The organism is Peribacillus muralis (genome assembly GCF_001645685.2).
Classification (GTDB): Bacteria; Bacillota; Bacilli; order Bacillales; family DSM-1321; genus Peribacillus; species Peribacillus muralis_A.
Map to the genome: position 1 here is coordinate 4,740,063 of NZ_CP017080.1, position 115,343 is coordinate 4,855,405.

Here is a 115,343-nt window from a genome sequence, read left to right on the forward strand (position 1 = left end):
CTATCGGTTTGTTGAACTGCACCCTGTCTTTTGCATATTGGACGGCATGCTCCATGGCACCCTCAGCGATTCCCAGCGCTTGGGACGCAATCCCGATCCTCCCGGCATCCAGGTTGGCCATCGCGATCTTGAAGCCTTCACCTTCCTTGCCAAGCAGATTGCCCTCGGGCACTTTCAAATCCTCGAAGGTCACCTGCACGGTGCTCGAGCCATGAAGCCCCATTTTCCGTTCATCTTTACCGATGATCAAGCCCGGGGTCCCCTTTTCCACGATGAAAGCGGAGATTCCCTTGCTTCCGGCCTGGGGATCGGTTGAGGCAAAGACAATGAACACATCCGCTTCACCGCCATTTGTGATGAATACTTTGGACCCATTTATTCGATATAACCCATCTTCCTTTACGGCCTTCGATTTCAAACTCGCAGCATCGGAGCCGGAGCTTTGCTCGGTCAAACAAAAGGCACCTAAATATTGTCCTGCTGATAACTTAGGCACATACTTTCGCTTTTGCTCCTCGGTCCCAAAATAAACGATTGGATTCGTTCCAACAGAAGTATGAACGGATAGTATGACACCGAGGGTTGGACTTACTTTGGATATCTCGTTGATGGCGATGATATAGGACATGAAGTCCATTCCCGCACCACCGTATTGTTCTGGAATCGGAATTCCCATCAAGCCAAGCTCGCCCATTTTTTGCAGGATCGCTTTTGGAAACATGCCTTTTTCCATGGCTTCAATATGTGGGGCAATTTCATTCTTCGCAAAATCGCTTACCATCTTCCGCATCATTTCCTGTTCTTCTGTAAACTTGAAATCCATTCCTTCATTCCTCCCTAGCTGCAGATGCTTTCAATGCTTAGTCATATTCGTAAAAGCCACGACCTGTTTTCTTGCCCAGCCACCCAGCTTTTACATATTTCCTTAACAGCGGACACGGTCTGTATTTATCGTCGCCAAGCCCCTGGTGAAGGGTTTCCATAATGTATAGGCATGTGTCGAGTCCAATGAAGTCAGCTAGTGTAAGCGGCCCCATCGGATGATTCATCCCCAGCTTCATCACATCATCAATCGCCTCTTTAGTGGCAACTCCCTCATATAGCGTATAGATGGCCTCGTTGATCATCGGCATCAAAATCCGATTTGCTACAAAACCGGGAAAATCATTCACTTCCACCGGGACCTTGTTCAAGGATAGAGCCATCTTTTCCACCTTTTGATAAACCTCATCGGCTGTAGCCAGACCGCGGATGACCTCCACAAGCTTCATCACTGGAACCGGGTTCATGAAATGCATGCCGATTACATTGGCAGGCCTTTTCGTGCTAGCTGCTATTTCGGTAATCGGAAGTGAAGAAGTATTGGTTGCAAGAATGGCATGTTGTGGAGCGATTTGATCCAGCTCAGCGAAAATCTTCGTTTTTATTTCCATATTTTCCACCGCAGCTTCAATCACCAAATCCACCTTGGCTGCATTTTGCAAATCCGTGGATGACGTCAGCCGGGAAAGGGCTGCATCTTTATCCTCCAACTTCATTTTCCCCTTCTCAACCTGTCGCGAAAGGTTTTTGGCAATTGTCCCTAAGCCTTTTTCCACAAATTCAGCTCGTAGATCATGCAAGAGAACCTCATAGCCCCCCATTGCGCATACCTGGGCGATGCCAGCCCCCATCTGTCCCGCACCGATGACCATCACTTTTTGAATGTTCATGAAAACCCTCCTCATTTATCGATCAAACGATCATCTTTGCTTAGGCACCTCGATTAAGATTGCATCTCCCTGGCCGCCTCCACTACATATTGCCGCAATGCCTAATCCACCGCCACGGCGTTTCAACTCATGCATGAGCGTGATGATGATCCGGGCTCCGCTTGCACCGATCGGGTGACCCAAGGCAACTGCACCTCCGTTGACATTCACCTTTTCCGCCTCGATGCCGGCAATCTTTCCACTGGCCAGTGCTACAGCTGCAAATGCTTCATTCACTTCGAATAAATCGATGTCTTCCACAGACTTGCCTGCCTTCTTCAAGATTTCATTTATGACCAAGCCTGGTGTTTTCGGGAAGTCCTTCGCTTCCACGGCAACCTCGGCATGAGCCAAAATATAGGCAAATGGCGATTTCCCTTCTTTTTCGGCACGTTCCTCGCTCATCAATACGAGAGCGCCCGCCCCATCATTGACTCCTGGTGCATTTCCTGCCGTTATCGTACCCTCGTTATTAAAAGCGGGACCTAATTTGGCCAATTTCCCGGCAGATGTATCTTTTCTTGGTCCTTCATCATGTTCGATCGTAATCGGGTCCCCTTTTCTGACCGGAACCTGTACGGCAATGATTTCTTCTGCAAGTATGCCTTCATCGATTGCTTTAAGCGCTTTTTGATGGCTATCGTAAGCCCAGCTATCTTGTTCCTCACGGGTTATTTCAAGATCCTCTGCAGTACTGTTTCCGTAAGTGCCCATATGTACCCCTGTGAAACTGCAGCTAAGTCCATCGGATATCATCGTATCCTTCATCTGGGCATCACCCATCCTTAAGCCCCAGCGTGCCTTTGGAAGAATGTAAGGTGCATTGCTCATTGACTCCATTCCCCCGGCCACAATGATTTCCTCATCACCCAACCGAATGATCTGATCGGCCATTGTGACACTGCGAAGCCCTGATGCACATACTTTATTAATCGTTTCCGTTTTCACTTCCCAGGGGATTCCGGCATGTCGTGCTGCCTGACGTGAAGGGATTTGCCCTTGACCTGCCTGAAGCACATTCCCCATGATGACCTCATCGACCTGGCCGCCCTCAATTCCAGCCCGTTCCAGAGCTTCCTTGATCGCCATTCCACCAAGCTGTGAAGCCGTAAAACCGCTAAGGCCTCCGCCAAATTTACCAAAGGGTGTTCTCACACCACTGATTATCACTGTTTTTGCCATCATTATTTCCTCCCTTGAGTAAATTGATTGAACGCTCGCTCAATATAAGGTTAAAAAAAGATTTTTGTAAGCGCTTTATATCTATCTTACATAATTTTAGCAATAATTTAAATATTTAAATAAAAAAATCGCCTGCTTCCATAAAGCGATCATATAAGAAGCAGGCAATCATATTTTGATTAAGATGCGATTGGATTGTTTTCACCGATGATCGCTTTTTCGAGAAGCTCGGCTACATCATACGTTTTAACGTTTTCCTCGACTTCTTTTGCTTTCGTGCCATCTGATAGCATGGTCAGGCAATAAGGACATCCCGAGCTGATCACGGTTGGACTGACGGCAAGTGCTTGTTCCGTACGAGCCACATTGATGCGGTTTCCTGTTTCCTCTTCCATCCACATCAAACCGCCTCCGGCACCACAGCACATGCCTTTTTCACGGTTCCGCTCCATCTCAATCAGTTTCACGCCAGCAATCGATTGCAAGATTTCACGAGGTGGGCTATAAACCTCATTGTACCTTCCCAAGTAGCAGGAATCATGGAATGTAATCGTTTCATTCACTGGATATTGCGGTACCAGCCTTCCTTCACTGACAAGCTTGGCAAGCAGTTCCGTATGATGGTATACTTCCGCCTCCAAACCAAAATCCGGATACTCATTTTTAAAAATATTATATGCATGCGGATCGATCGTCACGATTTTCTTGATTTCGTTCTTCTGGAACTCTTCGATGTTTTTCATGGCAAGCTCCTGAAAAACAAACTCATTACCCAATCGACGAGGAGTATCGCCTGAGTTTTTCTCTTTATTTCCTAAAATTGCGAATTTGACGCCTGCTTCATTCATTAATTTGGCAAAGGAAAGGGCGATCTTCTGGCTTCTGTTATCGTAAGATCCCATTGAACCTACCCAGAATAAATATTCAAATTCTTCGTCTGCCTTTTGCAGTTCCTTCACGGTAGGAACGCTGACATCCTCCCTCAAGGTTCTCCAATCTTCTCTCTCTTTGCGGTTGAGCCCCCAAGGGTTTCCTTGACGCTCAATATTGGTCATTGCACGTTGAGCATCAGGATCAAGCCTGCCCTCGGTCAATACTAGATATCTGCGCATATCGATGATTTTGTCGACATGCTCATTCATTACCGGGCATTGATCCTCACAATTACGGCAAGTCGTGCATGCCCATAGTTCTTCTTCCGTAATGATTTCGCCAATCAGGCTCGGACTATAGCTTTCAGTTGCTGCAGCCGATTCCTGGGCTCCCTCGCCGCTGCTGGCAAGAGCGATCTTATTTCCATTTGTATTGCCGAACACAAAGGACGGCACCCATGGCTGCTTCGTTGTAACGGCTGCCCCCGTATTTGTTAAATGGTCACGCATCTTGATGATGATATCCATCGGTGACAGCATTTTACCTGTACCGGTTGCCGGACACATATTCGTACAACGTCCGCATTCCACGCAAGCATAGAGGTCGACCATCTGGTATTGCGTCAAGTCCTCGATATATTTTGCACCATAGTATTGGTTGCCTTCTTTGTCCAGGATCTCTTCCTCCAGATCAACCGGCTTCAATTTCCCTGGATTGTCAAGACGGTTCAAGAATACATTGATCGGACCGGCAATCAAGTGAGCATGCTTCGATTGCGGGATGTAAACGAGGAACGATAAGATGATCATAAGATGCATCCACCAAGCTACATAAAAAACGACAGTGGCAGCGGCTGTTCCCATCCAGCCGAATAGGAAGGCTATGCTTGATGCGACTGGCTCTGACCAGGTAGCAGCATGCTCATGCCAAATCATTCCCATTCCATTCCCCAGCAATACGGTAATCATGATGCCCGTAATGAAGATGACGACCAACCCCGCTTTGAAATCCCTTTTCAAACGGACAAGCTTTTCAACATAACGGCGATACCCAGCCCAAAGGATTGCCACAAGAACCGTGAGCGTCACGATTTCCTGGAAGAAGGTAAAGGCAGGATAAAGAGGTCCTAACGGCAAATGCCATCCTGGTCTTAAACCTTTAATGAAAAAGTCGAGTGCACCAAATTGCACCAAAATGAAGCCATAAAATAACATCGCATGGATGATCCCGCTCTTTTTATCTTTGAAGAGCTTTTTCTGTCCGAATACATAAACCCCTATTTTAACTAAACGATCTTTCACACGGTTATCGAATTCCACTTTTTTGCCAAGTTTTATATATGCTAAACGAGTTCTTATCAAATAGATAAATAAACCGGCGGCGTAAGCGGTTACAAGTAGAAATGCAATCAAGTTGATCCACAGTAAGCCATTCATTTCCATGCAGTCCTTCCCCCTCTTCGTAAATTGTAAAATGCCAGGTAGCCATTTTAATAAATAGAAAATTTGGCATTTTTCTGAAATTTGATTATCTCCATTATATAATGAATGAGCATTCAGTCAACTTTTTTCTTTATAAAATAAATTTGATTTTCCGTACCCTCTATATATAGTTCGACAATTCTGGATATTTCCCCTTCCGTAGTATAAAAAAAGCCTGTTGCCATCACTCCATTCTATGGTTACTTCCAGGTAATTAGAGCCAAACTAAATTGAAATCATATTAGGGGGAATTCTTTTGAAGATAATCACGGCGCTTGCCTCCATTTTTTTATTGATCTTCACTTGGTGCTTGATTGATCTAAAGCTGGGGCATAAGCGTCATATGAAGCAGGCAGCGAATATTAAATATCCGCATCGAAACAGCGACATGACCGTGTTCACGTCAGGTAAAATCCTGTTTGATGATTTCACGCAAGAAATCGAACGCGCCCAGGATTCCGTCCATATCCTTTTTTATATTGTGAAGAACGATCAATTCAGCAAGGACTTTTTGAAGCTGCTGCAAACGAAAGCGGAAACGGGCGTGGAGGTACGGCTTTTGGCCGACTGGGTTGGAAGCAAGAAAATATCCCGGACAACCATTCAGCAGCTCAAAAAAAGCGGCGTTCATTTCTCTTTCAGCTATAAACCGAAACTCCCCTTCCTTTTCTATACGATCCAAAAAAGGAATCATCGAAAAATCACGGTGATTGATGGGAAAATCGGTTATCTTGGAGGCTTCAATATCGGCAGGGAGTATATAAATGAAGGGGACAAGCTTAATCCTTGGCGGGATTACCACTTGAAAATGACGGGTGAAGGGGTCAAGGACCTGCAGGAAGTCTTCCTCTCGGACTGGTTCCATGATACAAACGAGGATCTTCGGAGCATGCCGAATTATTTTCCTAACTTGAAAGCCGGTTCGCTTTCCCATCAAGTTGTTGTCACGAATGGAAGTGAACTTGAACAGACCTTGATCGGCCTGATTCAGCAGGCTAAAGAAAAAATCATCATCGGGACTCCTTACTTCATTCCTAGCAAGTCCTTGTTTCAGGAATTACGGGAGGCACTCTCACGGAATGTCGCCGTAACGGTGATCGTTCCCGAAAATTCCGATCATGCCCTTGTCAAGGAGGCTTCGTTTCCTTATTTCCGGGTATTGATAAAAGAAGGTGCTGCAATCATGCAGTTCCAGAGAGGGTTCTACCATTCTAAAGTGATACTGATTGATGATACAATTTGTGATATCGGGACGGCAAACTTTGATAAACGCAGTTGTTTTTTAAATGGGGAAATCAATTGTTTGATTTATGACCGGGCATTTATAGAAGATGTTGAAAAGGAATTGGCGGTGGACGTTGCTGAATCCAAGCTACTGAACGGGGACAAGCTTTCTTCCATGAATGTTGTTCGTACAGCGAAAGAATCGCTGGCTTCCATCCTTTCTCCTTTTCTTTAACATCGTTTAAGGAGAAATTACAAAATGAAAATAAGATTTGGCTTTGTATCCAACGCAACCTGTTTATGGGAGGCTTCTCCGGCGAAGACGCTCACTTTCAAGCGATATGGCGAACTCGGCCCGGAAACGGGGATGGAACGGCTTCTGAGTGTGACGAGGCAGAACATTGAAAACACCTTAAGGGTCCTTCAATATAACACGGCTCACCAAATAGAAATCTATCGGATGTCCAGCTCCATCGTTCCTTTAGCCACGCATCCAGACGTGGAATGGGATTTCGTCACACCCTTCAAAAAGGAGTGGAAGCAGCTTGGCGAATGGGTTACCGCACATAACATGCGGGTGAGCTTTCATCCCAACCAGTTTACGCTGTTCACCAGTCCCAAACCTGGGATTACGCATAATGCCGTGAAAGATATGGAGTTCCACTATAATATGTTTGATGCAATGGGAATTGCGGACTCCTCTTTCATCAATATCCATGTCGGCGGGGCCTATGGTGATAAAGAGTCAGCTTTAGTAAGGGTCCATGACAACCTAAAGCGACTCCCGGAGCACGTCAAGGCAAGAATGACTTTTGAGAATGACGATAAAACCTATACAACATCAGAAACCCTCCGTGTATGTAAACGGGAAGGCATTCCACTTGTCTTCGATTACCACCACCATCTTGCCAACCTCTCAGATGAGCCTCTTAACGAGCTGCTCACCGAGGTGATCGCTACATGGAGCCATGCAGGAGCGGTTCCAAAAATCCATATATCTTCCCCGAAATCACCAGGTGCATTTCGCTCGCATGCCGATTATATCGATTTGGATTTCATCATGCCCCTATTCAAAGCACTTAGGGACATTGGACAGGACGTCGACTTCATGATTGAAGCCAAGATGAAGGATCGAGCCATGCTGCAGCTGATTGAAGATATATCCAAGGTCCGTGGAGTAAAAAGGGTGAGCGGTGGTTCCATAGAATGCTGATAGGCTGAAAAAAAGCGACTGTTTCTTTAGAAACAGTCGCTTTAGCTGATTACATTTTTTCTGGCGCAGAAACGCCAATTATTTCCAACGCGTTCCTTAAAGTGATTTGGACGGATTTGACCAATCCCAGCCGCGCTTGACTTCTTTCCATCTTCTCTGCATCCAGTACCTTATCTGCATTGTAGAAGCTGTGGAATGTAGAAGCTAGGTCGTAAATATAATTCGTCATGCGGTGAGGCATCCGTTTTTCGGCTGCTTCGGCAATCGCCTGCGGGAACTCGCCTAATTTCTTCAACAGCTCGACTTCTTTTTCAGTGGAAAGGGCAGAAAAATCGGTGATTCCTTCGTAGCTGACGCCTTGCTCCCCACCCTGACGCAAAATACTCGATATCCGGGCATGTGCATACTGTGCATAATAAACCGGGTTGTCATTGGATTGCGAAACGGCAAGATCCAAATCGAAGTCCATATGCGTATCGGCGCTTCTCATCGCAAAGAAATAACGTGTCGCATCAAGGCCCACTTCATCAATCAGATCACGCATCGTGACGGCCTTGCCCGTACGCTTGCTCATTTTCATCTTCTCGCCATCTTTGTACAGATGTACCAGCTGGATGATCTCCACTTCAAGCTGCTCACGTCTGTAACCTAATGCTTCGATAGCCGCTTTCATACGAGGGATATAGCCGTGGTGGTCAGCACCCCATATGTTGATCAACGTTTCGAAGCCTCGCTCCAATTTATTGCGATGGTAAGCGATATCCGGTGTCAAATAAGTGTAAGAGCCGTCTTGTTTGATGAGCACGCGGTCTTTATCATCACCCAATTCGGTTGAACGGAACCATGTTGCCCCATCTTGCTCATAGACATGGCCCCTTTCCCTTAATACATTGAGCGCTTCGTCAATTTTGCCATCTTGATAAAGGGACGTCTCGGAATACCATACATCGAATCCGACACGGAAATTGCCCAAGTCCGTTTTCAGTTTTTCCATCTCACATTTCAAGCCGTAATCACGGAAGAAATCAAACCGCTCTTTTTCATCGGCTTTTACGAATTTATCGCCATATTCTTCGGCAAGCTTTTTACCGAAGCCCTTGATATCTTCACCATGATATCCGCCCTCCGGCATTTCCTTATCAAGACCAAGCGCTTGGAAATAGCGTGCTTCTATCGAAATGGCCAAATTATTGATTTGGTTGCCTGCATCATTGATATAATATTCACGTGATACATCATAGCCTGCTTTTGAAAGGACATTACATAACGTATCGCCTACTGCTGCACCACGCGCATGACCGAGATGAAGATCACCTGTCGGATTTGCGGAAACGAATTCGACTTGGATTTTTTCACCTTTTCCAAAGTCGCTTTCCCCGTATGTTCCATCTGCTTTCAAAATGGCAGGAATCAATTCCGTCAAATATGAATTATTCATGTAGAAGTTTATGAAGCCTGGTCCAGCGATTTCAATTTTTTCAATGGAGGCTTTTGAGTTATCAAAGTTTTCAATGATCGCTTCAGCAATCATTTTTGGCGCTTTCTTAGCAATCTTCGTTAATTGCATCGCCATATTCGTTGAATAATCCCCGTGCGTCTTCTCTCTTGGCAGTTCCAATACTACATTCGGAATCTGTTCTTCTGCTGCCAAGCCGGCCTTGATGACCGCAGCTCTAATTTCTTCTTTCAGTTTTTCCTGTACCTCATTAACTATATTCATGTGCTATGCTTCCTCCTTGTAGGAAATCGTCATTTCATATTGACCGGGTTCGCTTCCCTGCATATGTAACGTATATTTAAGGACAAGTTTCCCTTGTTTGGCTTGCTCATCCCATTGATGATCGATTTTTTTCGTGGTCGTCCGCAATCCTAACCTGCCATATATACTTTCATAATGTCCATTTGTCGCTTCCTGCAAGCGAAAGAGCTGCCTCATCTTAATGGCACCATTTCTCAATAGGATCGTTTCATCTCTTTTATGCTTGATGGTCGTTTGTATTTGACCACCTTCATTTTCCTCTTTATATTGTAAATACAAATCGGCACCTTTGTACATTTTTGTACCGAAAGTGACCAGCTCATACGTTTCCGTTTCTGCGCCATGCTTGATTTTTGTTTGCAAGGTCACTCTAACGGCATGCTTATCTATATCATGAAGAGTCAACTCTACACTTCCTTCATCACGTCGTCCTTAACTTCATAAGTATAAATATTCTTCAAGGAAGTTTCAACTTGCTTCGGAAAATAAAGTGCAAGGGCGAGGAAGAAATAGCCTGGATGGTTATCCGTGATGAAGGTTTCCTGGAGGAAAGGAAAATATATCCTATATAATGGACACTTTTATAAGAGTCTATCCTCTAGGATTGTGTGCAAAATGCAAAGTACAAACTCGCGAGTAAACGGCCAGAATTGGCGAGTAACGCTTCGAAATGGTGAAAGAAAGCAGCAGTGATACGAAGAACCCGGGCTGAATCCGCGAGTAACGCAAGAAATGGACGAGTAACGGCCCCAATTGCGTGTGAAAAGCGCAATTTATACGAGAACCTGCATCAAAAGGGATGCAAAGCACAAGCTCCCGGGTAACTGGTGGTTGGGTGAGGACGATGAAACCTAAAAAAGATGCCGCCTGCAAAATACAGACGGCATCTCCTTCAATTGGCTTAGCCTTTTTGAACCCAACCTAAAATCATTTCGCGTATCAGCTTGCTTGCCGTGTTCGCTGTTTGCTCGGATGGATCATAAATCGGAGCAACTTCCACTAAATCACAGCCGACGACATTAATTTCAGATCGAGCTATCTCATGGATCGAAGCCAAAAGCTCTTTAGAAGTGATCCCGCCGCAATCCACCGTTCCTGTTCCAGGCGCATGTGCAGGGTCCAGGACATCGATGTCAATCGTCACATAGACAGGACGGCCTGCAAGTTGTGGCAATACTTCTTTCAATGGCTCCAAAACTTCGAATTTAGAGATATGCATGCCATTTTCCTTTGCCCATTGGAATTCTTCCTTCAAACCGGAACGAATCCCGAATGAGTATACATTTCCCGGGCCGATTAGCTCTGCAGATTTACGAATGATCGAGGCATGGGAAAGCGGTTCCCCCTCATAATCCTCCCGTAAATCCGTATGGGCATCCATATGGATGATGGCCATGTCGGGATACTTTTTGTACATGGCTTTGATGACAGGCCATGTAACAAGATGCTCCCCGCCCATACCCAATGGGAATTTACCGGCATCCAGCACTCCATCGACAAATTCTTCAATCATATCGATGCTGCGTTGCGGATTACCGAATGGCAAGGGAATATCTCCCGCATCATAGAATTTCACTTCTTCCAATTCACGATCCAGGTACGGGCTGTACTCCTCCAAACCAATCGAAACCTCACGGATCCTTGTTGGCCCAAAGCGGGAACCCGGACGGAAACTTACTGTCCAATCCATCGGCATGCCGTAGAGCACGGCTTCCGATTCCTCGAAATCGGGATGGCTTTTAATGAATACATTGCCTGAATAGGCTTCATCGAATCTCATGTTCCATACCTCCTTATTTCACTAAATCTTGAACGAATTTAGGCAGTACGAAAGCTGCTTGATGAAGTTCTTTTGTATAATATTTCGTTTCGATTTCGTGGAAGCGCTCTTCCGCCACTTCCAATGGATTATATTTTTTCGATCCGATCGTAAACGCCCAAAGGCCGCTCGGATACGTCGGGATATTCGCTAAGTAAAGGCTGGTAATCGGGAATATTTCTTTCACATCACGTTGTACATCACGAATTAAATCGGCTTTGAACCAAGGATTATCGGATTGTGCCACAAAAATCCCATCTTCTTTCAACGCCTTGGAAATCCCCGCATAAAAACCTTTCGTGAATAAATTGACAGCAGGTCCGACAGGTTCAGTCGAATCGACCATGATCACATCATATTCATTTTCACTTTTGGCGATGTGCATGAAGCCATCCCCCACTTGCACGTCCACACGTGGATCCTCCAGCATGCCGGCAATCTCAGGCAAGAACTTCTTCGAGTATTCGATGACTTTCCCATCGATATCAACTAGAGTGGCTTTTTTTACGCTTGGGTGTTTAAGGATCTCACGGATGACTCCTCCGTCCCCTCCGCCTACAACCAAAACGTTTTCTGGATTAGGATGAGTGAATAAAGGAACATGGGCTACCATTTCATGGTAAACGAACTCATCGCGCTGTGAAGTCATGACCATGTCATCCAGCAATAGCATATTGCCCCACTCTTCCGTTTCAATCATATCCAGCTTTTGAAACTCAGTCTGCTCCGTATGTAAAGTACGATTCACTTTCATCGTAATACCAAAATTCTCTGTTTGTTTTTCAGTAAACCAAATGCTCATTTATTAACGCTCCTTTTCCATTTCATATTATCAGTCACCTAATAGGTTCCCCAAATTCGGTATAGTCATTAGCTAGAAAAATTATAGACGAATCTAGCAGAATTGCAAGATAAATTTCCTAAATGGCTTTCTTATGTTTAAAAATTTCTTTTTTTTCCATAATAGTAATAGATACTAGATTCTTATACGATAAGAGAGGTGAAAGCAATGGAATTGATTCCAAGCGAACGATTTAAAAGGACGACTAAATACGTACGGGCCATCATTATCCTTACCACAATCGGGCTCATCATACTCTTTGTATTGCTTCTCTCTTTACTGATGTATGCAAAAATATTAGGACCGCCGCCATTGGTGGTCCCACAGTCCACTCTCTATTATAGTGCTGATGGAAATGTGATCGGAGAAACGGATAATGGCCAGAAACGCTATTGGGTCGGGATGGATGCCATTTCACCTCAGCTCATCAAAGCAACTGTAGCTGTCGAGGACCGCCAATTTTACACTCATAATGGATTTGATATAAAGCGGATCGGCGGGGCGATTCTTGCCGACATCCGAGCCATGTCCAAGGTTCAGGGTGCGAGCACGATAACCCAGCAGTATGCACGGAACTTGTTCCTCGGTCATGATAAAACGTGGTCTCGAAAGTTTAATGAAGCCTTTTATACTATACGTTTGGAAATGAACTATACCAAAAAGGAAATCCTCGAAGGTTATTTAAATACGATTTACTATGGGCATGGTGCATATGGGGCCCAGGCTGCAAGCCAGTATTACTTTGGCAAGGATGCACTGGATCTAACCCTGGCTGAGGCCAGCATGCTGGCGGGGATACCTAAAGGGCCCTCCAATTATTCACCATTGGATAACCTTGAAAAAGCAAAATCGAGGCAGAAGGTTGTCCTGCTTGCCATGAAAAACCAAAGCTACATTTCAGAAAAAAATATCACCGAAGCCCAGCAAGCCCCTCTTTCCTTAAAAGGCGAGCATGGAACGGTCACCCATAAAACCGCTCCCTATTTCCAGGATGCGGTCAAGCAGGCTTTGAAATCACAGCTTCATTTAAATGACAGGACGATCGAGCTCGGCGGCCTAAAGGTATATACCACACTCGACGAATCCCAGCAGGACGCTGCCGAAGAGGTTGTTTCCGCTACGATACCCGATTCTTCAGGCATTCAAGCCTCGATCGTGGCAATGGATCCGTCCACAGGCGAAGTCCGGGCATTGGTCGGTGGACGGAATTATGCAGAGTCACCATTCAACAGGGCTACACAGGCCGTCCGCCAGCCGGGCTCGACCATGAAGCCATTACTTTATTATGCAGCGCTGGAGAACGGTTTCACACCATCGACCACATTAAAAAGCGAGACGACCACATTTTCCTTCGATGATGGTCATTCATCTTATACACCGCATAATTATAACCATCAATATGCTGACGGTGAAATCACGATGGCCCAGGCCATCGCTCTTTCGGATAACATCTTCGCCGTAAAAACACACTTGTTCCTTGGGGAGAAGACCTTGGTCGATACGGCGCATCGGTTTGGCATAACGGCGAAAATGGCTGCCGTACCATCGCTGGCACTCGGTACCTCCGGTGTGCGGGCGATAGAAATGGTCAATGCCTACAGCATTCTCGCTAACGGCGGTAAGAAGGTCAAGCCCGTTTTCATCAAAAAGGTTGAAAACCAAAAAGGGGAAGTCATTTTTGCGCAAAATAAGAAATCGGAGCAAATCCTCGACGCGGATAAAGCGTTCGTCATGACACAGATGCTCACCGGGGTTTTCGATGAAACCTTAAATGGCTATACGAAAGTTACCGGCAGCACCATCAGCTCACAGCTGACCCGCCCGTATGCCGGTAAATCCGGCTCCACCCCGACAGATAGCTGGATGATCGGATATACGCCAAAACTTGTGGCAGGAGTCTGGACTGGCTTTGACCAAGGTAAAAAAATCGAGAACCCAGCAGAAAAAAGCTATGCAAAGAAAATATGGGCGGCTTATATGGAAAAGGGCCTGCAGGGAACACCGGCCAAATCATTCAAGGAAACAAAGAACGTAATCGGGGTCAACGTGAATCCTGCCAGCGGTAAATTGGCAACAAAGGATTGCCCTGTCTCAAGATTGACTTATTATGTAAAAGGTACTGAACCGGTCGAATATTGTGCAGAGCACTTTAGAGGAGAAAAACCTACACATCTCCCAGACGAACCTGAGCAAAAAAAGACACCATGGTACAAAAAGGTACTGAAGCCTTGGCATTAACGAAAAAACCCGAAACCGCAAGCGGCTTCGGGTTTTTTCTGTCCTAGTTCCACAGTGTCTAAACTGCTGTCTTTAAGTTTACTGATTTTATCCGTTTCCCACAAGTGCAATTTTCACTAAACTTCATAAATCAGCGTGTAAAACACATTTAAACCGTCAATGACTCCTTAAGCTTCGCTGAAGAACGTTCCCACATTCCTGCATCATGGTGCTTCAGGAAGTCTGCCAGTACACGTTTTGATTTATCATCCATTTCCTCGACGATGATATGGCGTTTAAGCGATTTATCCATCCGGTTAACGTGCTCCGGAAGGGATTTGTAGCCACGTCTGATTGAACGGTCGACCATCATTTCACAGGCAGTCACACCAGCATAGTGAGGACCGTTTTGAGTAGCTTCAATCGTCACCCAAACAAGCCAGTAAGGCTTTGCATTCGGAACCTCTTCTTTCGTCTTTAAAAATTTGATTCCCTTTTCCACGACACTTCTCGCATGCATCGCACCGATATCCACCTCTGCTTCACCTGCATCGACATCGATGATGATCGGTGAAATATTATCAAGGGTCAATACCCCGGTTCCATATCCGCCATGACCTTCAGTAGGATCATTTTTGATGATATTGAAGCCTACCTTTTTCTTTGGTTGTTCTTCCATGTTTACATCCCCCTTTTTTATGGTTTGTCATTCTTTATCGGTTAAAAAAACAAAAGTGAAAGAAATTGACTCAAGGTGCCTCCTACAAAATTTATACCCGTATCCAAAATCGGCCTGATCGTATAGTGGCTTAGCGGTGTGATGATCAAAATCAAAAAAATCAGCGACCCATACTGTTCATACTGGGTCATCTTTGCCCGCAAGTCCGCTGAAACGAGATCCTGGATGATCCGGTAACCATCGAGCGGCGGCAGCGGTATCAGGTTGAATACGAATAAAAGGACATTCAAATTTATGAGCACATTCAAGAAGGGCTGGACGAAAAAAGGCAAATCAGGTCCAGCACCTGCTGCAAGCAACCCGTAAAAAATCAAAAATCCCAAGATGGCAATGATCAGGTTACTGAAAGGGCCGGCAAAAGAGACGAGCACTCCCGCCAACTTCGGATTCTTGAAATGAAACCGATTGACCGGGACTGGCCTTGCCCAACCAAACCCGGCAATCAATATGAGCAAAGTCCCGATCGGATCCAAGTGGGATATCGGATTCAACGTCACTCGTCCTTCATTCTTTGCAGTCGGGTCACCAAACTTATAGGCGACATACGCATGTGAAAATTCATGAACCGTAAATGCGATCAACAATGACACAATGACATATGGAAGTTCATCCAAATCATAAGCCAAAAACCTTTCTAATTGATCCAATAGCTTCTCCCCCAATATATAATATCGTTAGTATACCTCAAAAGACCAAGAAGTGAAAAAAACTCTGACTTCCGTGTCTTGCAATTCTTTTTTCGTTGTGAAACACTACAAGGTAAGAACGAAAGGGAGGATCATGATGCCATATGTAACAGTCAAAATGCTTGAAGGCCGTACGGATGAACAAAAAAAAGCTTTAGTCGAAAAGGTGACCGCGGCGGTTACGGAAACGACCGGAGCACCAGCAGAAGCCGTGACGATTTTCATCGAAGAAATGTCAAAAAACCACTTGGCAGTAGCCGGTGTCCGCAAAAGCGACCTATGAGATTTACATAACGGGGAAAGCTAAGTCATTCATTTAAAATGTACCCTGCAGGATGGACCCTTTGAAAAAAGATCCATCCTGCAGGGCACTTTTGTTTAACATAGGGGAAAACACGTCGATTGGACTAGGAGAAGCTGTATATTGACCGTTCCTTTTCACTGCAGGCGGTCCGTGAGCCTTCTCGGCTTTTAGCCTGCGGGGTCTCACGTATACACGCATTTCCCGCAGGAGCCTCGCACCCTCCGTTCCAATCCACTCTGAGTGAAAATGATGATGGAGCCTGATTTAATCCACTCAGTTTTAACATTTAGATAGAAATTCCATTTCCCAAAATGTTGAACAGACGATAAATTTTAGCCTATGAAGAATCCAATAAGTCTTAATAGGCTACATGACAAAAACGCTTTCGTTTATTTTATGAGAGAGTTATTAAATCATTCGGATCAAAGATTCTACTATACCAACCCGTATCAAAAGTCTGCAGAGTAAATGATCATCATTCATGCAATGGAACCTAAAAAAGAAGCCGCCTGCAAGATACAGACAGCCTTTTCTTCATGTTGCCCAGTTTTATTGCTTTTCCTCAATTGGGCTTAGCTTTTGTTTTTAGCTGCTCAATATATTCATATGCTTCATCAATTTCTTCCGGTGTGTATTTCTGTTTGCTTTTCAACGTGAAAATCTTTTCGGTGACTTCCTCTTTTTCTAGCGTGTCGAAGTATAACACGGTTGAAACAAGCTCCAAAAATCGGGCATTCCGTTCATTCATATCAAGTAAGCATGCCTCAAGGGCAGGCATTTCCACTTCCTGTATCGATAGGAAGTCCTGGCCCGCATCGGTTATTGAATAGCAATATTGATAATAGCCTGCCTTTTTTTCCCTTACCTCATTCAAGTAGCCCATTTCGCAAAGCTCTTCAATCCTAAGTGTCAGTTCCTCCGAATATGGCCCATAAAAATGAAATTGAAACTTCTCATGAAACGGAAACGAAAGCTTTTTCGCGATATACACGATTTTTTGTAATTTTTTCCGCCCCGAGATTTCACCGGCAGTAGAAATTGCATTGATAATGTTTGCATGATCCTTAAACAAGGCTCGTCACTCCTCACCAAAAATGTACCACTTCAATCCGATAGCTCCAAAAGCTCACGAATCTGTTTTTTTATATTCTTCTTCGTCGATTCATCACGCAATATATCTGCTGGATAATACAGCTTATGATCGGTCCTTCTTTTTCCGGAAATGGCATCGACGATTTCGGATTCACGCGACAACTCCCGAATTTCCCCGTTATTTTTCAGCAAGTGAATCGGCAGTCTCTCCTCTTCCTCACCCGGCCGGTAAAAATCATACGGCAGATCTGATGAAGAATCGACGACAAGATAATAATCGGGATCGATTCCGGCCTTCTTGAAAAGCGTCCTTAACTCCATCAATCTGTTCATCTGACTGTTCGAAGGATGGAATTCCACATATTTGAATAGCTTCCGGTTAACGAAGCGCGTGCATAAATCTTTTAGTATCGCATCGTCTTCCTCTTCCCACGCCTCGAAATAATAGAGCATCACCGCTTCATCCATTTTCAAATAGTCAGCTAAGGTCACTTCCTCCTTGAACAATGAATAAAAATGGTGCGGTTCCTGGGCAAACTCATAACCGCCCTCATATAAATGCTTCGCCCTATGTAAAATCTTAGTGAGAATGACCTCCGCACTCCTCGTGACTGGATGGAAATAAACCTGCCAATACATTTGGTAGCGGCTCATGATATAATCTTCCACTGCATGCATCCCGCTTTGTTTGATCACGGCATGCTCTTCCCTGGGCCTCATGACCCGAAGGAGCCTTTCCATATCGAAGTGACCATAGCTTACGCCGGTAAAGTAAGCATCACGCTGTAAATAGTCCATTCTATCGGCATCGATCTGACTGGATATCAGGCTGACTACTAATTTGCCTTTATAGGTTTTTGCGATGACCTCTGCCACTTTTTTAGGGAAATCACAGCCTACCTTAAGCAGGATCTTATTCACTTCCGTATCGCCGACGATTATCCGTTGGGTGAATTGCTCATGGTCGAGGTCAAACACCTTTTCAAAAGAATGAGAGAAAGGACCATGACCCAAATCATGCAGCAGGGCCGCACACAATGATAGTAAACGCTCCTCGGGCTTCCATTCCGGCCTTCCCTCGAAAACGTCATCGACGATTCTCCGGACAATCTCATAAACTCCAAGCGAATGGCTTAGACGACTATGCTCCGCACCATGAAAGGTTAAATACGTCGTACCCAGCTGTTTGATCCTTCTAAGGCGCTGGAATTCCTTCGTCCCGATCAAATCCCATATAACCCGGTCACGAACATGTATATAACGGTGCACCGGGTCCTTGAATACTTTTTCTTCTTGTAATTTTTCGCCCGAATATTCCATGAACTACCCTCTTTTTTTCATATTCTCGATGCATCCATTATAGCGCGTTTTGACAAAAAACCCTAACGTTCCCCTTACTAGCAAGCAGGGGCATTCTGTAAGAAAACGGAAGAACCCTTCTGGTTTCCCCAAAAAAATAAGGAAATAAAAAATCACCGCAGTGTGTTTCCATCTGGGTGATGTCAGCCTGTTCCATTTATTAAAAAGCGATCCATATTGGATACTACTTTAGTTTTTTATTGATTTTCTCCAATAACTCGTCTTCTGTCGGTGCAGCAACTGGACGGTTATTGACAAAGGCAAACGATTTCTTCCTGCCTGGACCGCAATAGGATTGGCAGCCCACTTCAATTTTCGCGTCTGGATCAAGCTTTTCGAGACGGGGGACCAACGTCTTGATATTCACCGCCAAGCAATCATCGCACACTCTGAATTCATTGGACATCCTCCGGTCACCATCCTTCCCATCACAAACTACTTTTCAATCCAATGATATGACTAAAAGGTATTTTACCCCTTCTACCTATGAATATCAAGTGGACTTGACGAGCGAAAGGGATTGGAAAAGAGGCAATCAATCAAAAAACTAGTATCCTTTCAACCTTTTTGTATAAAAAATCCATAATTTGTGCAAAATGCTAGTAGAACACAGCTTAAAACATGGCCACACGATATTTTATATAGTTATTCATTATAAAAGTTACCAGAAAGGGAGTATGTAGAAATGAAGGTTCGTCAAGATGCCTGGACAGAAGAAGATGATTTACTTTTGGCAGAAACGGTATTACGCCATGTGCGGGAAGGAAGCACACAGCTGAATGCTTTTGAAGAGGTAGGGGATAAGTTGAATCGCACCTCTGCCGCCTGTGGATTCCGCTGGAATGCGGTGGTCCGCCATAATTATGATAAAGCGCTGTCCCTTGCCAAGAAACAGCGGAAGCAGCGGCAACGGATCCTCGGAAAGGATCAAGCAGCGAAAAAACGGCTTCTTTATACACCGCCGACCCCTACCATTTCCGACATAATGGTTCCTCAAGCACAAGAAGAGGACCTAGAGTTGGAAAGGGAAGCCGATGCTAGCAGTTATGAAGCGGCTGAGGAATTCGTAGTGGCTGAAGCTTTGACGCCTAAGGTCCAGAACACGCCAGTAACGATGGAAAGGTCCCTGAACCTTGATTCCGTCATCGCCTATTTGGAATCTATGAATGGGCGTACGCTACAAGGCGAGGTATTAAAAACCGAAAATGAAAGATTGAAGCTTGAAATCAAGGGGCTGAAAAAGCGTAATGAAGATTTGGAGAATAAAATCAGCCATCTCGAACAAAATAGCGGTTTGATGCAGGAAGATTATGAGACTTTGATGAATATCATGAACCGGGCCAGAAAACTCGTCTTGTTAGAGGAAGAGGAGCGCCCGGCGACGAAGTTCAAGATGGATCGAAATGGAAATTTGGAAAAAATGGCTGAGTAATGAAATAATGTGGAGTGCATATTCGCTCGACCACATGATGATGGCCGATTCACCTTCATATAGATTGAAAAAAGGAGTCAGGAACAAGGCTCTTTTTTTCTTTGTCGCTATCACAGTTTCAGTGAATGCTAAAATTGTATGAAGTGGACAAAGCCGTTCCTGCACTTACAGGAACGGCTTCCACATTCAAACATTCAAGGCAGCAAACACTTTATCATTTCGTTCTATCACTCTTGTCAAGTACGCTTCATATAGCGGCCATTCCTCTGGGGAAAGCGTGTCCGAGAATATCCTTCCGCTGTGATCCTTCAGTACATGAAGGAACCTGAGCATCACGTCCTGGACGCTCAAATGTACATCCAGCAATTCCGAGAGGGACGCCATTACAGAAGGGACGATATCGGGATAAGTGAATTTCGTTTCCGCATCGGCTTTAGCTGCCTCATAAAAACCTTTGACGAGACTGGCGCGTCCAGCCCCGCTTCCATTGACGCATAAATAGATTTGCACCGCTACCCCATTGCGGATCCTGCGTTGGGATATGCCAGCAAATTTTTGTCCATTTATGCTTAAATCATAACTTCCCGGGCAATAGGAGCCGACGATCTCCCTTGCCTCCATCTTGCCCGGGAAATCGGCGAACATCAATTGAACAAGCTCCCACATCGCATCATAGCCACGATTGATTTCAATTTTTTGCTCGTTTTCAGGGAAAATGAGCGAGAGATTAAGGACCCCCTCGTCCAATACGACGGCCAGCCCGCCAGAATTGCGGACAATGGCCTGAAAACCGTGTTCCTCTAAATGGTTCAAGCCCTTCTTAAGAAAAGGCAACTTCGTGTCCTGGATGCCCATGACGACGGTTCGATGGTGCACCCACGCCCTTGCCACGGCCACTGATTTACCTGAACCGACGGATGCACATAATGTATCATCCATTGCAAAGGATTCTAGAGCTGGGAACTGGGGACCAACGGAAGATTGATCAATCACCCGCCACTCTTGCTGCATTAATAATGAACCTGTTTCACTCATATGAATCTCCCTTTACGTGTTATCTAAGGTACCGCTTATTGGTACTGGGCCACAAACCCCTGCGCCGCTGTAATGACGGCCAGTTTATATACGTCCTCTTCATTGCATCCCCTTGATAGATCGTTCACGGGCCGGTTCAGACCTTGAAGGATCGGGCCGACCGCTTCGAAGCCGCCTAAACGCTGAACCATCTTATAGCTGATGTTCCCCGCTTCGAGACTTGGGAAAATGAACACATTGGCATCTCCTTGAATTAGGGAATCAGGTGCTTTTTGTCTTGCCACGGAAGGAACGAACGCCGCATCAAACTGGAATTCACCGTCCAGGATGATCTCGGGATCGATTTCTTTTGCTAAATTGACGGCATCGACGACCTTCTGTGTCTCTGGCGAAACGGCAGATCCCTTCGTCGAAAAACTCAGCAATGCCACACGAGGTTCAATATCGAACATTTGTGCAGTCTTTGCACTTTCGATGGCAATTTCCGCAAGATCCTGGGAATTGGGGTTTATATTGATCGCACAATCCGCGAACACGAACCTTTCTTCACCACGGACCATGATGAAGACTCCAGAGGTCTTTTGGACGCCTGGCTTTGTCTTAATGATCTGCAGTGCCGGACGGACCGTATCGGCCGTCGAATGAGTCGCACCGCTCACCATTCCATGTGCCAGTTTCATGTGGACGAGCATCGTTCCAAAATAGTTCTCATCCATCAACATTTCACGTGCTTGTTCGACTGTCGCTTTACCTGCACGGACCTTTACAAACGCTTCCACCATTTCATCCATCATGATATAATTCTTCGGATCATATATTTCGACTGCATCAAGGGCGATTTTCAATTCCTTTGCCTTTTCGGAAATCAATTCAATATCCCCGATCAATACGGGTGTAACTAGTTTAGATTTTGCAAGCCTGCCTGCAGCTCCCAAAATCCGTTCATCCAAACCCTCTGGAAATACGATCTTTAAATTATGCCCCATAACTTTCGATTCCAACATTTCAAATAAATTGCTCACTGGCTCTTCCTCCTTTTTAGATACGTTTCCCCTGATTGTACAATTTTTAACCATTTAACCGTGCTTCCCTATCCTGCCTTTTTTAGAATACTCCAGCAGCCCCGTAAATTCCAGCCACATCTCCATATCAAAAACGGCGACGACGTTTGCGGGTTGAACTATATTTCCTTATACTTAAACTATGTTATATTAAAGCTATAATAAGACTTAGGAGTGATCGTAATGAGTGAAGCAGCACAAACACTGGACGGCTGGTATTGTCTACATGATTTCCGCCTGATCGATTGGGCTTCTTGGAAAACGTTATCAAGCGACGAACGCCAACTAGCCATTTCGGAGTTCCAAGGATTACTTGAGAAATGGAATATGACACAAAGCGACAACGAAGGCAGCCATGCCCTCTATTCCATCGTTGGCCAGAAAGCGGATTTCATGCTCATGTTTGCCCGCCCGACAATGGAAGAATTGAATGCAATCGAAAACGAATTCAATAAAACGAAGCTTGCCGAATATTCCATTCCCGCTTATTCATACGTTTCAGTTGTGGAGCTAAGCAATTATCTAGCAGGCGGAGATGGTGAGGACCCTTATCAGAACCCTCATGTACGTTCCAGACTGTATCCAATCCTGCCAAAATCAAAACATGTTTGCTTCTATCCAATGGACAAGCGTCGTGAAGGCGATGATAACTGGTATATGCTTTCCATGGAAGAACGCAAAGGCTTGATGCGTTCACATGGCTTGATTGGCCGCAGTTATGCTGGCAAGGTAAAACAAATCATTTCCGGTTCTGTCGGTTTTGACGACTATGAATGGGGCGTAACCCTCTTCGCAGATGATGTCCTTCAATTCAAGAAATTGATTTATGAAATGCGTTTTGATGAAGTGAGCGCCCGTTACGCTGCGTTCGGCTCTTTCTTTGTAGGCAATATCCTGCCTGAAGAAAACATAGCCTCTTTCCTCTACGTATAAGACACTTTAGCTTCCGCTTCCGGAAGCTTTTTTTATTTTCCCCAGCTATGGAATAAATCCAACATTCACCCCATACATTTTCAATAGTGATGAATGTGATTTTCACCGCCTCATTCAAACGTTTTCGGAAAAGGTACGCCTAAATCCAGTAAGGTGTCATTTATTATTAGCCGTATAGCGGATATGACTTTACCCGCTTAAACGAGGAAAGGCAATGTTACTTAAGCTTACAATTCATTGTGGTTTTTTAAGCAGCCGGGGAAGGTCAGGACCGGTCGCTATAAAAATCCCACATTTGCTTTAAGTACTCGGCGTTTAACCACCAAAATCAAAATGCCTTGAATTTTAGGAGGGAATGCAATGTCACAGAATAATCCTTATGGTAACTACCCTTATGGAGGAAGTCCTTATTACCCGAATGAAAACAATGAGTCGAGCCAGCGGCAGCAGGTACCTTACCAGCAGCAGCAGTCATATGGGCAGCAGCAACAAGCATATCAACAGCCAGCATACCAGCCACAGCAGCCAACGATCGCTGGCACCCCGCAGCAGATCCCGATGCCCATGAATCAATCGACACCCGGTCCACAGGTTCCAGGCATGCTTCCAGTCGAAGCATCATACATCGAAAACATCTTGCGCTTGAACAAAGGGAAGTTGGCGACTGTTTATACGACGTTTGAAAATAATAAAGAATGGAATGCAAAGATCTTCAAAGGAATCATCGAGGCTGCAGGGCGGGACCACCTGATCATAAGCGATCCTCAAACCGGCAAACGGTATTTAATCCCGATGGTCTACTTGGACTATATTACCTTTGATGAAGAAATTGAATACGACTATCCATTTGGCGGCGGCGCTGGGCTTGCCACCTATTCGCCAAGGTGAATGATATGAAATGATAAAAAAAGGCCTCAGAATCGCATTGATTTTGAGGCCCTTCTTTATGGAAATGTGACTAAATCCCGCACCTACAAGTACTTATAGGCAGCAATGATCATCAATACCCAAGCCGTCAGGAACGACACTCCGCCAAGCGGTGTGATGGCCCCCAACACCTTGATCTGTGTAACGCTCAGGACGAACAGGCTTCCGGAAAACAGGATGATCCCTATTAACATCAGCCAGCCGGACCAGTTGATTAGCGGGCTTGAAATTTTCCCTGCCAATAAACCGATCACCAACAAACCTACCGCATGGAACATTTGATATTGAACGGCCGTTTGCCATGTTTCCAAGTATTTATCGGGAATCTTCCCTTCGAGCCCATGTGCACCGAATGCGCCTAGTGCGACAGCAATGAACCCATTGATTGCGCCTAAAATGATGAACAGTTTCACTATTATTTCGCTTCCCTTCGCTACTTTTAAAAATCGAATAAAGACTCCCCATTGGCTTCATCCATTTTAACCGGCTCTACATTGGGAGTGGCCGACATGATGGGCTGGGACAATGCGATTGGCTTCGATATGCCGACGCTTCCCGCTTTTTCATCAACCATTACTTCACATAAGGCTTTAATGGCAATGACATAACCCTGAACCTTATCCTCTGAATTTGCCTGCTTTGCCTTCGAAGCAAGTTCTTCGATTTTATCGAGCATTTTTATTGAAGAAATATCCAAATTTACCACCTCGTCCATATACAGGTCAAAACTTTCATCACTAGCATAGCAAAAATCAAGCAAGAAAACACCTTTGCAAAACCCTCTACTTCATATTTTTCTTGGCTGTAAATTCGAGGCATGACTGTCCCGAGGATCTAAAAACATCAAGAGAAGGCAGGTTTGCCGTTTTGAATTGGAAAGAGCGGCACCCTTTTGGAAAGTTGGGATCCCAAGTGACGTAAAAATGACGGCACGCCATGCAATTCACCCGCTTCACATTCCTTTTCGAATCATCGCTCATGAGATTTCCCAGTCAATGGTCGATTCCCCCATATCCATTAGAAATTGATTGGTTTTGGAAAACGGTTTGCTGCCAAAGAAACCACGGGATGCCGAAAGCGGACTAGGATGAACGGATGTAATGATTTTATGGCGGCTTACATCAATCAAAGGGATTTTCGTTTGGGCAGGTTTTCCCCATAGGATGAAAACGATCGGTTTCTGCCGCTCATTCAGCAGGCGGATGATTTGATTAGTGAAAATTTCCCACCCTTTTCCGCGGTGTGAATGCGCTTCTCCTTCACGGACAGTCAAGACGGCATTCAAGAGAAGCACCCCTTGCTTAGCCCATTCAACAAGGTATCCATCATTGGGAATATCAGAACCTAAATCAGCATGCAGCTCCTTAAAGATATTTCTTAATGAAGGCGGAATGCGCACCTCAGGTTTAACGGAAAAGCTGAGGCCGTGCGCTTGATCGGGCCCATGGTAAGGATCCTGCCCAAGGATGACCACCTTTACGCTTTCATAAGGCGTATAATGAAGGGCATTGAAAATATCATCCTGATCCGGATGAATGACTTGCTCTTCATACTCTCGCTTTATGAATTCCCTTAGCTCCCGGTAATATTCTTTTTTGAATTCCTCTTTCAATAGAGGCCACCAATCATTTGTCAATATCTGCTTTACCATAGGCACAGCCCCTCTCTTCTTTTAACCTATATTATAACAAACGTTCGGCCATCCCTTTTCGATAGACCACGATATATGTTTCTTTATACCCCTTATGTGGGAAGATAGATAGATAGTTAGCAAGCAATTAAACCATGTTGGAGGATTCCCTATGAAAAAATGGTACAAAAGAAAACGATTTTACCTGCTTGTCGGCATTTTGCTCGTCGTGACAGCAGTGATCGTCTATAACAGCTACAAGCCACTTCCCAAAGGCATTTCCTATGAAGGGAAGGTTCATCACGTCGAGGATGTCGATTTCATCTATGATCTTTCCTATCACGATGAACAAGGGAACCTTAAACATGAGCAGCGCATTTTTCAAACCATCAATGAAGCCATCGAAGAGGCCGACTCTTATATCATAATCGATATGTTTTTGTTCAATGATTTTTACGATGAAAAGATAAACTTCCCTAAGCTAACCAAAACGCTGACGGATGAACTGGTTGCCCAAAAGAAAAAGAAACCCGGACTTCAGGTGATATTCATTACCGATGAAGTGAATACTTCCTATAATGCATACGAGCTGGAGGCGCTTGAAACCTTGAAGCAAAATGGGATCGATGTCGTCGTGACCAATTTAGACCGGCTTCGCGACCCCAACCCTCTCTATTCCGGTGTGTACCGGACCTTTTTCCAATGGTTTGGCGAACAGGGGAAAGGCTGGATCGTCAATCCAATGGCCAAGACTGCACCAAAGGTAACCATTCGTTCTTACCTTAGACTGATGAATATTAAAGCCAATCACAGGAAAGTGGTCGCCACCGAAAAAACGGCAATCATCTCATCTGCCAATCCCCATGACGCGAGCGGCTTCCATTCCAATATCGCGTTTCAGATGAAGGGGAATATCATCGATGATTTCATTAAAGCGGAAGAAGCGGCTTCGAATTTCTCCGGTGGTCCAAAGACATTCCCGGAGTTCAACGAGACGACTGAGGATAGAGGACCGATCTCGGTACAATTGCTTACGGAAGGAAAAATCAATACGCATGTACTTAAAGCGATTAACGATACCAGGAAAGGGGACAAAATCCACCTTGCCATGTTTTACATCGCCGACCGTGAAGTGGTCGAAGCGTTGACGGATGCAGCTAGACGGGGCGTGAAAATCCAAATGATCCTGGACCCGAATCAGAATGCCTTCGGAAGTGAAAAAATCGGTCTGCCCAACCTTCCTGTTGCCGCCGAATTTGAAAAATTGGGAGATGAAAACATTTCGATCCGCTGGTACAAAACCGATAAAGAACAATTTCATACAAAGTTGATGATGATAAAAAAAGAAAAAGAAACGATCGTTCTTGGCGGGTCAGCCAATTACACCTCACGTAATCTCGATGACTTTAACCTTGAAGCGAATGTTGAAATCCATGCACCAAATGATGCGGACATTTCTTATGATGTCGCTGATTATTTTCAAAGGCTGTGGACAAATCGCAACGGAACATACACTGCCGACTATAGTGAATATCAGAAGAATCTTCCCGTTTTCAAATATTTAACATACCGCATCCAGAAGGTGTTTCGCTTCACCACTTATTAAATTATTTTGTTATAAGATGTTTAGGTTCTCCTAAATAAGGTTATATACTACTATAGCTAATTAACAATCACGATAAACAAGATTCCAATTACCTAATCTTACATTGAAATTCAAGGAGGAGTTTATATGTATCAAGTACATGTAGTAGAAAACGGTTTACAAGCAAAGGAAAAAATTGACGAGTTAGTTACTTCAGGATATACGAAGGACGATGTTTATTTGTTCGCTCACGATAAAACCCGTTCGAAGCACCTAACCGAGAATACGCATACAGAAGATGTGGGAATGAAGGAACAAGGCTTCCTTGATACGATCGGCAATCTATTCAAATCACGCGGAGATGAGCTTCGTAACCGAATGAGCAATCTAGGACTTACTGACATGGAAGCAGAACGCTATGAGGAAGTGCTTGATGAGGGCAAAGTCGTCATCGTCGCTTCGAAATAATTCACTGACATGAGGTAAACCATTACCCTATATATCAAACGGGACCCATTTACGGGTCCCGTTTTTTTTGCAAATCATTATCCTAGTATACTTTGATACATTGCCTTTGCTTGGATCATATCCTTCGTGCCATGTATCAGCGCCCTGCCATCCTCGAAAATGACAATCCGCTCTCCATCCTTTTCACAGGAGACTAGAAAAGGATTGAATGTCACTACATAGCCGCTTCCGATCAGATCCTTCGCCAGCTTCTCGAGCTGCAGCTTGACGGGCCTGGGCGGCCTGACCTGTACAGTGTCCCTACCGCAAAGGATCGCTGTTTTCGTTGCGTTTTCCCTAGTTAAAAAGGGATACGACCTCTGCTCACCGCAAGAGAGGCAATCTTTCGTTTTCGCTTTTGTTAATTTTACCGATTGATATTGATTCCGCCACAGATCGAATATAACGAGCGCTGGTCGAACCGCTCCCCAATCTTCAGTAAGGATTTTCAAGGCCTCCGCCGTTTGATGCGCAGCTACCATCGTTACCGCCGGTGATATGATTCCGCCTGTGTCACAGGTCATGCCTTGAATGGGAATCGTTTTAAGCAAGCAGTGCAAGCAAGGCGTTTGTCCGGGAACGATCGGCAAGGTCATGCCGACGCTGCCGACGCAAGCCCCATAAATCCATGGAATATGAAGCTTTTGGGACAGGTCATTGATGATCATCCGTGTTTCGAAGTTATCGGTTGCATCCAGTATCAAATCAACAGCATCAAGCTGCCGTTCCAAGTTTTGCGCAGTTGCATCCATGATGACGGCGTTCACTTGCACCCCATGATCGATTTCACGTATATGACGCTTTGCGGCTTCAGCCTTTGGCAGCCTCTCTTCGACATCCCGTTCTGTATACATTTGCTGGCGCTGTAAATTACTAAGCTCCACATAATCCCGATCCACGATGGTTAGCTTCCCTACTCCCGCACGGGTGAGGGCCTCGGCATTTGCAGCTCCCAAAGCCCCTGCCCCCAGAATCAAGACATGCTTCCTCCTTATTTTCAATTGGCCCGTCTCACCAATCGGGGCAAATAAGATCTGCCTGGAATGTCGTTCTTTCAATTCGTCGACTCTCTCCAATTCGCTCAGCCTCCGCTTACAGGTGGAATGAAGGCCACTGTATCACCATCTGAAAGAATCGTGTTATCATCGGCGAATTCTTCATTGACCGCCGTCATCACTGTTTCGAGGCCTCCCAATTGATATTCCGCCTCCATTTTCCCTTTCAACTCAGCCACACTCCACCCATTTCCTTCTATGGAAATAGCCTCTTTTCCTGATTCATCTCTTAATTGGGCAAATAAGAGTACTTTAATCATGGATATCCACCTCCTTCGGTTTTCCGGTTGGATATGAAACGGTTTCCAACTGATTCCCGATCCACGTCTCCCCATCTTCCCAATGTTCCTTTTTCCAGATCGGGACAATTTCTTTAATTCTTTCAATTGCATACCGATTTGCCTCATATGCATCATTTCGATGCGGCGTACTAACGGCAATGACGACAGCAATATCCGTAATGTCCAGTTTACCTACACGATGGGTGATCGCCGTTTCCGCTTCAGGCCACCGAACCTTGATTTCCGCTCCGATTTGCGCTAATTTCTTGATTGCCATCGGTTCATATGCCTCGTAAACCAAGAATAGCGTTTTTTTCCCCTTGGTCAATTCCCGCACCGTCCCAATAAAGGTCGTGATGGCCCCTGCATTTCGTTTAACTACTTTATCAATCACATCCTGGATGACGATCGGCTCTTTTGATAGGTTATAATTCATGTCCACCATCCTTTATATGCAATCCCTTTTGGTTAATATGGATTGCTTCTTGATAGTCTTCCATCGTATTCATATTGAAGAATAGATGCTGGAAATATTCAGGATCATCATGATATAGCTTGAAGTCATTTTCTTTTATGATTTTCACCGCAAGCTTGTCCAAAAAATGGCTCATTTTTAATTCCTGTCTCATTAAACACTCCGCCAGAACAGGAAGGCAGCTTTTATGATAAACAGCAAAGAGAGGCTGAATCCTCCCATTTATCTCTGGAATGACTGCATCGAACGCAGGCTGATAATTGCCGATTATCTCATTGATGGCCGCTGCACTGACAAAGGGCATGTCACAGGCTGTAAGGAAGTGCAGGTTCGTTTTTGAGGCGGTCAGCCCCGCATGCAATCCGCCAAGGGGCCCATGATCTTTATGTAAATCAGCAACTAACGGAAGTTGTAAAAAGCGATAATCATCAAATGTATTCGTAATGATCAAAACGTCTTGGGACACTTTTGCCAGCTCGGATGCCACTCTTGAAATGTTCACCTCGTCACCTATCCTCAATAAAGCCTTATTTACACCCATTCGGCTTGATTTCCCGCCAGCTAGAAGCAACATCGTCGATTCCATCAGATCTCCTCCCTTTTTCGGTTTAATCGAGCATGCATCGGTAATGCTATAACTACTATGTATTCCAAAATTCCTTCTTCGTATGTAAATAGTTTAAAGCAACTTCGTTAATAATGACACCATATATTAAATCGGTCACCTCCTGTAATCCGTGTTTCCGAATAACGAATTGCTGCAGCACATCAAATGATCCGCTTCTGAAAAATGCCCATAAGCCCCAGCGTATAGATGAAACAACAACGTTTTACATAAAATAAATTTTGGTATATTCTAAAAATAGGATATTACCTGGTATGATGATAATATCGATAATTAATTCTCCCGAGGAGGTCACATAATGACTATGAAAAGAGCTATGACAGTTGCTGGATCTGACTCCAGCGGCGGAGCAGGTCTTCAAGCTGATTTAAAGACATTTCAAGAATTCGGCGTTTACGGTATGTCCGCTTTAACGACAATCGTGTCGATGGACCCTAAGAATGGCTGGTCCCATAACGTATTTCCTACACCAGTGGAGGTTTTGGAGGCCCAAATCGAAACGATTCTATCAATCGGCATTGATGCCATGAAAACGGGAATGCTCGGATCGGTGGAAATCATTGAACTGGTTGCCCGTAAAATAGACGAATTGAAATTGGACAAAGTCGTAATCGACCCAGTTATGGTATGTAAAGGTGAAGATGAAGTATTGCATCCAGAAACAGCTGTAGCTCTGCGTGATTTACTTGTCCCACGTGCAACGGTGGTTACCCCTAACCTTTTCGAAGCTGCTCAGTTGGCAGGAACGGCACCTATCAAGACGATTGATGATATGAAGGCTGCAGCCGAAAAGATTCATGCACTAGGAGCAAAATATGTCTTGATCAAGGGTGGAAATAAGCTTGATTTTGATAAAGCCATCGACCTTTTATATGATGGAAAAGAATTCGAGATCCTTGAATCCGAGAAAATCGAAACAACCAATACGCATGGCGCCGGATGTTCATCTTCTGCGGCCATCACAGCGCAATTGGCTGAAGGAAAAAGCCCGCGTGAGGCTATCCATATCGCAAAAGATTTCATTACCGAAGCGGTTCGCCATTCCTGGAAGATGAATGACTATGTAGGTCCCGTCAATCATGGTGCATACCATAAATACGGAATTGCCCAAAACACTCAAAAATAAAACATCAACTTTATTGGCCGCTCCAATTCATCGAGCGGCCTTTTTCGCTTTTTTTGATTTTATTTAGTAAAATGGGAAGAAGGAAAAGCTTATCTAACCGCCCAGTTAAGGAGGAAATTATAGAATGAAACCTATAGACCGTACAGAGGTGCAAAATGCTATCGATTCTTTCGCCGGACAAGATGTATATCTTCACCTGGAAACGACAAATGGTGCCTATGCCACTCATGTAGATGAAGCTTTCTTTTCGGCAGGTGCTTATATTCGTAATGCTTTTATACAATATGAGCATGGCAAGATCGTTGGGGACGGCCCCTATCGAATCGGCTTGAAGCTCAATATCGGCTGGGTATATGCAGAAGGCGTAAACCACTTCGAAGTGGATGATCAAGGAAGATTGCTAGTGGCAGGCCTTGATTTCTCCGGAAAGCTTGCCGTCTCCATGCAGCTCAGTCCCACACCCTTTGAATAATCCTGGCATACCTTTAATTCCGATAATAATTCCCACTTATCTTTAACCATACTCAATGTAAGTAAACGGAAGGAGAAATATACCTTGGAAAAAGAACGTCATGTTTTAGTCATTTTCCCACATCCCGATGATGAAGCCTTCTCGGTTTCCGGTACGGTTGCCATCCATAGAGAAGCGGGCACACCTGTTACCTATTTATGTTTAACACTAGGAGAAATGGGACGTAATCTAGGAAATCCGCCATTCGCAACAAGAGAATCGCTCCCCAAAATCCGGAAAAAGGAATTGATCGATGCAGCAAATGCGATTGGCATTGAAGACTTACGCATGCTCGGCTTGCGTGATAAGACGATCGAATTCGAGGATGATGAAAAGCTGACATCCATATTCACCGCTGCCATCAATGAATTGAATCCATCATTGATCATTACGTTTTACCCAGGATACAGCGTCCATCCAGACCATGAAGCGACAGCAAGGGCCGTGGTTCGTGCCGTGGAAAGAATCGAGGAAAAGGAACGTCCAAAACTTCATTGTGTCGCATTCTCCAATAACTGCATTCAGGAATTAGGGCAACCTGACATCATCCATGATATTACTGCGGTCGAAGAGAAAAAAGTTGCCGCCGTTACGGCTCACCGTTCCCAAACCGAAGCAATGGTGCTTGATTGGAAGGAAAAGTTCGAAAATCAGGATGCCGATTTCCTTGAGTGGATCCGCAAGGAACGCTTATGGACCTATAAATTTTAACGCAACCGCCAATTAGGCGGTTTTTTTTTGATTTTGGCATAAAAAAAAACGCCTGTGATATACAGGCGGAGAAAAGGGGGATACTTTGGAAAATCAATCATATAACAAGCATTCCCCCATTTTAAGATTTTATACAGATAATACAAGATTTAAGCGGACATGCGCTCTTCCGGTTGCATTTTCTTTCTCATCGAAGCTTTTTTACCATGCACCAAGAAATAAATTCCGATAAGAATGAAAGAAAAAATCGACATGCCTATGAATAACCCTTTGAATCCGGTAAATGGAATTAGGAATCCCAATAGGAACGGGCCAACCCCAATCCCAAAATCATACATGGTGAAAAACGTCGACGTCGCCAATCCCATCCGGTTTGATGGAGATTCCTTGATGGAAATCGCTTGGCAGCTTGATTGGAACGTACCATATCCCACACCGATAAAGGCTCCGGCTATCAGGAGCGTGATACCATGATGCGATTGGCTGAGGATGACCATACCGACGGCGTAAAAAATCAACGCCGGATAAATCACCGCATTTTCCCCCTTCACATCAAACATCCGTCCTGTAAAAGGCCGAGACGCCAAAAGGAATACCGCAAATACGACGAAGAAAAAGCTCGCCGCATCCATCAAATTCATTTCCTTTGCAAACGATGTCAAATAAGACAAGATGCTCGAGTAAGTAAATCCGGCAAATCCGATGAAAATGGCTATTGGCAGGGCACTTTTTTCAAAGTAATCACTGATCTTAAAGCCTTTTCGTGATGAAGCTTTGCCCTTTTCCCCTTCTGGCACTTTCATGAATAATGACGCAACCAAAGCAAAGGCGGCAAACACAGAGGCAGCATAGAAGATGATTGAATAACTAAAATGCTGGGTGATGAGCAAACCGATAAACGGTCCGAATGCCATGGCCAAGTTTGTACTCATCGCAAAATAACCTGTCCCCTCCCCGCGCCTTTCATTCGGGATGATATCTGCAGCAATCGTTCCGGTTGCAGTCGTCGCAAGACCAAAAGCAAAACCGTGAATAAGCCGATCGATCAATAAAAGAAACAAATCATTGACCATGAAATAGCCAATCGAGGCTAACAAAAATAAAATCAAGGAACCAAAAAGCATTTTTCTGCGGCCGATCTGGTCAATTTTCTTCCCGGCAATCGGTCTGACAAGTACAGCCCCAAGAACAAAGATACTTGAAGCAAGTCCCGCCTGCGCCTGTGACGCATGAAAATGATCGATCGTGTAAATGGTCAACGTCACCATCAATACATAAAATGTTAAAAAGAGAAAAAAGTTCGCAGACGATACAATCAAAAAATCTTTCGTCCACAACTTCGGTTTGTGATTCATCTAAACTCCTTCTTCCTTACGATTGTTTTAATTTTTCCTTCAAGAAAATCAAGGTTCGTTGCGTGACCTCAAAATCCTCTTCGGCCAAACCGCTCATTAATTGGTGCTCAAAATCCTCCACCACTCTTTTGGCCTCTTGGAAAGTCCGGACACCTGACTCCGTTAACTGAATTCTCCGTTCACGCTTATCTTTCCCGGGGACTTGCTCGATTAACTCGCGCTCCTCCAAACGATTCACCGTCCGTGTCACCGTCGGCTTCTCCACATCGAGATAGCTGCATATTTCCACAAGCGTTGAACAACCATATTGATTCAAATAATAAACAATCAACCACTGAGAATGAAAAAGATCAACCTTGGCCAACTGCTCATTTAACTTTTTTGTAAATGTCCTGGAAAATTGTAAATTATGATGAAAAAAACCATTGTGAAAGGACATAGATATTCCCCCTGTAAAATAGTTACCTAGGTAACTATACAATATTTCTTTACTTATGTCCAGACCTTGGAAGAAGAATTCGAGCCTTGAACATTTCTTTACAGCAGATTTGTGGTGAGATACTGATGAATTAGTTTGGGTGGTGGTTTTCGGGCTTTTACTCGCGAATTTGGCAACTTTACTCGCCAGTTTCGGGCTTTTACTCGCCAATTCGGTAACTTTACTCGCTAATTTCACGACTTTACTCGCCAATTCGGCCTTTACACTTTCTTTCACGACTTTTTGCAGCAGCAAAGGCCCTCGCTTTTAGGCAAGGGCTTAAGGGCATTGCGATAAAATTGGTGTAGTTATGCATCCATCCATTAGCGGAACATGATTGCTTTACGGCATATTTCCTTTTAACCGGGATAGGGGCAGCCGGTATAGCTTATCATCTTTTTCATCAGGATTACCTCGTCCATCCGTATTGTTGCTAATAAAGTAAAGGAATTCTTCATCTACGTACACGTCGCGAATCCGCCCGGCATTTGTGAAGATATCAGCCATTTCTCGGCTCTGAATATCATACTGCTTAAGCGATTCACCTCTTAAGGCTGCGATGTATAGCTTCCCATCAAAATGGGCCAGTCCGGAAGGGGCCCACGTGTTTTCGCCTGAGTGGGTCAAAGGTTTAATCATATCCGGTTTTTGCTGATCACCTTCAATTTCTGGCCAGCCATAGTTTTTGCCTGGATCGATTTCATTTATTTCATCATGAGCGGAGTCGCCGTGCTCACTTTCGTATAACGTCCCGGCATCATCCCAGGCCAGTCCTTGCGGATTGCGATGGCCGTATGAATAGACGTAAGAATTACCGAAAGGATTATCTTTCGGAATCGTGCCGTCTAGGTTCATGCGCAATATCTTTCCGCCTAATGAATCAATCTTTTGAGCGATTTCCGGTTTTTTTGCATCCCCTGTCGTTGCGTATAACGAACCATCGGGACCAAGCTTGAGGCGGCCGCCATGATGGAAGTCACCGCTTGGTATTCCATCGATTAACGTTTCACGCTCCCGCCATCCATCATCGACCTTTTGCAATGAGACGATCCGGTTGATGGATTTCCCGCTGCCTCCTTCGTATGTATAATAGGCATAAGCCCGCCTGCTTTCGGAAAAGTCCGGCGTTAATGCAAACCCAAGCAACCCGGCTTCGGCTTTTGAAGACAATGTCTTCTTAAGCTCGACCGGTTGGCGTGTCAGCTTGCCCTTGTCCCATTCCACGATGGACCCTGTCCGCTCTGAAACATACATCGTGTCCCCATCCTTCTGAATCGACCATGGAGAATGCAGATTCGTCACCAGTACCTTCGGATCACCTAAAGCCCCCGCCACTTCTTTATCAGGCTTTGGCCCGGTTTTACTGTCCTCTTCTTTACCGTTACAACCAGTCAAAATCAATGCAGCCATAAGGAAAAATAGAAGCCATCGTTTCAAACGCCGTTCCCCCTTTGTTCAAAAGTTTAATAGGCTGACTGCTTGAGTACCTTCAAAATTGCCTGCGCTACACCTGATTCATCATTCTTGCCTGTCACTTCATCACACAGTTCCTGAATATCGAGCGGGGCATTTCCCATCGCAACCGCCAAGCCTACCCGTTCAAACATGGATACATCATTATAATTATCACCGATAGCCATCGTTTCCTGCATGGAGCCGGATTTTCCCTTCACATATGCTTCGAGCGCCGTACCTTTTTGGGCTTCCGTACTCATGATTTCGACATTTTCACGACCTGATGAGGTGACGGTGACTCCACCTTGCCCGTTCAATTTTGAAGCAACTTGATTCAATAAATTTAAATCTTTTGAGAAGCTGAGGATTTTATAATATTCCACATTCGAAAGGCTGAATAACTCGGAATAGTCGGAGATCGAAGTTACCTGGCCAAGCTGCAATCGCTCCTCTGCGAATTTCCTCATTCTCTCGGCATCCATCTCGGGATTGGCTGTTACGAATATGTCCACCAAAACGGAGATCGATTTTTCATAATCCTTGGAATAAATCCCCTGGCTCGTATAAATTTCGAAATAAATACCTTGTTCCTCAAGGAATTCAGCCACCATTTTTGCAGTGGCAGCAGACATTGGATTCGAAGCGGCGATCTTTCCGTCCTCGGTAAACAAAGCTGCCCCATTTACAGAGATGACAGGGCAATCGATATTCGCTTCATCTAAAGCGAACCTTGCCTCGACGTATGATCTCCCAGTGGCGATGATCACTTCCACACCTTCTCTTTGCGCCCTCTGGATCGCCTCTTTATTTTCTTCACTCACCTCTTGCATTTTGTTTAGTAATGTTCCGTCCATGTCAATCGCAATCGTCTTTATCAATTTAACCGGCTCCTTTTTTACAAGTTAATCCCTATTTTAACCGAAAGAGCGTGGATAAACACGTTTTACAAACTTACAGCGAATATTGATCAACAAAAAACAAATAAACTGCACCCGTTCGGAGAGGTGCAGTTCTTTTTTCTAATGCAGGATCGTTTGGCTGTCAATTGCCTGAGCCCATTCAATGATTTGTTCATGGATGTCCCTTCGAATATCGTCAATCGCTGTAAAGTCCATAGCGTTTACGTAAATTTTTTCAAGCTCGTCGTGCAGCTCTTTTGCTTTGGCCAGGCAAGTTGTCGCTTCATTCATCTTCTCCCTGTACCTGGAGGAAACATCCTTGATCTGATCGGCATAGATTTCATCGGTTCCCGGCAGGATCGCCGTTTTATATATATCGATGATTTCATCACCCTCGCAGCTCGGGAAATATTCATGAGGTGCTGTGCTGTCGAAAATCGCGATTCCTACCTCCCTGACGATGACCATATCCAGGCTATGCGGATCGAAGCCACAATGATACACTTCGACATCGAAGCCTCTTTGCTCCGCAGCTTTAGCAATCTTTTTCAGCATCGTCGATTTGCCCGAACCAGGACGCCCCTTTAAAAAATAGCGTTTTTGCACGCCCTCCGTAATATTCGGAATGAAATCGACCGCTCCTTTTGGTGTGGCAGCACCTAAAAAGCGATGACGAACATCCGCCTTCTTATTAAGGACGATATCTCGATAAAAGCCTTCTATCAGTTTATTGGTCAGTCCATTCAATTTAGCGAAGTCGATGTTTGCCTTATAAATGTCCTCCCACTCATCATGTATTTTCAATGCTTCAGCAAATAGGGCATATGCCCTCTCGAAGCTCTTGCTTCTCGCATTCGTCAGTCTTATGATGGACGCTCTTTCCGAAGCGAGCTGCTGTGAATTCCAGGCTGCACCCAAATTGACATATTCCTCGACTGCCCCTGGTGCCTTCGGTTCAATTACATGAGGAGCGGTCCCATCCACAAGTCCGATTTTCAAAGCCGGTATGATGACACCATCGATGGAATCATTATCGGAAGAACAATGTAAATACTCGATATCATAGTTTTTATCCAGCCATTCCTGGCCGATTTTTTTCATAATCGTCGATTTGCCCGAACCAGGTCCGCCTTTTAAGATGAATAATCTTTCCAAGCCTGCCAAATTCGAATCATATAAACTATAAAAACCTTTGGCGGTATTGCCGCCGGCGAAATAGTGCATCACTTTTCCCGTCACTTTCACACTCTCCCTCACAATAAAAATGTGATCTTCGAGACAGCGTATGCAGGAAAAAACAAATAGGTGAATGCCTATTTAATAAGGGCAACAGACTCCGCTTGCGTGATTTCAAGGAAATCTGCCGGATTCAGGATGATTTGGGTGCCGATCCTCCCGGCGCTTACGATGATTTCCGGCAGGTTTGATGCACTTTCATCGATGAAGGTCGGGTATTGCTTTTTCATGCCGATTGGTGAACAGCCTCCCCGTATGTATCCAGTATTTTTTTGAAGGTCCTTGACGGCGAGCATTTCCATTTTTTTTGCCCCAGCCGCCTTGGCCGCTTTTTTCATATCCAGTTCAGTCGCTACTGGAATGACAAAAACATAAAGCTGCTGCGGGCCGCTATGGGTAACGAGCGTTTTGAACACGCTTTCAGGATCTCTTCCAATTTTTTCGGCGACCGTAATTCCATCGATTTTTCCATCACGTGCATCATAACTCATCATTCCATATTCGATTGACTGGTTATCAAGAATTCGCATTGCATTCGTTTTACTTGCTCCCATTAGAAATTCTCCTTATCTTTTTTTCCATCTTACCAAAAACAAAAGCACAGTGCTTATGCATCTGTGCCTTTCCCTCACGTTCATTCCAAATGGCGTCTTTGAAATTCAGCAATACGGCTGTAGTCAGCCTCCAATTGCCTGCTCACGGATAAATAGATCGACATCAGCTCTTCGTAAACTTTAACGTTAGCCTCGATCGGGACAAGCTCATCCGTATCGCCTATCATCCCTTCCACTTCATCGAGGCTTTCGATTTCTCCTAAAGCATAAAGACCAAGCACGGCTGCCCCTAAGCTAGAACTTTCAAAGCTTTCAGGGATCGTCACGTTCTGATTGAATACATCAGCCATGATTTGACGCCACAGCTTCGAGCGGACAAACCCGCCACTTGCATGGATCTTCTCGGGTGCGCCAGCCAGTTCCCTTACAGCAAGGAGGACACTATAGAGGTTATACATCACGCCTTCGAGTACCGCCCGGACCATATGATCACGTGTATGGTGAAGGGCCAGTCCAAAGAAGGATCCCCTTGCATCGGCACTCCATAATGGTGCACGCTCCCCAGCCATATACGGATGGAAAATGAGTCCATCCGAACCAGGTGCAATAGCCGAGGCCATATCAGTCAGTATTTCATACGAGTCCAGTCCCGAAGCCTTCGCTTTTTCGATTTCCACACGCCCAAATTGATCCCTCGCCCAGCGGAAGGTGATGCCCCCATTATTGACCGGCCCGCCGATCACCCAATGATTCTCAGTAAGAGCGTAACAGAAGGTCCTGCCTTTTGGATCTGTAAGCGGTCGTTCACTTACGGTCCTCACTGCACCGCTCGTGCCGATCGTGACTGCCAGGACTCCCGGCTTGATGGCATTTTGACCTAAGTTGGCAAGTACGCCATCACTCGCACCGATCACAAACGGGGTACCTTCATGAATGTTCATGGCTGCGGCCAATTCCGGACTTAAGCCAGAAAGGACCTGTGTTGTCGGGACAAGCGTCGGCAGCTTGTCCGCACCAATTCCGGCAACCACAAGTGCCTCTTCGTCCCACTTCAACTCATTCAAGTTGAACATACCCGTTGCGGAGGCGAGCGAGTGATCCATCACATACTCATTGAAAAATTTATAGAAGATATATTCTTTGATTCCGATGAATTTGTCTGTAACATCAAAAATCTCCGGATGCTCGTTTTTTAACCACATGATTTTCGTGATTGGTGACATCGGGTGAATGGGGGTTCCCGTACGATGATACAACTGCATCCCCTGTTCCGAGGCCTTCAATCGCTCTGCATAGGCAACACTTCGGTTATCCGCCCATGTAATGCTATTCGTCAGCGGCCTACCGTCCTTATCCATGGCGATCAAGCTATGCATCGCTGAACTGAATGATATGAAGCCCAGTTCATCCTTGTCTATTTCACTTGCTATCATCACTTCGGCTATCGCCATGATGACCGCTTTATATATTTCGTCCGGGTCTTGTTCAGCTACGGACGGGGTAGGGCTATGAAGGGGATAGCCTTTCGAACATGATCGGACGACCTCCCCCCCTTTTGAAAAAAGAACGACCTTCGTACTTGTCGTGCCAATATCTATTCCCATCATATAACCTGCCATACTAACATCATGCTCCTTCCTCTTAAACCGTTGAATTCAATAGTAAGAACGGAATCTATGGAAACGATTGCTATGATCGTCCACAACCATTATGTTTTTCATTTATGAAATATCCTCCATCTAGTACCAGTAATTTCATCTTAACATACTGCAGATGGACGGGCATTACGGACCCAATATCCTTGCCTGGAAGAGACGATGAATGATTCCCTCACCGCTTTACTAGAGTATCCATAACTATCATTTTTTAGAGGCGGCTTGCTATTCCAATGAAAAAAAGAGCATCGAATTGGTTCATGCTGAACTGAACCCGATGCTCCATCTATTCTTCACCAACAAGGAGCGGGCCTGCTTGACGTTTGATTTCTTCTTCCAGATGTATAGGATAAGCAAGAAGGAAGCAGGTGGACGGGCCGGATGATTTTTCGATATCGACTATATTGCTTATGTATGCGGGAACACCTTCCCCACTTCGGTCCAGTTGTCTCCATTCATAGGCTATTCCTTTTGATCCGACCGGAAGCGCCTCTACTCCTTCAAGCTCACAAAGACTTTTATACAAGGATAAAGGTGCAACCCACTCTTGCTGTTTCAGCACGTCCTCGCCGACGAGCGGCCTGCCGATGAGAGAGATTTTTCGCGGGTGGTTTTGTTGCTTTTCCCGGCCATTCCTTCGCTTGCCAATGACGATGAGACCAAGGGCGGATTGAAGGAGCGGCATGTTCGTTTCCGTGCTTCCCGTAATCGGAAAATCCATCGCCAATTCGGCCAAACCTTGCTTGACACCCCTGCTCAAGCCCTCCCAGGCTTCATCGCCGCAAAAATTATGGAGTACGACCGATAACGGATTTCCGCCGACACTTAAGCACTCCATGACGGCCACCCTGAAGGAGTAATAGCCGACGATTTCATATGGAACCCGGACAAAATCGTTTTCCTTCAGTCCAATTCCACCACTATTGTCACTTGAAATTATTAACGATTCCGATTCGGAAATTGGCAAAACCAAGGAATCTCTCATGATATCGATCCATCTTTAAGTATAGATTTTCTCAAGATAGGCTCCAAGCGGGGCAGCAAAAGGGCCGCCAAGGCAATATTCATTGCCGATGCGGCAGTTAACCCCGGGACTATCAGCACGTAAAATCCAGGACTGACCAGAAACACAAACGGCAGGCCCAAAATGAAGGAATTACCGATGAAAAAGAGGAAATATGCGGACAGTTTTTTTCCTTGTATGAATAAAACGCCAAACATCCAAACAATCACTGCCATTTCAGCCATGATCAAAAAGTGAAACGGGCCCAATGGCAGGCCGCCGATGACCGCTGAAATGATATGTCCAAGTCCCGCTACGATCGCTCCTGATACCGGGCCGAGGATGACCGCCGCCATTAGGGCGGGAAAACTGTCCAAGGCAATACTGCCGATCGGGGAAGGGACTTTGATTATTGCCCCTACAGCTGATATGGCAAGGAATATAGCGATCACACTGATTCTTCTTACGTCCATGTTACTCTTTTTCCTTTCTTTTCCCTCCACGGAATACATTTGCACTGCGGATGTATTCCACATCTTTCACACCTAGCCGGAAGTTGATCACACGTGCAACCGCAAAGAAGTAATCAGATAAGCGGTTTAAATATTGAAGCGATAAAGGTGAGACGGCTGCGCCCGACTTGATCAAGGAAACGACCAATCGTTCCGCCCTTCTTGTAACCGTACGGGCGATGTGGATGGTTGCTGCCGCTTTCGATCCGCCTGGCAAAATGAATTTTTCCAATTCCGGCGCTTCGACGATGAACGCGTCAATCCGTTCTTCCAAATACGTAATGGCCTCATCCGTCAGCTTTTGCGGCGCCTTCTCGGATACCGTCGCCAAATCACCGCCACAGTCAAATAACTCATGCTGGATTTTCTCGAGATCTGCTAGTACATCGGCAAATAGCGCTTCGTCCAATTCAGCCACCGCAAGGCCGATATAGCTATTCACCTCATCGACCGTTCCATACGATTCGACCCGGATATCATTCTTATCAAGGCGCCCTCCGATAACACTCGTTTGTCCTTTATCTCCTGTACGTGTATAGATTTTCATTCCAATTGCCTCCTCTATTTTATTCGCTGGTTCACTCCATACCAGATAATATCCACGCGGCTGGATAAGGCTGCCACATCTTGATAAACCCAGCCGCAGGCATCACGCCAGCGACGATCGCTTGCTTCCATCGGTACGATTCCTTTGGATAGATCCGAACCGATTATGATGCAGCTGCGTTCATCGCTTCCCTTTTCCCATATTCGCCAGCCGGCGATGATTTCCTGCCATTTTTCGCGAATTGCATCTGCCGCCATCTTTTTGGCATCCGCCTGAATCCAGCCATCCAAGCCTTGCAAAACGACGGTCTTGCCTTGGAAATCCTTTCGCCTTGGCTGTTCTTCTTGATAACCGGAAAGCCAAAGGACCTCGCTCTCCAGATCATACACCCGCTTTACCCATTTAGATTTGCCGTTATAGGCACCGCCTGTAACAAAGTGCATCGCTCGCCCCTCCTTAAACTGTTCCTGTCCTTCCAAATCAGCTCATAGCCCATGCCGTGGGATATGCCCCAATCGAAAAAAGCCTTTTCCACCGGGGCAAAGCGGACCAATAAATCCCGGATCACCCCGCCATGGGTCATTAAAACATAGCGGTCTTCCTCATCGGCAATCCATTCATTCCAGCCAATTCGGACACGGTCCGAAAATTCCCGATAGCCTTCCCCTCCAGGCACGATCGCCTCCATGGGGTTTTCCAGCCAATCCATGTATTTGCCATCGCTCTTCAATTCATCGTATGTCTTCCCTTCCCAATGACCGAAATTCATTTCACGGAAGGAGCGGTCTTTGACAAGTACAGCCTCCGGAAACAGCAGCCTTGCCGTTTCCACACAACGAGGTAAATCACTCGTATGGATTTTTTCGTACATGGGGTAAGAACCCCTTAAAGCCTGAATTCGCTTCTCTCCTTCTGCACTTAAAGGTGAATCGCTCCAGCCTAGATAAGCCCTTCGCTCGTTGGCTATTGTCAGCCCATGGCGAAGTAATGTAATAGCCACAGTATCAGCCATAACCAAAGCTCAACTCCTTCCACCGATGCACCCAGTACATCGCCGGTTATCCCGCCGAACCAGCTGGTGATTTTACGTTTGAGATAAAGCAGGAAAAGTAGCGCTGCCAAGCACATGCTGGCATATAGAACGAGAAGTTTAACATCGATGACCAAGGCAATGGCCAAGCTCGCAAGAAGATACAGCCCGTATATAGGCAAACTGCTCTTCTTTACCGCCTGTTGAAAAAAAGCGCCGAGCCCTTCTTCTTTAGCAAGCGGCATCCGGATCAGTAAATAGCCCATCACGCATTTGCTCAAGAGCGGCAGAGCGATGATCAAGAAGGCTGTCCATTCATTGAACCGTTCGACAATTTCATAGATGAAAAGAAATCTCGCGGCCAACAGGACGATGACGGAGATGACCCCGAAAGCACCCGTTCGCGAATCCTTCATAATTTCCAATCGGCGCTCTTTATCCTGATAGGAAAAAAAAGCATCACTGGCATCGATCCAGCCATCGAGGTGCAGGCCGCCCGTTAACGCAATCGTCAAAACCCAAAGGAAAAAGGCAATCGCAAGCGATGAAAACGGCGTCCACTCCACTAGCACATATAAGGCTCCGCCCATGATCAGACCAAGCAATAGGCCAACCAACGGAAAGGTTTGAATGGCACGATGCATATATTTCCTTTCCATCGGAAGCTGCTTTTTGATTGGAAAAACCGTAAAAAACTGCAGGTTAATTAAAAATCCGATCCATACGTTCATGCCTGTTTTCACCCCTTCATCTGCAATGGGATTCCCGATTCAACAAGATATGCCTCGTCCGCCTGTCCTACGATCGTTTGATGAAGCGTGCCCAGCATCCTTCCGTATATATGCAGCAATTCATTTTGGAAGATCGGTTCCTGGACCACTTCATTGCTGACGATGATCAAGCAGCCGATTTGTTTTCTTAGCTCTTCGATGTCGGTGATGATTTTTGATTGAATGCTGTGTAAAAATTCCGCTTCAAGCGGGACTCCAGGACCGAAAAGTTCATTATCGAGCAAGGTTGTCAGGCAATCGAGCAGGATGATCGAATCGGTATCCACTTTCGCTGCGATTCTAGTAATATCCGTTGCGTATTCGGAGGTCTCCCAGGCGATGGGACTTCTTAGCCTATCTTTTTGGTGCCGCAGGATGCGTTCGCCCATTTCAGCATCACTGGCACGCCCACAGGCGAGGTATTGCAAGTTCCCCTCCATCAAGCGCGCATATTCCAGCGCCTTTCTTTCTGCAAAACGGCTTTTCCCGCTGCGGACACCGCCCGTTATGAAGCAGAGCCTTGCCTTTTCCACTGCCTTACCCCCTCCATCAGCGCCTCATTATCACGTTCACCTTTCACTGCAAACCGGAGCCACAAACCGTCCAGTCCGGGAAAATTATAGGTATGACGCGGGACGATCCCCTTTTTCAGCAGAAAAGGAAAAAGGGTTAGCGATTCATCCTTCAGTAAGTAAAAATTGACCGTGCTTGCGGAGACTGTCATTCCAAGCTCGCGATAGCATTGGAAAAGTTTCTGCTTTTGTGATTGGATAAATGCTCTCGTTTCGCTTATATATACCTCTTCTTCGAGGCAGATTCTGCCCACTTCCAAGGCGACTTGGTTGACGCTCCAATGCGGTTTATAGCTTTTCACCCGCTTGATGATGTTCGGTTCGGCAAGTAAATACCCCAGTCTCAAGCCCGGAATCGCAAAGATTTTCGTCATCGACCTTAGAATGAGCAAATGCGGAAATCGGTTGATCAATGACGCATACGTAAAGGCGTCCTCGGTAAAATCATAAAAGGCCTCATCAATGACAACCAGGCAATCCGCTTTTTGACATTCGCCAATCAATTCCATCATAGCCTCACGTTCGAATGACACGCCCGTCGGATTATTGGGAGTGCAGAGGAAAACGGCATCATACTCACGTAATCCCGGAATCAAGCGAGCCACATCCAGCTGCCAATCAGGAGGATCAAGCTGGTGGAAATCGACCTCACAGCCGGCTGCCAAACAAGCTTGCTCATATTCCGCAAAAGCCGGCTGGATGATCAACACCTTCCGATTGGCCAGAATGTTGGCCACCAGCATGATGATCTCTGCACCACCGTTGCCTACCAATACGGATGGTACGGGAAGTGCTTCTTTCCCTGCAATCGCTTTTGTCAGTTCAACAGCATGGGGGTCAGGGTAATGCATGACCCCTTCAAAAAATCCGGACCACCGTTCCTTGATTCGTAAAGGCGGACCCATTGGGTTGATGTTTGCGCTGAAATCGAGGATAGACCGAGGCATTTCGATTTCCAGCGCTTCGTAAAGATAATGTGGATTAGATCCATGAGATGGTAATATCAATTGCAGCTCCCCCCAGCCAAAGCATCAGTAGAAACAGAAGCGACGACCGATGCATGATGGCAATCGTTTTTGGTATATGTTCTGCCTCCAGCAAAACGAGCGGTACGCCCATGCGCTCCCGGTCAGAAACCACTCCTTTGTACATATTCAGCCCGCCAAGCTGCACACCCAAAATCGCCGCAACGGCTGCTTCACACCAGCCGCTATTCGGACTTGGATGTTTCTTCGCATCACTGAACAAGATTCTCCATCTGGCCTTTAAATCATGATGCCTAGATTTCGAGCATACCAACATCAACATTCCAGTGAGCCGGCTGGGAATATAGTTTGCGATATCATCAAGCCTTGCCGAGGCCCAGCCGAATTGGCCGTATTTATCATTTTTGTAGCCAACCATCGAATCGCATGTATTGATCGCCCTGTACATCATCGCAAGCGGCGCCCCGCCAACCGCAGCCCAAAACAGCGGGGCCGTAACGCCATCACTCGTATTTTCAGCGACAGTTTCGACAGTGCCCCTGACGATTTCGGACTCATTAAGTGCGTCCGTATCACGGCCAACGATATAGGAAAGCTTGAGCCGCGCTTCAGGAAAATCCCGTTCCTCGAGCGGATGGCACACCTCCATTCCAGCCTGCTTCAAACCCTTTTGGGCAATCGTAGTGGAAATCACGACAGCTTCCCAAAGGATTCCCGCCAACGGATGGATAAAATAGGCAAAATAGACTGACAAGCCTGTAAGCGATACTACCGTCGTCAAGACGAGCGCCAGCATGAACAGTCCATTTCGTTTCTTATGGACGCCTTCATTGAACGTGCGATCGAGCTTGCTAATCATCGATCCGATCCATTTGACTGGATGTGGCCAATTGGGAGGATCGCCTATTATCAAATCAAGGAAAAACGCCAGCGTAACAGCCAATAGGTGATGATAGATCATAATGCCTCATTCCGTTTCCGGCTATTCCTAATCGCTTCTGCGGTGCAATCATATACGCCGCGGCTGATCAGCTTCCCTAGCGGTGTGATCGTTCCTGCATATTGAAGCTTCATCCCTCTTTGTGTCGCTGCAATCGATATGCTATCGGTCGATGTTCCTGTCGCATAGGTGTTCGTCACCTTGTCCAGCACCTGCAAATCATGAAGCGCTTTTACCTTTGCCTCGGTCGCAGTAACGATGCTGTGAATGAAGGCCTCTTCTGCCAGGTGACCATTTACGAATACCCATGTATTGATGGTCCCCGGCGCAGTACTCCAGGAGTGGCGGTCGGCTAAAGAAGCGTCGATGGCATTGCCGACTCCAGCCGTCACAATGATGAAAACCGAGAACCCTTCAGCTTTTACTAATTTGAAGGCAGCCGTATCAAGGTAGACTGCCGTCATCATCCCTACCGTTTCCTGCGGATCGATGTTATTGGCTTTTAAATAATCCGCCATTTCCGCAAGATGATCGTCGCAATCATAATCGTGATGGACGTGCCTATTCACGAAATATCGATGCCAGCCCATCCCCGAACCAGTCACTCCAGAGGACATCGTTCGAAGAGGACTGGGGGCATTCAATCGGATCATCTCACGATTGACCGTCAAATGGGATTCATTGATTTCCAATGGAGCGAAATCGCTGCCATGCTTTTGGGGAACGATGAACATTTGCGGCTTCGGAAGTGCAGGATGCGGATGCTTTTCGATCGTCGTACGATAGACTTCCCGGATCCGGTCCTGTTGAAGCACTTCATTAGGGGCAGCAAGAGCTTTGATCTTCCCTTTTGCAAGCAGCATGAGCCGATCACAATATAATCCAGCCAGATTCAAGTCATGAAAAATCGATATGACGGTCAATTCCTGCTCCTTGGCCATTTTACTCATCAAATCAAGAAGCTCCTTCTGGTAGGATAGGTCCAAGTGATTCGTAGGCTCGTCCAAAAAAAGCACTTCAGGCTCTTGGGCAAGCGCCTGTGCCAGCAAGACCCGCTGTCTCTCCCCTCCCGATAGGCGTTCGAAATGCAGATCCTGAAATTCGGCCACTCCCGTTTGCTTCATCACCCGTTGGACAATCTCTTCATCCTCTGCAGACCAGCTATGGAACCAGCCTGTTTGATGGGCATACCTACCAAGCGAGACCGTCTCCTTCACCGTATACGAAAAAGCTAATGAAGAATGCTGAGGAAGCACCGCAATGACCCGTGCAAGCCGTTTTGCTGAATAATCCTGTAAATCCTTTCCTTTAATGCGTATACTTCCTTGCTTGTAATCGAGCACCCCGCTGAGCATACTTAACAGCGTCGTTTTCCCGCTGCCGTTTGGACCTAGGATTCCGAATAATTCTCCTTTTTGAACCTCGAAAGAGACGGAATCCAAAACGCTTTTGTTATCATATCCACCTGTTAACCCTTTAACTTCAAGCATCCGTCCTACCCACTCTCCGCCTCTTTAGTAAAATGAGGGCAAATGCCGGTGCCCCGATCAGTGAGGTGATGACCCCGATCGGCAGTTCCGAAGGGGCGATGATCGTCCGTGCCACAAGATCTGCCAAAATCAAGAATCCGCTTCCCACCAGCAAAGATAACGGAAGCAAATGCGTATGATCAGGTCCCCATATCCTCCGGACCAAATGAGGAATGACCAGCCCTACAAAGCCTATCGTGCCCGAAACGGCAACGGCTGCACCTGTCAATATCGAGCCTGCTATCAGAACCCACATCTTCCGCCTCTGCACATCTACACCTAAATGCTTTGCCCTGTCCTCCCCGAAGGTCATCGCATTCAATTCCCTCGTATTCATGATCAGAATCAACGAGCCAATGAGGAAAAACGGCAGAATGATTCCGATATAATTCCACCCGCGCATGGAAACGCTGCCCATGAGCCAGCCGATGATTTGCCTTAATTCCTCCCCCGTCAACGCAATCATCAATGATATGAAGGCGCTTAAAAACGAGCTGAAGATGATTCCCGTCAAAATGATCGTTTCGACCTTCATCGATCGATCCATTTTTTTCGCAAATGTCAGCACACAAAAAATCGTGATCACGGAACATAAGATGCTCAATGCAGGAAGTGTATATAAACCGATGAACGGTAGTGATATATTCAAGAATAACGTCACTACTGCCCCGACTGATGCTCCTGACGAAATGCCGAGCGTGTAAGGATCGACAAGCGGATTCCGGAGCAATCCCTGAAACGCCGCACCCGCGACCGCTAGCGATGCCCCCACCAAACCAGCAAGCAATACACGCGGCAAGCGGATGTTCATCACGATATTCGTCAGCATCACATCGGGATCGGCGGAAATCGGCAAATGGAATATCTCCTTGCCGATTATTTGCATAAGCACGGGAATCGGTACGGACACCGAACCGAATGAGATGCCGATCGTACTCGCAAAAAGTAAAAATAATAACGCAAGCAAATAAGCAAGCGCCCATTTAGTTGTCAAATACATTCGGATAGATTGATTTGGCAAGTTCCTCTACTCCCTCTATTAAACGTGGACCTGAACGGGTCACCAAGTCGGAATGGACATCAAAGACTTGGGCATCCTTGACCGCCGTTACGTCCTGCCACCCTTTACGGCCCGTCATTTCACTTACCGGGTCTTTTGTGTAATAACCGTATGTTGTAACGATGACATCCGGATTGGCTGCAATCATCGATTCTTCATCCATTTTGGCCCAGCCATCCAAATCCGCTGCAGCATTATCTGCTGATATCATCGTAAGCATTTCATTCATGAATGTATTTTTACCAGGTGTATAGATATCCGGGGACGGCGAAACCTCCACTAAAACGGTCTTCCTTTCCGATTCCTTTACCGATTTGGCTTTCTCGGAAATAACCTTCAGCTTCTTTTGCATGCCCGCGATGATGTCTTTTGCCTTAGCTTGCTCCCCTGTTGCCTTCCCGATCATATCGATGGACTCGTACACCTCACTGAAGCTTTTTGCATCATTGACTACAATGACGTCGATTCCAGCATCCTTAAGCTGCTGGAGCCCCTCTTCCGAGTTATGGGCACTCGATGCATGGGCAAGAACAAGATCGGGCTTCAAGGAGACGATCAATTCCGTGTTCATTTCCATTCCGCCCACTTTTTCGATATCCTTCGTTCCTTCCGGGTAATTATCATTGTCGGAAACACCAATAACCTTATCACCTAAACCAAGCGCAAAGACCACTTCCGTATTGCTTGGTATCAGCGTAACGATTTTCTTCGGTTTTTCTTCTATCGTCACCTTTTCGCCCGTTGCATCTTTAATCGTAAGCGGGAAAGCTTGGTGTTTAGCATGATCCGTTTGCTGCTTTTCTTTTCCTTCATTGGTCGTGCCGCAGCCAACCATCATGCCCGCCGTCAGCAACATCACCAGTATCAGGCCAAAAATCTTCTTCACGTTCATTCCCCACATTCGTTTCATTTAGTTTTAGCCCACCTTAAGCAAGGTCCCCATAACAAAAAGCATCCCCCGTCAAACGGAAGATGCTTGTATGGCAACACTATCATTACGGACTCTTTACGGTCTGCCACACACCTCCCCATCCGCGTGGGTCACAGGTGTACGAATCTTGGCAGGTCTCCTGGCTCATGGTCATCGTCAACGGCACCTTCCCATATCCCAAACAGTTGGCATACAGCCGTCAGCTCCCATATACAGTGGCGGGACCGCGCTGGCATTACACCAGCTTCCCTATTAAGTCATTAAGACACCAAATCGTTCTATGTATATAATTTTCACTGCTTATCATTATACACCATGCAAGAATCGATTATTGGGGGATTTTTTCAGAAATGCCTGTCCTGCTTCAGTGATTGGACGCATTTTCAATCATGTTTGCAAATCCCCCGGCGGATAATCCCGGTGATATCCGTACGCGATGCAGTGCATGCATCCCTTGTTCACTTGTGGCACCGCCAGGCTCCGTGGTGACTGCCATCTTGTATCCAGCTTCTTCCGATAGCCTGAGGCTCTCCTCGTTATAACGGCCGACTGGATAAGATAGCACCGTCGTCTCCTGGTGCAGGATGCGATCGAATAAATCCTTGGACTGGACCATTTCAGCTTCCTGCTGCCCTGAAGTCATCCTGTTCAGCTCGAGATGGTTGATCGTATGACTCTCGATGGAGATGCCATTCGCACTCATCTCCGCCATTTGATCTTCCGTCAGGTGATGAGCTTTACCGATGGACTTCCCGATCATGAAGATGGTCGCTTTCATATCATACTCCTTCAAGATAGGAAAAGCCTCCGTATAGTTATCTGTATAGCCATCATCAAAAGTAATCCAGACACACTTTTCACTTGGCATTCGATTCTCACTTAAAACGAGGAAAGCTTCATCAGGCGATAATGTCTGGTAGCCATTTTCCCGAAGCCAAGCCATTTGCAGCCGGAACTCCTCCTTTCGCACCCGAAGGTTATTTCCCTCCGAGATACTGTGGTACATCAATATCGGGAGCTTAACCGCGGACTCGGCCGTTACCCAGCCACTCGTATCGATTCGCTCCGGACCTGCTCCACCCTCCGAATCGGGTTCGGCATCATTCTCCGCGGCCGCAGCCACCTCAATATTCTCTTCCGTAATCGGCGCAGCCGTCTTTTTACCTAAATTCTCTAAAACCCCTTGTGAACAGCCAGCTAAAATGAAGACTCCAAGTAAAGCTGCCATCCATATGAACTTATATTTCCCCACTATCATTCTCCTATTTTTTTCTAGCATAATAGTACCAGAAAACCTGTGAATAATAAAGTATCCCAATTAACGCAATATAAGGGAAAATAAATGATTATATGCCTCTCTACGCACTTTTTTAAATAATTATAAGCTACTCACTTGAAAAGTTTGCCTTTAACCAATATAATAAACAAGTCGTCGACCTTATAATATGTCCCAGTAGCTCAGCAGGATAGAGCGACAGCCTCCTAAGCTGTAGGTCGTAGGTTCGATTCCTATCTGGGACGCTAAAAAACCCCCTTACATGTTAAGGGGTTTTTTGTATAATATTACAGTTTGTTTTCCTAAAATAAAATTACCAAATAACTTTCTACCCGTTTATTTTTTTCAATATTCAAATTATAAAAACGAGATTCCACCGTGACACAGATAAACGTTGAATAATAGGTACCTTATTTATGCAGCCAGCGGCAATGATATCTTGCTTTACTGTATAATTTTGTATACATATAGAAAAACCTTAGGAGGTCATGGCTTTCATGAAAATAAGCGTGTTCCTTATTATTTCATCGCTGCTTTTTATATATGGTTGTGAAAATCAAAAGGAAGTTGATCAAAAAAAATATGATAATCGGATTAATCAAGTTATCACGCAGGAAAATATAAGGTTACAAAAAGAAAATGCAGTGGCCGATGATGAAATACAGAAAAGGGAAGATACAGGTATCGTTGTGTATTCCAATGGCGAGGTTATAGAGCTTATGTATGAAGTAGATTCAAGTAAGAAAATAGAAGTTTTATATGTTTTCAATAAGAAAAAGGATCAATATGAATGGGTTCCTGTTCATTCCGCTAAATATAATAAAATTACAGGACAGTTAAAGGACCACGAATATATAGAAAACCTTGGCGTGAAATGATGTGCGCGCGCAGGATTGCGAAATATATCAATTTTTTAAAAAAATATGTTTCAACCTGTCCCACCCGGGTATATAAATACTGTAAGACATTCTCAACCAAAGGAGATGATGTGCATGAGTACAATCAGAAGCCAATGGAACAGGGAGAATGACGCAGCGGTGTTTAGTCCCGGTGATCAGCGTTAGAGTCAATTGAAGCGTTAGATGCTAATCAAAATGGGAATTACTACTCTTCTCATCCAAAGGAGGAAGATACTGATCATGAGTATTTACAGCCGATGGAATCCTGAGAACGATGAAGCGATTTTCAGTCCAGGTGATCAGCAGCCATTCAGTACACTTATACGAGAAGATTCCGAAAAACACACACAAAAAATGGACAACACACTTGAATATGAATTACATGGCACCGTACTGAATGAAATTTAGTCGAAGCAGTAATATACAGAAAAAAGGATGGAGCGATTGCTCCATCCTTTTGCTTTTATTTATCGAATTTCAGTATAGCGAATTCTGCGTTTCCAATCGCTTTCCTTTTTCATATAATTTTCCCCTCCTCGTTTATTTTGTGAAGAACCCCACAATTACGGTGAATGTCTTTGCTCCCCTCCCGTTCATTTCCTTCTTTTGTGACATTGCGGACACCTGGCATTTGTTACACGTGAAACACCTTCTTTGTGTCCGCGTTCGCAGCTCCCTTCATGGAATGGCTTCGGCGGCTGCAAATGTAGTGTATGGACCATTACTTCTTTGAGTTATGTTATATTAGACGGTAAATAGTTAGTAAGGGAGTTTGAACACATGTCAAAAAGTGTGGTAATTGCTGAAAAGCCTTCAGTTGCACGTGATATCGCAAATGTATTGAAGTGTAATAAAAAAGGCAATGGATTTTTAGAAGGCGATAAATATATCGTTACGTGGGCATTGGGACATTTAGTTACACTAGCAGACCCAGAGACATACGATATGAAATATAAAACATGGAAACTGGAAGATCTTCCAATGCTTCCTGAACGCATGAAGCTAGTCGTCATGAAACAAACGGGAAAGCAATTCAATGCTGTTAAAACACAATTGAATCGCAGTGATGTGAATGAAATAATCGTTGCTACTGATGCGGGGAGAGAAGGAGAATTAGTTGCACGTTGGATCATCGAGAAAGCAAAAGTGAATAAGCCTATCAAGCGTCTCTGGATTTCTTCCGTAACGGATAAAGCGATTAAAGATGGATTCAATAACTTAAAGCCTGGTAAAGCTTATGAAGACTTATATACTTCTGCAGTAGCACGTTCGGAAGCGGATTGGTATATCGGCTTGAATGCAACACGGGCCTTAACAACAAAGTTTAATGCCCAATTGAACTGTGGACGTGTTCAGACACCGACGGTTGCAATGGTTGCAGCACGCGAAGAGGAAATTGCGAATTTCAAACCGCAAACCTATTATGGAATCGAAGCCCAAACGGATGGACTTAAGTTGACGTGGCAAGATGCAAATGGCAATAGTCGCAGCTTTAATAAAGAAAATACCGACGCAATCGTGAAATCACTTGGAAGTAAAGATGCGACTGTTGTTTCCATTGACCGCAAAGCAAAGAAAACATTCGCACCCGGTCTATATGATTTAACAGAGTTACAACGTGATGGGAATAAACTCTTTGGCTATTCTGCTAAAGAAACATTGAACATCATGCAAAAATTGTATGAGCAACATAAAGTCTTGACTTATCCGCGTACAGATTCACGATATTTATCATCCGATATCGTCAGTACGCTTCCGGAGCGTTTAAAAGCGTGTGCTGTAGGTGAATATCGTCCTCTTGCAAATAAAGTGCAGAATAAGCCGATTAAAGCGTCAAAAGCATTTGTCGATGATAGTAAAGTCAGTGATCACCATGCCATCATTCCGACCGAGGGTTATGTGAACCTTTCAGCCTTCACTGACAAAGAACGCAAAATCTACGACCTTGTCGTGAAACGTTTCTTGGCAGTTTTATTCCCAGCGTTTGAATATGAGCAATTGACGGTGCAAACGAAAATTGGCGATCAAACGTTTATCGCTAGAGGAAAATCCGTGATTCATTCGGGCTGGAAAGAAGTTTATGCAAACCACTTTGATGATGAAGAATCAACGGAGGATGTAAAAGAGCAGCTATTGCCTCGTATTGAAAAAGCCGATGTATTAAAGACAAAATTAATCACTCAAACGTCAGGCCAAACAAAGCCACCAGCACGCTTTACGGAGGCGACTTTACTATCAGCAATGGAAAACCCTGCGAAATACATGAAAACAAACGATAAGAAGCTTGCAGACACGTTGAAATCAACGGGCGGACTTGGAACAGTCGCCACCCGTGCCGATATCATCGATAAGCTATTCAATTCGTTCTTATTCGAAAAACGCGGCGGTAAGGACATCCATATCACATCCAAGGGGCGTCAGCTTTTGGATTTAGTGCCGGAAAAACTGAAATCTCCTGCGACAACAGCTGAATGGGAACAAAAGCTCGAGCTAATCGCCAAAGGAAAGCTGAAAAAAGATGTGTTCATCAATGAAATGAAGGATTACACAAAAGAGATTGTCCGTGAAATCAAAGCGAGTGACAAAAAATATAAACACGACAATATCTCAACGAAATCTTGTCCAGACTGTGGGAAGCCAATGCTTGAAGTGAACAGTAAAAAAGGCAAAATGCTCGTCTGCCAAGATCGTGAATGCGGCCATAAAAAGAATGTCGCCCGTGTAACGAATGCACGCTGCCCACAATGTAAAAAGAAAATGGAACTGCGTGGTGAAGGTGACGGTCAAATCTTCACATGTAAATGTGGCTACCGCGAGAAGCTATCTGCTTTTGAAGCAAGACGTAAAAAAGAGTCTGGTGGAAAAGTCGATAAACGTTCCGTTCAGAAGTATTTAAAAGAGCAGGAAAAAGAAGCGGAACCAATTAATAATCCATTTGCGGATTTATTAAAAGGGTTTAATTTAGATAAATAATCATTTTTTGCCCTCCTCCCCCGAAAATGCGAATTTAGGGAGAGGGGGGGCAAAAACATCCAAATTAATTTCCCCAACCAAAACGAGACGATAACCAATCTTTAAAATGCCCTGTCTAAGTCCATTTGAGATAAAGAAAGTATATAACCTTCGTAAAAGAGTGATATGGAAGCTCTACGAGGTGAAAGCTGCACGTACGGTGTGGAACAGGTTAAAAGATGAAAATTATAATTACAAAGTGTCAGTTTACGCCTATTTTACAGGCCTTAAGAAGAAAGAAACATTTTTATTAGTCGAAAATCCACTTTGGTTAAGTTCCAACCATGTATTCTCCTTCAGGTCAACTTCAAACTGATTGGCATCTCCAAAGGAATCTCCTCCTATAATTTTTTGCAAATCATCAGATATGATTTGGAACCATGGATCTTCCTTTAACACTTCATCATTCCTGGTTTCATAAGTGATGATATACTCTCTGGCTTGTATTTGTTTACCGACTGTATAGAAACCGGAATGATGTATTTCATAGGAATCACCCTCTTTACTAACTGGCGAAAAAGCTGATTTTTTAAGCTTGATTGTTCCTTTCCCAGTAACTTGTGCTATATTGCTATCATAAAGTCTCAAACCTAAAAAATGATCACCATCGGAAAGTTCAGTCCCATTAAAATAATTATCACCATCGCTTGTCACGTCATAATATCCCTCTGGAATATCGTTTCCTATATGGAAGTTGCCTTGCGTGAGTCTGTATTCGATACCTCCCCCCTTGATTTTTTTTGTTTCAAGGTGTTCATTTGGCGTAAGAGATTTTATGAATTCCGGTATGGATATGATGGTGAGTAAACATACAAATGTGATAACCAAAAAAATCATTTGAGATTTTCTCATCATGTTAACCGTCCATTACTAATTTCTATAACTTCATCACAAATCGGGAAAACATCATCTTTATTATGAGTGGCAATTATGATGGTTGCTCCCCTCTCCCGTTCTTCTTGTAAAATATCAAGAACTCGTTCCACACCTTTTTCATCAATTGCATTAGTCGGTTCATCCAATAAAATAATGTCAGGTTTCTCAAAGATAGCTTGTGCTATATTCAGTCGCTGCTTCATACCTAGAGAATATTTTCTTACTTTCAATGTACCGAACTGATCCAGCTCAAGTCTCTTTATGGCGTGTTGTATATCTTTGAGCGATGCTGTTTTCTTAATCGCAGCAAGAATTTTCAAATTAGTTTCGGCATCGAATTGGGGAAGCAACTCGAGATTTTCAATAATAATGCCAATACTCGGAGGAAATGAAATATCCTTATGCAATATCTTACCATCAATGGTTACACTGCCATCAGTTGGAATGATAAGTCCAGCTAGCGCCCGAAGCAACATGGTCTTACCAGATCCATTTTTTCCAACCAAACCATAAATTCTCCCTTTTTCGAAGGTGTACGAGATGCTTTGTAAAACATTATTTTTTTTTAACTTCTTTGATAAGTCATGGACTTCAATCATTATAATTCCTCACATTAATTCTATTTTTTTGATTCTTATTACGGAAAGACAAAGCAAAAACAAAATAATAACAACTAAAAAAAGCACCGGCTCATTTAATTGGCCTATCCTTTCCTGCAAGGAAGGATTAACAATCATGCCATTGCGAAAACTCATTGAAAGGTTCGGGAAAAACACATGAAAGAGCACATTTTTTTGAACGAAACCTTCAACAATCGTTATCGATAGAAGCACATAACAATTGGTTAATATAAACGCCAATTGGGATTTCATATACAGTTCCAATATCATTTGTATGGATAAAATAGCCATGATTGTTAACACATAAAACAATATACCTTCAAACAGGTGTGTCAATTCAAGTACAGGATCAGAATCCAAGATTGTTTGAAAAAAAGTTGTAACGATTAATTGTGAAAAAACTAAAACCAATACAACCCTCCACATATGGATTACTTTAGACATTAGCCATGAAAACCTACTTTTTCCCCTTAAAATGATATATTTTCCGTAATCAAATAGTGAATCCGAGATGTGCCCTAATAAAATGAAGCTACTTGCAGCTATCGATATATACCAGCCCATTAAATAGGTAACTAAGTGAGGATAATTAACTGGTGTAGGTACCCCATCCAAAAACGGAAAGGAAGAATGAGCTAACCTATCATTCATGAAATATACATATTGGACAAGTACAACAATAAACAAGATGAACGCTTCATTTCTAAAGTGAGTCATTTTTCAGGTAATCCTTCCTTTGAAACATGCTCCACCCAAAAACAAGCAGGGCTACGACAATCGTTATTTGGCGCAAATAAATCGTTACTATACTGTACATGTCACCAGAAGCTACTACTAATAAAACGATATTTGCTAGATCTCGGATCGGTGTATACAGCTCTTGCAGGACTAACTTATTGAAAAAGAAAGTCAATGTCACAATAAAAAACACAAAAGAGTAAGATAATATATCTGAATTTAGGATTGTTTTAATCGCTATATAAAGAAGAGCTAGCGAGAAATAATAAAAAATAAGACCAAGAAACTCACATAATAGGATCTGAACAAAACTTACATCTTTTAAAAAAACACTTCCCAAATAGAAAAAGTTATAGCCACTTAACAGGCAAAGATGGATGGTAACGAAAATAAGAACGGCATAGAAAGCATGTAGAACATCCTTCCGATATTTTGCACCACGCATTACATATCTAACTGTTGCTGCTGCATGACTTGGAGCTGCAGTGCTTTTTACGAACATCAAAAAAGGATAAGTGAAAAATAGCACATGTGCTTCAATTGAATTCGGCGAATACATATTAGAGTTTATTGAGAGAAACCTGTTATAAAGTGGTTGAAGATGAACAAAGTCACTGGTTTGTTTATACCAAAGCACCACCATGAATAGGAATAAACAGAGAGTTGAAAGCAACCATTTAGATTTCATTTATCTTCACCTCATGGAGGTACGTCAAAATATACAGAACAAGAAAGGCAAGAGTTGACGTAATGAAAATGGGTGTTAAAGTCTCTAACCCATATTCGGCAAACGGTTGAAATAGATACATCACCGTTCCCTCATGTGAAATAAGGATATACCAAAATGCAAACGTTACTGGATACGTTATTTTTTTATCGTAAGTCAGCATACTAAAGCATGTACCAGCAGCCCCTATCAAACCCGCAAAAAAAGAGGTTGTTAAGGAAAATAAAAAGATACTAAGATAAGGACTTTCCACTTGCATCTTTATAAATGCTTCCCCTGACACTCCATCATAATTATTTGCTGAACTAAATCCGGCCATATCAAAAAAAAGAGAATTGATTAAAAAATTTATTGTTAAGGCTAAAAAAATTACAGAAAAAGACACAATAAACGAAGCTTTAAGCTTAACAAAGAAGTATTTCTTTTTTCCTAATTTAGAAATCCAAATGTCTCTAACGCCTGTCTTCTTATCTTGTATAGGATCATCTGAGCAAATCACCAGTAAGTAAAGTGGGAGAAACCACAATAAAATAATTTGTGTTACATGTCCAATCGTCGACCCTGAAAGAAAAAAGGCCTTTGCCAGATAGGAATCTTCATAAATATCAGCCGATAATAACTGAATTATCTCCATACAAGGAATCAGGATGATAGCTAAAATTCCAATTCGACTTAATGTATTTCTAAATACTCTACTAATTTGACTTTTCATCTTTTCTCCTTGTTATGCATTTTAAGGCACATAAAGGCCCCCTTCTTTCAAGTCTTTCATGTTGGTAAAAAGGGAGCGGCCTCTAACATACATGAATATGGTTATGCTATCTTCCTGTTAACGCACTGCTGGATCCCAATATCCTTCTACGATATGTGATTTTGTAGAAAGATTATTATTTTCAGCGCCAATACGCACTGAACCACTGACAGCTTTTTTAACTTTAATGGTATATTTCTTTCCTTGGTAATATTCGCTTGCATATGAGTAGGAAGTACCGCTTTTATCAAGCCACATTATTGTAACTGTTCCTGCACCTTCTGAAGAATAGGCAAGATTCAAATACCATGGGGCACTCTTTTCTGCAGTTGATCTTGATTGCGTTTTTGAGTAGCCATTCTCGTAAGTAGTGCCCTTATCCGGATTGCTAGATGCAGGAACAGTAAAACGGAAACTTTTATCATCACCCGTATTGTTAGCAGCAAAGACACTTGTACCAATACTAAAAATTGAGGCGATAATCAATACAAACATTAAAAAATTTGATTTTCTTAATAGTCATATTTATCTCCTTAAATTATTATTTTGTAATCAACGAAGTTTTTAACATTCCGTTAATTGCAATAATCTATATTCACATAAATAATAGTTCTCTAACGGCGCCAATTTAAAGACACTACTCTTTAAGACATACAACGAATGAAAACCCACGATGAACCGCTAGAGCCGTTAAAATCAGAAACCAGCTTGTTCAATTGAATAATTTTGTCAAAAAAAAAAGGCCTTAATAATTGTATTTCATATCAGCTTTTCCCTGATTTTTGAAGGTTAATGCGATATCCCCAATCAAGCTTCATAAACTAAGCATGGAATGTCCTCATAGAATACGTAGTGACAATAGAAATGATTACCCACTAACAATCTGGATGTAATCTTGTTATAACTTCATTTTATATGAATTAAAGACACAAGGAGTTTCTATTTTAAAACTCCTTGTGTCTTTTTTGAAATTTAATATAGTCCTTTTTATGATATGTAGTAGAGAGTATCAACCATTTGCAGAAAAGGAGATTTTATAAAATTTTCACATGTACAGAGCATCGAATAACCGAAGCTTTTATAAAAAATGAACACATTCGAGGTTAGAGTCAGGATCACATTCATGTTCGTGATTCATATTACATGTCCATTTTTGCTTCGAATCCATAACTGATATCACATAATACATGTCTAAACGATCAACAGGGACATCTATCGACGAAAACACCTCATGGCTTCCGCTCCAAAGGACTCCCCTCCCCCACATATATGTAAATGAATAGATTAGATAGCAATCCATCACAGTTTTTAGTATGATGAAACGTAGGGATTTTTTCAAATTAACTGGGAGGTTCAACATACATGAGCTTACTTTCTATAGATAAATTGGCACACAGCTTTGGCGATCGCACCTTATTCAAGGATGTTTCCTTCCGCCTGATGGCTGGTGAACATGTCGGGCTCGTCGGGGCGAATGGTGTCGGAAAATCAACGATGATGAATATCATCACAGGGCAGCTTATCCATGATGAAGGCAGGGTCGAGTGGACTCCCGGCGTCGAATATGGCTACCTTGACCAACATACGATCCTTGAAAAAGGAAAATCGATCCGCGATGTCCTAAGGGATGCTTACCTACCTTTATTCGAGCAGGAAAAGGCACTTAATGAGGTAACCGAGAAAATGGGTACGGCAACTCCCGAAGAGCTTGAAGAGCTTTTGGAGCAAATGGGGGAAATCCAGGACAAGCTTGAAGCGGGCGGCTTTTACAATCTGGATATCAAAATTGAAGAAGCGGCACGCGGACTGGGCTTGGATGCAATCGGGCTGGACCGGGACGTTTCGGCGCTAAGCGGCGGACAACGGACAAAGGTTTTACTGGCTAAGTTACTTTTGGAACAGCCTGAAGTACTGCTCCTTGATGAACCGACGAACTATTTGGATGTGGAGCATATCCGCTGGCTGAGCAGCTACTTAAAGGAATACCCGCATGCATTTCTTTTGATTTCGCATGATACCGAGTTCATGAACGGTGTCGTTGATGTCATTTTCCATCTGGAGTTTTCCAAGCTGACCCGTTATACGGCAACTTACGAAAAGTTCCTTGAGCTTGCTGAGTTGAATAAGAACCAGCATATCAACGCATACGAAAAACAGCGTGAATTCATTAAAAAGCAGGAAGATTTCATTGCGAAAAATAAAGCCCGCTACTCAACGACAGGCCGGGCAAAGAGCCGACAAAAGCAATTGAATCGCATGGAGCGGATCGATCGTCCGGAAACGGCCATGAAACCGACCTTCGATTTCAAGGAATCACGTGCAAGCAGCCGTTATGTCTTTGAAGGGGAAGATTTGGAGATCGGCTATGACCGTCCATTGCTTCCGAAGCTGTCGATGACCATCGAGCGGGGAGAGAAAATCGCCGTGGTCGGCTGTAACGGAGTCGGGAAATCGACGCTGTTAAAAACGATTTTAGGTAAAATCGATCCTCTTGGCGGAAAACGATCACTTGGCGATTTCCTCTTTTCTTCTTATTTCGAGCAGGAAGTGAAGGCAGGAAATACGACACCTATCGATGAGGTCTGGAACGCCTTCCCGCATCTCGACCAACCGCAAGTACGCGCAATCCTTGCCCGTGTCGGTTTGAAAAACGAGCATATCACACGTCCAATGAGCCATCTAAGCGGTGGTGAGCAAGCCAAAGTGCGTCTATGTAAGCTTATGCTTACCGAGAGCAACTGGCTATTGTTCGATGAACCGACGAACCATTTGGATGTCGTTGCCAAAGAAGAGCTGAAGCGTGCATTGAAAGAGTATAAAGGGACGATCCTCCTCGTATGCCATGAACCTGATTTCTATGAAGATTGGGTCACGAAGGTATGGGATGTCGAAGAGTGGTCGGGCAATAATTAATCACGTTTATTTAGAGGGTGTCCGCTTAGAAACCGGGCACCTTCTTTTCATATAAAAAAAGACTGAAGGGGCATAAAGAATCTCCCTTTCAGTCAGATACTCATTTCATTTGCACAAGTTTTTTTTTCGCCAATTCAGATCCCAGGAATTTCGCTAATTCAAGCATGCCATATTGGCCCGCCGCTTCCTCAGCGTCTCTGTTATAATTCGTATTGGTATTGATGTCATATGTATAGATTTCACCAGCGCTGTTACGAATGAATTCAATTCCGGCAATCGAAATTCCATTGTCTTTTAGAAACGCTTCATATTTCTCGATGATCGGATCATGAAAATCTTGCACAATTTGAAATTTCGGTTTTTCTTCCACCTCTTCCCCGATCGGGCAGAATAGGTCACCGATTTGACATGCATCTGCCGGACAAAGCTCGAAGCCTTCGGATGTATCAACCTCCACCGCATAAATGAACTTGCCACCCACGAATTCACAACGAGTGATGAATGGCTCGGGGGCTTTTATGTATTCCTGAATCAACGTAATTCCATCAACCGGCTCATCGAATTGCGGACCTTCCACATATTGTTTCAATGCTTCTATAGAGTGAAATAATTGAACACCAAGCCCTTTACCTGCACGGTTATGTTTCGTGATGAACGAAGCGACATCTAGTTTCCCGGCTGCCTTGATGATATTTTCCTTACCTACAGCTGCTATCGTTTTCGGCGTTTGTATTCCAGCCTTCGTCAGTGCCGTATACTGATTGACCTTGCTGACCTCCAACCGCAGCGCCCGTGATCCATTGAAGACCGTACGATCATGCTGTTCAAGCCACGCTAGCACAGCTTCTGTCAATTCAGGCGCAAATCGGTGCCCGCGAGTATGTGAGCTTGCACTCATACGGCTATAAAAAACGCCCTCTGGCGGCTCTTCTGTTAAATCCACCACACCTTGATCAAGATGCCATTCTTCATAGGGAAGTTCTAACTCTCTCATTCTTTTCGTTAAATGGGCAGTCCATTCCTCATTTTCATGAATGATATAAGCTTTACTCATAAAAGGTTCCTCCTGAAATGTTTAACATTTTATCTCTTTAATTGTGATTGTATCCTTATACCCGTTCAGCCACCAATGTATATGTCTTTGGAATCCCGATATCGTGGATTTTGTGATTCGGTTCTTCTTCAAGCACTTTAATGACAAGACCTGATTGGCCTATTGCCGTGATAAGCTCGCCGATTGTCCATTTACGCTGGACAACCTTTGAAAGGCCCCCTTTTTCTTCATCGGGCATATGCTTGGAAAAAGCGACCTCGTTGTTTTCGATTGCCGGAGCGAAATAGTTGCCTGCAACCTTATGTTTTTTTCCAGTGGAAGTGATCAGCTTCGTTGAAATCGGATGGAATTCATGTAGGATGAATTGGCCTCCCGGTCTCAGCATCTCTTTTATTTTTTCGAATAATGGCTGCAGATCGATCAAGTAGTGCAGCACGCCCAGTTCCATTAACACCAAATCCTGATTCCCGGAAACATGCTCTTCTGGTAAGGAGAGGACATCGGAAACGATATAATCGATGGTGACACCGGCTCCGATAGCAAGCTCCATAGCAAATGCCGCGTTTTCCCGGGAAAAGTCGACAACCGTAACGGAAGCACCCAATATCGCCAGGGCAACCGCTTTAACACCGTTCGAACCCATTAAATGCGTGATTTTTTTATCCTTGGCCTCGCCTATATATTTATAAAATGGATGCAATCTCCATTTTGGATTTTGCTTGATTTTAGCGGCAACTTCGACGGGCTCGCCATACCGATTGACCAGCGCCAAATAATTATTCTGGTTCCATGCCTGTTCATTTTCGATTGTGAAGCCCTGCTGCTCGGCAGATAGGTAAGCATGGATCTCTGCACTGTATCTTTTCATTTCGTCATCGTACAAATGACTGTACAGCGACCGGCACCAGACAACCGTATCACCAAGTGGAATCGACAAGCGGTAAGGATCGGTTTTTATGGTCGTGTTATACCTACAGCCAACCGTGATGGAAATACCCTGAACCTCCATTGTAAATGAGGCACGCTCAGGACTTCTTTCAGGACTTGTCGGGGAGTATGCGCCGAAATGGGTCAAGGCCTCGTTGAAAACGTCCCATTGCACGTCCAGGTCGATGCCCTCGACCTCTACATCCACTCCTTGGACAAATAGGGCAGACCGGCCTGTAAATTGATAAGGGATATTGGCCTCGTCCAGCAGCCCCCCCATTAATGTGATTGTATGATAATAGCTTGCCTTCATAGTAACCTCCTAATCATCAAAAGCACCTTCCGATTATTCTTCCATGGCCAGTACTAAGCCATTTTTCGTTATCGCAATCAGCTCTTCATCCTCGCGGTCAATACCATAGACGAGTAATGTAACGAGCATATATATGGCTCTGAAGCGGGCTAACTGCTCCGTTTCCTTGTCGATGTCCCCATAGACCTCAAAAAATGCTTGGCGTGCATTGCTTGGGAAATAACTGTAAAGAAAGGCGATGTCTATGGCTGGACTTCCGATATGGACATCTCCCCAATCAAGGATACCTGCAAGAATGCCCTCTTCATCCAGTAGGACATTCCGGACATGAATATCCCCATGAACGAGTGTTGAGGACTCCGGCACCTCCATATCGCCCAGCCTTTCAACAAAGCATGTAACCGAATGTGCCTGTTCCATATGTCCCAGCTTTTCCAGCGTTGCGGCATGCTCCTGCAGCGATTTTCGGCGAAAGGCTACATCGAGCCTTCTCAACCCATCAGGCTCCACACCTGCCTTCCTAGCCTTATCGAGCGGAAAGCTGTGGAGACTTTTCAGGAAGCTGGCCAATCTTTTCGCGGATTCAACCTTATTTGCAAAAGATTCTTCTATAGGCAGCTGTCCCCTTACCATCTTATATCCGGCAAAGGGATACGGATAGATGGCACTTGGCTTCCCAAAAAAGATCGGTTCAGGGATAAAAAGCGGCAAAGTTCCAGCAATGGAAGGCAAAAGGCGATTCTCCACCTGAATCAACGTTACCGCAAGCGGACGGCGCGGGAACCGGAATACAAACTCACCATCGATTTGCATGACGGTGTTATCGAACCCTTCCCCTAGCTGCTTGATTTCCTTCCATTGAATTTCAGGAAACTGCTGCCTGATCAATTTTCCCGCAAGCTCCAATGAAACTGGATATTCTGCCACCCAAGGCTTCTCCACTCCCGTCTCCTCCTTTTACCGGTTTCTTCCTCTGTTGGAGCTGCTGCCGGAGCCACCCCTTCGGCTGCTCGGTCCTTGTGCATCCGCCCCTTTGGAGCCGCGTCCTGCTTGGCGTCCACCTCGTGGATTTTCCCATTTTTGCGCACTTCCATTTTCAGGGCGTTTCACTCTTGAATCCTCTCGCTTCGGCCCTCGTCCTCTTTCCGCCCGGCCCCCACGTGGTTTCTCCTTGTCCAGCTCACGATTGTCGGCTTGGTTCACGGAACGGTGGCTGCCCCTGTTCGGCCCTCTCGTATCTATTCGCTCCCGGTGGCGTCTTCCCCCGCCAGAACGCGGGCGGCGGGCACCGTCTTCAGCGGAATCTTCATATCGCTTCCTTTTATGTGCCACTTCATCAGGCTGGAACATTTTCACGCCTTCAATCGTCCTTCTTTCGATTTTCATGGAAATTCCTTTTTCCACTTCACTTAAAAGCTGAAGGTCCTTCGTCGCGATGAAGGTTACAGCAAGGCCATTCTCCCCTGCCCGGCCTGTACGGCCAATTCGATGGATGTAACTTTCCGCATCCTCTGGGACATCATAATTAAATACGTGCGTCACGCCTTCTACATCAAGACCCCGTGCCGCAACGTCGGTAGCCACCAAGTATTGTAGCTTTGCATCCCTGAAGTTTTTCATGACACGTTCACGCTTCGCCTGTGAAAGGTCCCCGTGCAGTTCCTCGGAATTGAAGCCAGCTGCCTTTAGGGCATCATTCAAGACAGAAACACGGCGTTTCGTCCGGCAAAAAATAATGGCGAGATATGGCTGTTCTTCCTTTAGCATATTCATTAACGAAGACTGCTTGGCACGGTCTGTCGTCTCGATGACGAGCTGCCGGATTTGCTCGACCGTGACCTGCTCAGCCTTTACAGCGGCAGTCAACGGTTTATCCATATACCGTTTAGCCAGCTGATGCACTTGTTCAGGCATCGTGGCGGAAAACAGCAGGGTTTGGCGTTGCTCGGGAAGCTGCCCCATGATCTCCTCCACCTCAGGTAAAAAGCCAATATGGAGCATTTGATCAGCTTCATCGAGCACGAGCGTCCGCGTTTCGGAAAGGTCGATGGTTCCTCTTCGCAAATGGTCCAATAGCCTACCTGGCGTGGCGACGACCACCGATATATTTCTTGTCAGCTTTTTCATTTGCTGCTCGACATCTTGTCCGCCATAAACGGCAAGCACCTGTAGCTCTTCGATTTCATTGGCGAATTTTTTCAATTCCGCAGTGATTTGCAATGCCAACTCCCTTGTTGGCGTGACGATCAGCGATTGAATATGGGAGGCTGCCGGATCGACTTTTTCCAGGATTGGCAGCAGGAAAGCCAACGTTTTCCCCGTCCCTGTCTGTGCCTTCCCAATGACGTCCCTTCCTGCCAGGATATCAGGAATCGCTTTTTCCTGAATCGGAGTTGGGGTGGAGATTCCTATTTGCTTTAATATCGTATGAATCGCCGGGCTGACGCCAAGGTCGATGAAATTTTTCATGTTATTGCCTACTTTCTGAATTTCTTCATTTTATTCAACGGTTAATCGACTGGAAGGAATAGTTGCATCTTCCTTCTCTGGTCATTTTTCTTATTCTGAGCTATTTGTAAGTATATCATTATCTAAATTAGAGAAAACCCGTCACATAAAATTTTTCATGCTATTGTACTTTAGTTATTTTTCTAATATAATTTATAAGATTTTATTATTGAAACATAAATCGAGCTACTTACTTGGGAAAAATGGTAAGCATCTCCTCCTTGTAGTGCTTTGCAAGGATTTTTTGTATATAAAAAAGGGAGTGACCGCATGTTTAAATTAAAAGAACGGAATTCAAATATCAAGACGGAAGTGCTTGCGGGGCTTACAACCTTCTTAACGCTGGCTTACATCATCGTTGTAAACCCCATGATCCTTTCCGATGCCGGTGTTCCCTTCGATCAGGCATTCACGGCAACCATCATTGCCATAATAGTCGGTACCCTATGCATGGCCCTTTTAGCCAATTATCCTATTGTCATAGCGCCGGCAATGGGTTTGAACGCCTATTTTGCCTACTCGGTCCTGGGAACCCATGATATCTCATATACTGTCGCCTTTTCGGCAGTCTTTGTTACCGGGATCATATTCATCCTTTTATCGCTCACTTCATTCCGGTCGAAATTGATCGAAGCCATCCCCAACAATCTAAAGCATGCAATCAGTGCCGGGATCGGTCTTTTCATCACGTTCATCGGGCTTCGTCTCTCGGGTGTCGTAACACAGCATGAATCGAACCTTGTTACGCTTGGGAGCTTCAGGGAGCCGAGTGTAGCACTCACACTGGTCGGTCTCGTCATAACGATCGTGCTGATCGTCCGGAATGTACAGGGAGCGATATTCATCGGCATGATCCTGACGGCCATCATCGCTTTCTTTACAGGTCAGTTGAAAATCAATGGTCTTGTGTCGACGCCTTCATTACCAGAAGGAATCATTGTGGCGAATCCGATCACCTCCATTGCGGATGTCATCAACTATGGACTATACGGCGTCGTCTTCTCCATTCTGCTTGTCATGCTTTTCGATACGACGGGAGCTCTATTAGGAATCGTGCGGCAGGCTGGATTGCTGAAGAATAATAAGCTTGAAAAATCAGGCAGTGCCTTTTTTGCGGATTCAGTCGGCACGACCGTCGGCGCCATGTTCGGTACAAGCCCGACGGCAGCATCGGTTGAGTCTTCCGCAGGAGTAGGGGCGGGCGGCAAGACAGGTTTAACCGCACTTGTAGTCGCCATCCTTTTCTTGATAACCGCTTTTTTCAGCCCGCTGATAGGGGCTGTTTCGAATGTAGCGGCCATCACGGCTCCAAGCTTGATCATCGTAGGAAGCATGATGATCAAAAGCATAAACGAAATTGACTGGACACACTTTGATGAATCATTCCCAGCCTTCTTGGTCATTGTCGCCATGCCGTTAACATCGAGCATTGCCAATGGGATAGCTCTAGGATTCATCGCCTACCCCATTTTAAAAATGGCCAGAGGGAAGTTTCGTGAAGTGCACCCCTTCGTGTACATCTTTGCCATCCTATTTCTTTATCAACTGATCTTTCTAGCTTGATCGTTTCAAGAGGGGCCCAATGGGTCCCTCTTTTTACATAAATAAAGAAGGATATCCAACTTGTCGTCAGATATCCTCCTCCATATATTCACTGATTCATTTGATCAAGGAAATCTCCAAGAAGATCGTCGAGGTTCTCCTCTTCCGGCTCCGGTTCTTCCTCTTGCCGTTCGGACTCATTCAGGCTCCAGTCAAAGTCATCCAATTCCTTCTTGGGCAAGTCTTCCTGGATTGCCGTGTTTGGATCGTCTTCCTCCGGTTCGGCCTGTATATATGGTTCCTCATTCAATTCATTGCCGTTCAAGGACGCAAGCAAGGCCGTCGCGCGCAATGGATCGGACAAAAGGTGATACATGATCGTTCCGAGCATAGCTTCTGAATGGGAATGCTTGAGCCAATCACGCTGGGATTTGCTTAGCTTGTTCGGCATGGGCAGGGCGATCATTTCCCGATCCTGATGGGTGGCCTGCCCGACACCATCGAGAACATACTCGGCAATTTTACTGGAAAAATTCCTTCTTTCCGTTTCCTTCAATTTCTGCAGCAGCCTTAACGTATAGTCCGACACATCAGAAGGGATACGAAAAGTGATGGCTTGTCCTCTCTTGATTTCAGAAGAAGCTGTTTTTTTCATTCTCTCACCTATTTAATGGAACCTGTTCTTTGTTCTTTCCTTTTGGGATGGGCTTGATTTTGTTCTTTTTTTGCATTCCTGCGATTGAAGTCCGAAATCAATTTATAATAGGCGTTTGCCATCATCCAAACGCTTTCCCGCTCGTCTTCGAAAAAGTCGATATTATAGCCATCGAAATTTTGGTTCAATGTTTTCAAGTAATCTTTCAGGACAATCGAACCCCCGCCAACAAAATAGCAAATTTCCGTTTGCGAATTCTTTTGCCAGACGTTGCGCAGGTGGCGATATTGTTTCTTCGCAAGCTCACCTAAAATACGGTCGACGATATCATGCACGCTTGTCCTGCTTCCGCGGACCATGATATGATTGCGGTCGTTTTTCTTCGTGATGATTTCGACGACATCACGCCTGCTGTCCAGCTCGACGCCATGTTTTTTCCTGATTTCCTCACGGATCGACTCCAGTGCTTCAGCAACTCCCAAGTTGAAACCTTGCGCCTTATCGTCATCTACTTTACGATTTTTAATGACCGCGATATCCGTCGAAAGTCCGCCGATATCCTGAATCAGGATTCTTCTATCTATTAATTCACGGTTGATGATATTCAAGTCATTATCCATGACTAAATTGATATAAGCGGCAAAGCCCTCTGGATAGACCTTTACCTCATCGAATTTGATATTGACCTTCAACCCCTGATATTTAGGGGTAATCAAAAATTCCACCTGATGGACGGAACCTAATAGCTTCGAGCGGTAGCCGACGTCTTTCCCTTCTTTAACCTCACGAAGGGGCAGGCCCGTTCCAAGAGTATAATTGGCTTCCACAACATTGTTCACTTTTTTGAACACATCATTGTTCCCCTGTTTGACAGCGTCCAATGCCAGGGCTGCAAAAAGCATGACCAACGTTTGATCTTCTTCCGATTTACTGCTTCCCATATCCAATTCGGTTGGGTTATCACTCTTCGTCGCCAGATTCCCGACACGATAGATGGCATTATTATCTTGCAGGGCTGGTGAATGAACCCTGATATGAATCCCTTCGAGCGGGTTTTTTTCATCAAGTTCCTCAATCCCGATGACCGGGCGATCTTCTATGTCCTTTGCAATGACATTCGGTATATATAGCTCTGACTCTAACTTTCCAAAAATAGCTTTGATAGCATCATTACCTACGTCTACTGCTGCGATTCTAGAACTCATCTAAAAACATCCCCTTTTTCATAGAAAAAATTTAAGTGAAGCATTCTTCTCAAGGATAGAAAAAACTCCCACGATAGTCAATCCTTCATAAGTTGTAGCTATATTTGTCGAAATGTTTTCAAATTGTTTACAATAGGAACAAATATGTACACACCATATATATAGCCATGTGTACATGATTGTAAACATGTTTACGTTTTTGTGTACAAATCATCTTTTTCTGTTTACATGTTTACGTTTTTGTAAACAACCAAATAATGTATTTCATTAACACCTCCCTTCTTCAAAAAACAAGCGTATAAAAGGTGGATTTGGGCATGGTAATAAATGGACAATTCACTATTGGACTGTAATGGAGGTATTTAAATGACTGAGACAAATACAGATCTTCCTCAATTTCCGGAGCCCTTTTGGCGCAAGGCAATAAATTTGCCCTCGTTTTCTAAGTTGGATTCGGATATCACCACAGATATCTTGATCGTCGGCGGCGGAATTACTGGAATCACTTCTGCTTACCTTCTAGCAAAGCAGGGAGTAAAGGTCACACTGATTGATGCAGGCAAAATACTTAATGGAACGACAGGACACACGACAGCGAAAATCACGGCCCAGCATGGCCTCATTTACGATCAATTGATTACGGATCATGGAGCAGGGAAGGCCAAGCTTTATTATGAAGCGAATGCTGAAGGGATGCAGCTGATCAAGGACCTGGTCGCCGAGCATTCCATCGACTGTAACCTGACCGCTCAGGATGCTTATGTCTACGCAAATACCGAGGAATATAAAAACAAAATCCAAAAGGAACTGAAAGCCTATCAAAAGCTTGGCATTAGGGGTGATTACACCGACGAAATCCCATTCTCCTTCCCTTGCAAAGCGGCCGTGATCATGAAGGATCAAGCCCAGTTCCACCCGTTGAAATATTTAACGGCGCTGATCTCCACAATCCAGGAAGCTGGCGGCACAATTTACGAATATACAACGGCAATGAAGATTGAAGACGGCGATCCACCGACCGTCTTGACTGATACGGGGCATAGCATAAAAAGCAAGCAAGTAATCGTGGCTTCCCACTTCCCTTTCAATGATGAGACTGGCCTATATTTCGCACGTGTACATGTAAAAAGGTCGTATGTGCTGGCTATAAGGACCGAGCGGGAGTATCCCGGCGGCATGTATTATTGTGCAGACAGCCCTTCACGTTCCCTTCGCTACACGGAAGGAGACGATGGCGAAAAACTGATCCTTGTCGGCGGAGATGGCCATAAGACGGGGCAGGGAGTCTCGACGATCGAGCATTATGAAGCTTTGAAGGACTTCAGCTCCACCTATTTCGATGTTACGGATATTCCTTATCGCTGGTCGGCACAAGATATCGTGACACCGGATAAGATTCCCTTCGTCGGTCCGGTGACCCCCAATCATCCAAACGTCCTCATTGCTACCGGTTACGCGAAATGGGGCATGACCAATGGATCGATCGCCGCCAAGATCATGACCGACCATATTTTGCAAAAGGAAAATCGGTATGCCGATTTGTATAACCCTTCCCGCTTAAAGGGTTTGATGAATATGGTCGAAGACAATGCCGATGTAGCGAAGCATATGATTAAGGGTAAATTGGCTGTCATTCATAAATCCCCTGAGGACTTGGGCATCGATGAAGGGGCAATCGTGAAGGTCGACGGAGACAAGGCTGGCTGTTACCGCGATCATGACGGCCAGCTCCATATCGTCGACTCCACATGTACACATATGGGCTGTGAGGTTGTCTGGAACAGCGGCGACCGTACATGGGACTGCCCATGCCACGCCTCCCGCTTCTCCATCACCGGGGAGGTTCTGGATGGCCCGGCTGTCGAGCCATTGAAGAAAATTCGTTAACGGCCCTCACCTAATGGTCGACTAGGTCGGCCGTTTTCCTTATACTGAAGTTACTGCATGAACGAATCGTTGCAAATAACTCAAAAAAAGGATGAGATCGAGCATGAACGGTAAAAACCGGAAAGATATTACACCAGGCACGTCTGTAGACATTGTACTGAAAGCAGATCAACGCAGCGGTAAGCTGACAAGCGGAACGGTTAAGGATATTTTAACCAACTCCAGCAGTCATCCCCATGGAATAAAAGTAAGATTGACCGATGGCCAGGTGGGCAGGGTCCAAGTCATCCATAAGTAAACTGCACTCGGTCCAGGCCGAGTGTTTTTTTGGATTTTCATCATGTTTCCCGCCCATACTTCGTACAATAAGGTTATGTATCTCTTTAAAAAGGCTGGTGTCATAATGAATCAACGATATAATGCCCGCAATGATGAACATACATTGAAGGTTTCCGGCTCGGAAACGCTGCAAGCGGCTCCCGATCAAGCCACCATCACCCTTGGGGTCATGACGGAGAATGAAGACCCGCAGCAGGCACAGCAGGCCAATTCCCAAGCGATCGCGAATGTCATCGCCTCCCTTAAATCCGCGGGCATTCCCGAAGAACATATGAAAACGAGTGAATACAGAATCGATCCGCAATACGATTATATCGACGGAAAGGAATTGTTCAAGAGTTATAAAGTCCAGCATATCATCCAGGTCCAAACGACCGACATCGAAAAAATTGGAAGTTTACTTGACACAGCGGTCAAAAGCGGCGCCAATACAGTCACGAGCATTCGCTTTTCCTTATCAAATCCAGAAGCTTACTATAACCAAGCACTTTCGCTCGCATTAAATAATGCTTACGAAAAAGCGCTCTCCATGGCCCAAACGATAGGAATCTCATTGAATCCCATTCCCAACCAGGTTGAAGAGGTATCCGAAACGGCATCTCCCATGCTTTACCAGTCGAGTTCCTTTGCAAAAATGGCTGCCACCCCGATCCAGCCCGGGGAACTGAACATCACTGCCTCCGTAAGGGTCGAATACACGTACTAAAACACCCCCTTGGTTTGCCAAGGGGGCAGACTATAGACAAACTCGATGAAAATTGAGCTTGTCTATTTTTATGATTTGTACAATGCAGCGGTTGATTGTAACGAGAGGCACTCGCTTTCCGCGGGGGACTCTCCCTCTCTTCAATTTAGGCAAATATATAAAGGGAATCACAAAATGAAACCCCCTTGGCAAATAAGGGGACCCTTTCCACTTTAAAAGACTACCGTTTTATTTTCATGGACGAGGACACGATCCTCCAAATGCCATTTAACGGCACGGGCGAGCACCCTGCGTTCAGCCGAACGGCCGATTTTCTTCATATCCCCTGCCGAATCACGATGATCGACACGTTCGATGTCCTGCTCGATGATCGGACCTTCATCCAAATCATTCGTCACATAATGGGAGGTCGCCCCAATCAGCTTGACACCCCGGTCATATGCCCGCTCATAAGGCCGCGCCCCAATGAATGCAGGTAAAAAGGAATGATGGATATTGATGATTTTATTCGGATGGGCCGCTACGAAATCCGGCGTCAAGATCTGCATGTATCTAGCCAGCACAATCAGGTCGATATTGAATTCCTCGAGAAGGCCAAGCTGCTTCGTCTCGACTTCCTTACGAATATCCTTGTTTGCAGGAATATAATAAAAAGGAATGCCCATCGATTCGACAATTTGCCTCGTATCTTCATGATTACTGATGACAAGAGCGATATCGGCCAACAAATCCCCACTTTGCCATTCCCATAGCAATTCAAGCAGGCAATGCGGCTCCTTGGAGACAAAAATAGCCGTCCGCTTCAAATCACTTACATGCGTAAGCGTCCATTCCATTGAAAAGGCTGCCGAAACTTCTTCAAAGGCCACTTCCATTTCCGCTGCCCTATCCTTTAATCCCGGACAATCAAACTCGATCCTCGTGAAAAACGTACCACCCTCAGGATTCATCGAATACTGGCTTAACTCGACGATATTGGCATCATATTGTTTAAGGAACGCCGTAACTGTCGAAACGATTCCTGGCTGGTCCGGACATTTTATAATCAAACGGCCCCGATCTTGATTTTTTTCGCGAAATTCCTCTAATTGACCTTGCACAAAGTTGCTCACCATTTTCCCAACTGCCCTTCTACTATTTTGCTACATTATACTTCAAGTCATATGCAGAATTAAAGTCGGTCATCAATATGGGATTGAATGATGCTTCTCATTACAATATTTTCTGGCATTTTTCATAGAACAGCAACTTACCGTTCCGTCGAATAAAGGACAAATAGGCTGATGAAAAGGATCGGTTAGTATGACAGGAAGCGAAAACCTTCCTTTCAGCTTTTTTTCTCTCATATATACCATATTTGATAATTAATATTGTCCCAAAAATGAAATTTATTATCTTTATATTGGAACTCAAAAAAGCAATATTCATGTTAATTTTAGTACAAGTTGAGGTTTTCATCCAAAAACTCAATCGGCCGAATAGTAGTATTAAACGGAAAAAGGAGAAGGAATAAATGAAATATTTATCAATAGTAGCATTATTTTTATTTTCTTTTGGTTTCGCCACAAAAGGCTTTGCCGAGGAAAATGGTACAAATGTTAGCGAAGAGAGACTAACACATACAGAGTTAGATTATCTTGTAAATGAAGTTGGTAATACTGAAGAAGAAGCCGAGGATTTACCTGTTGCAATTGCGAAACAATTAATTGAAGAGGAAGCTCAAGTTATTGATTCTGGATCAGAAATCATGGATATATATCTGCCAGAATTCAACAAGCCAGGTCAAGTGCAAATTCGTACATTTGCAAACATCGCTGCTTCAACGTTAAAACTAGGCGGAACGGTATATAAAGTAACTAGTGATCGAAAAAAAGAAGATAAATTTTATATATACGGTAACTTCCAATGGTTAAAGACACCTTCAAATAATTTAGTTGACAAGATGACTATTGGTTTCCCTTCAAGTTCAGGGCTCTATTTACCAACCAGTGGAGGGAAAGTAAAACAACACCAACACAGATATTCCCAAGATCAACAAGGAAATGGGAGATGGATTGATTATGCCATTAAATATTCTCCAAGTAATTGGGAACCAAGTGCCGGTGTTGCTGGTTCATATGATTTAAAAGCTTCTACTAGTAAAACTAAGCATAAGGGGTACATTGGACAATACGTATATGTTCCAACATCAAAAAATGGTAAAATAAATATAAAAATAGAGTATGGGCATAAAAGAATTTCTGGTTCACCTTCTGTGTCCGTTTTTCCAGCCGGTTTATCCATTACACCCACTAATACAACAGATACAAGGCCATATGGATTAACTCTGTCATATTGATTGGTTGTTAGAAAGGGAGGGGCCATGAGGCAAATCATTATTAATTTTATTTTCATTCTAACCATTTCTGTAGGGTTATTTTTTATCCTTAGCTATGATGCATCGTTAGATAGTGATTATATGTTGTCTTTCTTAATTATCATTTCACTGCAGCTTTCTTTAATACTAGCTATTGTATTAAAAAGAAGATAACACAAGGTCTTGTAAAATAATTCCTTATAATGAAGCAAACGAAGAAAAATGAAGGAATAAAAATAAGCGTTCACAAACGTCGCCTATAATTCATAGATAAGGCTTTCAATTGAACTCTTTAAATTGTTTAAAAAGTTCACTAATTTTTCTACATTTCTCTTCCAGCTCGTTCAATTACTTAGAACAAATTCGAGCCCTTTTCATACGTCCGAATTTGTGAATGATATTCAGAGTTCTCTATTGATAAAAACTTTAATGGGGTTGAGAGAAGATTATATGGATATAACATCTTCATACTTTATTTTTAATAGTTATATCTATATCAGCCATCATATACGCTTTATATACTTTACATAAAATCTCAAAAAATAGTTAATTTTTCGGTTATTACTTATCTAGAAAACGCTTAAATCACTGGGTTGTTGAAAATGATTCAGGAGGCATTGCATGAATGAAACAGTTGTGAATTGGTTTGATGTTGGATATCAAATTACTATCTTCATATTATTTGTTGCGTTAATTTCTTTCATTGTCCTTTTGGTAAAAAGAAAAAAGCGTAATAAATAATCTAACTCTTAATAGCCAGTTTGGAGATATAGAGGCGGAACTTCCGTAACTCACGGTGGATAAAGGTCTAAAAAGGAGTCTGTATATGCTGCTAAATGAGCATTTACAGCCTCTTCTTTTTATTCTCTTCCGGTTTTACTACCTTTTGGAACAGCCAGTATGTTACTTACAAATAGCTAAAGACGTGTCTCTATGCTTTTAAATTATTTATTTTGTTTTTTCTCTCCTAAACTTGCAGCTAGAGATAAAAATATATATGGGAAAGCCAATAAAATTAAATCCGGAAATCCATAACCATGAAACACTAAGTTATACTCTGGATGTTGATCCATATAATAACCATTTCCCGCCATATAGAATCCCACAAACAAATAAGTAATGAAAGATATTGTTAATAACTAAAAGTAAAAATATATAAATTGGCCCATAAATCACTTTTCTTTTGATTTTTTTGCAGCAACCAAATAATTAGTAAGAAAAATAAAGCCCAAGTAATTCTAAAAAATATATTTAGCATAAGGTTATACTGGTTGAAAAAATCATCTTGAATAATGAAAGTCGATAAGAAGCCTATTATAAATATAATTATGTACCGCAGCAGCATATATTTACCTCATCTTTATGTAAAAGGTATCGTAATCGTACACCTACAATGTGGTGCAACTGGCCTACAAAACATCCATAGTTTCCTTCATTTATGTATCTCCTTACCTCTTACCTTTTTAAACACAAGAACTAATACATATATAAATAACAAAAGTCCTCCAAAATTCAACAATTGCCAAATAATATCTCCCACCAAAAGACCTCCCTTTTTTATAAAAAATCTAAAAAATTTAACTAATGGCAAGAACACGGTACAATAACCGTTACCTTAACCAGTATACCCCCAAGCAAGGTTGAATTAGGCAATAGCACTCAAAAAATTGAGCCAACCAGCCCTCTAGTCGTGGCAATCATTATTCGAACCACCGCTATTAAACAACCAATCAAAGTCCTGCTGATCACCAATTATATAGAAGGTTGGTTTTGAAATTGTCCTTTTTTCATTTAAGTGAGATACAATTTAGATTACATATCTTTCAGACTTACATTTTTAATGTTTGTAGCAATCATAAAAATGATGCTTACTAAAACATAATAAATACCTAGAATGCCGAAGTTATCACTAAAGAATAATGAGAATTCTCCACCCTGTAGAAGATACCTTACAATAAATGAACTAATTAGATATAAAACAGGAAGTAATACGAATAATACGATATAAGTAAGTTTTAATTTGTAAGTCAATGTAACACTCCTTTTTTACATATGTGTATTACTTTATTTACCAACACAAGTCACACCATACCATGATAAGAATCAGTAAGACCAACAACATTTCCTCCAATACCAATCATAATAAGTAATTTTGCAGCCTCTTTATATGCTTTTTTCTCTAAATAAGGCCAACATCCTCGGCAAAGATCATTGTAAGGGATCAACTAAGATGCACCCATATCATCTTCTTTAAAATTAATTATATTAATAAGTAAACTTTTACGCGTTCCAACATTGGAACAATAGGTTTCAGTTTTGAGCATATAAAGAGAATGATATGAAGTGAATTAAATACACGACACTAGTTTCCACTTAAGTCCTCTGAAGCTACCCCCTCCTCCCACTAATACTTTCGTAATATTCAGTTTACTTTTCCAATAAAATAAGGTTATTCACTATCACGGAAGGGTATAGACCTTTCGATTAGTTTTTTTGAAGGGAGAAATGAGATTATCATGAAATCATCCGTTACATTCATTCTATCCATACTGGTTATTCTTGGGCTTTTATCCGGCTGTGCCGAAAAGGATCAGCTAAAGGATGGGAGTAAGCTGATTGATAAGGACCAGTTTGTTTTCGCTGCTTCAGGTGAATTCAAGCCATTCAGTTATGTCAATGATGACATGACCGTAACGGGTTTCGATATTGAAGTGGGCGATGCCATCGCCAAGGAGCTTAACCTTGAGCCAGTCCCAAAACGGATCAAGTTCAAAGGAATCGTCGAAGGTGTCAAAACCGGCCGGGCGGATGCCGCGGTCGCCAGCCATACGATCAATGAGGAACGAAGTAAGCATGTTGCCTTCTCGACCCCCTATTATTACTCGGGGCCGCAAATCTTCGTCAGATCCGATAGCGATATTAAAACGGTTGAGGATTTAAAGGGTAAGGAAGTTGCCGCTTCGAAAGGCTCTACATATGCAACTACAGCAGAAAAGTATACAAACCATGTAAAAACGTATGACAGTGATGTCACCGCCCTTAAGGCGTTGAGCGAAGGACGACATGATGCCGTCATCACCGATTTCGTCACCGGCAAGGAAGCAGCCAAGGAAGGCTTCGACGTTAAGGGACGGCAATTGATCGACCGGAGCGAGCAGGCGATCGTGCTGCCAAGCGACAATCCCCAGCTGCTAAAACGGATCAATGAAGCACTTGAGAACCTCCGGAAAGACGGAACGCTCGCGAGGATCAGCAAAAAGTACTTTGGTGAGGACATCACTACTAAGCCGGAATAAAGATTGATAGAAAGGGAGTCATTACATTGCCAAGTTTTTCACATTTTTTCGATACATTATTTAGCTCGTCGGACGTGTTCATCCGTGCCATGCTCCTCACATTGGAACTGACGGTAGTTTCCATTATTGTAGGGATCGTCATCGGTTTGCTTTTTGCCCTTTTAAAAATTTCCAATATAAAGATCCTTGCCTGGATTTCGGATGCTTATGTATTCCTCGTGCGGGGAACACCGCTGATCGTCCAAATTTTCATCCTCTACTTCGGTATCAGCAATCTTTTCTTATTGCCTGACTTCTGGGCGGCATCACTCGCCCTTGCCTTCCATAACGGAGCGTATATCTCTGAAATATTGCGCGGTACGATTCAATCGATCGATAAAGGACAAATGGAAGCCGGGCGCTCCCTTGGCATGAGCAAATCACTCACTTTGCGGAGGATCATCCTGCCGCAGGCCTTCCGCCGCGCATTGCCGCCGCTTGGCAACCAATTCATCATCGGACTGAAGGATTCATCTTTGGCCGCCTTCATATCCATGAATGAGCTGTTTAACGTAGCCACCACTCTAGGCTCGAATAATTTCGATGAAATGACGTATTTATTGATCGTAGCGGTCTACTACTTGATTCTTGTGGCATTACTGACCATTGCCGTCAATTTATTCGAAAAGAAACTGTCCATCAGTGATCGATAGGAGGAATTGAAATGGAACAAAAAGAAATGATTCGCATCAGGAATCTAAATAAATCGTACGGCGACCTGCATGTTCTTAAAGATATTGATATGAAGGTATTGGATAGCGATGTGGTTTGTTTGATCGGTCCAAGCGGCTCCGGGAAAAGTACCCTGCTTCGCTGCTTGAATTACTTGGAGAAGAAAGACAGCGGGCAGATCCTCATTGAGGGGACCGAGGTCAAGCCGGGCACCCATGATATCAATGAAATCCGCGCGAAAGTCGGAATGGTCTTTCAGCATTTCCATCTCTTCCCGCATATGACGGTGCTAGAAAATGTCATTGAAGCACCCACCCATGTCAAAAAAGTCCCGAAGGTCCAGGCGGTTGAGGAAGCCAAAGCATTGCTTGCCAAAGTGGGCTTATCAGATAAGGCTGATGTCTATCCAAGCAAGCTCTCGGGCGGGCAGAAACAGCGTGTTGCCATCGCCCGTGCGCTTGCGATGAAGCCTGATATCCTGCTATTTGATGAGCCTACCTCCGCCCTCGATCCCGAGCTTGTCGGCGAGGTTCTTACTACGATGAAGGAGCTTGCCCTGGAAGGGATGACCATGGTGGTCGTAACGCATGAAATGAGCTTTGCCCGTGATGTTGGCGATTGGATCGTCTTCATGCATGACGGCCGGGTTGTCGAAAGCGGTCCGCCCAAAGATTTCTTCACAAATCCAAAAGAAGAGCGGACAAAGGAATTCCTGCAAACGACAATCTTTTGATTTGGCAGGGAGAATTCGTCCTTCGTTGCCGGTTTTCCGTCCTAATACGGAAATAATTCGTCCTAAACCACCGTTATTCCGGCCTAGATCGGGAATAATCCGGCCTAGAACCGACGTCATTATGAGCAATACAGGGGAGTTCCTGTATTGCTCATTTTATTTTCCACTTATTGGTCATTAACCCATAAAAGCAGTGTTCCAAGGATATTTTCTTTTTGAAGACGCAAACTATATACTTGATGAATAAACCCCGTTTCCGGCCCGAACATGGAAAAATATCTGTATTTATGGTATATATACAGGTAAAATTAAAAGAAGTATATAAATGAAAGAGGTCGAATTCAGTTGGAAAATAACGCTTCGAATTTTATTAAAACGATCATAAAAGATGATCTGGAGACCGGAAAACATGATCATATCATCACACGCTTCCCTCCTGAGCCAAATGGATATCTGCATATCGGGCATGCCAAATCCATCATTTTGAATTTTGGGGTGGCCGATGATTTCAACGGCAAAACAAACCTGCGCTTCGATGATACGAATCCATTGAAGGAAGACATCGAGTATGTTAATTCCATCAAGGAAGACGTTAAATGGCTCGGTTACGATTGGGACAATCTTTTCTTCGCTTCCGACTATTTCGATGAAATGTTCAAACGGGCTGTGCTGCTCATCAATAAAGGGTTGGCGTATGTGGACGACCTTAATGCCGAGCAAATCCGGGAATACCGCGGCACGCTGACAGAGCCTGGCAAAGACAGCCCTTACCGCAATCGTACTGTCGAGGAAAATCTTGACCTATTTGATCGGATGCGCAACGGTGAATTCGAAAACGGCACAAAGGTATTGCGTGCAAAAATCGATATGAGCTCACCCAACATCAATCTGCGCGATCCTGTCATCTATCGCATTTCCCATACCGAGCATCATAATACCGGCAATAAGTGGTGCATTTATCCGATGTATGCTTTTGCCCACCCAATAGAAGATGCCATAGAGGGAGTCACTCACTCGATTTGTACACTTGAGTTCGAGGATCAACGCCCGCTTTATGACTGGATCGTCGAAAATTGTGAAATGGACAGCAAACCGCAACAATATGAATTTGGCCGCCTTAATCTGACCAATACCGTGATGAGTAAAAGAAAGCTGAAGCAGTTAGTCGATGAAGGCTTCGTCGACGGCTGGGACGATCCTCGGATGCCTACCATATCAGGCTTACGCAGGCGCGGCTATACACCCGAGGCCATTCGTGCTTTCTGCCAAGAAATTGGTGTCGCAAAAACGAGCGGTGTCGTGGACTCCCAAATGCTCGATCATTTCGTACGGGAGGATCTTAAGCTGAAAGCTCCACGGACCATGGCTGTATTAAACCCGCTTAAAGTGGTCATCACCAATTATCCGGAAGGCGAGGTTGAATGGCTGGATGCTGAAGTCAATCCGGAAGTTCCGGAAATGGGCATGCGTAAAATCCCATTCTCTCGTGAGATATATATCGAACAAGACGACTTCATGGAAAACCCGCCGAAAAAATATTTCCGTCTTTTCCCGGGTAATGAAGTTCGTTTAAAGCACGCTTATTTCATAAAATGTGAAGAAGTGATAAAGGACGACAATGGTAATGTCATTGAGCTTCGCTGCACGTATGATATTGAAACGAAAAGCGGATCGGGCTTTACAGGCCGTAAGGTAAAAGGCACCTTGCACTGGGTTGAGGCTTCACAAGCAATTTCAGCGGAATTCCGCAACTACCAACCTTTGATCTTGGATACCGCAGCGGAAGATGAAGAAGAAAAAACATTCTTGGAGCGGGTTAATCCAGAATCGATCGAAGTTTTACAAGGCTTCGTCGAACCTAATATGAAAGACGTTCAGCCTCAGGACAAATTCCAATTCTTCAGGCATGGCTACTACAATGTCGATAGCAAGCTTACGAAATCCGATCACTTGGTATTCAACCAAATTGTCGGATTGAAAAGTTCATTCAAGATGTAAATCCCAAAAAAGAACCAGGCCCCCGCGGGCACTGGTTCTTTACTTATTTTCGCTCGTAAGTTTGACCCCTTGCTTGGTAAGGGCCTGCTTTAGTGTGCTATAGGTCAAAACCTGGCTGAAATCGAGGCCAAGCTGGATCGACGTTTGAGCAACCTCCGGACGTATTCCGGAAATGGTCGATTGTATGCCTAACAATTTAAGGGTACGGATCAATTCAAATACTTGGTGGGCAACCATCGTATCCAGGAGTGTGACCCCTGATAAATCGATGAATAGGTGAGAAATATTTTTGCTGATGCATTTGCTTGGAGTCGTTTCCACGATTTCCTTTGCCCGATAAGTATCGATTTCCCCTATCAAAGGCAACACCGCCATGGCATCAACGATCGGGATGACAGGTGAGCCTAATTCAGTGATTAAATCAAGTTGAGCATGCAGCCGTTTTTGGGTCAACAGATAGTACTGCTCAGTGAACTCACGGTTCAATTGATCGAAAGCTTGGTTAATGACCCGGCTCCATCGAATGATTGTATCCTTCGCAATTTCATTATCATCCTTAAGCATATGGTCGGTGATGAAGTCCCAGTATGTTTCCCTCACTTTATTAAGCGCTTCCAATACTTCGTAAATTGGCGTGTCCGATTCAACCCTGCTTTTCGCGACCATTGTCGCCCATTGCTCCATATTCTCAATAAAAGAACTTTTATCCTCCAGTAATGCACTGGTCACGGTCTTGATCGTCAAAGTGTTCTGTTTCCTCAGAAGCTTCTCCACTTCTGCATCGGTATCCACGGAATAGATCGAACCCACCTGCTTTTCCCTTAAAGCGAGCCATTTTTCCGTAATCATGGATGAATGATCAAGGATGTAACGATATAAAATCCCATCTACTTTTTCCATTTGTGTTCCCCTATCCAAAAAAAGTTATTTCATCTTAAAAAGTAACAATAAATCCCCATACCCCTCTTTCTCCATATCGATTCTTGGAATGAAGCGAAGGGCGGCGGAGTTCATGCAATATCTTGTGCCTTTAGGTCCTGGTCCGTCAGGAAATACATGGCCAAGGTGGGAATCGGCTTCCCTGCTGCGCACCTCCGTGCGGGTCATCCGATGGCTGAGATCGACTCTTTCATTGACACTTGCCGACATGATGGGCTTGGTGAAGCTCGGCCAGCCACACCCGCTATCATACTTATCCCTTGAATTGAATAGCGGCTCCCCAGAAACGACATCTACATAAATGCCTTCTTCATAGTGATTCCAATAGGCATTATCAAAAGGCGGCTCCGTACCATTTTCCTGGGTGACATGGAACTGGGTCTCGGTCAACTCATCTCTAAGATGGGCGTTATCCTTAGGCCAATTTTCTTTTATGAAGGCTTCCCGTCCTGAGCCTTTTCGATATAAGCCATAGCGAAATTGATTTTTCAGATGGAATTGCTGATGATACTCTTCAGCTGCATAAAATTTTCCCGCTGGTAAAATATCCGTGACTATCGGCTTCTCAAACCGACCGCTCATCATCAATTCTCCCTTTGATCGTTCGGCTTCACGCTTCTGGCGCTCATTACAATAGAAAATGGCTGCCTTGTACGGCTGTCCCCTATCGGAAAATTGGCCGCCAGCATCTGTGGGATCGATTTGTCGCCAAAATATCTCGACTAATTCTTTATATGAAATGATCGATCGATCGAATAACACTTGAACTGCTTCAACGTGATCAGTCGATCCGGTAATCACTTGTTTATAACTTGGGTTGGGAGCAACTCCTCCCGTATAGCCTGATGTCACTTCAATAATTCCATCTCTTTCATCGAAGGGAGCGACCATGCACCAAAAACAACCTCCTGCAAAAATGGCCGTTTCATTCTCATTCATTTTCCTCCATCATTCCCTCCATGACAAGTCATATTATGTATTATATACCTGTACACCAATACCCTTCAATTTCAAGTAAATCATGTAACAAAATATGAAAGAGGCACTTAGAGTATATCCAAGTGCCTCTTTCACGATAAATCCGCTTTCATATCATAATATGCGTTACTTAAATGATCACACTGACGATGATCGCCGATAGGATGCTGACAAGCGTCGCACCATATAGCAGCTTCAGGCCAAAACGAGCAACAACATTACCTTGCTTTTCATGAAGTCCTTTGACTGCACCTGCAATGATCCCGATGGAAGAAAAATTCGCAAAGGAAACCAAGAAAACGGAAACGATTCCAATAGTACGGTCACTCAATGTTTTTGCGGCATCGCCTAAGCTCAGCATCGCAACGAATTCATTCGTCACTAGCTTTGTCGCCATGATTCCGCCAGCCGTCACGGTTTCCGAAATCGGAACACCCATGATGAATGCAAATGGTGCAAAGATATAACCCAAAATCTCTTGGAAGCTGATGCCGAGGATCATATCGAATAAGCTGTTGATTCCTGCAATCAATGCCACGAACCCGATTAACATCGCTGCAACCGTCATGGCTACTTTAAATCCATCCATGATATATTCGCCAAGCATTTCGAAGAATGACTGCTTCTCTGCCCCTTCTTCAACGACAAGGATATCGTCATCATCCGTAACCGTATAAGGGTTGATGATGGATGCAATGATGAATCCGCCAAACATATTGATGACAATTGCCGTTACGACATACTTTGGTTCAATCATCGTCATGTAAGCACCGACGATTGACATCGATACAGTTGACATCGCGGATGCACAAAGTGTATACATCCGTGCTGGTGGAATGGCACCAAGTTGTTTTTTCAAAGTTATGAAAACCTCGGATTGGCCGACTATTGCGGATGCAACCGCATTATAAGATTCCAATTTACCCATGCCATTCACCTTGCTCAACAGTAATCCAATCCACTTCATGATGAATGGTAGGATTTTAAAGTGCTGCAGAATCCCGATCAATGCCGAGATGAAAACGATTGGAAGGAGAACATTTAAAAAGAACGGTGCTGCTCCTTCATTTGCAATGCCGCCGAATACGAAGCTAATCCCTTCATTTGCCCATTCCAGGAGTTTTCCAAAGCCATCGGCAATCGAATTGATGATGACTAACCCGAACTTTGTATTCAGTAAAAGATAAGTCAAAATAAGCTGAATGATCACCATGAAGATAATCGGCTTGATTTTAACCTTCTTGCGGTCACTACTCCCTAATAAAGCTAGTCCAAAAACAATAAGCAGTCCTAAAATAGCAATCAGAAATTTCATATTCTGCCTCCACTAAGGTATATTTAATGATCGTGCATTAATAGTAGGTTGCCCCCAAAAAATTATGCAAACGTTTTCTCTTTTATCCAAATTGGTTGTACGTACCTCTTTAGAACTATATATTAAACTAATTTATTTTGAAGTGCAATCATTATTTCTCTTTCAAAAATGGCAATTAGTAACAAGCATGCAATTCCCTATAAACAAGCAAGGTTCCTCCTCGAGGAACCCGCCCTTTTTCATGATTGTGTCACAATGTCAGACCTCCGTCTTTCTCGATACAATCGACGTAATGATTCCAGCTCCCCCGATTAGAAGGAGGATGATGGATGCGACCAAGCCGCCTGACCCTTGATAAAAACCGGTGTACTTGCCAGCTAGTGAATTCCCTCGTTCGAAGCCTCCGCCATTTGGCATCTCACCTTGTTTTCCACCGCCATTACCCAACCCTTGCGGAGGCGTTCCCATATTGCCGCTTGTTTCTGGTACGGTTTCGGCAGCCGAATCACTGGATGGTTCCTCGCCAACGGTGCCAGCTTCTGCAGGCTGGCCGACCATCGCCTGCCTCTTCATGTTGTCACTTCCATCTACAAACATCATGATTCCGATGACCGCTTGGACCATTAAAAGGAAAAAAGCCACGATTGATATCAAAAAACGCATTGCACCAAGTTTATTCATATTGATTCTCCTCGACAAGAAATGTAGTAACAAGGTGATTATCTAAAAAGACCCTTAATTTTTCCTTAAGCTGCCAAGGAAAATCAAGAGCCTTTTTTTAAAATCATTTGCGGCATTCCAGCCTCGCTTACATTTTCTTTTGGTTTCTTGGAAAAGTGATTTCAAAACGGGTGCTGACATTCGGTTCACTCGTAACCTTGATGTTGCCTTGGTGCGCTTGTACTATCCATTTGGCAATCGATAAACCTAATCCGGAGCCTTCATTTTCTGAACGGGATTGCTCCACTTGATAAAAGCGGTTGAAAATCAAGGCTAGTTCATCCTGAGGGATACCTATGCCATTATCCTCCACGGAAAGGATGATCGATGAAGCATTCTTGATGCAAGAAAGCGATATCTCCCCGCCTTCCCCCGTGAACTTCATCGCATTATCCACCAAAATCACCAAAAGCTGATGAATCCGTTCTTTATCCCCTTGAAATACCACCTGATCGGGAGCATGGCAAATGATTGTTTTTTCTTGAAAAGATGCTATATCAGAATACTGTTCCACGATATCAATAAGTAATTCATCAAGGAAAAAATTCGCTTTCTTGACCTCCATCTGATTCGAATCCGTCCTGGTCAAGGTCAAAAGTCCGTTTACCAACTTATTCAAGCGGCGGACTTCCTTCGAAATGATCGATATATCGACAGCTTTTTCCTCGATTGTCGCGTTCGGTGATTGGAATAACAAATCAGCCCTTGACTGGATGACAGCAAGAGGTGTGCGGATTTCATGCGAAGCATCCGAAACGAACTGCTGCTGCTGATCCCATGACCGCTTTACCGGAATAAGGGCCCGTCCTGCCAGTAGATAGCCGGCGCCAACCGCCACCAAACTTCCAATGCCCCCGCCGACAAACAATATGAGCAACAGGCGATCGAGCATATCTTTTTCGGAGTCGACATTCCTGATGAATTGTACGATCAACTCCCCATAATCCGTATCGACCTTGGTGGAAAGGGCCCGATACGTGTAGCCATTCACCGGGATCTCTTCAATCTCATCGTATTTTTCAGGATGGAATTCCGCTTCATTGATCTTGAAGAAATCGTCGACACTGAGTCTAGGCTCTATGATCGTATCTTCCGGTCCCCAAACGATGACGCTCGGGCCCGGCCCCAAAAGAAACTCGCCTTGCGGACGTCCTCCGGGCATGCCTCCATTGATGAAGCTCCGGTAATCCTTTTTCAGCGAATCATTGACATCCCTATAGATTTGATCTTCGGTATAAAAATAAATCGTTCTGCTTAATATGGCTAGCAAGACAATAAAGACGATGGAATTCAATAACGTTAGTTGAAGCCGTGTTTTTTGGAACATAATGATCCCCTTATGGTTGTTTTAGCATATAACCAATTCCCCGAACGGTTTGAATATCTTTATGATAATCGAAAGGTTCCAATTTTTTTCTAAGGTGATGAATGAACACTTCGACAATCGCAATCGTCGTATCTGAATCAAACCCCCAAATGCGGTCGAAAATTTGCTCACGGGTCAGTATTTTCCCTTTGTTTTGGATGAGGTACTCCAATAGTTCGTACTGCTTCGAGGTCATTTTGATGACCTTCCCATCAACCGAAATATCCTTTTCTTTTTCAAGCAATTCAATTCCACGGTATTTCACATGCTGCGAAAGCGTAATGATGCCGCTTCTGCGAAGGAGGGCACGAATCCTTGCCTTAAGCTCCGGAGCTTGGAACGGCTTGACTAAATAATCATCGCCGCCCATCTCAAGGCCTCTGACGCGATCCTCAAGGCCATCCTTCGCCGTCAGAAACAAAACGCTTGTATCGATTTTCGCTTCCCTGACCTTCCGGACGATTTCAAAGCCATCCAATCCCGGAAGCATTACATCCAATAAAATGATATCGTAAATGCCTTGCAGGGCCATGAATAGCCCATCCTCCCCATTATTTGCTGTATCGACTTCATATTCATCCGTGAGAATTTGCCGGATCGATTCCAATAATGAAGCATTATCTTCCACCACCAAAATCTTCATGAAGCGTTCCCCCCCTGACCGTTTCGATTGCTATTTATGTTGATTTTATCCTTTTTCATATACAAAAGAAAGCAGGCTTATTCCTAGCCGCTTTCTTATGGTTTGTATGCTCATTCATGTCGCAGTGCCTGGATTGGATTCAATTTCGATGCCTTGTTGGCAGGGAATACGCCAAAGATTATTCCGATCAATATCGAGAATAAGAAGGCAAACAGTGTCACCGACCAGGAATAAGTAATCGTTAATGTTGAAAAAGCTGAAATCGACTTTGCGATTCCCAACCCGAATGCCACCCCCAACAATCCCCCTAAGCAGCTCAAGACGATCGCCTCGATCAAAAACTGCAGAAGGATCGATTTCCGGTTCGCCCCGATCGCTTTTCTGATCCCGATTTCCTTGGTTCTCTCAGAGACGGAAACCAACATGATATTCATGATGCCAATTCCGCCTACAAGCAGCGATATACTGGCAATTCCGCCAAGCATGAGTGTGAACGTATCGGACACGGAGCTCATCGTTTCCATCAAATCTTCTTGATTGGATACGGAGTAATTATCACCTTGACCAGGAAATGAAGTCGTCATCACACCTTGTACTTGGTACATGGCCCGTTCAACGATGTTCTCGTTCTTGGCTTTTACATAAACGGTTCCGATTGTTGTGCTGCCTGTCGCGCGTTCGGCAGTCGTGATCGGTGCAATGATTACATCATCGCCGCTCGAGCCCATGGAGGTGCCAACTGATTTCAGCACACCGATCACCCGGTAGGAAACACCGCCGATAAGAACGTTCTGGTTCACCGCATTTTGTTTATCAAATAGCGTGCTTGCCGTATCCGATCCGAGGATAACGACCTTGGAGCGTAATTCCGTTTCCAAATCCGTCAGGAAACGTCCTTGACTAAGCTCAAGATCCCGAACCGACAAATAGGATGAAGTTGTACCGGTCATTGAAACCTGTGTTGAATTTTCACCGTTTTTTGCATATACGCGCCCAGTGACCACAGGCGCGGCATCAGTTACCCCGTCAAGCTTCTTAAATTGATTGATCGTGTCCTCCGTCAGCTCGACTGAATCCGTATCCGTGACGCTTACCGTCAATAGATTGGTACCCAGGCTATTGATCTCATCTTGAACGGACTGTGAAGACCCTTGTCCAATCGAAACAAGGACGATGACGGAGGCAACACCAATAATGATGCCAAGCATGGTCAAAAAAGCTCGGACCTTATTGGTTTTGATAGAGCGTATGGCCATCTTCATCGATTCGCTCAAGTTCAATCCAATCACCTCCGTTCTCAAAAAGCTGTCCATCCTGAATCCGAACGACACGAGTCGCTTCTTTCGCCACTTCCAGGTCATGGGTGATAAGAATGATGGTTTGTCCCTTTTCGTTTAAATCCTTTAGCATCTGCAGCACCTCTGCACTGGTTCTGCTGTCAAGCGCCCCCGTCGGCTCATCCGCCAATAAAACGGAAGGGTTGCCCGCTAGTGCCCTTGCAATTGCCACCCTTTGCTGCTGTCCGCCCGAAAGTTGATTTGGTAAATGGTTCATCCGGTCACCAAGGCCTACCCGATCCAGGCACGCAACGGCGACCTCTTTTCTTTCCTTCACGCTCACCCCTCTATAGACTAGGGGAAGCTCGACATTTTCCAGCGCGGTCAATTTCGCCAGCAGATTGAAATTTTGAAAGATGAATCCTATTTTAATGTTACGAATCGCAGCTAATTCATTATCCTTCATTTTTTCCACTTCTTTTTCATCAAGAAGATATTCGCCTGTGTCTGGCTTATCAAGGCAGCCAATCATATTCATGAACGTCGATTTCCCTGATCCGGATGGTCCGATGATGGAAATGAAGTCTCCCTTATCGATGGTAAGGCACACATCCTGAAGTGCCGTAACGGTTTCTCCGCCTAGTTCATATGATTTGGACATGTTTTTGATTCTGATGATGGGTTTCGCCATATCACTGACCTCCCCCGCCGCTCGGCATTCCGCCACTGCTTGGCATCCCGCCTCCGCCCGGCATTTTCATTTCTCCGCCATTTGGCATTCCGCCGCCGCCTTGGCCGCCCCTCATTCCATTGAAGCCGCTCCCTGTCCCGCTTTCATTGGAGATGGTTATCGGTAAGGAAACCTCCTGGCCCTCTTCCAGTCCAGAAGTTATTTCAATATATCTATCATTATTGATACCAGTCTCGACCAAGGTCTTTGAACTGGAATCCTCTTCCGTTGCACCAGCCTGCTGTACATTGACATACTTTTTGTCACCATCCATTTGAACCGCTTCGATTGGAACGTATAACGCATCTTTTGCATCATTCGTCAAAATACTCACTTCAGTCGACATCCCGATTTTGATATTGCGGGGTTTATCGATTTGAATCGTGACATCGAATGAAGAGACGCCATTTTCATACGTGCCTTCCTTTGCTACAGTGGTCACCTTCCCCGTAAACGTTTCATCTTCGAAGGCGCTCGCTTTTATATCGACCGTTTGTCCTTTTTTCACGCTTGGGATATCCAATTCATCAACACTGACCGTTGTTTTCAACTTTTTATAATCCGTAACATGTGCCACCACATCGCTGCCTGATATTCGGTCGCCCGCCTCAACATCCAACGTGGTTACCGTACCATCGAACGGGGCGGTTATCGGGTCACTTCCATCCGTGAAAGTAATGAGTTCGTCACCCTTTTCAACCAATTCATTTTTTTCTACAAGCACCTCATCCACCTCGGCCGTAGCAGAAGAAGTTATGTCCTCACTATTGATTGCAGCGACAGAACCCGAACCACTTATCTGGACTTCAAGATCTCCCTTTTCAACCTTAGCCGTCACTGACTTTGCCACAGCCGGCTCGGCTTTTTCCTTCATGAAGAACCAAACCGAACCCCCAATGGCGAGCACCAATACCGTGCTAAGCATAATCCATTTTCTCATCATTTTTTCTCCTTTCAGATTTCCTTTGTTGAAAGAAGTATCGCTAAGGAAGCTTAATTTTTCCTTAAGGGTTGTTTTATCATAATTAAATTGATCTTCAGCCTGAATATTCCGGCCTTACCCGGAGTTTTCCGACCTGCTTCATCGATATTCCAGCCTTACCCGCTGGTTTCCGGCCTGCTTCAACCATATTCCGGCCTTACCCGCTGGTTTCCGGCCTGCTTCAACCATATTCCGGCCTTACCCGCTGGTTTCCGGCCTGCTTCAACCATATTCCGGCCTGCTTGAACGATATTCCGACCTTACCCGCTGGTTTCCGACCTACTTCAACCATATTCCGGCCTTACCCGAAGTTTTCCGGCCTGCTTCATCGATATTCCGGCCTTATCGGATTTTTCCGGCCTGCTTCAACCATATTCCGCCCTTACGCGGAGTTTTCCGACCTGCTTCATCGATATTCCGGCCTTACCCGCTGGTTTCCGGCCTGCTTCATCGATATTCCGGCCTTATCGGATTTTTCCGACCTACTTCAACCATATTCCGGCCTTACCCGCTGGTTTCCGGCCTACTTCAACCATATTCCGGCCTTACCCGCTGGTTTCCGACCTGCTTCATCGATATTCCGGCCTTACCCGCTGGTTTCCGACCTACTTCATCGATATTCCAGCCTTACCCGGAGTTTTCCGGCCTGCTTCATCGATATTCCGGCCTTAAGCGGATTTTTCCGGCCTACTTCAACGATATTCCGGCCTTACGCGGAGTTTTCCGACCTGCTTCATCGATATTCCGGCCTTACCCGGAGTTTTCCGGCCTGCTTCATCGATATTCCGGCCTTACCCGGAGTTTTCCGGCTTTTGCTGTCGAACTAAAAAAGGGTAAATATTGAATTTTTAATTTACAGTATATTCTAAAAACTATATACTAAAAGTTGGTAATCAAATCTGAATGAATGAAGGGGGAACCACTTTGGCATCAAACGATTCTATTGCTAAACAAGAGGAAGTAAGCGCTTCCAGTGATTACAGCAAAATTGTCCAAACCCAATCTTTTCAAGAGCTTCTGAGGAAAAAACGCAATTTCATCGTACCGCTCTCCATCTTTTTCATGGTCTTTTATTTCACCTTACCGATCCTTACTTCTTATTCGAAGGTTCTTAACTCTTATGCATTCGGGGACATCAGCTGGGCATGGGTCTTTGCTTTTGCCCAATTTATCATGACTTGGACCTTATGCATCCTTTATTCCAAGAAAGCGGCACGTTTTGACCAATTAGTAGAAAAAATCGTTAAAGAAGCGAAAGGGTAAGGGTGAAATAATTATGAATATGCTTGCTTTTATACTATTTTTACTCATTGTCGGCCTAACATTGGTAATTACCTATTTTGCTTCGCGCCGCACCAAAACGACCGCCGACTTTTATACGGCGGACAGCAGCCTGACGGGTTGGCAGAATGGCTGGGCAATTGCGGGTGATTATATGTCTGCCGCCTCCTTTCTCGGAATCGCCGGGATGGTCGCATTATCCGGGTTTGATGGTTTTTTCTACAGCATCGGGTTCCTTGTCGCATACCTCGTCGTTCTCTATATCGTGGCCGAACCGCTGCGCAACCTTGGGAAGTATACGATGGCGGACATGATTGCTGCCCGCTTCAATGAAAAAAGGGTACGCGGGGTCGCTGCCCTTAACACCATTTCCATCTCCACTTTTTATATGATCGCCCAGCTTGTCGGTGCAGGTGCCCTTATAAAATTATTACTCGGAATTGATTATTTGTACTCCGTCATCATCGTAGGCATTTTAATGACCGTCTATGTAGTATTCGGGGGGATGACGGCCACCAGCTGGGTCCAGATCGTCAAAGCCGTATTATTGATGGCAGGTACATTCATCATTTCCTTAATCGTGCTGGCTAAATTCGACTTTAGCGTGATCGAAATGTTCAAGCAAATGAAAACAGCCACCCCTTTAGGAGCGGATTTCCTCAACCCAGGGAATAAATTCAAGGATCCTTTGGATACCCTTTCACTTAATTTGGCGCTCGTCCTCGGGACGGCGGGGCTTCCTCACATCCTCATCCGTTTCTTTACGGTCAAAGACGCCATCACAGCGAGAAAGTCCGTCGTATATGCCACATGGATCATCGGAATCTTTTATATCATGACCATCTTCCTTGGATTTGGAGCGGCCGCTTTTGTTGGTTATGACAAAATCATCGCAGCGAACGCTGCCGGCAACATGGCCGCCCCGCTGCTTGCCGATGCCATCGGCGGCGACTTCCTGTTCGCCTTCGTATCTGCAGTGGCCTTCGCTACCATTTTGGCGGTTGTCGCAGGGCTTGTTCTATCGGCCGCCTCTGCCTTTGCCCATGACTTTTATGGCCATATCATCCGAAAAGGCCAGGCCACCGATAAAGAACAAGTCGTTGCAGCTCGTTGGGCATCAATCGGTGTATCGATCCTTTCCATCATCCTGGCCTTATTTGCCCAGAACATGAATGTCGCTTTCCTTGTGTCCCTTGCCTTTGCAGTCGCTGCCAGTGCCAATCTGCCCATCATCATCTTCACGGTATTCTGGAAACGCTTTAACACAGCCGGAGCTGTCACGGGGATGATTGTCGGGCTGGCTAGTTCTTTAATTCTCGTTTTCCTTAGCCCAAATGTCTGGTCCCCTATAGAGGGGGCGGCTATTTTCGTTGGGGAGCCATTATTCCCGCTTGCCAACCCAGGCATCGTCTCGATCCCTGTCGGTTTCCTAGCAGCCATCGCCGGTACATTGCTATCAAGCAAGAAAGCCGATGCCAAGAAGTATGACGAAATTTTGGTGACGGCCAACACGGGAATGAAAGATCCTCTCTAAACGCGAACCTTATTTTTAACTAACAAAAAGAGAAAGGAGATCATGGCCTCGACGCCTGCTCTCCTTTCTCTTTTTTGCCTAACTTCCTGCTCTCATCTTTCTTCTATTGTACTTGATTACCAGTTGATTCATCACTTCCGCAAAGATCAATCCCATCGCGATGGCACCCGCCAGCATGAAAACTTTTGCCGCCATTTGAACCGCTACATAAAAGTCATTCACGACAAAATGCTTCATGGCATTATAAGACAGGCCCCCCGGTACGAGGGGAATGATTCCCGATACATTGAATACTGTGATCGGCGTTTTAAACCTTTTCGCAAAATATTGGCTGATGACCGCTACGACAAAGGCAGAGGCCAATGTAGCTATGATGCTGTCTATCTCATTTTCAACCAAAAAATAATATAAGATCCATCCGATCATCCCTACACAACCACACTGGAACAATGAACTTTTCGGTACATTAAAGATGACTCCAAAGGCGGCAGAGGCAATGAAACTTGTTATAAGCTGTGCTAACATCCTTTATCCTCCCTTAAAATCATAAGAAAAAAAACGCAGCCGATATTCCTGCCCCGATGGCTAAAGCGGTCAACCCTGCATCCGCTCCTTTGGAAAGACCTGATACTAAATGGCCTGCAATTAAATCCCTGGCTGCATTCGTAATTAAAAGCCCGGGAACAAGTGGCATCACCGCACCAATGATGATCGTGTCCAGATGACTTCCTACTCCAATGTTAACAAAGAACAGCGCGACAAGTCCTACCACTAAAGAAGCAATGAATTCAGCAAAAAAGCGAACTTCCAATAGTCTATGTAAATAAAGCAGGCAGGAAAAGCCCATGCCTCCAGCTATACAGGACCAGATGAAGTCATTCCACTGACCCTGGAACATGATTAAAAAACACCCGCTCGCTATGAAGGCAGCGAAAATCTGGCCCCAGAGGGGATAACCCATTCCAGCCCCTTCAATTTGCTTTAACCGTGAAAAAGCCTCTTCTGGTGTCATTTCCTTACCCGAAATGCTTCGGGAAATGCTATTGACCAAAGTAACTTTGTGTAAATCCGTAGACCTCTGGGAGACACGAATCAATTTGGAGGCTGGGTGCATACCATCCAAGGAAAAAATAATTCCCGTAGGAGTTGAAAAACTGTGTGAATCCGCGCATCCAAACGCTGCAGCAATCCTGACCATCGTATCTTCCACCCGTGAGGTTTCCGCTCCGTTTTGAAGCATGATTTTCCCCGCTAGTAAACATACATCTATAATTTCATTGTATTGTAACTTTTCATCCATTTTATCCTCTCCATCACTTTACATGTGAGTTGTTTCTCCCATTCTAAGGATCACGAACTTATCAGCTTAAATCCACCTCATAATAGCCCAATTCCCGTGAAAAGGATATAAAAATGTTTCCATTTTTCTTTACAATCCAGTATTCCCCTTATTTCTTGTAGAAACCACTATAACGGTTGAAAATGGGACTAGCATTTTAACAGCACATTCACCCTCTATTTTTTTATATTTGTATCGGAGGAATAAAGCCTGACCAACCATTTTTAGTTCATTATGGAAATATCAATGATCTTATTTTTCCGTTTTCGCTTTATTGATTTTTTCAAAAGGGTATCCGGGCTCGGCTTATCTTCTTGTTCATCAACATGTTTCTTGCACATTACCCGGAGCTTATTCTCAGCTCCGATTTCAGAAGGAGGGAAATATGGAATTACTAGTTTGGATTGCTCTTATACTTATCGTATTTTTTTCTTCAAATATCATTGAAAAAAGATTGAAGAATATCGAAAAACAAAACAATCGCATAATAGAAGTTTTAGAAGAAATTAGAGATCGGAAATAATGGTTCCTTCATTCTGATAACCGGTGAAAACCACTGTTGCTTAGACCATGAAAACATAAAATAAAAAATCTTTTTAAAAATAGTGATCCAAACCCATCCCTCTCCCCGTTTATTAGGTGTAAAGAAAAACGGATTGAAACATTATGAATGAGGAGAGTGGATGAAATGAGATTGAGTAAAAAATTTATTATTCCTGTATTAGGTGCTTCACTATTAATGCCTACGATGGCAAATGTGAGTGCATCCGAAATGAAGTCAACAGCCGTAACACCTGCAGCCGATCTACGCGCTGACTTGGATTACTTATTATCTGAACACTTCACATTGGCAGTAGCGGCAATGACAACGGCTTACGATGGATCTAAGGATGCAGACGAAGCTTTCAAGGCACTGGATCAAAACGCGGTCGATATGGAACCGGCCATTGCCTCCATTTATGGCGAGAAGGGCGCTGCTGAATTTGAGAGAATTTTCAGGGAGCATAACAACTATACAGATGATTTTGTGAAAGCGACAAAGGATAATGACGAAGCTGCCATGGCTGAAGTTGATAAAGAAGTTGAACAATTCGTAAATGAATTTGCGAAATTTTTAAGTACAGCGACTGAAGGTAAACTACCTGAAGCTGCAGCAAAAGATGCGCTTCGCATGCATGAAGATCAAGTAAAAGAAACATTTGAAGACTACGTAGAAGGCGATTATGAAGGTGCAGCAAAAACATACCGTGAAGGCTTCCAGCATATGTTCGACATCAGTAAAGCGCTATCGACTTCCATTGTAACGCAAATGCCGGATAAATTTGAAAATTCAAAAGCGGACACACCGGCTGCTGATTTACGTTCTACATTGAATAGTTTGGCAGCTGAACACTTTGCTTTAGCTACAATGGGCATGCAAAAAGGATTCGAAGGTGCAAAGGACTATGACTATATTGGATGGTCTGAAAATGCCAATACAGCTGATTTCAAAGCAGCTATCGGTTCCGTTTATGGTGATGAAGGTGCTGCCCAATTTGAAAAGATTTGGCAAGGAGATCACATCAATGCACAAGCTGAATTCGTAAGTGCACAAATAAAAGATGATAAAGCAGGCGAACAGGCAGCAAAGGACAAGCTCCATAAGTTTGCACAAGAGTTTGGTACATTCTTAGGTAGTGCAACAGGGGAAAACCTGCCAACGAAGGCAGCTCAAGAAGCGGTTAAAGCACATGAAGATACAGTAATCAAAACGTTTGAACAATATGTAGCGGGCGACTATGCTGGAAGCTATGACACATACCGTGAAGGGTACAAATTGATGTTTGGTGTCGGTCAGGCGCTTGGCGATGCCATTGTAAAGCAAAATCCAGACAAGTTTGCCGGAACAGCGATGCCATCTGATATGCCTAAAACGGGCATGGGCGGTGCTTCCGAACAAACAACGAACCCACTAACGATCATTTGGACAGCCTTAGGTTCCTTAGCAGCGTTAATGGCAGTAGTGGTCGTACGTAAAAGAAAACTGTCTAAATAAATATTAAATTCCCTTACCCTATACCATAATGAAAAAAGAGAGTTCAATCTCTCTTTTTTTTTCAAATTGAGTGATTGAAATGAGGTCATGATATGAATAAACTAATTCATTTCGCTTGTTTTACCTTAATAGCCATTATTCTAGTGAGCGGAACGATTTACGTGAAACAATTAATGGTTCAAGCATCAGAAACTAAAGAGCAGGATAGGAAACCCGTTAAAGAAATGCAAGAGGAAAATTTAAAAAATCGTGTCACACTAGCAGAAGAATTTACTGTATTAAAGGAGCATAAGACAGAAAAGAAACCGCTCAATAAAAAATTCACTGGAATTATCCCGACAGATATAACCATTCCTTCCATTGATGTGAAAGCTTCAATTGAGCAAGTCGGTTTATTGGAAACCGGTGAAATGGATGCCCCTTCCACTGAAGACGGCGTGGCTTGGTTTGAACCTGGCGCAAAACCAGGGGTGAAAGGAAACGCAGTATTGGCAGGGCATGTAGATAGTAAGACAGGGCCCGCCATTTTTTATCATTTAAAAGCCCTCGAAAAAGGCGATGAAATTACGGTTAAAGATAAACAAGGAACACAACTCACATTTGTGGTGACAAATAAACAAAGCTATCCACGAGACAAAGCCCCTCTTAACGAAATCTTCGGATATAGCACAGGGCGCCATTTGAATTTGATTACATGCACAGGCACCTTCGACCGATCAAAAGGCACGCATCAAGAACGATTGGTCGTATATACAGAATTGAAAGCAGAAGAGGCGATGCAGCTTGAAAATGAAGCCAAACTGCCTGATGCACCAACGAATGTAAAAATAAGCGGGAATTTGTTATCCTGGTATGCCGTACGTGAAGGAAATATCATTGGTTACCGAATATACAAAAAAGTGCCTGGCGGAACATTCACGCATATAGGGAGCATATCAGAGTACGAACGTAAAAGTTATGTAGATAAAAACATCTTAAATGCTCATTACTATGTAACAGCGGTTAATGAATATGGCCAAGAATCAGCTCCATCCAGCATGGCTAAATGATAAGAAGTTCACTCTTTGAAGTGTCCAATTGGTAGACACAATATCCCTGCTGCTTCCAAGGATTGAGTTCGGCATTGCGCCGGACCGATCCTTTTCATTTTCCCTTTTGGTCAGCTCTTGTTTGAAGGTGCAGGACGCTTACTTGGAGATACACATCCATGCAAGTTTTTTGCACCCTCACATTTCCCAGCCATTGAAACCATAGAAAATGCTTATCCTTCAGTTTCTCCTATTCCTTTTTGAATAAAGTCCTCCACGGTTTGATTAAACAAATCGCTTTCTTCCAGAAAAGGGCAATGGCAGCTATCTTCAAAGATTACGAGTTGGGAATTAGGGATATGTTCATGCAAATGCTCCCCTGCAGCAACCGGAATCACTTTTTCTTGCCTTCCGAAACAAAGAAGGGTGGGAACGTTGATTTTGGGCAGGAAATCACGATAATCAACGATTGATTGGTCAAATAGAATGCTGCTGGCAATCGATTCAGGCATTCTGGTTACTTCCTCAAGCATCCAGTCTGCATCCTCCCCGGATAATTCATTTTTAAACATGGAGGAAAGGAATGTTTGTAAAAAAGGGGTGCGATTCGTTTGGATCTCCGTCATGAAGGCTATCAACGTGCCCATATCAAAAGCACCGATCTCAAAATCAGGCCATTTAAAATCAGATGCCAGCTCATCGACGATCACTGTTGAATGAACATTTCCCCCGCCGAATTGCTTCAGGTAATCCCAGACGACAAAAGCCCCCATCGACCAACCTACAAGGATGACATCCTTCAGTTTCCGTTTACTAATGAATGCATGTAGATCCTTTGCATATACGGAGACCGTATTTCCGTAATGAACCTCGTTCGACTTGCCATGGCTTCTCAAATCAAGCAGAATCGTTCGATAGTTTTGTGAGAAGTATGGAAGCTGCTTAGTAAAGAAGCGACTGCTCATCCATACCCCATGGATAAAAATGATCGGACGTCCCTGCCCCTTTTCTTCATAGAAGAGCCGGACGCCCTCTTCCACATCAAAAAATGTCATATTGACCCTCCTAACCCAAACTTTTCAATCTTTCTTCTTATTATGTATTGCGTTTCGGCTTTTAACATTCCTTCCTTTAAAAATATATTGTCAAACCTGCATCTAAAGCTGATAATAAAGTATATTTTTATTGATTTCTTCATCCTGAAAGGACGGAATTTTTCATGAAGAGTTTTTTTAAAAACTATCGATCGTCATTGATCCTACTCACTGCCATCATTATCGGCGGGATAGCGGGCGTCGTTTTCGGTGAGAAGACCTCGGTCATACAACCGCTGGGAGACTTATTTCTAAACTTGATGTTCACGATCATCGTGCCATTAGTATTTTTCAGCATCGCTTCAGCCATTGCCAATATGAGCGGAATGAACCGCTTAGGCAAAATCATGGGCAGCATCGTGATCGTTTTCCTGACGACAGCCGCTTTGGCTGCCGTGATTGGTTTCATTGGGACAACCATCATCAACCCTTTGGAGGGCACAGATACGACAGCCATCAAGGAATTGATGGAAAACAGTTCTCCTGAGGAAAAAATTGAAGAAGTTTCTTTCTTCAGTCAACTTGTCAACACGGTAACGGTGTCCGATTTTCCAGAACTGTTCTCTAGAAGCAATATGCTCCAGCTTATTGTTTTCTCGGTGTTAGTTGGACTTTCGACTGCACTTGCCGGGGAGAAGGCTAGACCGATCACTGAATTTTTGACAGCTGGAACGGCTGTCATGATGAAGGTCGTTAAAATCGTCATGTACTATGCACCAATTGGACTTGGGGCTTATTTTGCGACGATCATCGGACAGCTCGGGCCGCAGATTTTAGAAGGCTATGCGCGCACCTTCATTCTTTATATCGTCCTAGCTTTGATTTATTATTTTGCCTTCTTCACTTTGTATGCCTTTCTCGCAGGTGGGAAGGATGGCGTTAAATTATTTTGGAAAAATGCCTTGGCGCCATCAATTACAGCCATCGCTACGTGCTCCAGTGCCGCATGCATTCCAGTCAATCTGGAATCAGTCAAGAAAATGGGCGTGCCAAAGGATATTGCGGAAACGGTCATTCCACTCGGAGCCAACACTCATAAGGATGGGTCCGTATTTGGCGGGGTTCTGAAAATCGTTTTTCTATTCAGCTTATTCGGTAAGGATATGACAAGCATTTCAAGCATATTGAGCATCCTTGCCGTTGCCTTTTTGGTTGGTGCTGTCATGGGCGCCATTCCTGGGGGAGGGATGATCGGGGAAATGCTGATTCTGAGCGTATTCGGCTTCCCGGTTGAAGTTTTGCCGATCATTGCGGTTATATCCACGATTATCGATGCACCTGCTACACTGCTGAACTCAACAGGAAACACAGTTTGTGCCATGCTCGTGTCCAGGCTCGTCGAGGGCAAGAACTGGTTAAAGCAAGCTTTTGTTAAAGAAGATTCGGCCGTTTGATCGAACGGATGCCTGGTTGTCCAGGCATCTTTTTTTTTAGGAGCAAGGTCTTCCCTGCCGATGCATAGAATGTAACTGTAAAGGAGGGATTCCGATGTTTACGAAGTGGTTGCCTGCGGCGATCGTCATTACGGGACTAGCCTATATTTTCGTCATACCTGAAGAGCCGTTGCTTCTGAAAATCAGCTGTAAAGTGATTCCGATGATATTGATTTTGCTTTACGCCAGCAAAACCGGAGCGAAAGGGAAACGATATCCATTCCTGATACTCCTTGGATTATTCTTTTGCATGCTTGGGGACGGCTTATTGATCTGGTTCCTTATCGGCCTTTCCGCCTTCTTGATCGGCCATCTTTTCTATATTGCAGCCTTCCTGAAATCATGGAACTTTTCCTGGCGCCGATTCGCCACGATACTGCCGATTGCCATTTACTCGACAATAATCGGTCGGGAAATTATCCGTTCCCTGATTGAAACAGGTGAGAATGGCCTCATCATCCCTGTAATCGGTTATGTGACGGTCATCTCCCTCATGGGCTGGACGGCCATCATGACCAGAAATAACGCTGCAATCATCGGCGGGATTCTGTTCGTGATTTCCGATTCCATCCTAGCTTGGAACAAATTCATTGACGTTATTGCTTTTTCCGGTCCACTGATCATGCTTACCTATTATGCCGCCCAATTTTTCATTGCTGCCAGCATTCGCAGCAGCCCATCCTTCAGTTTGGCGAATGCCTTGAAAGATGAGACCCCAATCCGGTGACACGATGATTCCGTTCCACATGAAACAATGAAAAAAGCAGTCACAGCTCGAATTGAGCGGTGACTGCCCTTTTTCACCCTTTGATTTTCCTGATGAAGACCACTTTTAAATAGTTGCCTTCCTTATATTCCGGACTTGTTTTGAAGTCAGCCGGCAATGAGAATTGCTCGATGATTTCATACTTCCCGTTACTTTCCCTGAAGGCCGCTTCGATGAAGCTCTTGAATTTCTTCATGTCAAACGTGCTGCAATTAGTCGATGCGATGATGACTCCTTCGTCTTCCGTAATCGCAATGGTATCCTTCAATAGATTCGTATAATCTTTTCCAGCGCTGAATGTGAATTTCTTCGATTTGGCAAAGCTCGGCGGATCGAGGATGACCATGTCGAATTTCAACTCTTTCTTCACTGCATATTTAAAATACTTGAATACATCCATCACGACAATGTTCTGCGTTTTGGGATCTATACCGTTCACGCTGAACTGCTCGATCGTCTTCGGTAAGCTGCGATTCGCAAGGTCGACGCTTGTTGTTTTAATCGCACCGCCCAAAGCGGCAAACACGGAAAATGCTCCCGTATAGGAGAACATATTCAGCACCGTTTTCCCTTTTGCATAATCATCTCGGATTTTCCGTCGGACATCACGCTGATCAAGGAAGACACCGACCATGGCGCCATCATTCAAATAAACAGCGAACTGGACTCCGTTTTCCTTTACAAGAAGCGGAAATTCCGGTTGCTCGCCCATAACGAAATCGTCTTCTTCGACATATTGCCCCTTCGTATCAAAGCGTTTCTTCTGATAAATCGATTTGACCTCGACGGTATCCTGTAATGCCTTGATGATGTATTCCTTGAACGAATAGATCCCTTTGCTATACCAGCTGATGACATAGTGACCGTCATAATGATCGATGATCAAACCGCCAATCCCATCGCCCTCCCCGTTAAACACACGGAAAGCGGTCGTCTCAGGATCTTGAAAATAAGGGTTACGGAATTCAACGGCTGCCCGGATCTTCCCACTAAAAAAGGGTTGATCGATTTTTTCATTTTCACTTTTGGTCAATACCCAGCCATAGCCCTTATTTTGTTTCCCGTAATATCCCTTTGCGAGGAAGCGTTTATTCTCATCGACCAAACGCACTAAAGACCCCTCTTCCTGAAGATCATGAAGATTGGATATCGACTCTTTAGCGATCAGCGGAAAGCCCTTGCCCATTTTGCTTGCATACTTGGCTTTCACTTTTATATCTATTTCTTTTCCCATCTATATCATCCTATCTATGCAAATGCTTACCTTCCCATTTTACCCTAATCCCTTTATAAATAAAAACCAGCCCGGTTGTCCAGGCTGGTTCCTAATAAAATCTTGTTTATGATACTTCCAAGTGAAGATCGCCCGGTTTCACTTTACCCATCAGCTTCAGCACTCGATGCAGGGCAAGGGTGATCAATGCCGGCAAGACCATGCCCACAGCTACATAAACCAAGAATGTATACAATCCTTGCCCTGTAATGATGGCTATCGGGGCAATCATTGAACTTAACCCCATGCCCCCAAGCTCATACGGTACCTGAAAATCAAATGCCATGGTAGCGATCGGGGCACAAATGATTGCCGCAATGAAAGGGGGGACGACATATAATGGCTTTTTGATTAAATTGGGAAACTGGACTTTTGGCGTAACGACCATCTGCGCCAGGAAACCGCCCATATCATTATCTTTATAAGACATGACAGTGAACCCGACAAACTGAACGGTACAGCCGATTAAAGCTGCTGCACTGGAAACGGGATCTAATTGCAAGGCGATCGCAAGGGCAGCGGATGAAGCTGGTGTCATCAATAAAACGCTCCATACCAAGGCGATGACCATGGATCCGATTAAAGGCGACCCTCCAACGGCTGCGGTGATTTGACCGCTTAACCAAGTTAGCAATGGTGTGGTTACAAGAGCAAGTCCATAACCGGAAACCCCGCCGACAAGAACTGCCCCCAAAGGAATCGCCATGATATCCAACTTTGTTTTGCCAATTAGACGCTTACCTACATAGGTTGCAATGACTGCTGCCAGGACGGCACTTAATGGCTGCCCCGTAACGATCGTGAAAGCCCCCTCTGCCGTTCTGTGAATCGCAGCACCGCCAACCGCACTCGAAGCCATTGCGCTAAAGATGATCAATGAATTCCCTCCAAGCTGATAGGCAATGCCTGCCCCAAGCGCAGGTGCAAGCAGGACCTTTGCGGCTCCGCCTATTGCAAGGAAGACCTCCCAGCCTAAATACCCTCCAATGGATTCAAATAATAACCCGATTCCTAACGTAACCAAAACTGCATTGGCTATTCCTGTAGATGCCCTGTACATTCGATCGTTGATATATGCTTTCCTGCTCAATTTATTTCCTCTCCTCATCATTTATCAGAATATTCACTATAAATAAACCCAAAAAAAGTCCCTGTCCAGAGAAAAATCAATCTCCTTCATTTATCACAAATCGTGACACCGGCCATGATGCCTGTCCGTATAATAACATGAATTTTCAGACAATGTAAGGCGTATTTATATACCAATAAAATAAAAACGCTTTCATAAAAGCGATTTTAATAGGGGTTTATGCAAATATAATGAAGAATTGTATTATTTCAGTATATATGATGAGTTCTATTCCACTTTAAGCTTCATCTTCAAGCTCCCTCTTTCATATCAAATCGGTCAATAATTGATCTAATATTCAGATTGTTCCATGAGATTTTTAGGTATATCATGAAGGAATCATCCAAAAGCAGATAGCTTGATTCATTTATAATTCCAGATAAGGAGAGCAAACTCAATGACAACTTCACTAAAAGTCGATCATGAAGAATTACAGGTAGCCAAAGAGTACGTAAGACATGTATACGCGCAGGTTAAGGAACGTAATCCACATGAAAGTGAATTCCATCAAGCCGTCAAAGAAATATTCCTTTCGCTTGTCCCCGTATTTGCAAAGCATCCCATATATATGAAAAATGGAATATTACAAAGATTGGTTGAACCAGAACGAATGATCAACTTCCGCGTTTCCTGGGTCGATGACCTGGGCAATGTCCAAGTTAATCGCGGTTTCCGCGTTCAATTCAACAGTGCAATCGGTCCATTCAAGGGCGGCCTGCGCTTTCACCCCACAGTCAATTCAAGCATCATAAAGTTTCTTGGTTTCGAGCAAATCTTTAAAAATTCTCTTACAGGCCAGCCGATCGGAGGAGGAAAAGGCGGATCGGATTTCGATCCGAAAGGCAAATCGGACTCGGAAATCATGCGCTTTTGCCAAAGCTTCATGTCCGAGCTCAGTCGTTATATCGGGCCCGACACAGACGTACCAGCTGGTGATATAGGCGTTGGCGCAAGGGAAATCGGTTATCTTTTCGGCCAATATAAAAAGATGCAAGGCAGCTACCATGCCGGTGTTTTAACTGGTAAAGGATTAAGCTATGGCGGAAGCTTGGCCCGTACCGAAGCGACTGGTTATGGGACAGTATACTTCGTCGAAGAGATGCTTAAGGACAAAGGGTTACAATTCCATGGAAGCACGGTTGTCGTTTCAGGATCAGGCAATGTTTCCATTTATGCGATGGAGAAAGCTAAGCAATTGGGCGCTAAAGTCGTTGCCTGCAGTGATTCCAACGGCTACATTTATGATGAAAAAGGTTTGAACCTTGATACGATTAGACAGTTAAAAGAAGTGGGACGAAAAAGATTGAGTGAGTATGTCCATTCACACCCGGATGCGGAGTACAATGAAGGCAGCTATGGGATTTGGTCCGTACCATGCGATATCGCCCTTCCTTGTGCCACACAAAATGAAATTGATGAAGAAGCGGCAAAATTGCTGATCAAAAATAATGTGAAAGCGGTCGGCGAAGGTGCCAACATGCCTTCGACCCTTGAGGCAATTGATGTATTCCTTAATCATGGCATCCTTTTTGGGCCTGCAAAAGCGGCAAATGCAGGCGGGGTAGCCGTTTCTGCACTTGAAATGGCTCAAAACAGTGCAAGAATGCCTTGGACGTTCGAAGAAGTCGATGCCAAATTGCAAGCCATCATGAAAAACATCTATAAAAACAGTGTAGAAGCGGCAGATGAATACGGTGAGCCTGGCAACTTGGTTGTTGGTGCCAATATTGCTGGATTCCTTAAAGTGGCGGATGCCATGCTCACTCAAGGGATACTGTAACCTAACAGATACTTATTCATGGAGCGGTCCGACACACGGGCCGCTTCTTTTTGTTTAAAGAATCGGCCTGTTCCCATAAAAATCACCATCAACAAAAAAAGTGCCGGAAAAGCCCCGGCACTCTCAATATTCGCTGTTTATTCTTTTGTGACCAATTTCAGCGGTACGGAAATGGTTTTTTCGACTTTGTCGCCTTTCAAGATCTTTTCAGCCGCATTGACCGCCTCTTCACCAATCAAAGCAGGTTGCTGGGCAACTGTAGCTTTTAGTTCACCGCTCTCGACAGCCTTCAATGCATCATCATTGCCATCGAAGCCTACCACGATGATATCCTTGCCTGCTGCCTTGATTGCTTCAATGGCACCTAATGCCATTTCATCATTATGTGCGAATACCGCTTGGATATCTTTATTTCCTTGCAAAATATTTTCCATTACGTTAAGACCTTTTGTCCGGTCGAATTCTGCCGTCTGGCTTGTCACGACATCTAATTGCTTGTCCGCAAGATTATGGAAGCCTTTTCCACGTTCACGAGTTGCAGACGCTCCAGATACACCTTCAAGCTCAACTACCTTAGCTTTTTCACCAAGCTCTTTCACTAGGTATTCCGCAGCCAATTCCCCACCAGCGACATTATCGGAGGCGATGAATGTTTCGATATCGCCTTCATCTGATGAGCGGTCAATCGTAATGACAGGAATCCCTTCATCATTTGCAGATTGAACGGCTGAAGAAATTGCCGCAGAGTCTGTCGGATTCACTACAAGGACATCCACCTTTTGAAGGATTAAGTCTTCAATTCCGCTAATTTGTTTAGCCGTATCATCTTGGGCATCTACGACTGTAACCTTCATGCCTTTTTCTTTTGCCTCTTTTTCAATCCCATCCTTTAATGAAACGAAGAAAGGATTATTTAAAGTGGAAATGCTGACACCGATTTTTACGCCTTTTACAGAGTCTTTCTTTTCTTTTTTATCATCTTTCAGACCCGAATCCATTGAGCATGCCGCCAAGACCATTAAAGAAAGAACCATGATGATCGATACGATTTTTTTCATATATTACACCTCTGCTTATGATTTTTTACGGTCAAGTAAGACCGCGATTAATATAACTGCACCTTTTACCACTTGTTGGTAGAAAGAGGATACACCAAGTAAATTCATGCCATTATTCAACGTGCCGATGATCAGGACACCCACGAGCGTGCCGAACAATCGCCCTTTACCACCTGATAGGCTCGTCCCGCCAAGCACAACGGCTGCAATGGCATCCATTTCATAGGATTGCCCTGCCGTTGGCTGTGCCGAATTCAGGCGGGAGGTTAAAATGGCGCCGGCAATGGCAGCCATCGTACCTGCCAGCCCATAAATGGCCACCTTCACGCGATCGACTTTAATCCCGGATATACGGGAAGCCTTTTCATTTCCACCAATGGCATACGTTTTGCGGCCAAACGATGTTTTATGAAGCAGGAACCATAGGATGAAAAAGGCAATGATCATCACGACCGCCGGTACCGGCAAACCTAGGAAGTACCCTCTCCCAAGCATTTGGAACGAGACCGAATCACCAATGCCCGTTATCGGCTTTCCATCGGTATAAACGAGCGTCAAGCCACGGAAAATCGTCATCGTAGCCAGTGTAACGATGAAAGGAGCCATTTTTCCTTTTGATATGAGAATTCCATTGATTACACCCATTATTGTACCCAGTAGTACGCCTACCAATATTGCAAGGATCGGGTCCAATCCAGAAACCATCATGCCAGCCATAAGTGCGCTGGATAATGCCAGAATGGAACCGACGGATAAGTCGATGCCCCCTGTCAATATGATGAAAGTCATCCCGAATGCGATAAGCGCATTGATGGAGGTTTGACGCAATAGATTCAAGATATTGTTCGGTTCCATGAATGATGGATTTAATACGGTTATTACGATAAATAATAGGAACAAGGCGAGTAACGGACCGAATTTTTGCCAGATCCCGCTTTTTCCTGTAGCCTCAAGTTTCATCCTAATTCCCCCCTGTCGCCAATGCCATAATTTTTTCTTGTGTCGCTTCCTGCTTTAACAATTCCCCTGCGATTTCACCTTCGTGAACGACAAGGATCCTATCACTCATTCCAACGATTTCCGGAAGTTCAGAAGAAACCATGATGATGGCAATCCCCCGCTCCGTCAATTCATGCATCAATTCATAAATTTCCCGTTTTGCGCCAACATCGATTCCCCTTGTAGGCTCATCCATAATTAATACCTTCGGGGAGGTGCCGATCCATTTCGCGATGACGACTTTTTGCTGATTACCCCCGGAAAGGGTGCCGATGATCGTTTCCGCAGAGGATGTCTTTACATGAAGTCGTTTGATCATCATATCTGCAAAGTTTTTCTCATCCTCCGTTTTCACGAGCCCGCTTGGAGCAAAGCTCTTCAAATTGGGCAAACCGATATTTTCCCTTATTGAAAAATCGAGGATCAGCCCCTCTTCTTTACGGTTTTCCGTAATGAACGCCAAACCGTGCCGTACCGCATCCGCCGGTTTTCGTATGGCAACCCTCTTGCCCTCAACGGTAATCTCACCGCGATCTATTTGGTCGACACCGAAAAGGGCGCGCATGATTTCCGTTCTGCCTGCTCCCATCAATCCGGCTACACCCACAATTTCACCTTGCCGGATTGCAAAATTGATATCTTCAAACATCCCTTTTTTCGTTAATCCTTTTACTTCAAGGACTACATCGCCAAGATCCGCATGACGATGAGGGAACCGATCCTCCAGCTCCCGACCGACCATTTTTTGTACGACTTCATCGAAATTCGTATCGACGATTCTTTTCGTATCGACGGTTTTACCATCACGCATGACGGTGATCCTATCGCAAATGGCGAATATTTCCTCCATCCGATGAGAGATATAAACAAGGGATACGCCCTTTTGGGTAAGGCCCTTCATCACTTCAAAAAGCTTTTCGATTTCCCTATCGGTCAATGCTGCGGTCGGTTCGTCCATGATGATGACCTCCGCCTCCGTCATTAGCGCCTTGGCAATTTCGATCATTTGCTGTTCACCTACGGAACAAAGGCCGGCTTCCTTATCGAAGGGAAGTGATATATTAAGCGTTTTAAAAACTTCTTTTGCACGCGCTTTCATTTGTTTCGACTTTAGGACACCTAACTTATTGACCATTTCCTTGCCGATGAATAGGTTCTCCAACACGGTCATTTCCGGCCAAATATTCAGTTCCTGACGGATAAAGGCCATCCCCGCTTCTTCCGCTTCCTTTGAATCCTTGAATGAGGTTTCATTGCCGTTAATCTCGATCGTTCCTTGATCCTGTTTATGAAGACCAGTCAAAATGTTCATCAAGGTTGATTTACCTGCTCCATTTTCCCCCATGAGCGCATGTACCTCACCAGCCTCCAACGAAAATTGAACACCCTCCAATACCTTATTTTGACCAAATGCCTTATATATATCGTGCATTTCGATTTGCATGGCTCTTCACCTCTTTCTTTAAAAGAATACTCCAGACTGCAAAATGCAATTCGAATACGGCGTCGTCTCCCCAGTGCGGATGATCGCTTTCGCTTTACCAGTCAGCTTCTTGAACTCCTCATGTGAAACATATTCAATCGCTTCGCCGAATTGCTGCTCCATATATTGATGCTGTCCTGAATTTTTCTCTTTCACTTCAGTAGCGGCAATGACCTTTTCAATGACCATATCTTCCTGAACGGCCTCGATGACAGCTTGAAACGATGGGGTCCCGGGAGTCAGTGCTAAGTCTATTTTAATGACTCCCGATGGAACCGGCAGCCCGGCGTCACCTACAACTATATAATCCGTATGACCAAGGTCGGCAAGGACCTTGGCTATCGAACTATTGATGATTCCTAGACGTTTCATGCTTCAAGGCCCCTTTCGACTTCCTCCCTATGCGGCATGCCGCCTTGGGCCCCTAACTTCGTCACTGAAATGGAAGCTGCCCGGTTAGCGAAAATCAAACATTCGTCAAAGCTTTTCCCTTCTGCAACGGCCACCGCAAAAGCTGCGTTGAATGTATCGCCAGCACCAGTCGTATCCACCGCTTCCACCACAAAGCTTGAAACGACCTTTTCTTCATGGCCGTCAAAATATCGGACGCCATTTTTTCCTTCTGTAATGAATAACTTATTCGGATGCTCAGTCAGGACCTCAGCTCGATCTCTCCCATTGAAAAGTATTTCGAATTCATGTTCATTGGGCGTCAGGAATGCTGACTGGTGAATGACAGCCTCGCTTAGCTTGCGGGCAGGAGCTGGGTTCAAGAGCAATCTTTTATTGAGTGTTTTGCACAATTCAGCAAGATATTCGACCGTCTCCTCCGGTATTTCCTGCTGAACCATGATGATATCCGCATCCTCTATGACTTTTTGGGCCTTTTGCACATAATCGGGTGTAATGAAATCATTTGCACCTTTAACGACGATTATGCTGTTATCTCCTTCGGAAAGGATAATATGTGCCGTACCGGAGGCCGAACCTGTAACCGGTTCCACATAGTCCGTATTCACGCGATTTTTTTTCAAATTTTCTAAAATGATTTCTCCATAAAAATCATCTCCTACACATCCAATCATGGATACATCTGCTCCAAGACGAGCTGCTGCCACTGCCTGATTGGCTCCTTTACCTCCTGGGACCGTGATAAATGAATCTCCTAAAACCGTTTCCCCAGCTTTTGGACGCTTGGCTGATGTCACCACTAAATCCATTGAAGAGCTACCTACCACTGCAATTTTAATCACGGCTTTTCCACCTTTCTTCTCGTTGTTTGTCTTTCCACAAAAGAAACAGGTAGCTTCTTATGTGTTTCTGCTATCTTTTCTTGATTGATTTTCCTGATTAACATTTCCGCAGCTTGTGCACCCATCTCATAGGCTGGCTGGCGAATGGTCGACAGCGGTGGGTGCAATAACGCCGTGAATGCGATATCATCATAGCCGATCAATTGAATATCCTCCGGAATCCGGATTCCCCGTTTCAAGATTTCCTGAAGGGCCGCAGCTGCGACAATATCATTGCAAGCGATGATTCCATCCGTATTCGGATACTGCTCGAAAAGCTGCCGCACACAGCTTTGTCCTCCTTGAAGGGTGAGGGATGAGTCCATGACCTGCACATTCACCTTTGCTTGTGTCAATTCCTCCAATGCAGCCGTGTACCGTTCATATACAGGCTTTATTTCCACCGGTCCCCTGATCAGGACGATATTTGTACTGCCTCGATCGAGCAATACACGTGCTGCCAGCCTGCCGCCCGTCTTTTGGTCGGAATAGACGGCTGGCAATTTCTCTGCCGTTCGGTCAAGAAGGACGACCGGGATTTCCAGGTTATCAAAATTTTCATTGGCCTCTTCACTCGTCGAAGCAATCATGCCCACTACATTATTCTGTAGAAAGGTGTCGATATATTCTATTTCCTTATCTCTCTTCTCATCACTATTCCCGAATATCAGCCGATACCCAAATTGCTGTAAGTAATCCTCGACACCCCTTGCCATTTCCGGGAAGAAAGGATTCGTAATGTCCGGTAAGATCAAGCCAACCAATTTGGATTTACGGTTATAGAGGGACCTTGCCACTTCATTCGGTTTATAATTCAGTTTTTCAACAGCCGCCATGACGACCTTCCTTGTGTCCTCATGGGCATAACCGCTGCCATTCATGACTCTAGAAACCGTTGCAACGGAAACCCCAGCTTCCTTTGCAACCTCCCGAATAGTTGCCACCGTATCCACCTCAATAATTTGTGTAACCGTTTACATATAGCTTATCACCAAATTATCTGCACGGCAAGTTTTATTCTTAAGATAATTTTTAGGTAATTGAAACCAAAACTTATGATTGCCCGATTCTGAAGATTTCAGTAATTTGTGATGAGATATTGTACATTGGTGACGTTGCCTTCCGCTCCAGGCACGCGCTTTCGAGCGGTGTGAACGATTCCCCTACTGCCTTCAAATCCAATAACAAAGCAAAATGCTGGCCCAATGGTTTTGAGCCAGCATAGTGATTAAATGGATTTGGCAGGTAGCTTTTCGTATAGAGCATTTTTGACGTATCCGAACTCTGATGCGTGCGGACGATCTTCGCCATCACCATACCCATATTGAAGCATCCTGTTTCTGTTTAAACAGAGCTTCGTTAATTTCGGGGCAAAGAAATCGAATAGGTCGAAACGGTCCTGCAACTGCGGAAACTTTTGCTGATGTGCAAGGATTGCTTTCGTGACGCCTTCCCAAAAGACATCCTCATTCAATAATTGCCTTTTCATCAGGAGCGTGGACAAGTAACGGAAATGACAAATAAAGAGTCCCGTGAAAATGAATTGAACGAGACCTTCAGGCGGCTCGCACCTTAGTACCTTTTTTAGATCATCAGGAAGTTCGCTCAATTCAGGAAGCGGCTGATCACTTATATTCACGTCATCTACAAAATCCTTGATTGCCAGCCTATGCGGCTTGTAATCCTTCAAAACTAAAATCGTATTTTGGCCATGTGGTGAAAAAACAACTCCGTATTGATAAATGAAATGTAATAACGGAGAAAGGATGACCTCGAATAGTTGGTCCGTCCATTCTGCAGCGGTTAACCCTGACTTTTCGATCAGGCTTTCAACATACGGCTTGCCTTCGTGGTCCACATGCAGGAGCGACGCTAACGTAATGGGCTTCTCGCCTTCCCCCATATAACTGTATATGCTTTCGCGCCAAATGCCGCCAAGCATCTCTAAGTATTGATAAGGTACGTTTTTTAGCTTTGAGAAATAGGGGTGATCGACATTTAGACTGGCGATTTCACCAGGAAGCACCACTTTGCATTCTTCTTTTAAATAGCGATCATTATCGTAAATGTTCTTAATATACTCCGTGATTTTTGGAGCAATGACCGTACGTTCTGCTGGCAATCCGCGATAGACGAGCGTATTTAAAATGCTCATTGGCAGCTTGACGTGGTGCTTGTTCTTATTGGACATATTAACGAAGGTCCGGATCGACTGTTGCGGCAGATAATCATCTGGGCCATTTCCTAAAGCCACGATCAATCCCTTCGCCAAATCATCTGTGAAATTCTGGATGATGATATTCTTCCATTGCCATTCATGAATCGGCAGGTAATAGTAGTCTTTCTCTTCTAAGCCCTTCTCTCCCAATCTATCAGCAAAAACGTTACGGGTTTTCCTATCCAGTTCATTTTCCATCAATTGTTTATAGTCCAAGGTTTCAATGGAATTGAAAGCGGCTCTTGTTTTATGGACGGCGATCCATGATAGCTGAATTTTCTCCTGATTTTCCGGGGCATACTTCAAATAATCATCATAACCGAATCCAATTCTCCCCTTATTATAGGCGATCCAAGGGTGCCCGCTCATTTCTCCCTCAAGCCATGCGTAATCCAGCTCGACCAACTCATCAGCGCTTTTTCCAGGTTTGGCTAGCAGTTGCAGGTCGGCTAATAATGTATGATTAAATTCCTTAATCAAATGGCCGGTTGTTTCTGCCGTCATCCCAATCAGCGGCTGAAGATCCAAAATGAATTGAATGGCATCATCGGCCAGTGTTGCTTCTCCAGTTGCCGATTCATAGACTGAAATCGAATCAGCTCGAACTTCATAGCTGTCAAATAGGCGCGGCCATGCTAAAAATCGATATGATATATCTTCATTTATCTTTAGCTCATATAAGTTTCCTGCTGCTGCATCTTCCATCAAGACAGCTGGATGGATCATATCCTCATACATATATTCGGAGATCATTTTGGCGAGCAGGCTTTGGTTTACGATCGACCAACTTTTTTTCGTAGCCGCCTGTTCCACTTCATTTATGAATTGCATACACTGACTCCCCTTCACTCTATTAATAGGCCGCGACCGGCGTTTTTACACGGAATGATTGAAAAGCTCCTTTTGGTTCGGCTGGATACACGTCCCTACCCGCTATTCGGTTAATGATAATCGAATTCCTGAATGCCCCAAGCCCTAAATCCGGTGCACCTACACCATGCGTATGTATCTCTCCGTTTTGGATGAAAAGGTGATTGGGAGTAGGAACGGTTGTACCGATCCGGTAGTCCTGGGTTATTTCCAGACGACCAAGTTCATCACGGACAATGAGGTCTTCCATGCCATCAAGAAAGGCAGGAACGGTCGATTTATATCCTGTTCCGAATACGATCGCCTCTGTATCCACATTAAAGTCGCTTTCTTCGACCCATTGATGACATTTCAATGTCCATCCGCCATCAGAGGGTTTCAAGGAGGAAACTTCAGTCATTGCCCTAAGCTCAATGTCAAGCTCGGCATTTCCAATTGATTTCTCATATATTTTGTCGAAGATCGATGCAATCGTCGTCGCACTTATTCCTTTATACAAAAGGTCCTGTTTTGGCAGAATTTCATCCTTCTTCTCCTGCGGCAGGCGATAAAAGAAATCGAGATAATCCGGAGTGAAGTATTCCAAGCCAAGTTTTGAATATTCCATTGGGAAAAATCCTTTTGACCTTGTATACCAATTCAGTTGGTACCCATGATTTTCTTGCTCATTCAACAGATCCTCGAACACCTCGGCTGCACTCTGGCCCGAACCGACAACCGTTATTGATTTTTTGTTCAAGATATTTTCCTTATTCCGCAAGTAATCGGCAGAATGCAGGATGCTATCTCCTATAAATGAACTAAATGCAGAGGGCACCGCAGGGGCGCTTCCGATTCCCAATACAACATGACGGCTATGATACACCTCAACCTGCCGGGTTTGTTCATCCCTTACATGTATTCGGTAAATCGGCTCTTCTTGATCCTTTATATACTCGATCGTTTCCACCGCTTTTCCAAAGCGGCAGCTATCGAGTTGATTGGCCGTCCAGCGACAATAGTCGTTATATTCCTTCCGTGGGATCAGGAACTTTTCAAGAAAGTAGAAATGATAAAGCCGGTCATGCTGCTGTAGATAATTCAAGTAACTATATTTGCTTGTCACATCTGCCATGCTAACTAAATCAGCAAAGAATGGCACCTGCAACGTCGTTCCCTCGAGCAGCATCCCTTCATGCCAATTAAACTCCTGCTTCCTTTCAAAAAAGAGAGCATTCAGTTCTGGAGTTTTTTCCAATAGGGCGGCTAGCCCAAGATTGAAAGGACCGATTCCGACCCCGATCACATCATAGGTAAATCGTTGCTTCTCCATATTTCCACTTCCTTTCGAAGTTCTCACGCGTGCAAGCCATAAGCAAACCGGTCTTATCTGGAAGTTCAATTTCTTTCATTGGAGTGAACCCACATTTTTCAAACAGATGAATCATCTTTTTGTTTCTAATATCTGGTTCGGCCATCACCTTTTTGGTACTGGAAGTGAGGAGTTGGTATTTCACCATCGACCGTAAAAATGGCAAAGCCAGCCCTTTTCCAAGGTATTCAGGATTGCCAATGAGCAAATGAATTCCCTGGTCCCCCTCCTCGGCATCATAATAGTCTTCAATGATATCGCCTTTTACCCAATACGACTCCCAATAGCTCATTGGTGTTTCATCGAGGCACCCTAAATATAGTGTTTGATGTGAATCAGCCAATGCCTTTTGTAAATGGCGCGAAAATTTTTCCTTTGTGAAATTCAAATTCCAATAGGGTATCACATGTTCTTCATGCATCCAACCGTGCAGCGTATCGAT

At 44.4% G+C, this 115,343-nt stretch carries 112 protein-coding genes, 1 tRNA gene, 3 pseudogenes and 1 riboswitch (2 of these 117 cut by a window edge); of the genes and pseudogenes, 36 read left to right on the forward strand and 80 right to left on the reverse strand.

All coding sequences use genetic code 11. From position 1 onward, the window contains the following. The 4 genes from ABE28_RS23010 to ABE28_RS23025 form a co-directional block, all read right to left on the reverse strand. Positions 1-823, reverse strand: partial view of an acyl-CoA dehydrogenase gene (locus ABE28_RS23010; RefSeq protein ID WP_064467084.1) — the 5' portion only. 308 nt of this gene lie to the left of the window's left edge; only the first 823 of its 1,131 coding nucleotides appear in the window; its start codon is at positions 821-823; its stop codon lies beyond the left edge, outside the window. Positions 824-860: 37 nt separating this feature from the next. Next, the gene (locus ABE28_RS23015; RefSeq protein ID WP_064467083.1) at positions 861-1,712 is read right to left on the reverse strand and encodes a 3-hydroxybutyryl-CoA dehydrogenase; all 852 of its coding nucleotides are present in this window, start codon (positions 1,710-1,712) and stop codon (positions 861-863) included. 30 nt (positions 1,713-1,742) lie between these two features. After that, positions 1,743-2,933, reverse strand: a complete 1,191-nt coding sequence (locus ABE28_RS23020) for an acetyl-CoA C-acetyltransferase (RefSeq protein ID WP_064467082.1) — start codon at positions 2,931-2,933, stop codon at positions 1,743-1,745. A 179-nt stretch (positions 2,934-3,112) separates the two neighbouring features. Beyond that, positions 3,113-5,242: a (Fe-S)-binding protein gene (locus tag ABE28_RS23025; RefSeq protein WP_064467304.1), complete on the reverse strand. Its 2,130-nt coding sequence runs from the start codon at positions 5,240-5,242 to the stop codon at positions 3,113-3,115. Between the two features lie 301 nt (positions 5,243-5,543). On the opposite strand from ABE28_RS23025, the gene cls reads away from it, so the two are divergent. Then, positions 5,544-6,746, forward strand: coding sequence for a cardiolipin synthase (gene cls, locus ABE28_RS23030; protein ID WP_257390669.1), 1,203 nt, complete (start codon positions 5,544-5,546; stop codon positions 6,744-6,746). Positions 6,747-6,770: 24 nt separating this feature from the next. Next, positions 6,771-7,724 carry a UV DNA damage repair endonuclease UvsE gene (gene uvsE, locus ABE28_RS23035; protein ID WP_064467081.1) on the forward strand — a complete coding sequence of 318 codons (954 nt, stop codon included), beginning with the start codon at positions 6,771-6,773 and terminating at the stop codon, positions 7,722-7,724. Between the two features lie 49 nt (positions 7,725-7,773). Here uvsE and argS read toward each other — a convergent pair whose 3' ends face one another. From argS to speE, 4 genes are all read right to left on the reverse strand, one after another. Continuing rightward, on the reverse strand, positions 7,774-9,444 hold the full coding sequence (gene argS / locus ABE28_RS23040) for an arginine--tRNA ligase (RefSeq protein ID WP_064467080.1): 1,671 nt from the start codon (positions 9,442-9,444) through the stop codon (positions 7,774-7,776). A gap of 3 nt (positions 9,445-9,447) precedes the next feature. Continuing rightward, positions 9,448-9,888 (reverse strand): YwiB family protein, encoded by a 441-nt coding sequence (locus ABE28_RS23045; protein WP_064467079.1) that lies wholly within the window; start codon positions 9,886-9,888, stop codon positions 9,448-9,450. Positions 9,889-10,384: 496 nt separating this feature from the next. After that, positions 10,385-11,263 carry an agmatinase gene (speB, locus tag ABE28_RS23050; protein ID WP_064467078.1) on the reverse strand — a complete coding sequence of 293 codons (879 nt, stop codon included), beginning with the start codon at positions 11,261-11,263 and terminating at the stop codon, positions 10,385-10,387. A 13-nt stretch (positions 11,264-11,276) separates the two neighbouring features. After that, positions 11,277-12,104 carry a spermidine synthase gene (gene speE / locus ABE28_RS23055; protein WP_061141311.1) on the reverse strand — a complete coding sequence of 276 codons (828 nt, stop codon included), beginning with the start codon at positions 12,102-12,104 and terminating at the stop codon, positions 11,277-11,279. 207 nt (positions 12,105-12,311) lie between these two features. Between speE and ABE28_RS23060 the strand changes: the two genes are divergently transcribed. Next, the gene (locus ABE28_RS23060; protein WP_064467077.1) at positions 12,312-14,381 is read left to right on the forward strand and encodes a transglycosylase domain-containing protein; all 2,070 of its coding nucleotides are present in this window, start codon (positions 12,312-12,314) and stop codon (positions 14,379-14,381) included. A 148-nt stretch (positions 14,382-14,529) separates the two neighbouring features. Here ABE28_RS23060 and ABE28_RS23065 read toward each other — a convergent pair whose 3' ends face one another. Together ABE28_RS23065 and ABE28_RS23070 are read right to left on the reverse strand one after the other, a co-directional pair. Then, complete coding sequence (locus tag ABE28_RS23065; RefSeq protein ID WP_064467076.1) at positions 14,530-15,039, reverse strand: YwhD family protein; 510 nt, start codon at positions 15,037-15,039, stop codon at positions 14,530-14,532. 41 nt (positions 15,040-15,080) lie between these two features. Then, positions 15,081-15,746 (reverse strand): site-2 protease family protein, encoded by a 666-nt coding sequence (locus ABE28_RS23070; protein ID WP_064467075.1) that lies wholly within the window; start codon positions 15,744-15,746, stop codon positions 15,081-15,083. A gap of 136 nt (positions 15,747-15,882) precedes the next feature. Here ABE28_RS23070 and ABE28_RS23075 point away from each other — a divergent pair, with 136 nt between their 5' ends. Continuing rightward, the gene (locus ABE28_RS23075) at positions 15,883-16,068 is read left to right on the forward strand and encodes a 2-hydroxymuconate tautomerase (protein ID WP_034315897.1); all 186 of its coding nucleotides are present in this window, start codon (positions 15,883-15,885) and stop codon (positions 16,066-16,068) included. A 583-nt stretch (positions 16,069-16,651) separates the two neighbouring features. Here the strand turns inward: ABE28_RS23075 and ABE28_RS23080 are convergent. The 3 genes from ABE28_RS23080 to ABE28_RS23090 form a co-directional block, all read right to left on the reverse strand. Then, on the reverse strand, positions 16,652-17,161 hold the full coding sequence (locus ABE28_RS23080) for a YwgA family protein (protein ID WP_064467074.1): 510 nt from the start codon (positions 17,159-17,161) through the stop codon (positions 16,652-16,654). 32 nt (positions 17,162-17,193) lie between these two features. After that, positions 17,194-18,501 (reverse strand): HD domain-containing protein, encoded by a 1,308-nt coding sequence (locus ABE28_RS23085; RefSeq protein WP_064467073.1) that lies wholly within the window; start codon positions 18,499-18,501, stop codon positions 17,194-17,196. 223 nt (positions 18,502-18,724) lie between these two features. Further along, complete coding sequence (locus ABE28_RS23090) at positions 18,725-18,946, reverse strand: YuzB family protein (RefSeq protein ID WP_064467072.1); 222 nt, start codon at positions 18,944-18,946, stop codon at positions 18,725-18,727. Positions 18,947-19,225: 279 nt separating this feature from the next. Here ABE28_RS23090 and ABE28_RS26155 point away from each other — a divergent pair. Next, positions 19,226-19,505, forward strand: a pseudogene (locus ABE28_RS26155) (RsfA family transcriptional regulator); the annotation flags it as partial. Positions 19,506-19,672: 167 nt separating this feature from the next. Next, positions 19,673-19,972, forward strand: a pseudogene (locus ABE28_RS26160) (Prespore-specific transcriptional regulator RsfA); the annotation flags it as partial. A 186-nt stretch (positions 19,973-20,158) separates the two neighbouring features. Here ABE28_RS26160 and ABE28_RS23100 read toward each other — a convergent pair. Both ABE28_RS23100 and pta read right to left on the reverse strand, forming a co-directional pair. Continuing rightward, positions 20,159-21,007, reverse strand: coding sequence for an octanoyl-[GcvH]:protein N-octanoyltransferase (locus ABE28_RS23100; RefSeq protein WP_064467070.1), 849 nt, complete (start codon positions 21,005-21,007; stop codon positions 20,159-20,161). Between the two features lie 35 nt (positions 21,008-21,042). Then, a complete protein-coding gene (gene pta, locus ABE28_RS23105) occupies positions 21,043-22,029 on the reverse strand; it encodes a phosphate acetyltransferase (RefSeq protein WP_064467069.1) in 987 nt (328 codons plus the stop codon). A gap of 222 nt (positions 22,030-22,251) precedes the next feature. Between pta and hemQ the strand changes: the two genes are divergently transcribed. Both hemQ and gerQ read left to right on the forward strand, forming a co-directional pair. Continuing rightward, complete coding sequence (gene hemQ / locus ABE28_RS23110) at positions 22,252-23,001, forward strand: hydrogen peroxide-dependent heme synthase (RefSeq protein ID WP_064467068.1); 750 nt, start codon at positions 22,252-22,254, stop codon at positions 22,999-23,001. Positions 23,002-23,361: 360 nt separating this feature from the next. Then, positions 23,362-23,889, forward strand: coding sequence for a spore coat protein GerQ (gene gerQ / locus ABE28_RS25910; RefSeq protein WP_064467067.1), 528 nt, complete (start codon positions 23,362-23,364; stop codon positions 23,887-23,889). Between the two features lie 83 nt (positions 23,890-23,972). Here gerQ and ABE28_RS23120 read toward each other — a convergent pair whose 3' ends face one another. From ABE28_RS23120 to ABE28_RS23130, 3 genes are all read right to left on the reverse strand, one after another. Next, complete coding sequence (locus ABE28_RS23120; protein ID WP_064467066.1) at positions 23,973-24,341, reverse strand: DUF423 domain-containing protein; 369 nt, start codon at positions 24,339-24,341, stop codon at positions 23,973-23,975. Between the two features lie 26 nt (positions 24,342-24,367). Continuing rightward, a complete protein-coding gene (locus ABE28_RS23125) occupies positions 24,368-24,625 on the reverse strand; it encodes a YwdI family protein (protein ID WP_064467302.1) in 258 nt (85 codons plus the stop codon). Positions 24,626-24,904: 279 nt separating this feature from the next. Next, positions 24,905-25,579: a uracil-DNA glycosylase gene (locus tag ABE28_RS23130; protein WP_064467065.1), complete on the reverse strand. Its 675-nt coding sequence runs from the start codon at positions 25,577-25,579 to the stop codon at positions 24,905-24,907. Between the two features lie 151 nt (positions 25,580-25,730). Here ABE28_RS23130 and ABE28_RS23135 point away from each other — a divergent pair, with 151 nt between their 5' ends. Continuing rightward, positions 25,731-27,164 (forward strand): phospholipase D family protein, encoded by a 1,434-nt coding sequence (locus ABE28_RS23135; RefSeq protein ID WP_064467064.1) that lies wholly within the window; start codon positions 25,731-25,733, stop codon positions 27,162-27,164. A 126-nt stretch (positions 27,165-27,290) separates the two neighbouring features. Then, positions 27,291-27,611 (forward strand): YflT domain-containing protein, encoded by a 321-nt coding sequence (locus tag ABE28_RS23140; protein WP_064467063.1) that lies wholly within the window; start codon positions 27,291-27,293, stop codon positions 27,609-27,611. 77 nt (positions 27,612-27,688) lie between these two features. Here ABE28_RS23140 and ABE28_RS23145 read toward each other — a convergent pair whose 3' ends face one another. From ABE28_RS23145 to mobA, 4 genes are read right to left on the reverse strand one after another with little or no spacing between them, the layout of a single operon-like run. Then, positions 27,689-28,708: a MoeB/ThiF family adenylyltransferase gene (locus ABE28_RS23145; RefSeq protein WP_064467301.1), complete on the reverse strand. Its 1,020-nt coding sequence runs from the start codon at positions 28,706-28,708 to the stop codon at positions 27,689-27,691. A gap of 23 nt (positions 28,709-28,731) precedes the next feature. Next, positions 28,732-28,965 (reverse strand): molybdopterin converting factor subunit 1, encoded by a 234-nt coding sequence (moaD, locus tag ABE28_RS23150; protein WP_064467062.1) that lies wholly within the window; start codon positions 28,963-28,965, stop codon positions 28,732-28,734. Then, positions 28,958-29,422: a molybdenum cofactor biosynthesis protein MoaE gene (locus tag ABE28_RS23155; RefSeq protein WP_064467061.1), complete on the reverse strand. Its 465-nt coding sequence runs from the start codon at positions 29,420-29,422 to the stop codon at positions 28,958-28,960. Before ABE28_RS23155 ends, moaD begins: the two co-directional genes overlap by 8 nt. Beyond that, entirely contained in the window at positions 29,412-30,047 is a 636-nt protein-coding gene (gene mobA, locus ABE28_RS23160) for a molybdenum cofactor guanylyltransferase (RefSeq protein ID WP_064467060.1), read from the reverse strand. The genes ABE28_RS23155 and mobA overlap by 11 nt, the downstream gene beginning before the upstream one ends. Before the next feature lie 337 nt (positions 30,048-30,384). Here mobA and pdxK point away from each other — a divergent pair, with 337 nt between their 5' ends. The 3 genes from pdxK to bshB2 all read left to right on the forward strand — a co-directional run bounded on the left by pdxK (position 30,385) and on the right by bshB2 (position 32,434). Further along, positions 30,385-31,212 carry a pyridoxine/pyridoxal/pyridoxamine kinase gene (gene pdxK / locus ABE28_RS23165; RefSeq protein ID WP_180319973.1) on the forward strand — a complete coding sequence of 276 codons (828 nt, stop codon included), beginning with the start codon at positions 30,385-30,387 and terminating at the stop codon, positions 31,210-31,212. Positions 31,213-31,336: 124 nt separating this feature from the next. Beyond that, a complete protein-coding gene (locus ABE28_RS23170) occupies positions 31,337-31,684 on the forward strand; it encodes a YojF family protein (protein ID WP_064467059.1) in 348 nt (115 codons plus the stop codon). An 84-nt stretch (positions 31,685-31,768) separates the two neighbouring features. Next, complete coding sequence (gene bshB2, locus ABE28_RS23175) at positions 31,769-32,434, forward strand: bacillithiol biosynthesis deacetylase BshB2 (protein WP_064467058.1); 666 nt, start codon at positions 31,769-31,771, stop codon at positions 32,432-32,434. A gap of 149 nt (positions 32,435-32,583) precedes the next feature. Here the strand turns inward: bshB2 and ABE28_RS23180 are convergent, their stop codons facing one another. From ABE28_RS23180 to ABE28_RS23275, 20 genes are all read right to left on the reverse strand, one after another. After that, positions 32,584-33,789, reverse strand: coding sequence for an MFS transporter (locus tag ABE28_RS23180; RefSeq protein ID WP_064467057.1), 1,206 nt, complete (start codon positions 33,787-33,789; stop codon positions 32,584-32,586). 16 nt (positions 33,790-33,805) lie between these two features. Next, the gene (locus tag ABE28_RS25365; RefSeq protein WP_156775894.1) at positions 33,806-34,522 is read right to left on the reverse strand and encodes a MarR family winged helix-turn-helix transcriptional regulator; all 717 of its coding nucleotides are present in this window, start codon (positions 34,520-34,522) and stop codon (positions 33,806-33,808) included. A gap of 87 nt (positions 34,523-34,609) precedes the next feature. Next, positions 34,610-35,704 (reverse strand): PQQ-dependent sugar dehydrogenase, encoded by a 1,095-nt coding sequence (locus tag ABE28_RS23190; RefSeq protein WP_064467055.1) that lies wholly within the window; start codon positions 35,702-35,704, stop codon positions 34,610-34,612. 26 nt (positions 35,705-35,730) lie between these two features. After that, positions 35,731-36,600 carry a Cof-type HAD-IIB family hydrolase gene (locus ABE28_RS23195; RefSeq protein WP_064467054.1) on the reverse strand — a complete coding sequence of 290 codons (870 nt, stop codon included), beginning with the start codon at positions 36,598-36,600 and terminating at the stop codon, positions 35,731-35,733. Between the two features lie 141 nt (positions 36,601-36,741). Then, positions 36,742-37,860: a PRK06851 family protein gene (locus ABE28_RS23200; protein WP_064467053.1), complete on the reverse strand. Its 1,119-nt coding sequence runs from the start codon at positions 37,858-37,860 to the stop codon at positions 36,742-36,744. A 74-nt stretch (positions 37,861-37,934) separates the two neighbouring features. Then, entirely contained in the window at positions 37,935-38,411 is a 477-nt protein-coding gene (gene ybaK / locus ABE28_RS23205; protein ID WP_064467052.1) for a Cys-tRNA(Pro) deacylase, read from the reverse strand. A gap of 80 nt (positions 38,412-38,491) precedes the next feature. Further along, entirely contained in the window at positions 38,492-40,030 is a 1,539-nt protein-coding gene (gene gntK / locus ABE28_RS23210; protein WP_064467051.1) for a gluconokinase, read from the reverse strand. 322 nt (positions 40,031-40,352) lie between these two features. Beyond that, positions 40,353-41,051, reverse strand: coding sequence for a hypothetical protein (locus ABE28_RS23215; protein ID WP_064467050.1), 699 nt, complete (start codon positions 41,049-41,051; stop codon positions 40,353-40,355). Further along, on the reverse strand, positions 41,048-41,542 hold the full coding sequence (locus tag ABE28_RS23220; protein WP_064467049.1) for an ECF transporter S component: 495 nt from the start codon (positions 41,540-41,542) through the stop codon (positions 41,048-41,050). Before ABE28_RS23220 ends, ABE28_RS23215 begins: the two co-directional genes overlap by 4 nt. A gap of 1 nt (position 41,543) precedes the next feature. Beyond that, entirely contained in the window at positions 41,544-42,128 is a 585-nt protein-coding gene (locus ABE28_RS23225; protein ID WP_064467048.1) for a cob(I)yrinic acid a,c-diamide adenosyltransferase, read from the reverse strand. A 14-nt stretch (positions 42,129-42,142) separates the two neighbouring features. Next, complete coding sequence (locus tag ABE28_RS23230; RefSeq protein WP_064467047.1) at positions 42,143-42,571, reverse strand: bifunctional adenosylcobinamide kinase/adenosylcobinamide-phosphate guanylyltransferase; 429 nt, start codon at positions 42,569-42,571, stop codon at positions 42,143-42,145. Beyond that, positions 42,523-43,140 (reverse strand): histidine phosphatase family protein, encoded by a 618-nt coding sequence (locus tag ABE28_RS23235; RefSeq protein ID WP_064467046.1) that lies wholly within the window; start codon positions 43,138-43,140, stop codon positions 42,523-42,525. The genes ABE28_RS23230 and ABE28_RS23235 overlap by 49 nt, the downstream gene beginning before the upstream one ends. Then, the gene (gene cobS / locus ABE28_RS23240) at positions 43,098-43,889 is read right to left on the reverse strand and encodes an adenosylcobinamide-GDP ribazoletransferase (RefSeq protein WP_064467045.1); all 792 of its coding nucleotides are present in this window, start codon (positions 43,887-43,889) and stop codon (positions 43,098-43,100) included. Before cobS ends, ABE28_RS23235 begins: the two co-directional genes overlap by 43 nt. A gap of 8 nt (positions 43,890-43,897) precedes the next feature. Then, positions 43,898-44,461 carry a bifunctional adenosylcobinamide kinase/adenosylcobinamide-phosphate guanylyltransferase gene (locus ABE28_RS23245; RefSeq protein ID WP_064467044.1) on the reverse strand — a complete coding sequence of 188 codons (564 nt, stop codon included), beginning with the start codon at positions 44,459-44,461 and terminating at the stop codon, positions 43,898-43,900. Continuing rightward, positions 44,434-45,507, reverse strand: a complete 1,074-nt coding sequence (gene cobD, locus ABE28_RS23250) for a threonine-phosphate decarboxylase CobD (protein ID WP_064467043.1) — start codon at positions 45,505-45,507, stop codon at positions 44,434-44,436. Before cobD ends, ABE28_RS23245 begins: the two co-directional genes overlap by 28 nt. Next, complete coding sequence (gene cbiB, locus ABE28_RS23255; RefSeq protein ID WP_064467042.1) at positions 45,482-46,447, reverse strand: adenosylcobinamide-phosphate synthase CbiB; 966 nt, start codon at positions 46,445-46,447, stop codon at positions 45,482-45,484. Before cbiB ends, cobD begins: the two co-directional genes overlap by 26 nt. After that, on the reverse strand, positions 46,444-47,916 hold the full coding sequence (locus tag ABE28_RS23260; protein ID WP_064467041.1) for a heme ABC transporter ATP-binding protein: 1,473 nt from the start codon (positions 47,914-47,916) through the stop codon (positions 46,444-46,446). The genes cbiB and ABE28_RS23260 overlap by 4 nt, the downstream gene beginning before the upstream one ends. Continuing rightward, the gene (locus ABE28_RS23265) at positions 47,909-48,955 is read right to left on the reverse strand and encodes a FecCD family ABC transporter permease (protein WP_064467040.1); all 1,047 of its coding nucleotides are present in this window, start codon (positions 48,953-48,955) and stop codon (positions 47,909-47,911) included. The genes ABE28_RS23260 and ABE28_RS23265 overlap by 8 nt, the downstream gene beginning before the upstream one ends. Further along, positions 48,939-49,925 carry an ABC transporter substrate-binding protein gene (locus tag ABE28_RS23270; RefSeq protein WP_373921309.1) on the reverse strand — a complete coding sequence of 329 codons (987 nt, stop codon included), beginning with the start codon at positions 49,923-49,925 and terminating at the stop codon, positions 48,939-48,941. The genes ABE28_RS23265 and ABE28_RS23270 overlap by 17 nt, the downstream gene beginning before the upstream one ends. A gap of 133 nt (positions 49,926-50,058) precedes the next feature. Further along, a riboswitch (cobalamin riboswitch) is annotated at positions 50,059-50,232 on the reverse strand. Positions 50,233-50,310: 78 nt separating this feature from the next. After that, complete coding sequence (locus ABE28_RS23275; protein WP_083232284.1) at positions 50,311-51,174, reverse strand: polysaccharide deacetylase family protein; 864 nt, start codon at positions 51,172-51,174, stop codon at positions 50,311-50,313. 219 nt (positions 51,175-51,393) lie between these two features. Here ABE28_RS23275 and ABE28_RS23280 point away from each other — a divergent pair. The 3 genes from ABE28_RS23280 to ABE28_RS25370 all read left to right on the forward strand — a co-directional run bounded on the left by ABE28_RS23280 (position 51,394) and on the right by ABE28_RS25370 (position 52,529). Beyond that, a tRNA-Arg gene (locus ABE28_RS23280) sits at positions 51,394-51,467 on the forward strand. Positions 51,468-51,719: 252 nt separating this feature from the next. After that, positions 51,720-52,100, forward strand: coding sequence for a hypothetical protein (locus tag ABE28_RS23285; protein WP_064467038.1), 381 nt, complete (start codon positions 51,720-51,722; stop codon positions 52,098-52,100). Between the two features lie 261 nt (positions 52,101-52,361). Then, a complete protein-coding gene (locus ABE28_RS25370; protein WP_156775896.1) occupies positions 52,362-52,529 on the forward strand; it encodes a hypothetical protein in 168 nt (55 codons plus the stop codon). Between the two features lie 150 nt (positions 52,530-52,679). Here the strand turns inward: ABE28_RS25370 and ABE28_RS26165 are convergent. Beyond that, positions 52,680-52,789 (reverse strand): annotated as a pseudogene (locus ABE28_RS26165) (hypothetical protein); the annotation flags it as partial. A gap of 112 nt (positions 52,790-52,901) precedes the next feature. Between ABE28_RS26165 and ABE28_RS23290 the strand changes: the two are divergent. Beyond that, positions 52,902-55,094 carry a DNA topoisomerase III gene (locus ABE28_RS23290; protein WP_064467037.1) on the forward strand — a complete coding sequence of 731 codons (2,193 nt, stop codon included), beginning with the start codon at positions 52,902-52,904 and terminating at the stop codon, positions 55,092-55,094. 252 nt (positions 55,095-55,346) lie between these two features. Here the strand turns inward: ABE28_RS23290 and ABE28_RS23295 are convergent, their stop codons facing one another. The 6 genes from ABE28_RS23295 to ABE28_RS23320 form a co-directional block, all read right to left on the reverse strand. Continuing rightward, a complete protein-coding gene (locus tag ABE28_RS23295) occupies positions 55,347-55,988 on the reverse strand; it encodes a hypothetical protein (RefSeq protein WP_064467036.1) in 642 nt (213 codons plus the stop codon). Then, on the reverse strand, positions 55,985-56,608 hold the full coding sequence (locus ABE28_RS23300) for an ABC transporter ATP-binding protein (protein ID WP_061141359.1): 624 nt from the start codon (positions 56,606-56,608) through the stop codon (positions 55,985-55,987). The genes ABE28_RS23295 and ABE28_RS23300 overlap by 4 nt, the downstream gene beginning before the upstream one ends. 9 nt (positions 56,609-56,617) lie before the next feature. Then, positions 56,618-57,346, reverse strand: coding sequence for a DUF2705 family protein (locus tag ABE28_RS23305; RefSeq protein WP_064467035.1), 729 nt, complete (start codon positions 57,344-57,346; stop codon positions 56,618-56,620). Further along, positions 57,333-58,055 carry a WxPxxD family membrane protein gene (locus ABE28_RS23310; protein WP_064467034.1) on the reverse strand — a complete coding sequence of 241 codons (723 nt, stop codon included), beginning with the start codon at positions 58,053-58,055 and terminating at the stop codon, positions 57,333-57,335. The genes ABE28_RS23305 and ABE28_RS23310 overlap by 14 nt, the downstream gene beginning before the upstream one ends. Continuing rightward, positions 58,045-58,806 (reverse strand): hypothetical protein, encoded by a 762-nt coding sequence (locus tag ABE28_RS23315; protein ID WP_064467033.1) that lies wholly within the window; start codon positions 58,804-58,806, stop codon positions 58,045-58,047. The genes ABE28_RS23310 and ABE28_RS23315 overlap by 11 nt, the downstream gene beginning before the upstream one ends. A gap of 117 nt (positions 58,807-58,923) precedes the next feature. Beyond that, entirely contained in the window at positions 58,924-59,340 is a 417-nt protein-coding gene (locus tag ABE28_RS23320; RefSeq protein ID WP_064467032.1) for a DUF2712 domain-containing protein, read from the reverse strand. A gap of 867 nt (positions 59,341-60,207) precedes the next feature. Here ABE28_RS23320 and ABE28_RS23325 point away from each other — a divergent pair. After that, positions 60,208-61,758 carry an ABC-F family ATP-binding cassette domain-containing protein gene (locus ABE28_RS23325; RefSeq protein ID WP_061141364.1) on the forward strand — a complete coding sequence of 517 codons (1,551 nt, stop codon included), beginning with the start codon at positions 60,208-60,210 and terminating at the stop codon, positions 61,756-61,758. A gap of 100 nt (positions 61,759-61,858) precedes the next feature. Here the strand turns inward: ABE28_RS23325 and ABE28_RS23330 are convergent, their stop codons facing one another. The 4 genes from ABE28_RS23330 to ABE28_RS23345 are packed head-to-tail and all read right to left on the reverse strand — an operon-like array spanning position 61,859 to position 66,521. Then, entirely contained in the window at positions 61,859-62,812 is a 954-nt protein-coding gene (locus tag ABE28_RS23330; RefSeq protein ID WP_064467031.1) for an ATP-grasp domain-containing protein, read from the reverse strand. Between the two features lie 55 nt (positions 62,813-62,867). Next, entirely contained in the window at positions 62,868-64,052 is a 1,185-nt protein-coding gene (locus tag ABE28_RS23335) for a class I SAM-dependent methyltransferase (protein ID WP_257390673.1), read from the reverse strand. Positions 64,053-64,085: 33 nt separating this feature from the next. Continuing rightward, a complete protein-coding gene (locus ABE28_RS23340) occupies positions 64,086-64,994 on the reverse strand; it encodes a phosphotransferase (protein WP_064467030.1) in 909 nt (302 codons plus the stop codon). 15 nt (positions 64,995-65,009) lie between these two features. Beyond that, the gene (locus ABE28_RS23345; RefSeq protein WP_064467029.1) at positions 65,010-66,521 is read right to left on the reverse strand and encodes a DEAD/DEAH box helicase; all 1,512 of its coding nucleotides are present in this window, start codon (positions 66,519-66,521) and stop codon (positions 65,010-65,012) included. Between the two features lie 309 nt (positions 66,522-66,830). Between ABE28_RS23345 and ABE28_RS23350 the strand changes: the two genes are divergently transcribed. Next, entirely contained in the window at positions 66,831-68,123 is a 1,293-nt protein-coding gene (locus tag ABE28_RS23350; RefSeq protein ID WP_064467028.1) for an NCS2 family permease, read from the forward strand. An 88-nt stretch (positions 68,124-68,211) separates the two neighbouring features. On the opposite strand, the gene ABE28_RS23355 is transcribed toward ABE28_RS23350, so the two are convergent. Both ABE28_RS23355 and ABE28_RS23360 read right to left on the reverse strand, forming a co-directional pair. Then, positions 68,212-68,757, reverse strand: coding sequence for a hypothetical protein (locus tag ABE28_RS23355; protein ID WP_064467027.1), 546 nt, complete (start codon positions 68,755-68,757; stop codon positions 68,212-68,214). A gap of 8 nt (positions 68,758-68,765) precedes the next feature. Beyond that, a complete protein-coding gene (locus tag ABE28_RS23360) occupies positions 68,766-69,962 on the reverse strand; it encodes a ParM/StbA family protein (protein WP_064467026.1) in 1,197 nt (398 codons plus the stop codon). Between the two features lie 366 nt (positions 69,963-70,328). On the opposite strand from ABE28_RS23360, the gene ABE28_RS23365 reads away from it, so the two are divergent. The 3 genes from ABE28_RS23365 to ABE28_RS23375 all read left to right on the forward strand — a co-directional run bounded on the left by ABE28_RS23365 (position 70,329) and on the right by ABE28_RS23375 (position 72,894). Then, on the forward strand, positions 70,329-71,849 hold the full coding sequence (locus ABE28_RS23365) for an FAD-dependent oxidoreductase (protein WP_064467025.1): 1,521 nt from the start codon (positions 70,329-70,331) through the stop codon (positions 71,847-71,849). 103 nt (positions 71,850-71,952) lie between these two features. Then, positions 71,953-72,147, forward strand: a complete 195-nt coding sequence (locus ABE28_RS23370; protein ID WP_057914066.1) for a YwbE family protein — start codon at positions 71,953-71,955, stop codon at positions 72,145-72,147. Positions 72,148-72,252: 105 nt separating this feature from the next. Beyond that, complete coding sequence (locus ABE28_RS23375; protein ID WP_064467024.1) at positions 72,253-72,894, forward strand: SIMPL domain-containing protein; 642 nt, start codon at positions 72,253-72,255, stop codon at positions 72,892-72,894. Positions 72,895-73,106: 212 nt separating this feature from the next. Here the strand turns inward: ABE28_RS23375 and purU are convergent, their stop codons facing one another. Beyond that, positions 73,107-74,006, reverse strand: coding sequence for a formyltetrahydrofolate deformylase (gene purU, locus ABE28_RS23380; protein ID WP_064467297.1), 900 nt, complete (start codon positions 74,004-74,006; stop codon positions 73,107-73,109). Between the two features lie 401 nt (positions 74,007-74,407). On the opposite strand from purU, the gene ABE28_RS23385 reads away from it, so the two are divergent. Then, positions 74,408-75,232, forward strand: a complete 825-nt coding sequence (locus tag ABE28_RS23385; protein ID WP_064467023.1) for a hypothetical protein — start codon at positions 74,408-74,410, stop codon at positions 75,230-75,232. A 962-nt stretch (positions 75,233-76,194) separates the two neighbouring features. On the opposite strand, the gene ABE28_RS25375 is transcribed toward ABE28_RS23385, so the two are convergent. Beyond that, positions 76,195-76,344 (reverse strand): hypothetical protein, encoded by a 150-nt coding sequence (locus ABE28_RS25375; RefSeq protein WP_156775898.1) that lies wholly within the window; start codon positions 76,342-76,344, stop codon positions 76,195-76,197. Between the two features lie 1,422 nt (positions 76,345-77,766). Here ABE28_RS25375 and ABE28_RS23400 point away from each other — a divergent pair. From ABE28_RS23400 to ABE28_RS23415, 4 genes are all read left to right on the forward strand, one after another. Beyond that, positions 77,767-78,546, forward strand: coding sequence for a transporter substrate-binding domain-containing protein (locus ABE28_RS23400; RefSeq protein ID WP_064467020.1), 780 nt, complete (start codon positions 77,767-77,769; stop codon positions 78,544-78,546). 26 nt (positions 78,547-78,572) lie between these two features. Further along, positions 78,573-79,238: an amino acid ABC transporter permease gene (locus tag ABE28_RS23405; protein ID WP_064467019.1), complete on the forward strand. Its 666-nt coding sequence runs from the start codon at positions 78,573-78,575 to the stop codon at positions 79,236-79,238. A gap of 11 nt (positions 79,239-79,249) precedes the next feature. Further along, positions 79,250-79,990 (forward strand): amino acid ABC transporter ATP-binding protein, encoded by a 741-nt coding sequence (locus ABE28_RS23410; protein WP_064467018.1) that lies wholly within the window; start codon positions 79,250-79,252, stop codon positions 79,988-79,990. A 345-nt stretch (positions 79,991-80,335) separates the two neighbouring features. Continuing rightward, positions 80,336-81,988: a glutamine--tRNA ligase/YqeY domain fusion protein gene (locus ABE28_RS23415; protein ID WP_064467017.1), complete on the forward strand. Its 1,653-nt coding sequence runs from the start codon at positions 80,336-80,338 to the stop codon at positions 81,986-81,988. A gap of 39 nt (positions 81,989-82,027) precedes the next feature. Here the strand turns inward: ABE28_RS23415 and ABE28_RS23420 are convergent, their stop codons facing one another. From ABE28_RS23420 to ABE28_RS23460, 9 genes are all read right to left on the reverse strand, one after another. Further along, positions 82,028-82,888, reverse strand: a complete 861-nt coding sequence (locus ABE28_RS23420) for an STAS domain-containing protein (RefSeq protein ID WP_064467016.1) — start codon at positions 82,886-82,888, stop codon at positions 82,028-82,030. 24 nt (positions 82,889-82,912) lie between these two features. After that, positions 82,913-83,866: a peptide-methionine (R)-S-oxide reductase MsrB gene (msrB, locus tag ABE28_RS23425; protein ID WP_064467015.1), complete on the reverse strand. Its 954-nt coding sequence runs from the start codon at positions 83,864-83,866 to the stop codon at positions 82,913-82,915. 169 nt (positions 83,867-84,035) lie between these two features. After that, a complete protein-coding gene (locus tag ABE28_RS23430) occupies positions 84,036-85,220 on the reverse strand; it encodes a NupC/NupG family nucleoside CNT transporter (protein WP_064467014.1) in 1,185 nt (394 codons plus the stop codon). A 258-nt stretch (positions 85,221-85,478) separates the two neighbouring features. After that, entirely contained in the window at positions 85,479-85,901 is a 423-nt protein-coding gene (locus ABE28_RS23435; protein WP_064467013.1) for a hypothetical protein, read from the reverse strand. A 127-nt stretch (positions 85,902-86,028) separates the two neighbouring features. Continuing rightward, complete coding sequence (locus ABE28_RS23440; RefSeq protein ID WP_064467012.1) at positions 86,029-87,267, reverse strand: sensor histidine kinase; 1,239 nt, start codon at positions 87,265-87,267, stop codon at positions 86,029-86,031. A 10-nt stretch (positions 87,268-87,277) separates the two neighbouring features. Further along, positions 87,278-87,949, reverse strand: coding sequence for a response regulator transcription factor (locus ABE28_RS23445; protein WP_064467011.1), 672 nt, complete (start codon positions 87,947-87,949; stop codon positions 87,278-87,280). Between the two features lie 110 nt (positions 87,950-88,059). After that, positions 88,060-89,250, reverse strand: a complete 1,191-nt coding sequence (locus tag ABE28_RS23450; RefSeq protein WP_306807318.1) for an ABC transporter permease — start codon at positions 89,248-89,250, stop codon at positions 88,060-88,062. Then, positions 89,177-89,917, reverse strand: a complete 741-nt coding sequence (locus ABE28_RS23455; protein WP_064467010.1) for an ABC transporter ATP-binding protein — start codon at positions 89,915-89,917, stop codon at positions 89,177-89,179. The genes ABE28_RS23450 and ABE28_RS23455 overlap by 74 nt, the downstream gene beginning before the upstream one ends. A 1-nt stretch (position 89,918) precedes the next feature. After that, on the reverse strand, positions 89,919-90,899 hold the full coding sequence (locus tag ABE28_RS23460; RefSeq protein WP_257390675.1) for an efflux RND transporter periplasmic adaptor subunit: 981 nt from the start codon (positions 90,897-90,899) through the stop codon (positions 89,919-89,921). A gap of 281 nt (positions 90,900-91,180) precedes the next feature. On the opposite strand from ABE28_RS23460, the gene ABE28_RS23465 reads away from it, so the two are divergent. The 3 genes from ABE28_RS23465 (at position 91,181) to ABE28_RS23475 (ending at position 93,753) form a co-directional block, all read left to right on the forward strand. Continuing rightward, positions 91,181-91,765 (forward strand): hypothetical protein, encoded by a 585-nt coding sequence (locus ABE28_RS23465; protein WP_064467008.1) that lies wholly within the window; start codon positions 91,181-91,183, stop codon positions 91,763-91,765. A gap of 97 nt (positions 91,766-91,862) precedes the next feature. After that, positions 91,863-92,201: a DUF485 domain-containing protein gene (locus ABE28_RS23470; RefSeq protein WP_064467007.1), complete on the forward strand. Its 339-nt coding sequence runs from the start codon at positions 91,863-91,865 to the stop codon at positions 92,199-92,201. 13 nt (positions 92,202-92,214) lie between these two features. After that, positions 92,215-93,753, forward strand: coding sequence for a solute symporter family protein (locus ABE28_RS23475; RefSeq protein WP_064467006.1), 1,539 nt, complete (start codon positions 92,215-92,217; stop codon positions 93,751-93,753). Positions 93,754-93,831: 78 nt separating this feature from the next. Here the strand turns inward: ABE28_RS23475 and ABE28_RS23480 are convergent, their stop codons facing one another. After that, positions 93,832-94,278 carry a threonine/serine exporter family protein gene (locus ABE28_RS23480; protein ID WP_064467005.1) on the reverse strand — a complete coding sequence of 149 codons (447 nt, stop codon included), beginning with the start codon at positions 94,276-94,278 and terminating at the stop codon, positions 93,832-93,834. A gap of 19 nt (positions 94,279-94,297) precedes the next feature. After that, positions 94,298-95,053: a threonine/serine exporter family protein gene (locus ABE28_RS23485; RefSeq protein ID WP_064467004.1), complete on the reverse strand. Its 756-nt coding sequence runs from the start codon at positions 95,051-95,053 to the stop codon at positions 94,298-94,300. Positions 95,054-95,477: 424 nt separating this feature from the next. On the opposite strand from ABE28_RS23485, the gene ABE28_RS25510 reads away from it, so the two are divergent. The 3 genes from ABE28_RS25510 (at position 95,478) to ABE28_RS23495 (ending at position 98,176) form a co-directional block, all read left to right on the forward strand. Beyond that, positions 95,478-95,615 carry a hypothetical protein gene (locus tag ABE28_RS25510; RefSeq protein ID WP_167353422.1) on the forward strand — a complete coding sequence of 46 codons (138 nt, stop codon included), beginning with the start codon at positions 95,478-95,480 and terminating at the stop codon, positions 95,613-95,615. A gap of 165 nt (positions 95,616-95,780) precedes the next feature. Beyond that, positions 95,781-97,127 (forward strand): hypothetical protein, encoded by a 1,347-nt coding sequence (locus ABE28_RS23490; RefSeq protein ID WP_064467003.1) that lies wholly within the window; start codon positions 95,781-95,783, stop codon positions 97,125-97,127. Between the two features lie 92 nt (positions 97,128-97,219). After that, the gene (locus ABE28_RS23495; RefSeq protein WP_064467002.1) at positions 97,220-98,176 is read left to right on the forward strand and encodes a class F sortase; all 957 of its coding nucleotides are present in this window, start codon (positions 97,220-97,222) and stop codon (positions 98,174-98,176) included. Between the two features lie 212 nt (positions 98,177-98,388). Here ABE28_RS23495 and ABE28_RS23500 read toward each other — a convergent pair whose 3' ends face one another. After that, a complete protein-coding gene (locus ABE28_RS23500) occupies positions 98,389-99,210 on the reverse strand; it encodes an alpha/beta fold hydrolase (protein WP_064467001.1) in 822 nt (273 codons plus the stop codon). Between the two features lie 164 nt (positions 99,211-99,374). Here ABE28_RS23500 and ABE28_RS23505 point away from each other — a divergent pair, with 164 nt between their 5' ends. Together ABE28_RS23505 and ABE28_RS23510 are read left to right on the forward strand one after the other, a co-directional pair. Next, positions 99,375-100,643, forward strand: coding sequence for a dicarboxylate/amino acid:cation symporter (locus tag ABE28_RS23505; RefSeq protein ID WP_064467000.1), 1,269 nt, complete (start codon positions 99,375-99,377; stop codon positions 100,641-100,643). A 94-nt stretch (positions 100,644-100,737) separates the two neighbouring features. After that, positions 100,738-101,409, forward strand: coding sequence for a lysoplasmalogenase (locus ABE28_RS23510; protein WP_064466999.1), 672 nt, complete (start codon positions 100,738-100,740; stop codon positions 101,407-101,409). Positions 101,410-101,482: 73 nt separating this feature from the next. Here the strand turns inward: ABE28_RS23510 and ABE28_RS23515 are convergent, their stop codons facing one another. Then, positions 101,483-102,682, reverse strand: coding sequence for a class I SAM-dependent rRNA methyltransferase (locus ABE28_RS23515; RefSeq protein ID WP_064466998.1), 1,200 nt, complete (start codon positions 102,680-102,682; stop codon positions 101,483-101,485). 106 nt (positions 102,683-102,788) lie between these two features. Then, positions 102,789-103,829: a PTS sugar transporter subunit IIC gene (locus tag ABE28_RS23520; RefSeq protein ID WP_064467295.1), complete on the reverse strand. Its 1,041-nt coding sequence runs from the start codon at positions 103,827-103,829 to the stop codon at positions 102,789-102,791. A 418-nt stretch (positions 103,830-104,247) separates the two neighbouring features. Between ABE28_RS23520 and gdhA the strand changes: the two genes are divergently transcribed. After that, positions 104,248-105,630 (forward strand): NADP-specific glutamate dehydrogenase, encoded by a 1,383-nt coding sequence (gdhA, locus tag ABE28_RS23525; RefSeq protein WP_064466997.1) that lies wholly within the window; start codon positions 104,248-104,250, stop codon positions 105,628-105,630. Positions 105,631-105,767: 137 nt separating this feature from the next. Here gdhA and rbsB read toward each other — a convergent pair whose 3' ends face one another. The 9 genes from rbsB to ABE28_RS23570 all read right to left on the reverse strand — a co-directional run. Beyond that, entirely contained in the window at positions 105,768-106,688 is a 921-nt protein-coding gene (gene rbsB / locus ABE28_RS23530) for a ribose ABC transporter substrate-binding protein RbsB (RefSeq protein WP_064466996.1), read from the reverse strand. A gap of 15 nt (positions 106,689-106,703) precedes the next feature. Next, a complete protein-coding gene (locus ABE28_RS23535; RefSeq protein ID WP_064466995.1) occupies positions 106,704-107,648 on the reverse strand; it encodes an ABC transporter permease in 945 nt (314 codons plus the stop codon). A 1-nt stretch (position 107,649) separates the two neighbouring features. Further along, positions 107,650-109,131 (reverse strand): sugar ABC transporter ATP-binding protein, encoded by a 1,482-nt coding sequence (locus ABE28_RS23540; RefSeq protein ID WP_064466994.1) that lies wholly within the window; start codon positions 109,129-109,131, stop codon positions 107,650-107,652. Positions 109,132-109,149: 18 nt separating this feature from the next. After that, positions 109,150-109,542, reverse strand: a complete 393-nt coding sequence (gene rbsD, locus ABE28_RS23545; protein WP_064466993.1) for a D-ribose pyranase — start codon at positions 109,540-109,542, stop codon at positions 109,150-109,152. Continuing rightward, the gene (rbsK, locus tag ABE28_RS23550; RefSeq protein ID WP_064466992.1) at positions 109,539-110,423 is read right to left on the reverse strand and encodes a ribokinase; all 885 of its coding nucleotides are present in this window, start codon (positions 110,421-110,423) and stop codon (positions 109,539-109,541) included. The genes rbsD and rbsK overlap by 4 nt, the downstream gene beginning before the upstream one ends. Beyond that, the gene (locus tag ABE28_RS23555) at positions 110,420-111,406 is read right to left on the reverse strand and encodes a LacI family DNA-binding transcriptional regulator (RefSeq protein WP_064466991.1); all 987 of its coding nucleotides are present in this window, start codon (positions 111,404-111,406) and stop codon (positions 110,420-110,422) included. Before ABE28_RS23555 ends, rbsK begins: the two co-directional genes overlap by 4 nt. A gap of 284 nt (positions 111,407-111,690) precedes the next feature. Next, the gene (locus tag ABE28_RS23560; RefSeq protein ID WP_064466990.1) at positions 111,691-113,511 is read right to left on the reverse strand and encodes an IucA/IucC family protein; all 1,821 of its coding nucleotides are present in this window, start codon (positions 113,509-113,511) and stop codon (positions 111,691-111,693) included. A gap of 22 nt (positions 113,512-113,533) precedes the next feature. After that, a complete protein-coding gene (locus ABE28_RS23565) occupies positions 113,534-114,862 on the reverse strand; it encodes a lysine N(6)-hydroxylase/L-ornithine N(5)-oxygenase family protein (RefSeq protein ID WP_064466989.1) in 1,329 nt (442 codons plus the stop codon). Further along, a protein-coding gene (locus ABE28_RS23570) for a GNAT family N-acetyltransferase (RefSeq protein ID WP_064466988.1) crosses the window boundary here: on the reverse strand, positions 114,837-115,343 show its 3' portion. It continues 78 nt past the right edge of the window; only the last 507 of its 585 coding nucleotides appear in the window; its start codon lies beyond the right edge, outside the window; the stop codon is at positions 114,837-114,839. The genes ABE28_RS23565 and ABE28_RS23570 overlap by 26 nt, the downstream gene beginning before the upstream one ends.

Excerpts from the sequence above, each read along its gene's own strand:
- ABE28_RS23015 (WP_064467083.1), bottom strand. The coding sequence starts at position 1,712 with ATGAACATTCAAAAAGTGATGGTCATCGGTGCGGGACAGATGGGGGCT.
- ABE28_RS23020 (WP_064467082.1), bottom strand. The coding sequence starts at position 2,933 with ATGGCAAAAACAGTGATAATCAGTGGTGTGAGAACACCCTTTGGTAAA.
- ABE28_RS23025 (WP_064467304.1), bottom strand. The coding sequence starts at position 5,242 with ATGAATGGCTTACTGTGGATCAACTTGATTGCATTTCTACTTGTAACC.
- uvsE (WP_064467081.1), top strand. The coding sequence starts at position 6,771 with ATGAAAATAAGATTTGGCTTTGTATCCAACGCAACCTGTTTATGGGAG.
- argS (WP_064467080.1), bottom strand. The coding sequence starts at position 9,444 with ATGAATATAGTTAATGAGGTACAGGAAAAACTGAAAGAAGAAATTAGA.
- speB (WP_064467078.1), bottom strand. The coding sequence starts at position 11,263 with ATGAGATTCGATGAAGCCTATTCAGGCAATGTATTCATTAAAAGCCAT.
- speE (WP_061141311.1), bottom strand. The coding sequence starts at position 12,104 with ATGAGCATTTGGTTTACTGAAAAACAAACAGAGAATTTTGGTATTACG.
- ABE28_RS23060 (WP_064467077.1), top strand. The coding sequence starts at position 12,312 with ATGGAATTGATTCCAAGCGAACGATTTAAAAGGACGACTAAATACGTA.
- ABE28_RS23065 (WP_064467076.1), bottom strand. The coding sequence starts at position 15,039 with ATGGAAGAACAACCAAAGAAAAAGGTAGGCTTCAATATCATCAAAAAT.
- ABE28_RS23075 (WP_034315897.1), top strand. The coding sequence starts at position 15,883 with ATGCCATATGTAACAGTCAAAATGCTTGAAGGCCGTACGGATGAACAA.
- ABE28_RS23085 (WP_064467073.1), bottom strand. The coding sequence starts at position 18,501 with ATGGAATATTCGGGCGAAAAATTACAAGAAGAAAAAGTATTCAAGGAC.
- ABE28_RS23090 (WP_064467072.1), bottom strand. The coding sequence starts at position 18,946 with ATGTCCAATGAATTCAGAGTGTGCGATGATTGCTTGGCGGTGAATATC.
- ABE28_RS23100 (WP_064467070.1), bottom strand. The coding sequence starts at position 21,007 with ATGAGTGAAACAGGTTCATTATTAATGCAGCAAGAGTGGCGGGTGATT.
- hemQ (WP_064467068.1), top strand. The coding sequence starts at position 22,252 with ATGAGTGAAGCAGCACAAACACTGGACGGCTGGTATTGTCTACATGAT.
- gerQ (WP_064467067.1), top strand. The coding sequence starts at position 23,362 with ATGTCACAGAATAATCCTTATGGTAACTACCCTTATGGAGGAAGTCCT.
- ABE28_RS23130 (WP_064467065.1), bottom strand. The coding sequence starts at position 25,579 with ATGGTAAAGCAGATATTGACAAATGATTGGTGGCCTCTATTGAAAGAG.
- ABE28_RS23135 (WP_064467064.1), top strand. The coding sequence starts at position 25,731 with ATGAAAAAATGGTACAAAAGAAAACGATTTTACCTGCTTGTCGGCATT.
- ABE28_RS23140 (WP_064467063.1), top strand. The coding sequence starts at position 27,291 with ATGTATCAAGTACATGTAGTAGAAAACGGTTTACAAGCAAAGGAAAAA.
- moaD (WP_064467062.1), bottom strand. The coding sequence starts at position 28,965 with ATGATTAAAGTACTCTTATTTGCCCAATTAAGAGATGAATCAGGAAAA.
- ABE28_RS23155 (WP_064467061.1), bottom strand. The coding sequence starts at position 29,422 with ATGAATTATAACCTATCAAAAGAGCCGATCGTCATCCAGGATGTGATT.
- mobA (WP_064467060.1), bottom strand. The coding sequence starts at position 30,047 with ATGGAATCGACGATGTTGCTTCTAGCTGGCGGGAAATCAAGCCGAATG.
- pdxK (WP_180319973.1), top strand. The coding sequence starts at position 30,385 with ATGACTATGAAAAGAGCTATGACAGTTGCTGGATCTGACTCCAGCGGC.
- ABE28_RS23170 (WP_064467059.1), top strand. The coding sequence starts at position 31,337 with ATGAAACCTATAGACCGTACAGAGGTGCAAAATGCTATCGATTCTTTC.
- ABE28_RS23180 (WP_064467057.1), bottom strand. The coding sequence starts at position 33,789 with ATGAATCACAAACCGAAGTTGTGGACGAAAGATTTTTTGATTGTATCG.
- ybaK (WP_064467052.1), bottom strand. The coding sequence starts at position 38,411 with ATGGGAGCAAGTAAAACGAATGCAATGCGAATTCTTGATAACCAGTCA.
- gntK (WP_064467051.1), bottom strand. The coding sequence starts at position 40,030 with ATGGCAGGTTATATGATGGGAATAGATATTGGCACGACAAGTACGAAG.
- ABE28_RS23215 (WP_064467050.1), bottom strand. The coding sequence starts at position 41,051 with ATGAGAGATTCCTTGGTTTTGCCAATTTCCGAATCGGAATCGTTAATA.
- ABE28_RS23220 (WP_064467049.1), bottom strand. The coding sequence starts at position 41,542 with ATGGACGTAAGAAGAATCAGTGTGATCGCTATATTCCTTGCCATATCA.
- ABE28_RS23225 (WP_064467048.1), bottom strand. The coding sequence starts at position 42,128 with ATGAAAATCTATACACGTACAGGAGATAAAGGACAAACGAGTGTTATC.
- ABE28_RS23230 (WP_064467047.1), bottom strand. The coding sequence starts at position 42,571 with ATGCACTTTGTTACAGGCGGTGCCTATAACGGCAAATCTAAATGGGTA.
- ABE28_RS23235 (WP_064467046.1), bottom strand. The coding sequence starts at position 43,140 with ATGGCTGATACTGTGGCTATTACATTACTTCGCCATGGGCTGACAATA.
- cobS (WP_064467045.1), bottom strand. The coding sequence starts at position 43,889 with ATGAACGTATGGATCGGATTTTTAATTAACCTGCAGTTTTTTACGGTT.
- cbiB (WP_064467042.1), bottom strand. The coding sequence starts at position 46,447 with ATGATCTATCATCACCTATTGGCTGTTACGCTGGCGTTTTTCCTTGAT.
- ABE28_RS23260 (WP_064467041.1), bottom strand. The coding sequence starts at position 47,916 with ATGCTTGAAGTTAAAGGGTTAACAGGTGGATATGATAACAAAAGCGTT.
- ABE28_RS23265 (WP_064467040.1), bottom strand. The coding sequence starts at position 48,955 with ATGTATTTGACAACTAAATGGGCGCTTGCTTATTTGCTTGCGTTATTA.
- ABE28_RS23270 (WP_373921309.1), bottom strand. The coding sequence starts at position 49,925 with ATGAAACGAATGTGGGGAATGAACGTGAAGAAGATTTTTGGCCTGATA.
- ABE28_RS23275 (WP_083232284.1), bottom strand. The coding sequence starts at position 51,174 with ATGGCAGCTTTACTTGGAGTCTTCATTTTAGCTGGCTGTTCACAAGGG.
- ABE28_RS23285 (WP_064467038.1), top strand. The coding sequence starts at position 51,720 with ATGAAAATAAGCGTGTTCCTTATTATTTCATCGCTGCTTTTTATATAT.
- ABE28_RS25370 (WP_156775896.1), top strand. The coding sequence starts at position 52,362 with ATGAGTATTTACAGCCGATGGAATCCTGAGAACGATGAAGCGATTTTC.
- ABE28_RS23290 (WP_064467037.1), top strand. The coding sequence starts at position 52,902 with ATGTCAAAAAGTGTGGTAATTGCTGAAAAGCCTTCAGTTGCACGTGAT.
- ABE28_RS23295 (WP_064467036.1), bottom strand. The coding sequence starts at position 55,988 with ATGATGAGAAAATCTCAAATGATTTTTTTGGTTATCACATTTGTATGT.
- ABE28_RS23300 (WP_061141359.1), bottom strand. The coding sequence starts at position 56,608 with ATGATTGAAGTCCATGACTTATCAAAGAAGTTAAAAAAAAATAATGTT.
- ABE28_RS23305 (WP_064467035.1), bottom strand. The coding sequence starts at position 57,346 with ATGACTCACTTTAGAAATGAAGCGTTCATCTTGTTTATTGTTGTACTT.
- ABE28_RS23310 (WP_064467034.1), bottom strand. The coding sequence starts at position 58,055 with ATGAAATCTAAATGGTTGCTTTCAACTCTCTGTTTATTCCTATTCATG.
- ABE28_RS23315 (WP_064467033.1), bottom strand. The coding sequence starts at position 58,806 with ATGAAAAGTCAAATTAGTAGAGTATTTAGAAATACATTAAGTCGAATT.
- ABE28_RS23320 (WP_064467032.1), bottom strand. The coding sequence starts at position 59,340 with ATGTTTGTATTGATTATCGCCTCAATTTTTAGTATTGGTACAAGTGTC.
- ABE28_RS23325 (WP_061141364.1), top strand. The coding sequence starts at position 60,208 with ATGAGCTTACTTTCTATAGATAAATTGGCACACAGCTTTGGCGATCGC.
- ABE28_RS23330 (WP_064467031.1), bottom strand. The coding sequence starts at position 62,812 with ATGAGTAAAGCTTATATCATTCATGAAAATGAGGAATGGACTGCCCAT.
- ABE28_RS23335 (WP_257390673.1), bottom strand. The coding sequence starts at position 64,052 with ATGAAGGCAAGCTATTATCATACAATCACATTAATGGGGGGGCTGCTG.
- ABE28_RS23345 (WP_064467029.1), bottom strand. The coding sequence starts at position 66,521 with ATGAAAAATTTCATCGACCTTGGCGTCAGCCCGGCGATTCATACGATA.
- ABE28_RS23350 (WP_064467028.1), top strand. The coding sequence starts at position 66,831 with ATGTTTAAATTAAAAGAACGGAATTCAAATATCAAGACGGAAGTGCTT.
- ABE28_RS23355 (WP_064467027.1), bottom strand. The coding sequence starts at position 68,757 with ATGAAAAAAACAGCTTCTTCTGAAATCAAGAGAGGACAAGCCATCACT.
- ABE28_RS23360 (WP_064467026.1), bottom strand. The coding sequence starts at position 69,962 with ATGAGTTCTAGAATCGCAGCAGTAGACGTAGGTAATGATGCTATCAAA.
- ABE28_RS23365 (WP_064467025.1), top strand. The coding sequence starts at position 70,329 with ATGACTGAGACAAATACAGATCTTCCTCAATTTCCGGAGCCCTTTTGG.
- ABE28_RS23370 (WP_057914066.1), top strand. The coding sequence starts at position 71,953 with ATGAACGGTAAAAACCGGAAAGATATTACACCAGGCACGTCTGTAGAC.
- ABE28_RS23375 (WP_064467024.1), top strand. The coding sequence starts at position 72,253 with ATGAATCAACGATATAATGCCCGCAATGATGAACATACATTGAAGGTT.
- ABE28_RS23385 (WP_064467023.1), top strand. The coding sequence starts at position 74,408 with ATGAAATATTTATCAATAGTAGCATTATTTTTATTTTCTTTTGGTTTC.
- ABE28_RS25375 (WP_156775898.1), bottom strand. The coding sequence starts at position 76,344 with ATGGCGGGAAATGGTTATTATATGGATCAACATCCAGAGTATAACTTA.
- ABE28_RS23400 (WP_064467020.1), top strand. The coding sequence starts at position 77,767 with ATGAAATCATCCGTTACATTCATTCTATCCATACTGGTTATTCTTGGG.
- ABE28_RS23410 (WP_064467018.1), top strand. The coding sequence starts at position 79,250 with ATGGAACAAAAAGAAATGATTCGCATCAGGAATCTAAATAAATCGTAC.
- ABE28_RS23420 (WP_064467016.1), bottom strand. The coding sequence starts at position 82,888 with ATGGAAAAAGTAGATGGGATTTTATATCGTTACATCCTTGATCATTCA.
- msrB (WP_064467015.1), bottom strand. The coding sequence starts at position 83,866 with ATGAATGAGAATGAAACGGCCATTTTTGCAGGAGGTTGTTTTTGGTGC.
- ABE28_RS23430 (WP_064467014.1), bottom strand. The coding sequence starts at position 85,220 with ATGAAATTTCTGATTGCTATTTTAGGACTGCTTATTGTTTTTGGACTA.
- ABE28_RS23435 (WP_064467013.1), bottom strand. The coding sequence starts at position 85,901 with ATGAATAAACTTGGTGCAATGCGTTTTTTGATATCAATCGTGGCTTTT.
- ABE28_RS23440 (WP_064467012.1), bottom strand. The coding sequence starts at position 87,267 with ATGTTCCAAAAAACACGGCTTCAACTAACGTTATTGAATTCCATCGTC.
- ABE28_RS23445 (WP_064467011.1), bottom strand. The coding sequence starts at position 87,949 with ATGAAGATTTTGGTGGTGGAAGATAATGCTTCATTATTGGAATCGATC.
- ABE28_RS23455 (WP_064467010.1), bottom strand. The coding sequence starts at position 89,917 with ATGGCGAAACCCATCATCAGAATCAAAAACATGTCCAAATCATATGAA.
- ABE28_RS23460 (WP_257390675.1), bottom strand. The coding sequence starts at position 90,899 with ATGATGAGAAAATGGATTATGCTTAGCACGGTATTGGTGCTCGCCATT.
- ABE28_RS23475 (WP_064467006.1), top strand. The coding sequence starts at position 92,215 with ATGAATATGCTTGCTTTTATACTATTTTTACTCATTGTCGGCCTAACA.
- ABE28_RS23480 (WP_064467005.1), bottom strand. The coding sequence starts at position 94,278 with ATGTTAGCACAGCTTATAACAAGTTTCATTGCCTCTGCCGCCTTTGGA.
- ABE28_RS23485 (WP_064467004.1), bottom strand. The coding sequence starts at position 95,053 with ATGGATGAAAAGTTACAATACAATGAAATTATAGATGTATGTTTACTA.
- ABE28_RS25510 (WP_167353422.1), top strand. The coding sequence starts at position 95,478 with ATGGAATTACTAGTTTGGATTGCTCTTATACTTATCGTATTTTTTTCT.
- ABE28_RS23490 (WP_064467003.1), top strand. The coding sequence starts at position 95,781 with ATGAGATTGAGTAAAAAATTTATTATTCCTGTATTAGGTGCTTCACTA.
- ABE28_RS23495 (WP_064467002.1), top strand. The coding sequence starts at position 97,220 with ATGAATAAACTAATTCATTTCGCTTGTTTTACCTTAATAGCCATTATT.
- ABE28_RS23500 (WP_064467001.1), bottom strand. The coding sequence starts at position 99,210 with ATGACATTTTTTGATGTGGAAGAGGGCGTCCGGCTCTTCTATGAAGAA.
- ABE28_RS23505 (WP_064467000.1), top strand. The coding sequence starts at position 99,375 with ATGAAGAGTTTTTTTAAAAACTATCGATCGTCATTGATCCTACTCACT.
- ABE28_RS23510 (WP_064466999.1), top strand. The coding sequence starts at position 100,738 with ATGTTTACGAAGTGGTTGCCTGCGGCGATCGTCATTACGGGACTAGCC.
- ABE28_RS23515 (WP_064466998.1), bottom strand. The coding sequence starts at position 102,682 with ATGGGAAAAGAAATAGATATAAAAGTGAAAGCCAAGTATGCAAGCAAA.
- ABE28_RS23520 (WP_064467295.1), bottom strand. The coding sequence starts at position 103,829 with ATGAGGAGAGGAAATAAATTGAGCAGGAAAGCATATATCAACGATCGA.
- gdhA (WP_064466997.1), top strand. The coding sequence starts at position 104,248 with ATGACAACTTCACTAAAAGTCGATCATGAAGAATTACAGGTAGCCAAA.
- rbsB (WP_064466996.1), bottom strand. The coding sequence starts at position 106,688 with ATGAAAAAAATCGTATCGATCATCATGGTTCTTTCTTTAATGGTCTTG.
- ABE28_RS23535 (WP_064466995.1), bottom strand. The coding sequence starts at position 107,648 with ATGAAACTTGAGGCTACAGGAAAAAGCGGGATCTGGCAAAAATTCGGT.
- ABE28_RS23540 (WP_064466994.1), bottom strand. The coding sequence starts at position 109,131 with ATGCAAATCGAAATGCACGATATATATAAGGCATTTGGTCAAAATAAG.
- rbsD (WP_064466993.1), bottom strand. The coding sequence starts at position 109,542 with ATGAAACGTCTAGGAATCATCAATAGTTCGATAGCCAAGGTCCTTGCC.
- ABE28_RS23560 (WP_064466990.1), bottom strand. The coding sequence starts at position 113,511 with ATGCAATTCATAAATGAAGTGGAACAGGCGGCTACGAAAAAAAGTTGG.
- ABE28_RS23565 (WP_064466989.1), bottom strand. The coding sequence starts at position 114,862 with ATGGAGAAGCAACGATTTACCTATGATGTGATCGGGGTCGGAATCGGT.